The organism is Gracilibacillus phocaeensis (assembly GCF_900626275.1).
Lineage (GTDB): Bacteria > Bacillota > Bacilli > Bacillales > Amphibacillaceae > Gracilibacillus > Gracilibacillus timonensis.
The window spans coordinates 230,687-346,029 of the sequence record NZ_LR131141.1 but is presented as its reverse complement, the minus strand read 5'-3'; the positions used below and the strand labels follow the sequence as shown (position 1 = coordinate 346,029).

110 protein-coding genes, 2 pseudogenes and 2 riboswitches (1 of these 114 cut by a window edge) are annotated in these 115,343 nt (G+C 39.3%); of the genes and pseudogenes, 37 read left to right on the top strand and 75 right to left on the bottom strand.

Annotation, left to right across the window (positions count from 1 at the left end; all coding sequences use genetic code 11):
- From E0E32_RS02095 to E0E32_RS02070, 6 genes are all read right to left on the bottom strand, one after another.
- Positions 1-497: the 5' portion of a FliH/SctL family protein gene (locus tag E0E32_RS02095; RefSeq protein ID WP_130858805.1), read on the bottom strand. The gene continues 136 nt to the left of window position 1, outside the view; the window shows 497 of its 633 coding nt (coding positions 1-497); the start codon lies at positions 495-497; its stop codon lies beyond the left edge, outside the window.
- 5 nt (positions 498-502) lie between these two features.
- The gene (locus E0E32_RS02090; RefSeq protein ID WP_130858804.1) at positions 503-1,000 is read right to left on the bottom strand and encodes an Rpn family recombination-promoting nuclease/putative transposase; all 498 of its coding nucleotides are present in this window, start codon (positions 998-1,000) and stop codon (positions 503-505) included.
- Positions 1,001-1,439: 439 nt separating this feature from the next.
- Complete coding sequence (locus tag E0E32_RS02085) at positions 1,440-1,730, bottom strand: CD3324 family protein (RefSeq protein ID WP_130858803.1); 291 nt, start codon at positions 1,728-1,730, stop codon at positions 1,440-1,442.
- Between the two features lie 398 nt (positions 1,731-2,128).
- Positions 2,129-2,791 (bottom strand): Crp/Fnr family transcriptional regulator, encoded by a 663-nt coding sequence (locus tag E0E32_RS02080; RefSeq protein WP_130858848.1) that lies wholly within the window; start codon positions 2,789-2,791, stop codon positions 2,129-2,131.
- A 74-nt stretch (positions 2,792-2,865) separates the two neighbouring features.
- On the bottom strand, positions 2,866-3,084 hold the full coding sequence (locus E0E32_RS02075) for a heavy-metal-associated domain-containing protein (RefSeq protein WP_130858802.1): 219 nt from the start codon (positions 3,082-3,084) through the stop codon (positions 2,866-2,868).
- Positions 3,085-3,140: 56 nt separating this feature from the next.
- The gene (locus E0E32_RS02070) at positions 3,141-5,018 is read right to left on the bottom strand and encodes a heavy metal translocating P-type ATPase (RefSeq protein WP_130858801.1); all 1,878 of its coding nucleotides are present in this window, start codon (positions 5,016-5,018) and stop codon (positions 3,141-3,143) included.
- A gap of 250 nt (positions 5,019-5,268) precedes the next feature.
- Here E0E32_RS02070 and E0E32_RS02065 point away from each other — a divergent pair, with 250 nt between their 5' ends.
- Entirely contained in the window at positions 5,269-6,372 is a 1,104-nt protein-coding gene (locus tag E0E32_RS02065) for a 5-methyltetrahydropteroyltriglutamate--homocysteine S-methyltransferase (RefSeq protein WP_130858800.1), read from the top strand.
- Positions 6,373-6,474: 102 nt separating this feature from the next.
- Here E0E32_RS02065 and E0E32_RS02060 read toward each other — a convergent pair whose 3' ends face one another.
- On the bottom strand, positions 6,475-7,413 hold the full coding sequence (locus E0E32_RS02060; protein WP_130858799.1) for an AEC family transporter: 939 nt from the start codon (positions 7,411-7,413) through the stop codon (positions 6,475-6,477).
- Between the two features lie 229 nt (positions 7,414-7,642).
- Complete coding sequence (locus E0E32_RS02055) at positions 7,643-9,217, bottom strand: methyl-accepting chemotaxis protein (protein ID WP_130858798.1); 1,575 nt, start codon at positions 9,215-9,217, stop codon at positions 7,643-7,645.
- A gap of 972 nt (positions 9,218-10,189) precedes the next feature.
- On the opposite strand from E0E32_RS02055, the gene E0E32_RS02050 reads away from it, so the two are divergent.
- Positions 10,190-10,936, top strand: a complete 747-nt coding sequence (locus E0E32_RS02050; protein ID WP_130858797.1) for an SDR family oxidoreductase — start codon at positions 10,190-10,192, stop codon at positions 10,934-10,936.
- Positions 10,937-11,064: 128 nt separating this feature from the next.
- On the opposite strand, the gene E0E32_RS02045 is transcribed toward E0E32_RS02050, so the two are convergent.
- From E0E32_RS02045 to E0E32_RS02020, 6 genes are all read right to left on the bottom strand, one after another.
- Positions 11,065-11,478: a MerR family transcriptional regulator gene (locus tag E0E32_RS02045; RefSeq protein WP_130858796.1), complete on the bottom strand. Its 414-nt coding sequence runs from the start codon at positions 11,476-11,478 to the stop codon at positions 11,065-11,067.
- 565 nt (positions 11,479-12,043) lie between these two features.
- The gene (locus E0E32_RS02040) at positions 12,044-13,174 is read right to left on the bottom strand and encodes an MFS transporter (protein WP_286171652.1); all 1,131 of its coding nucleotides are present in this window, start codon (positions 13,172-13,174) and stop codon (positions 12,044-12,046) included.
- Positions 13,175-13,272: 98 nt separating this feature from the next.
- Complete coding sequence (locus E0E32_RS02035; RefSeq protein WP_130858794.1) at positions 13,273-13,701, bottom strand: MarR family winged helix-turn-helix transcriptional regulator; 429 nt, start codon at positions 13,699-13,701, stop codon at positions 13,273-13,275.
- A gap of 296 nt (positions 13,702-13,997) precedes the next feature.
- On the bottom strand, positions 13,998-14,132 hold the full coding sequence (locus E0E32_RS22555; RefSeq protein ID WP_286171640.1) for a hypothetical protein: 135 nt from the start codon (positions 14,130-14,132) through the stop codon (positions 13,998-14,000).
- A 163-nt stretch (positions 14,133-14,295) separates the two neighbouring features.
- The gene (locus E0E32_RS02025) at positions 14,296-15,504 is read right to left on the bottom strand and encodes an epoxide hydrolase family protein (protein WP_130858793.1); all 1,209 of its coding nucleotides are present in this window, start codon (positions 15,502-15,504) and stop codon (positions 14,296-14,298) included.
- A 139-nt stretch (positions 15,505-15,643) separates the two neighbouring features.
- Complete coding sequence (locus E0E32_RS02020; protein ID WP_130858792.1) at positions 15,644-16,219, bottom strand: NAD(P)H oxidoreductase; 576 nt, start codon at positions 16,217-16,219, stop codon at positions 15,644-15,646.
- 123 nt (positions 16,220-16,342) lie between these two features.
- Between E0E32_RS02020 and E0E32_RS02015 the strand changes: the two genes are divergently transcribed.
- On the top strand, positions 16,343-17,200 hold the full coding sequence (locus tag E0E32_RS02015; protein WP_130858791.1) for a LysR family transcriptional regulator: 858 nt from the start codon (positions 16,343-16,345) through the stop codon (positions 17,198-17,200).
- On the opposite strand, the pseudogene E0E32_RS02010 reads toward E0E32_RS02015, so the two are convergent.
- A pseudogene (locus tag E0E32_RS02010) lies at positions 17,190-17,674 on the bottom strand (alcohol dehydrogenase catalytic domain-containing protein); the annotation flags it as partial. The gene E0E32_RS02015 and the pseudogene E0E32_RS02010 sit on opposite strands and share 11 nt — an antisense overlap.
- A 130-nt stretch (positions 17,675-17,804) precedes the next feature.
- Here E0E32_RS02010 and E0E32_RS02005 point away from each other — a divergent pair.
- Positions 17,805-18,140, top strand: a pseudogene (locus E0E32_RS02005) (winged helix-turn-helix transcriptional regulator).
- A gap of 35 nt (positions 18,141-18,175) precedes the next feature.
- Positions 18,176-18,844: a DNA alkylation repair protein gene (locus E0E32_RS02000; protein ID WP_130858790.1), complete on the top strand. Its 669-nt coding sequence runs from the start codon at positions 18,176-18,178 to the stop codon at positions 18,842-18,844.
- A gap of 200 nt (positions 18,845-19,044) precedes the next feature.
- On the opposite strand, the gene E0E32_RS21980 is transcribed toward E0E32_RS02000, so the two are convergent.
- Positions 19,045-19,200 (bottom strand): hypothetical protein, encoded by a 156-nt coding sequence (locus E0E32_RS21980; RefSeq protein WP_165444923.1) that lies wholly within the window; start codon positions 19,198-19,200, stop codon positions 19,045-19,047.
- A 197-nt stretch (positions 19,201-19,397) separates the two neighbouring features.
- On the opposite strand from E0E32_RS21980, the gene E0E32_RS01995 reads away from it, so the two are divergent.
- On the top strand, positions 19,398-20,339 hold the full coding sequence (locus tag E0E32_RS01995; RefSeq protein WP_130858789.1) for a quinone oxidoreductase family protein: 942 nt from the start codon (positions 19,398-19,400) through the stop codon (positions 20,337-20,339).
- Between the two features lie 246 nt (positions 20,340-20,585).
- On the top strand, positions 20,586-21,428 hold the full coding sequence (locus E0E32_RS01990) for a sulfurtransferase (protein WP_130858788.1): 843 nt from the start codon (positions 20,586-20,588) through the stop codon (positions 21,426-21,428).
- Between the two features lie 259 nt (positions 21,429-21,687).
- On the opposite strand, the gene E0E32_RS01985 is transcribed toward E0E32_RS01990, so the two are convergent.
- On the bottom strand, positions 21,688-21,999 hold the full coding sequence (locus tag E0E32_RS01985) for a hypothetical protein (RefSeq protein WP_130858787.1): 312 nt from the start codon (positions 21,997-21,999) through the stop codon (positions 21,688-21,690).
- A 186-nt stretch (positions 22,000-22,185) separates the two neighbouring features.
- Positions 22,186-22,854: a thiaminase II gene (gene tenA, locus E0E32_RS01980; protein WP_130858786.1), complete on the bottom strand. Its 669-nt coding sequence runs from the start codon at positions 22,852-22,854 to the stop codon at positions 22,186-22,188.
- Between the two features lie 95 nt (positions 22,855-22,949).
- A riboswitch (TPP riboswitch) is annotated at positions 22,950-23,052 on the bottom strand.
- Between the two features lie 233 nt (positions 23,053-23,285).
- Between tenA and E0E32_RS01975 the strand changes: the two genes are divergently transcribed.
- A protein-coding gene (locus E0E32_RS01975) for an IS3 family transposase (RefSeq protein WP_392388580.1) occupies positions 23,286-24,853 on the top strand; the annotation gives its coding sequence in 2 pieces (ribosomal slippage) (positions 23,286-23,931 and positions 23,931-24,853; 1,569 coding nt in all).
- A gap of 62 nt (positions 24,854-24,915) precedes the next feature.
- Here E0E32_RS01975 and E0E32_RS01970 read toward each other — a convergent pair.
- The 10 genes from E0E32_RS01970 to E0E32_RS01925 form a co-directional block, all read right to left on the bottom strand.
- Positions 24,916-25,605, bottom strand: coding sequence for a DUF1961 family protein (locus E0E32_RS01970; protein WP_130858785.1), 690 nt, complete (start codon positions 25,603-25,605; stop codon positions 24,916-24,918).
- Positions 25,606-25,616: 11 nt separating this feature from the next.
- Positions 25,617-28,217: an exo-rhamnogalacturonan lyase family protein gene (locus E0E32_RS01965; RefSeq protein ID WP_130858784.1), complete on the bottom strand. Its 2,601-nt coding sequence runs from the start codon at positions 28,215-28,217 to the stop codon at positions 25,617-25,619.
- 6 nt (positions 28,218-28,223) lie between these two features.
- Positions 28,224-29,417 carry a hypothetical protein gene (locus E0E32_RS01960; RefSeq protein WP_434059197.1) on the bottom strand — a complete coding sequence of 398 codons (1,194 nt, stop codon included), beginning with the start codon at positions 29,415-29,417 and terminating at the stop codon, positions 28,224-28,226.
- Between the two features lie 122 nt (positions 29,418-29,539).
- Positions 29,540-30,202, bottom strand: coding sequence for a rhamnogalacturonan acetylesterase (locus E0E32_RS01955; protein ID WP_130858783.1), 663 nt, complete (start codon positions 30,200-30,202; stop codon positions 29,540-29,542).
- A gap of 24 nt (positions 30,203-30,226) precedes the next feature.
- Complete coding sequence (locus tag E0E32_RS01950) at positions 30,227-30,871, bottom strand: YesL family protein (RefSeq protein ID WP_130858782.1); 645 nt, start codon at positions 30,869-30,871, stop codon at positions 30,227-30,229.
- Between the two features lie 2 nt (positions 30,872-30,873).
- Entirely contained in the window at positions 30,874-33,345 is a 2,472-nt protein-coding gene (locus E0E32_RS01945) for a glycosylhydrolase-like jelly roll fold domain-containing protein (RefSeq protein ID WP_130858781.1), read from the bottom strand.
- 29 nt (positions 33,346-33,374) lie between these two features.
- On the bottom strand, positions 33,375-35,699 hold the full coding sequence (locus E0E32_RS01940; RefSeq protein ID WP_165444922.1) for an AraC family transcriptional regulator: 2,325 nt from the start codon (positions 35,697-35,699) through the stop codon (positions 33,375-33,377).
- An 89-nt stretch (positions 35,700-35,788) separates the two neighbouring features.
- Complete coding sequence (locus E0E32_RS01935; RefSeq protein ID WP_130858779.1) at positions 35,789-36,667, bottom strand: carbohydrate ABC transporter permease; 879 nt, start codon at positions 36,665-36,667, stop codon at positions 35,789-35,791.
- A 30-nt stretch (positions 36,668-36,697) separates the two neighbouring features.
- Positions 36,698-37,648 carry an ABC transporter permease gene (locus E0E32_RS01930; RefSeq protein WP_130858778.1) on the bottom strand — a complete coding sequence of 317 codons (951 nt, stop codon included), beginning with the start codon at positions 37,646-37,648 and terminating at the stop codon, positions 36,698-36,700.
- 69 nt (positions 37,649-37,717) lie between these two features.
- Complete coding sequence (locus E0E32_RS01925) at positions 37,718-39,220, bottom strand: extracellular solute-binding protein (protein ID WP_130858846.1); 1,503 nt, start codon at positions 39,218-39,220, stop codon at positions 37,718-37,720.
- Between the two features lie 652 nt (positions 39,221-39,872).
- On the opposite strand from E0E32_RS01925, the gene E0E32_RS01920 reads away from it, so the two are divergent.
- The gene (locus E0E32_RS01920; protein ID WP_130858777.1) at positions 39,873-40,559 is read left to right on the top strand and encodes a thermonuclease family protein; all 687 of its coding nucleotides are present in this window, start codon (positions 39,873-39,875) and stop codon (positions 40,557-40,559) included.
- A 254-nt stretch (positions 40,560-40,813) separates the two neighbouring features.
- On the opposite strand, the gene E0E32_RS01915 is transcribed toward E0E32_RS01920, so the two are convergent.
- From E0E32_RS01915 to wrbA, 8 genes are all read right to left on the bottom strand, one after another.
- The gene (locus tag E0E32_RS01915; RefSeq protein WP_165444921.1) at positions 40,814-41,062 is read right to left on the bottom strand and encodes a hypothetical protein; all 249 of its coding nucleotides are present in this window, start codon (positions 41,060-41,062) and stop codon (positions 40,814-40,816) included.
- A gap of 195 nt (positions 41,063-41,257) precedes the next feature.
- A complete protein-coding gene (locus tag E0E32_RS01910; RefSeq protein WP_066187245.1) occupies positions 41,258-41,620 on the bottom strand; it encodes a cupredoxin domain-containing protein in 363 nt (120 codons plus the stop codon).
- Between the two features lie 201 nt (positions 41,621-41,821).
- Positions 41,822-42,577 carry a TatD family hydrolase gene (locus E0E32_RS01905; RefSeq protein WP_130858775.1) on the bottom strand — a complete coding sequence of 252 codons (756 nt, stop codon included), beginning with the start codon at positions 42,575-42,577 and terminating at the stop codon, positions 41,822-41,824.
- Entirely contained in the window at positions 42,570-43,313 is a 744-nt protein-coding gene (locus E0E32_RS01900) for an ABC transporter ATP-binding protein (protein ID WP_130858774.1), read from the bottom strand. Before E0E32_RS01900 ends, E0E32_RS01905 begins: the two co-directional genes overlap by 8 nt.
- Complete coding sequence (locus E0E32_RS01895) at positions 43,310-44,068, bottom strand: ABC transporter permease (RefSeq protein WP_130858773.1); 759 nt, start codon at positions 44,066-44,068, stop codon at positions 43,310-43,312. The genes E0E32_RS01900 and E0E32_RS01895 overlap by 4 nt, the downstream gene beginning before the upstream one ends.
- A gap of 52 nt (positions 44,069-44,120) precedes the next feature.
- Positions 44,121-44,414, bottom strand: a complete 294-nt coding sequence (locus E0E32_RS01890; protein WP_066187236.1) for a thiamine-binding protein — start codon at positions 44,412-44,414, stop codon at positions 44,121-44,123.
- Positions 44,415-44,465: 51 nt separating this feature from the next.
- Positions 44,466-45,452 (bottom strand): ABC transporter substrate-binding protein, encoded by a 987-nt coding sequence (locus tag E0E32_RS01885; RefSeq protein ID WP_207302258.1) that lies wholly within the window; start codon positions 45,450-45,452, stop codon positions 44,466-44,468.
- Between the two features lie 138 nt (positions 45,453-45,590).
- A riboswitch (TPP riboswitch) is annotated at positions 45,591-45,700 on the bottom strand.
- Positions 45,701-45,754: 54 nt separating this feature from the next.
- A complete protein-coding gene (gene wrbA / locus E0E32_RS01880) occupies positions 45,755-46,354 on the bottom strand; it encodes an NAD(P)H:quinone oxidoreductase (protein ID WP_066187233.1) in 600 nt (199 codons plus the stop codon).
- Between the two features lie 224 nt (positions 46,355-46,578).
- Here wrbA and E0E32_RS01875 point away from each other — a divergent pair, with 224 nt between their 5' ends.
- Complete coding sequence (locus tag E0E32_RS01875; protein WP_165444920.1) at positions 46,579-47,337, top strand: FixH family protein; 759 nt, start codon at positions 46,579-46,581, stop codon at positions 47,335-47,337.
- An 87-nt stretch (positions 47,338-47,424) separates the two neighbouring features.
- On the opposite strand, the gene E0E32_RS01870 is transcribed toward E0E32_RS01875, so the two are convergent.
- The gene (locus E0E32_RS01870) at positions 47,425-47,991 is read right to left on the bottom strand and encodes a TetR/AcrR family transcriptional regulator (RefSeq protein ID WP_130858771.1); all 567 of its coding nucleotides are present in this window, start codon (positions 47,989-47,991) and stop codon (positions 47,425-47,427) included.
- A gap of 157 nt (positions 47,992-48,148) precedes the next feature.
- Between E0E32_RS01870 and E0E32_RS01865 the strand changes: the two genes are divergently transcribed.
- The 5 genes from E0E32_RS01865 to E0E32_RS01845 all read left to right on the top strand — a co-directional run bounded on the left by E0E32_RS01865 (position 48,149) and on the right by E0E32_RS01845 (position 52,457).
- Complete coding sequence (locus E0E32_RS01865; RefSeq protein WP_066187227.1) at positions 48,149-49,084, top strand: DsbA family protein; 936 nt, start codon at positions 48,149-48,151, stop codon at positions 49,082-49,084.
- Positions 49,085-49,086: 2 nt separating this feature from the next.
- Positions 49,087-49,395 carry a monooxygenase gene (locus tag E0E32_RS01860; RefSeq protein WP_130858770.1) on the top strand — a complete coding sequence of 103 codons (309 nt, stop codon included), beginning with the start codon at positions 49,087-49,089 and terminating at the stop codon, positions 49,393-49,395.
- Positions 49,396-49,680: 285 nt separating this feature from the next.
- Positions 49,681-50,655: a GMP reductase gene (gene guaC, locus E0E32_RS01855; protein ID WP_066187224.1), complete on the top strand. Its 975-nt coding sequence runs from the start codon at positions 49,681-49,683 to the stop codon at positions 50,653-50,655.
- A 296-nt stretch (positions 50,656-50,951) separates the two neighbouring features.
- Positions 50,952-51,464, top strand: coding sequence for a CueP family metal-binding protein (locus tag E0E32_RS01850; protein WP_066187223.1), 513 nt, complete (start codon positions 50,952-50,954; stop codon positions 51,462-51,464).
- A 117-nt stretch (positions 51,465-51,581) separates the two neighbouring features.
- Entirely contained in the window at positions 51,582-52,457 is an 876-nt protein-coding gene (locus E0E32_RS01845) for a Cof-type HAD-IIB family hydrolase (protein WP_066187220.1), read from the top strand.
- A 23-nt stretch (positions 52,458-52,480) separates the two neighbouring features.
- Here E0E32_RS01845 and E0E32_RS01840 read toward each other — a convergent pair whose 3' ends face one another.
- The 9 genes from E0E32_RS01840 to E0E32_RS01805 form a co-directional block, all read right to left on the bottom strand.
- Positions 52,481-54,316 (bottom strand): beta-glucoside-specific PTS transporter subunit IIABC, encoded by a 1,836-nt coding sequence (locus E0E32_RS01840; protein WP_130858768.1) that lies wholly within the window; start codon positions 54,314-54,316, stop codon positions 52,481-52,483.
- A gap of 48 nt (positions 54,317-54,364) precedes the next feature.
- Positions 54,365-55,207: a BglG family transcription antiterminator LicT gene (gene licT / locus E0E32_RS01835; protein ID WP_130858843.1), complete on the bottom strand. Its 843-nt coding sequence runs from the start codon at positions 55,205-55,207 to the stop codon at positions 54,365-54,367.
- A gap of 207 nt (positions 55,208-55,414) precedes the next feature.
- Positions 55,415-56,854, bottom strand: coding sequence for a 6-phospho-beta-glucosidase (locus E0E32_RS01830; protein WP_066187217.1), 1,440 nt, complete (start codon positions 56,852-56,854; stop codon positions 55,415-55,417).
- Between the two features lie 59 nt (positions 56,855-56,913).
- On the bottom strand, positions 56,914-58,851 hold the full coding sequence (locus tag E0E32_RS01825) for a beta-glucoside-specific PTS transporter subunit IIABC (protein ID WP_130858767.1): 1,938 nt from the start codon (positions 58,849-58,851) through the stop codon (positions 56,914-56,916).
- A 331-nt stretch (positions 58,852-59,182) separates the two neighbouring features.
- Positions 59,183-59,485: a metal-sensing transcriptional repressor gene (locus E0E32_RS01820; RefSeq protein WP_066187216.1), complete on the bottom strand. Its 303-nt coding sequence runs from the start codon at positions 59,483-59,485 to the stop codon at positions 59,183-59,185.
- Between the two features lie 138 nt (positions 59,486-59,623).
- Positions 59,624-60,838 (bottom strand): PqqD family protein, encoded by a 1,215-nt coding sequence (locus E0E32_RS01815; protein WP_066187212.1) that lies wholly within the window; start codon positions 60,836-60,838, stop codon positions 59,624-59,626.
- 112 nt (positions 60,839-60,950) lie between these two features.
- The gene (locus tag E0E32_RS01810; protein WP_066187210.1) at positions 60,951-62,120 is read right to left on the bottom strand and encodes an HD-GYP domain-containing protein; all 1,170 of its coding nucleotides are present in this window, start codon (positions 62,118-62,120) and stop codon (positions 60,951-60,953) included.
- A gap of 212 nt (positions 62,121-62,332) precedes the next feature.
- Positions 62,333-62,470: a hypothetical protein gene (locus E0E32_RS21975; RefSeq protein ID WP_165444919.1), complete on the bottom strand. Its 138-nt coding sequence runs from the start codon at positions 62,468-62,470 to the stop codon at positions 62,333-62,335.
- 132 nt (positions 62,471-62,602) lie between these two features.
- Positions 62,603-63,517, bottom strand: coding sequence for a phosphatidate cytidylyltransferase (locus E0E32_RS01805; protein ID WP_130858765.1), 915 nt, complete (start codon positions 63,515-63,517; stop codon positions 62,603-62,605).
- A 294-nt stretch (positions 63,518-63,811) separates the two neighbouring features.
- Here E0E32_RS01805 and E0E32_RS01800 point away from each other — a divergent pair, with 294 nt between their 5' ends.
- Positions 63,812-64,354 (top strand): hypothetical protein, encoded by a 543-nt coding sequence (locus tag E0E32_RS01800; protein WP_066187206.1) that lies wholly within the window; start codon positions 63,812-63,814, stop codon positions 64,352-64,354.
- A 104-nt stretch (positions 64,355-64,458) separates the two neighbouring features.
- Here E0E32_RS01800 and E0E32_RS01795 read toward each other — a convergent pair whose 3' ends face one another.
- The 3 genes from E0E32_RS01795 to E0E32_RS01785 form a co-directional block, all read right to left on the bottom strand.
- Positions 64,459-65,451, bottom strand: a complete 993-nt coding sequence (locus tag E0E32_RS01795) for an LLM class flavin-dependent oxidoreductase (protein WP_130858764.1) — start codon at positions 65,449-65,451, stop codon at positions 64,459-64,461.
- A 125-nt stretch (positions 65,452-65,576) separates the two neighbouring features.
- Complete coding sequence (locus tag E0E32_RS01790; RefSeq protein ID WP_130858763.1) at positions 65,577-67,346, bottom strand: methyl-accepting chemotaxis protein; 1,770 nt, start codon at positions 67,344-67,346, stop codon at positions 65,577-65,579.
- Between the two features lies 1 nt (position 67,347).
- Complete coding sequence (locus tag E0E32_RS01785) at positions 67,348-69,294, bottom strand: efflux RND transporter permease subunit (RefSeq protein WP_286171651.1); 1,947 nt, start codon at positions 69,292-69,294, stop codon at positions 67,348-67,350.
- Between the two features lie 280 nt (positions 69,295-69,574).
- Between E0E32_RS01785 and E0E32_RS01780 the strand changes: the two genes are divergently transcribed.
- The gene (locus tag E0E32_RS01780; RefSeq protein ID WP_350308612.1) at positions 69,575-70,138 is read left to right on the top strand and encodes a TetR/AcrR family transcriptional regulator; all 564 of its coding nucleotides are present in this window, start codon (positions 69,575-69,577) and stop codon (positions 70,136-70,138) included.
- Between the two features lie 303 nt (positions 70,139-70,441).
- Positions 70,442-71,254, top strand: a complete 813-nt coding sequence (locus tag E0E32_RS01775; protein ID WP_066187197.1) for an ATP-grasp domain-containing protein — start codon at positions 70,442-70,444, stop codon at positions 71,252-71,254.
- On the opposite strand, the gene E0E32_RS01770 is transcribed toward E0E32_RS01775, so the two are convergent.
- The 9 genes from E0E32_RS01770 to E0E32_RS01730 form a co-directional block, all read right to left on the bottom strand.
- On the bottom strand, positions 71,251-71,397 hold the full coding sequence (locus E0E32_RS01770; RefSeq protein WP_078059908.1) for a Spo0E family sporulation regulatory protein-aspartic acid phosphatase: 147 nt from the start codon (positions 71,395-71,397) through the stop codon (positions 71,251-71,253). The two genes, E0E32_RS01775 and E0E32_RS01770, sit on opposite strands and share 4 nt — an antisense overlap.
- 238 nt (positions 71,398-71,635) lie before the next feature.
- Entirely contained in the window at positions 71,636-73,135 is a 1,500-nt protein-coding gene (mqo, locus tag E0E32_RS01765; RefSeq protein WP_262361275.1) for a malate dehydrogenase (quinone), read from the bottom strand.
- 467 nt (positions 73,136-73,602) lie between these two features.
- Positions 73,603-74,061: a GNAT family N-acetyltransferase gene (locus tag E0E32_RS01760; protein WP_066187193.1), complete on the bottom strand. Its 459-nt coding sequence runs from the start codon at positions 74,059-74,061 to the stop codon at positions 73,603-73,605.
- Complete coding sequence (locus E0E32_RS01755) at positions 74,061-75,086, bottom strand: lactonase family protein (RefSeq protein WP_130858761.1); 1,026 nt, start codon at positions 75,084-75,086, stop codon at positions 74,061-74,063. The genes E0E32_RS01760 and E0E32_RS01755 overlap by 1 nt, the downstream gene beginning before the upstream one ends.
- A gap of 52 nt (positions 75,087-75,138) precedes the next feature.
- On the bottom strand, positions 75,139-75,555 hold the full coding sequence (locus E0E32_RS01750; protein ID WP_066187189.1) for an ATP synthase subunit c family protein: 417 nt from the start codon (positions 75,553-75,555) through the stop codon (positions 75,139-75,141).
- A gap of 104 nt (positions 75,556-75,659) precedes the next feature.
- Positions 75,660-77,567 (bottom strand): beta-N-acetylhexosaminidase, encoded by a 1,908-nt coding sequence (locus E0E32_RS01745; protein ID WP_130858760.1) that lies wholly within the window; start codon positions 77,565-77,567, stop codon positions 75,660-75,662.
- Positions 77,568-77,778: 211 nt separating this feature from the next.
- A complete protein-coding gene (locus E0E32_RS01740; protein ID WP_130858759.1) occupies positions 77,779-78,663 on the bottom strand; it encodes a carbohydrate ABC transporter permease in 885 nt (294 codons plus the stop codon).
- Positions 78,664-78,690: 27 nt separating this feature from the next.
- Positions 78,691-79,563: a carbohydrate ABC transporter permease gene (locus E0E32_RS01735; RefSeq protein WP_235817444.1), complete on the bottom strand. Its 873-nt coding sequence runs from the start codon at positions 79,561-79,563 to the stop codon at positions 78,691-78,693.
- Between the two features lie 140 nt (positions 79,564-79,703).
- Entirely contained in the window at positions 79,704-80,996 is a 1,293-nt protein-coding gene (locus E0E32_RS01730) for an ABC transporter substrate-binding protein (RefSeq protein WP_130858758.1), read from the bottom strand.
- A gap of 382 nt (positions 80,997-81,378) precedes the next feature.
- Between E0E32_RS01730 and nagA the strand changes: the two genes are divergently transcribed.
- The 3 genes from nagA to E0E32_RS01715 are packed head-to-tail and all read left to right on the top strand — an operon-like array spanning position 81,379 to position 84,033.
- Positions 81,379-82,563, top strand: a complete 1,185-nt coding sequence (nagA, locus tag E0E32_RS01725) for an N-acetylglucosamine-6-phosphate deacetylase (protein WP_130858757.1) — start codon at positions 81,379-81,381, stop codon at positions 82,561-82,563.
- Between the two features lies 1 nt (position 82,564).
- The gene (gene nagB, locus E0E32_RS01720; protein WP_066187409.1) at positions 82,565-83,281 is read left to right on the top strand and encodes a glucosamine-6-phosphate deaminase; all 717 of its coding nucleotides are present in this window, start codon (positions 82,565-82,567) and stop codon (positions 83,279-83,281) included.
- A 29-nt stretch (positions 83,282-83,310) separates the two neighbouring features.
- Positions 83,311-84,033, top strand: coding sequence for a GntR family transcriptional regulator (locus E0E32_RS01715; RefSeq protein WP_066187179.1), 723 nt, complete (start codon positions 83,311-83,313; stop codon positions 84,031-84,033).
- A gap of 216 nt (positions 84,034-84,249) precedes the next feature.
- On the opposite strand, the gene E0E32_RS01710 is transcribed toward E0E32_RS01715, so the two are convergent.
- Genes E0E32_RS01710 through E0E32_RS01700 form a run of 3 tightly spaced genes read right to left on the bottom strand, consistent with a single transcriptional unit; the run spans position 84,250 to position 86,188 of the window.
- Positions 84,250-84,558: a PTS sugar transporter subunit IIB gene (locus E0E32_RS01710; protein ID WP_066187177.1), complete on the bottom strand. Its 309-nt coding sequence runs from the start codon at positions 84,556-84,558 to the stop codon at positions 84,250-84,252.
- Positions 84,555-84,899, bottom strand: coding sequence for a PTS lactose/cellobiose transporter subunit IIA (locus tag E0E32_RS01705; protein WP_066187176.1), 345 nt, complete (start codon positions 84,897-84,899; stop codon positions 84,555-84,557). The genes E0E32_RS01710 and E0E32_RS01705 overlap by 4 nt, the downstream gene beginning before the upstream one ends.
- Entirely contained in the window at positions 84,899-86,188 is a 1,290-nt protein-coding gene (locus tag E0E32_RS01700; protein ID WP_066187173.1) for a PTS sugar transporter subunit IIC, read from the bottom strand. The genes E0E32_RS01705 and E0E32_RS01700 overlap by 1 nt, the downstream gene beginning before the upstream one ends.
- Positions 86,189-86,633: 445 nt before the next feature.
- Here E0E32_RS01700 and E0E32_RS01695 point away from each other — a divergent pair, with 445 nt between their 5' ends.
- The 6 genes from E0E32_RS01695 to E0E32_RS01670 all read left to right on the top strand — a co-directional run bounded on the left by E0E32_RS01695 (position 86,634) and on the right by E0E32_RS01670 (position 92,232).
- Complete coding sequence (locus tag E0E32_RS01695) at positions 86,634-87,368, top strand: GntR family transcriptional regulator (protein ID WP_130858756.1); 735 nt, start codon at positions 86,634-86,636, stop codon at positions 87,366-87,368.
- 19 nt (positions 87,369-87,387) lie between these two features.
- Entirely contained in the window at positions 87,388-88,086 is a 699-nt protein-coding gene (chbG, locus tag E0E32_RS01690; RefSeq protein WP_130858755.1) for a chitin disaccharide deacetylase, read from the top strand.
- A gap of 202 nt (positions 88,087-88,288) precedes the next feature.
- Complete coding sequence (locus E0E32_RS01685; RefSeq protein ID WP_130858754.1) at positions 88,289-89,389, top strand: amidohydrolase/deacetylase family metallohydrolase; 1,101 nt, start codon at positions 88,289-88,291, stop codon at positions 89,387-89,389.
- The gene (locus E0E32_RS01680) at positions 89,367-90,470 is read left to right on the top strand and encodes a DgaE family pyridoxal phosphate-dependent ammonia lyase (RefSeq protein WP_130858753.1); all 1,104 of its coding nucleotides are present in this window, start codon (positions 89,367-89,369) and stop codon (positions 90,468-90,470) included. Before E0E32_RS01685 ends, E0E32_RS01680 begins: the two co-directional genes overlap by 23 nt.
- Before the next feature lie 3 nt (positions 90,471-90,473).
- Entirely contained in the window at positions 90,474-91,223 is a 750-nt protein-coding gene (dagF, locus tag E0E32_RS01675; protein ID WP_130858752.1) for a 2-dehydro-3-deoxy-phosphogluconate aldolase, read from the top strand.
- Complete coding sequence (locus E0E32_RS01670) at positions 91,216-92,232, top strand: sugar kinase (RefSeq protein WP_130858751.1); 1,017 nt, start codon at positions 91,216-91,218, stop codon at positions 92,230-92,232. The genes dagF and E0E32_RS01670 overlap by 8 nt, the downstream gene beginning before the upstream one ends.
- Positions 92,233-92,471: 239 nt before the next feature.
- On the opposite strand, the gene E0E32_RS01665 is transcribed toward E0E32_RS01670, so the two are convergent.
- From E0E32_RS01665 to E0E32_RS01650, 4 genes are all read right to left on the bottom strand, one after another.
- Complete coding sequence (locus E0E32_RS01665; RefSeq protein ID WP_066187158.1) at positions 92,472-93,173, bottom strand: YesL family protein; 702 nt, start codon at positions 93,171-93,173, stop codon at positions 92,472-92,474.
- Between the two features lie 32 nt (positions 93,174-93,205).
- A complete protein-coding gene (locus tag E0E32_RS01660; protein ID WP_130858750.1) occupies positions 93,206-94,858 on the bottom strand; it encodes an extracellular solute-binding protein in 1,653 nt (550 codons plus the stop codon).
- 106 nt (positions 94,859-94,964) lie between these two features.
- Positions 94,965-95,861, bottom strand: a complete 897-nt coding sequence (locus tag E0E32_RS01655; protein WP_066187154.1) for a carbohydrate ABC transporter permease — start codon at positions 95,859-95,861, stop codon at positions 94,965-94,967.
- Between the two features lie 37 nt (positions 95,862-95,898).
- On the bottom strand, positions 95,899-96,840 hold the full coding sequence (locus E0E32_RS01650) for an ABC transporter permease (RefSeq protein ID WP_066187406.1): 942 nt from the start codon (positions 96,838-96,840) through the stop codon (positions 95,899-95,901).
- 335 nt (positions 96,841-97,175) lie between these two features.
- Between E0E32_RS01650 and E0E32_RS01645 the strand changes: the two genes are divergently transcribed.
- Both E0E32_RS01645 and E0E32_RS01640 read left to right on the top strand, forming a co-directional pair.
- Positions 97,176-97,967: a lytic polysaccharide monooxygenase gene (locus E0E32_RS01645; RefSeq protein ID WP_066187153.1), complete on the top strand. Its 792-nt coding sequence runs from the start codon at positions 97,176-97,178 to the stop codon at positions 97,965-97,967.
- Positions 97,968-98,246: 279 nt separating this feature from the next.
- Positions 98,247-98,702 (top strand): CotY/CotZ family spore coat protein, encoded by a 456-nt coding sequence (locus tag E0E32_RS01640; protein ID WP_066187151.1) that lies wholly within the window; start codon positions 98,247-98,249, stop codon positions 98,700-98,702.
- A 41-nt stretch (positions 98,703-98,743) separates the two neighbouring features.
- Here E0E32_RS01640 and E0E32_RS01635 read toward each other — a convergent pair whose 3' ends face one another.
- A complete protein-coding gene (locus E0E32_RS01635) occupies positions 98,744-99,400 on the bottom strand; it encodes a DUF3298 and DUF4163 domain-containing protein (RefSeq protein WP_066187150.1) in 657 nt (218 codons plus the stop codon).
- Between the two features lie 141 nt (positions 99,401-99,541).
- On the opposite strand from E0E32_RS01635, the gene E0E32_RS01630 reads away from it, so the two are divergent.
- The 3 genes from E0E32_RS01630 (at position 99,542) to E0E32_RS01620 (ending at position 101,637) form a co-directional block, all read left to right on the top strand.
- On the top strand, positions 99,542-100,258 hold the full coding sequence (locus tag E0E32_RS01630) for an alpha/beta hydrolase (protein WP_066187146.1): 717 nt from the start codon (positions 99,542-99,544) through the stop codon (positions 100,256-100,258).
- A 16-nt stretch (positions 100,259-100,274) separates the two neighbouring features.
- Positions 100,275-100,703 carry a GNAT family N-acetyltransferase gene (locus E0E32_RS01625; RefSeq protein WP_066187143.1) on the top strand — a complete coding sequence of 143 codons (429 nt, stop codon included), beginning with the start codon at positions 100,275-100,277 and terminating at the stop codon, positions 100,701-100,703.
- Between the two features lie 259 nt (positions 100,704-100,962).
- Positions 100,963-101,637, top strand: a complete 675-nt coding sequence (locus tag E0E32_RS01620; RefSeq protein WP_066187141.1) for a DUF421 domain-containing protein — start codon at positions 100,963-100,965, stop codon at positions 101,635-101,637.
- Between the two features lie 68 nt (positions 101,638-101,705).
- On the opposite strand, the gene E0E32_RS01615 is transcribed toward E0E32_RS01620, so the two are convergent.
- The 3 genes from E0E32_RS01615 to E0E32_RS01605 all read right to left on the bottom strand — a co-directional run bounded on the left by E0E32_RS01615 (position 101,706) and on the right by E0E32_RS01605 (position 102,785).
- The gene (locus E0E32_RS01615) at positions 101,706-101,981 is read right to left on the bottom strand and encodes a hypothetical protein (protein WP_066187140.1); all 276 of its coding nucleotides are present in this window, start codon (positions 101,979-101,981) and stop codon (positions 101,706-101,708) included.
- Between the two features lie 122 nt (positions 101,982-102,103).
- On the bottom strand, positions 102,104-102,325 hold the full coding sequence (locus E0E32_RS01610; protein ID WP_066187138.1) for a hypothetical protein: 222 nt from the start codon (positions 102,323-102,325) through the stop codon (positions 102,104-102,106).
- A 79-nt stretch (positions 102,326-102,404) separates the two neighbouring features.
- Positions 102,405-102,785 (bottom strand): CotO family spore coat protein, encoded by a 381-nt coding sequence (locus E0E32_RS01605; protein WP_066187136.1) that lies wholly within the window; start codon positions 102,783-102,785, stop codon positions 102,405-102,407.
- Positions 102,786-102,957: 172 nt separating this feature from the next.
- Between E0E32_RS01605 and E0E32_RS01600 the strand changes: the two genes are divergently transcribed.
- The gene (locus tag E0E32_RS01600) at positions 102,958-103,440 is read left to right on the top strand and encodes a CotY/CotZ family spore coat protein (RefSeq protein ID WP_066187133.1); all 483 of its coding nucleotides are present in this window, start codon (positions 102,958-102,960) and stop codon (positions 103,438-103,440) included.
- A gap of 613 nt (positions 103,441-104,053) precedes the next feature.
- A complete protein-coding gene (locus E0E32_RS01595) occupies positions 104,054-105,604 on the top strand; it encodes a glycine betaine uptake BCCT transporter (RefSeq protein ID WP_066187131.1) in 1,551 nt (516 codons plus the stop codon).
- Positions 105,605-105,656: 52 nt separating this feature from the next.
- Here the strand turns inward: E0E32_RS01595 and E0E32_RS01590 are convergent, their stop codons facing one another.
- The 3 genes from E0E32_RS01590 to mgtE form a co-directional block, all read right to left on the bottom strand.
- Positions 105,657-106,049 carry a thiol-disulfide oxidoreductase DCC family protein gene (locus E0E32_RS01590; protein WP_066187130.1) on the bottom strand — a complete coding sequence of 131 codons (393 nt, stop codon included), beginning with the start codon at positions 106,047-106,049 and terminating at the stop codon, positions 105,657-105,659.
- Between the two features lie 74 nt (positions 106,050-106,123).
- Positions 106,124-107,983, bottom strand: a complete 1,860-nt coding sequence (locus E0E32_RS01585; protein ID WP_066187129.1) for a monovalent cation:proton antiporter family protein — start codon at positions 107,981-107,983, stop codon at positions 106,124-106,126.
- A gap of 22 nt (positions 107,984-108,005) precedes the next feature.
- Positions 108,006-109,370, bottom strand: a complete 1,365-nt coding sequence (mgtE, locus tag E0E32_RS01580; protein WP_066187127.1) for a magnesium transporter — start codon at positions 109,368-109,370, stop codon at positions 108,006-108,008.
- Between the two features lie 569 nt (positions 109,371-109,939).
- Here mgtE and E0E32_RS22550 point away from each other — a divergent pair.
- Positions 109,940-111,130 (top strand): FtsW/RodA/SpoVE family cell cycle protein, encoded by a 1,191-nt coding sequence (locus E0E32_RS22550; RefSeq protein ID WP_286171626.1) that lies wholly within the window; start codon positions 109,940-109,942, stop codon positions 111,128-111,130.
- A 27-nt stretch (positions 111,131-111,157) separates the two neighbouring features.
- Positions 111,158-111,889 (top strand): bis(5'-nucleosyl)-tetraphosphatase PrpE, encoded by a 732-nt coding sequence (prpE, locus tag E0E32_RS22545; protein ID WP_286171625.1) that lies wholly within the window; start codon positions 111,158-111,160, stop codon positions 111,887-111,889.
- A gap of 75 nt (positions 111,890-111,964) precedes the next feature.
- Here prpE and E0E32_RS01570 read toward each other — a convergent pair whose 3' ends face one another.
- The 3 genes from E0E32_RS01570 to yjbM are packed head-to-tail and all read right to left on the bottom strand — an operon-like array spanning position 111,965 to position 114,344.
- Entirely contained in the window at positions 111,965-112,882 is a 918-nt protein-coding gene (locus tag E0E32_RS01570) for an RluA family pseudouridine synthase (RefSeq protein WP_066187121.1), read from the bottom strand.
- A 16-nt stretch (positions 112,883-112,898) separates the two neighbouring features.
- Positions 112,899-113,705, bottom strand: coding sequence for an NAD kinase (locus E0E32_RS01565; protein ID WP_066187119.1), 807 nt, complete (start codon positions 113,703-113,705; stop codon positions 112,899-112,901).
- A 15-nt stretch (positions 113,706-113,720) separates the two neighbouring features.
- Positions 113,721-114,344, bottom strand: a complete 624-nt coding sequence (gene yjbM, locus E0E32_RS01560; protein WP_130858748.1) for a GTP diphosphokinase — start codon at positions 114,342-114,344, stop codon at positions 113,721-113,723.
- A gap of 257 nt (positions 114,345-114,601) precedes the next feature.
- Between yjbM and E0E32_RS01555 the strand changes: the two genes are divergently transcribed.
- A complete protein-coding gene (locus E0E32_RS01555; protein WP_066187117.1) occupies positions 114,602-115,189 on the top strand; it encodes a CYTH domain-containing protein in 588 nt (195 codons plus the stop codon).
- Positions 115,190-115,343: the final 154 nt, after the last annotated feature.

The window sequence follows — 115,343 nt, the reverse complement described above, 5'->3', positions numbered from 1 at the left end:
TCCATGCCACGTTTCATGCCACGCTCTAAACCTTTTTCCATTCCTTGTTCTCTTCCCTGTTCTATTCCTTGCTCTATTCCTTGCTCTAACCCTTGTTCCAGCCCTTGCTCTAGTCCTTTTGCCATCCCTTTTTTTGTAGCTGCTTCTTCGATTTCGCGAAACAACCTGCCGAATGTCGGGGTGTCTCTTAACTGTTCCATTCCCATAATGTTTTTTTCCTCCTTCTCGTTTTGTATAATGGGTAACGATTCGTAAAATTGTTTTTGTAACACAGGTGGTAACTGCAGGAGATAATCAACGAAATATAATAATGCCGATAGATATGTCGGATAGTGTAAATATTTTTCAAAGGCCAGGTCGATCAATTCCTCTTTAAAATGATACCTGTTTTGCTCCTTTTCTTCCCTCTCATGCGAGTTATCACTCTTCTTATTTTTGTTTTCTTTTTCGCTTGCGTAGATGGCTGCAAGAACCACGATAGCGAAGGGGTTTGTCAATTCTTTCAGTGCTTGCTTATTTTTCCCATAAAATGATAAGTGTTGTAGTGATAAGTTAATTCCGTGCCAAAGAAAGAATAATGAAACTGATCCTTATAGTCTTTCTGACTGGCATCTGTCAAAAGGGCAATGGCATAAATCGGGTGTTCATTTTTATCGTAGATTCGATAAAAATACTTAAACATACGAGCGGCAAATTCGTCTTTACCGACGGCCTGCACTTCGATATGGATGAGAACGTATTGTGTTTTTCCACTTTTCAGTGTTACTTTAGCTAGTTTATCCGTGTATCTTTTCCCTTCACTTGTATCCAAATCAAAAGGAAGCAGTTCCGTTCCGGAAAAATCGATCTCTTTTTCAAAATCAATTTTCGGATACAAATCGGGTGCAAAAAAAGCCATAAATTCTTGAAATAATTCTTCAATGATCTTTTTCCAAAGCCCATCATAATCAGGATGTTTTGTACGATATTCATTGGTATTTTCTTTTACTGTCGTTAACATTAGTATACCATATCCCCTCGCTATGATAAATTTGTATTTATCCTATCGCTTCTTTGTGAGAAAGGCAAAATGGTAAATGATGATTTTCATATGGGGAAAGGGCTGGATAATGGAAATACTGCTGGACTATTTTGCCGTTTTTGAAAAGGTGAATATCTTCAAATTAAGATTTTAAGGAATTTAAATGAATATGAGATGCTAGGCTAAATGGCCATTTAATTGAAGTGTTTATATATACATTGTATTACAATGGAAGAAAACATTTTATCTTACTACTACTATACAGTCCTGCCAATATAGTACAGGAGGGATTGTGTATAACCATTTATCCGGAGCTATTTTGCAAATAAAAAACACCAAGCTACTCTTAACAGGAGTAACTTGGCATTTTCGGGTCACAACGTTTTCATGAAGCACTCACCTGAAAATGTCATGCTCTTCATCCATTTATTTCACAATAATGTTCACGCGCTTTATAAACGATTTTACGAATACTATCCGTCGATAAGTTATAGGTTTGTTCTAATTCCTCTAATGAACACCCTTCCCTATACAACCGATAGATCTCTTTATTTCTTTTAGCCAGGGCAAGTCGTGATCCATTTGCCTCTCCCCATCTGGCTCGCTGGTTCGTTTGTTTCGGAATATAGATAAGCTCTCCTTGAATATACTGCTGCAATTCCTTTAACAAATGAGGTGGAAGCACCTCTTTTCCATTTTTGTAGGCCAAGCAAGAACATCCTTTCTTTGAAGATGTATAGATCGAACATGTAGGATAGTTTCCATCAATAAAAACTCCTTTCATTTGATTTTATTTTGCGTAAACCTTTTCATTTTGTATACATTAAATCAAGAATGAAAAGGAGACCGCAATTAGAAATGCGGCCTCCTATTTTATGATTTCCGCTAGGCGGAAATCACCTCATATGTTGTGATCAATTTCAATCAGCCTCCTTTCCGAAATATTATCGGTCCGACACCTCTATTAACTCATATATTCTCTCTCTGTACAAGGGCAAAAACGATTATAATTATTTTTTATCACTCATCCATTGATTGCAAATCCTACTAAGGATATGTTGTTCTGTGTGATGAAATAGCGCATACTTGATGGCAATATCGTCCTCATCATAAATAACCTTCTAAAGCTTCTTTATCGAGCACATTTATTTTATTTCCCTTTCTTTGAATCAATTCTTCATGTTCTAGCCATTTCCATTTTCGAGAGAGTGTTTCTGGCGTCGTCCCTAAAAAAGAAGCCAATTCTTTCATCTTCATCGGAATGTCTACTTGTGTCGATTCAGTCGCTTTACATATATTGAGAAGATAAGTGACTAAGCGTTCTTCTACTTTTTCCATCGTTAAAAATTGCGTTTGTCGTTCTATTTGCATCATTTTTCCAGCATTCATTTTTAACAATTTCAGACTTAACGGTGGAGATGTTAGTAATAATTGTTGAAAATCCTCATATGCTAATAGACAAGCTTCTGTCTTTTCCAGTGCTTCCCCAAACAAATTTTCATTTCGAGCATCTAGTAACAAATTTTCTCCTTCATAACCACCGGGACCTACAACTCTTAATAATTGCTCACGACCACTTGCAGAAAGCTGATACATTTTCATACTGCCATGAGCGATAACCACTAACTGCGGATCCCCATCTGGTGTCATAATTTGTTTTCCTTTTTCAAAAACCTGATGCGTTACCAATTGATTAATGTTTCTTTGCTCTTCGATATCTAAATGGGCAAAAAGCGGTACGGAAGCTACACATAAATGTTCCTGACTCACCATAATCCCCCTTCTCCACTTCATCTACTTTGATAAACATGCTTGCGATACACTTATTTTCTCTATTATAGCGTTTATCTTATGATTTTTTCTACTGTATAGCCTAGATTTTCAATGATTTCTGCCACTCTGGCAGCACTTGTTTCTTGGTCATTAATCTCTGCTTTAACTTTGCTGGCATTGAATAACACGTTAACTTTGGTTACACCTTGCTGCTTGCGAACCGCATTTTCAATTTTTTGAATACAAGACGGGCAAGTTAAGGATTTTAATTGCAACGTTACTTTTTCCATGTGTAATCCCTTCTTTCTTTTGATTTATAGTTTTATCTTACCTGATTTCTCGTATGTTATCGTTGATAGCTATCAAGTTTTGCATTTTTTATCTGATAGCGTAATAAACGCATGCCATTGATAATAACCACTAAGATACTTAATTCATGTATCAGCATCCCGCTCGCCATGTGGATATATCCGAAGATTAATCCAACCAGCAAAAAAATCACGGTACTCATCGCAATGATAATATTTTCTTTCATATTGGCTACCGTTTTCTTCGTTAAGCCATAAGCATGCATTAATCTTTTGAAGTTTGACTGCATTAACACGACATCTGAGGTTTCTACCGCTACATCGGTCCCATTCCCCATCGCAATCCCTACATCAGCTAAAGCAATCGAGGGACTGTCATTAATGCCATCCCCAACAAATGCTACCGTTTTTTCTTTTGTTTGTAAGTTTTTAATGAAATTAGATTTGTCTTCCGGTAATAATTCACCGTGAACTTCCGTGATTCCTGCTTTCTTTCCAACACTTTCAGCAGTAATCTGATTATCTCCTGATAACATCACAAAATGCTTTATCCCCATTTGTTTTAATGCGCTCAATGTTTCTTTTACACCGGAGCACATTTGATCTTTGATACCAATTAATAATGCCAATTGATCATCGATTGCTACAAATACTGTAGAATTTCCGTCTTTTTGCAGATTAAGAAGGTCTTCCTTCATTTGACGATTCAAAAAAATATGATGTTGTTCCATTAATGATTGATTACCGACCAACACTTGTTGCGAACCTTTTCTAGAAATAATACCCTGTCCTTTCACAACCTCGGTTTGGTCCATTTCTTCATAATCATTATTTCCTACGTAATCTAAAATGGCTTGTCCCAATGGATGATCAGACTCTCTTTCTATATTAGCGGTTAATTGGAATGCTTCTTGTGTACGGTCCGTATAAGCTTTCACTTCAGAGACTGTCGGCTTACCATTTGTTAATGTCCCTGTTTTGTCAAATATCATGGTATCTACTTTACTAAACGCAGACATTAATTCGCCGCCCTTGATTAAAATACCATGCTTTGCTCCATTTCCAATCCCTGCCACATTGGAAACAGGTACACCAATGACCAATGCTCCTGGACAGCCTAAAACTAAAATTGTAATCGCTAAGTGAACATTCCCAAAAATGATTCCAGCAAGTATGGCAAGTAGCAGTACAATCGGAGTATAATACTTTGCAAAACGATCAATAAAACGCTCCATATTAGATTTATTATCCTGTGCTTCTTCCACCAGTTCTATAATTTTTCCGAAGGTTGTATCCTCACCAACCTTCTCAGCTTCCATTTTTAATGTACCATTTTCTAAGATAGTCCCCGCAAAAACTTTATCCCCCGTTGTTTTACTGACCGCCTTGGCTTCACCGGTAACACTTGCTTCATTGACATAACCTGATCCACTCCAAATAACACCATCCACAGGAATTTGAGCTCCTGTTTTTACGAGCAGTGAATCCCCTTCCCTTACCTCATCTATATCTACTTCTTCCAAGTGACCCTCATCTAGTCGCGAAGCGCTGGCAGGTGCCTTTTTGGTTAACTCTCGAATAACAGAACGTGTTCTGTCTAACGTTTTTTGTTCCAATAAACCACCAAACAAAAATAAGAAACTTACAATTGCAGATTCACTATATTCGCCAATGACAAATGCACCAAGTACAGCAATGGTTACTAACAGTTCAATACTAATTACTTTTATCTTCAATGCCTGATACGCCTGAATAAATATGGGCGGCCCCCCCACGACAGAAGCCGTCATCATTCCTAGAACATACCCTTGGTCCCAGCCCACTAGATATTTAGACAGAAATGCCAAAAAAATAACCACACCACTGATAAATGCGATAGGATGCCTATATTGTAAAAAATACCGTTGTCGTTTCACTTTACTCCTCCTTTCTGATTACACTTTCATTTTATTGTGAAGCAAATAGAAAAGAATTGATATCCATCAAGAAGCAGAACATTTTTAAGAAAATGACGGATGCAGATGATTTCTTCGCACAGAATGGAAATAAAACTTTTGCCGCTAGTCTCTTGGATAACATGCAACAAGCGGCTTGAACTACTTTACAAACTTTTACCAACTAGCATATAATAAAAGATACGACAGAAAACAACAGAGGAGAGACATCATGCTGAATTTCAAATATGATATTGTCGGTTCTTTTTTAAGACCAGAAGTAATCAAACAAGCACGTGCAAACTATTTTAACGGTGAGATCGATTTAAAAGCACTAAGAGAAGTGGAAGATCAGGCGATTGCGGACTTGGTAGAAAAACAGGTGGCACATGGGTTAAAGTTCGTTACTGATGGTGAATTCAGACGGAGATGGTGGCATCTTGACTGGCTGAAAGAATTTGATGGGTTTACTACCAAACATTTTGATAAGGTAAGGAATGGCGTCACTCACCAGATTGAGTTAGGATATATTGAAGGAAAAATCTCATATGATAAAAGCAAAAGTCATCCAGAAATAGAGGCATGGGATTATTTACATAACCAAGCGAAGAAGTATGATGGTGTGGAAGCAAAGAAAGCTATTTCCGGACCGAATATGATTCTGGTTGATCATTTCCTCCAGCTCGGCACCAAAAATACATCCTATTATGGCAATGACATTGATCAGGTGATTGAGGATATTGGAACCGCCTATCAAGCAGCAATCCAAGATTTATATGATCATGGCTGCCGTTACTTACAGATTGATGACACCTCTTGGACCTATATGATTGATGAGCAATTTAATGAAAAAGTGACCGCTCTTGATTATAAAAAAGAAGAGATTCTGGAGTGGTTTAGAAGAGCTTCCACAAAAGCGTTAGAGCACAAGCCAGAAGGAATGACGATTGCCAACCATTTCTGCAAGGGAAACTTTAAAGGGAATCCCCTATTTTCCGGATTCTATGATTCTGTTGCGGAAATCATCAGTACAATTCCTTACGATGGATTCTTTGTTGAATATGATGATGAGCGCTCCGGCTCCTTTGACCCGTGGGCCGTACTGAAAGAGACCGATGCAACATTTGTAGCTGGTCTTATCTCTACTAAAAATCCTGAACTAGAATCGCGTGAGGATATCAAACGAAGATACATGGAAGCAAAAGCAGTGGTAGGTGATAACATTGCCTTATCACCACAATGTGGTTTTGCCTCGGTAGAAGAAGGCAACTCCATTGATGAGGAGATACAGTGGAAAAAGATTGACCTGTTAGTTTCCTGTAAAGATTTTCTTTAACATGCTTTTTGCTTAGCATGCAATGAGTGTTAAAATCCCCCTGTTTTCAGGGGGATTTTATGTCTTCTGAGCAAAATATCTTGATATACAAATTAATTTTTATCATGTAAACCATAAGGTGGATAACCAAGCGATTAGTGGAATCGTTCCTAAAGCAAGTAAGGTAGAAGATATCGAGGTAATCACTGCTGTTCGCTCATTATTCGTATACCGTGAGAATAGTACGGCGGAAAGCATAAAAGTCGGCATACAGGAAAGAATCACTAGTATATGCTTCAGTTGTATCGCTATCGGAAGGAAAGAGAGAACCAACATAACGAGCATTGGTAAGACGAGCAGCTTCCACACTAAAGGCATCCATAATTCGCGATAAAAAAAGGATTGCTTCTTCCGAACAAGGTCTGGTAAACTAAATCCAACATAAAGCATAGCCATTGGAGCAGCTAATGCAGATAGCATACTAGCCAAATCTTTCAAAAAAACAGGTGCCTCCCAGCCGCTGAAAGCAAACACAAGTCCTAAGCTGATAGCCATAAGCGGCATATTTACTAATGCCTTTAGATGTCTCCATGTGAAATGACCGTCACTTTGCAACAGATAGATGCCCAACGAGAAGACCACTACATCCAGTCCCGCATCAAAAATAGCTGCCAGCAATCCCCCGATCGGACCAAAGATCGCCGCACATAACGGGATACCGATAAAGCCAGAATTTCCAAAAGCAGCAAGTATGGAAAGCTGCTTGGATGTTGTGATAGAAAACCCGATTATCCTGCCAAATACAAAACAAATACCAATAGCCAACGCATTAAAACTGACACTAAAAACAAACATCAGAATAATTTGCTGCAAGACATCTTCGGTTAAATCGGCATGAAATACACCATTTAAAATAATAAACGGTACCGCAACATTGATAATTACGCTCATAAATAACTTTTTTGCTTCATAAGTGATTGTATTTTTGAGAGCAACCAAAGCCCCTATAAATAAGATAAGTCCCATCATAGCTACGGTTAGTCCCACTACCATTACATCCATCAACATCTCCCTCGTTCATTTCATTTTCCATTATAGGCTATCCTATGTACATTGGTTACTATCATGAAAATCATTGAATAGCCTAGTCAAATGACCACCATATCTCTAGCATAAGGGAGGACAGACAAAATAAAAAGCGTTTTGTTTTTTAGCTCTGAACGTTGATTATAGGAATATAGAAGTTACCGTCTTTTCACTTAAATTTAAGGTTCATGTCTTTTATAAAATCTTATTTTAATTTAAACGATTGGATCACACCTTGTAACTCATTTGCCATGGTACGAAGCATTTCTGATAGGGAGGCTACTTCTTCCATACTGGCATTTTGTTCCTCAGCAGCTGCTGCTATATTTTGATTATTTGCTGCAGAGCTTTGAGCTATTTCGGATGTTTCATCTATAGATGCCACCATATACTCTAAACGAGATGCCATTTGTGTAATGGCATTAGAAGCTTCTTCAATCTGTGACATAAGCCTTTCAATAGCAGTTGAAATTTCTGCAAAGGTGTGTCCAGCTTGATCAGCTAAATCAATCCCTTGTTCTACAGATTCCTTACCTTCTAACATGGAAGATACGGACACTTCTATTCCTCTTTGAATTTCTTCCACTAATTGAGTGATTTGTCCTGATGACTCACCTGATTGTTCAGCAAGTTTTCTAACTTCTTCCGCTACAACAGCAAATCCTTTTCCATTTTCGCCTGCTCTCGCGGCTTCAATCGCAGCATTTAATGCTAACAGATTCGTCTGATTAGCCACATTTGTAATAAGCATAATAATCTTTTCAATCTCTTGGGATTTTTCACCTAACTCTTCCATATTAGTGGAAGACGAATTTGTTTTTTCTTGGATTAGATTCATTTGATTAATAACGGTATTTAACACTCCCTTTCCTGCTTCTGACTTATCACCAGAAGTGAGTGCTGCTTCCCTAACATTTTCCATATGTTCTTGAATTTTCTCCATGCTATTAGACATATCATTTGCCGCTTCATTCGCACCATCCGTACTTTGGGCTTGTCTTTCCGTTTCTCCAGCCATTTCCTGAATTGACTCTGTTATATTTTCTGTTGCCTTGCTCGTTTCTTCAGAACTTGCACTTAACTCTTCCGCTGAAGAAGAGACTTGCTCTGACGTTTGGGAAACGGTTTGTATTAAGTTATTTAAGCTTTCTTTCATTTGGTTATAACTACTAGATAGCTCACCAATTTCATCCATGGATGAATCACTTAAATTCATTGTAAAGTCCCCTTCTCCCGCTTTCTTTAAGGCCGCCTCTACTTTCACTAAACGATTACTAATTTGTTTCTTCGTATACAAAAACACACCAATAATTGCTATCAGAATCATGATAATCGTGACGATATAAACAATCATCATGGTTTGAGAAACAGTAGATTCAATGAATTCTTGCGAGGTACCAACGTACCACATACCAATAATGTCACCTTGACTATCTTTAATGGGCATATAAGCAGTTTGCAATATCTCTCCCGCTACATCTGCTTCTCCATTATAAACTTCATCGTTACGGAGAACTGTTTCCACAACCTCTTCTGATGCTGTCGTACCAACTGCACGTTCATTATCTTCGAGAAGTACAGTTGTAGTAATTCTAGTATCTCCTTGGAAAACGGTTGCCGTTCCACCGGTTAACTGTACAATATCATCGACAAATTCAACGTTCTCATTAATTAATACATCCCCTTTGTATAATTGATCATCCATGATTTCCCAAGCTCCAGGGTATTTGTTGTCTATCATTTCATAGGTAGTTTGTAAATCTGAATTTGCTTTTTCCACAGCAAATTCTTCAACACCTTTCGTTACTTGTATTCTTACCGTTTGTGAAACAATGATTGCAAAAAGTACGAGTATAGCTACTACGATCCAGTTAATTTTTGTGCCTATTTTTAGCTTTTTAAAAAAATTCAGTTTAATCCCTCCTCTTTATTTTGATAAAGCGTTACTTTATGGGCTTGCTTATTCATTTTTAATGAAAATATGTTGCTTTTGCACACAAATCATTATGAAATATGGTTAGACAGGAGATGTTTAGTAGATTATCACTATGTAAATAGTATTATACTATAAATAATACATAATTTAGATGAAAAATGTTAATTTTAATAGAAATCAATTCATTTATTATTGGAGAAGTATGTTTGGGCTATTCTATTCGGCTTTGCATACATGGTTTGAATCAGCCTGCTTATTGTTTGGAGAAACTGGTGTTTTTTACAATCATGCCTTCTGTTGGGACTTTGTTTTTTTAAATAACTGAGCTATCACTTTATACAATAACTGTTATTCATTTTTATAAAAAAACCAATTTCTTCCATGAATTTATGAGATAAATTGGCTTTTAATATGCTATACATTTGGCCTGTCTGCCCCTTTGCGACAATAATTCTACTTATTATTTCCAGAAAAATAGCATTTAAAGATTATCCAACATAATACGAGTCTCCTTACAAGCTGTAATCGCTTTTGACCCTTCTCTTACTGGTGCCTCTGTGAACCAAAGCGTAGTACTAGCAACATCAGAGAGATTAAAAAATGTACTGCCCACCAGCAGGCTTACAATAAAAAGATAAACTATCAATCCTGCTACCACTAAAGTAGATGTGCGAACGTTCCCCCATAGCAGAACTCAGTATTGTCATCATGTAAGATAAATGGCATGAATGACATACTAAAAATTCTATTATTTGACCTAAAGTTGACTTTAGGATTTATAGTATAGGTATCCAAAGATAAAGGAGAGATATAATCATGGCAATTAAAGATAAAGTAGTTGTTATAACTGGTGCTTCTTCCGGAATTGGAGAAGCTACTGCAAGACTATTAGCTTCAAAAGGTGCGAAAGTGGTTCTAGGTGCTCGTCGTGAAGACAAGCTACAAGAATTAGCAGAGGCTATCGCTACAAATGGTGGCGAAGCAGTTTACCAAATAACAGATGTGACCAAAGTAGAAGATAATCAAAGTTTAGTCGAATTAGCGAAAACAGAATTTGAGAAAGTGGATGTTATCTTTTTAAATGCTGGATTAATGCCGAATTCACCATTATCTGCGCTTAAGAGTGATGAATGGAATCAAATGGTTGATGTCAATCTAAAAGGTGTTTTAAATGGTATTGAAGCAGTACTTCCGGAATTTAAAAATCAAAAATCCGGTCATGTGATTACCACTTCTTCTGTAGCGGGACTAAAAGCTTATCCTGGCGGCGCTGTCTATGGTGCTACAAAATGGGCGGTTCGTGATTTAATGGAGGTTCTGCGTATGGAATCTGCACAAGAAGGAACCAATATTAGAACAGCTACCATCTATCCAGCTGCCATTCGATCAGAATTACTTGAAACGATTACGGATGAAGAAACTGCAAAAGGTGCGAATGCCATGTATGATCAATATGAAATTGGCCCAGACCGTGTTGCGAATGTGGTTGCCTTTGCTATTGATCAACCAGAAGATACCAACGTAAATGAATTTACGATTGGACCAACTATTCAGCCTTGGTAATAAATGAAAAAACCTTAAATACTGCCTTTTGTCAAATAGACATTGGGCAGTATTTCACTACAGAATTATTGATCCATTAAAAACAGATGCTGAAAAGTCAGTTTCTTCAACAAAAAAATAAAAAGTGTTTACTCAAAAATAGTATTCCCGATTTTATTATCTTTATGGACATCTTCCGTCCCTGCCTCAACCGCCGTTTTATAGTAGTCACATTTGTGGTTAATAAGATCTAAAGTTTCTTTAAGCTCTTTCATTTGAGCCTCTACCGCTGTTTTCCTTTCCATAAACAAATCATATCTTTGTTGAAGCGTAGAATCTCCTTCTGCACACCATTCAATAAAATCTTTTATTTCTTTTATAGACAAACCACTTAATTTGAAACATTGGATAATATTTAATAGCTCAATATCCGTATCTTTGAAAACTCTGCTCCCATTTTTGGTACGCTCAACAAAAGGTAATAGTCCTTCTCTGTCATAATAGCGTATTGTAGGAATCGTAATATTTAGTTTGTGGGCAACATCACCTATTGAATACGTCATTTTAGTTACTCCTTTTCAGATAAGTATAAACCTAAAACTAACTTCATGATTTATAAAATAGTATCATGGTTCTTTTTAGAAAGTCAAAATCAATTTCTTTGGATAAGAACGTTTAAGTAAAAAAGAGCCATAACATTGATAAAATCAATGAATTGGTGTAAAATAACTGAACGCTGCAAAAGTAGCGCCAATAATAAATACATTTGTCATGTAGACAGCCCCTAACCGATAGTTTTTGAAGGAAGCAAGTTCTTTTTTGACACGAAGGCTTCCCTTTCCCCCGATTCAAAGGTTGGTATCAAGGATTGAACCAATATTGCCGCGATAAGCACTAGGATAACGACTGCCCAAAAGCTGGCACGCCAACAGCAGTAGTCGTTGGAATTGGTTATTCTTGAATCATTCCACTTCTAGTATCCCATAAGCATCTTACGTTATTGCTGGAATAAATTTCGTGCACTTGAACACATTACATGCTTTGGTGTTCACGAATTCAAAGTCTATTTCTGTTCTGGTATTAGTAAGAAAGATTCCTTCGTAAGCACAGAAAAAATACTATATGTTCTTATCTAGCTTGTAGTTTGAACGTCAACAATGCAGACACCAGATAAACAACAGCACATAATATACCTACAGCCATAAAAGAGTATATATTTAAAAGCGTAAGACTAGTCAGACTTAAAACAGTTGCTCCAAAATACATGGCAGAACTATTTAAAGACATCACTGTTGTGCGAATTTGATCATTCTGATTGGACATATACGTATTGATAATATTTTGACCGAATGCGTAAGAGAAAGACCAAATAATATTTAACAGGATAGAAACATAAAGCAGCTGATCATTTATCGTTAAAAATAGAATGGAGAATAAGGAAACCATTGATACTGCCAACAATAGTCGTTTTTTATTATGTGGCTTTCCCATTACTTTTCCGCTAATGATACTGCCTAAAACACTTGCAAATCCAGCAAATAATAGAATTCCTCCAATAAAAGAAGCGGACAAATTGTAATATTGGTTATAATAAACACCTATTATAGAAAAAATAGCCTCCAATCCCCCATAATACATAAAGGAAATCAGTAATGTAAGTGCAACGGTCCGATTGGAAAGTGCTTTTTTTATCATTTTCACCACAGAACTAGAACTGGTTAATTCAAATCGAGGAATCAATGTCCCGGCAACAAAAAGCATCACTACTCCTATTATCCCAATCGTAAAAAATGGAGCTCTCCAATTAAATAGATCTGTGATAAATCCTGCAATAGGGATGCCAATAACTGTTGGCACTATCAAAGCGGCAGTAACGGACCCCATCACCTTCCCTCTTTGTTCGTACGCTACCACTTCTCCCACAATTGAATATACCGTGGGTTGAATAAATGCCGCTCCCAGACCAGCTAAAACTCTAAATACAATCAACACAAATAAGGAATTAGACAATCCTGTAACAAAAGTTGCGATAGAAAAGACGCCGATTCCAGCTAACAAAATTTTCTTTTTCCCCACTCTATCCGATATACTTCCTGTAACCAGCCCGAATAAAGCGTATGCTAGAGCATAGGATGTAAATAGTATTCCGCTGATTTCCATATTTATATTCAAACTCTCACTTATCGCTGGCAGCATCGGTACTGTAACAATCAAATCAAAACCAACCAAAAAAGACAAAACACATAAAACAGTAATCATTTTTTTCAATTATTGTTCCTCCTTGAAATTAATTAACTTATTAATAGTTAACTACCTAACTATATGTAAAAATGAAACCCTATTTTTTCAAATAGGGATTATATACGCGCCATTATGGCTAACAACTGCTTCTTCTCATCATTATTTAAATCACTGAATGACTCTTTCACGACTTCTTCATAGATTGTCCATGCTTTTGCAAGGATCTTTTTTCCCGCTTCCGTCATGGTCACTTTAATTCTTCTGCGGTCATTTTCATCAAATGTTCTTTCAATATAATGCAATTTTTCTAACGCCCGTAATAAGCCACTGATATTTGACCGGGTGACAGTTAATTCATCACTCAACTCTGAAGGCAATGCTTCATAGTTTCTTTCTTCCAGCATGTATAATAAACATAACCTCCCCAAATTCAAATCAAATATTTTAATTTTTGAATCTAATATCTTTGTTAATTTATTTGTTTTTTGATGTAATGTAAGAAAGAGTTCTATCTCGATATCCGGATTATCGAGCGGATTTGTCATATGTAGCTCATCTCCTTTCCAACAAATGAATGAGTTTATTATAACAGCAAATAATTCATTGTCAAATAGTTAAGTGCTGAACTAATTTCAAAGAAACTAAACTCAACTGAAATTTGGTACACAGTTGAGTTTAATCTCATTTACAAATTAGTTCATATAATTAGTACATCTTTTCTTTTGTTCATCATTTGAATCTATTGATACTATTCATTTGAACTGTTCAATAAACATATTTTCCTTCTTCCCTTGTATACTCTTCTTCTCTAAGCGTAGCAATAGGCTGAAGATAGCTGTGCTTAAAAGCATTTAGAGTCTCCCCCTTCTTTTACTTTGTTGACCCAATCGGGATTGACGATGGCACTTGTTCCAATCGCCACCAAATCTGTATCATTATTTTCTAATAGCTCCTCTGCTTTTTCCGGTTCAATCAAAATGAATCAGAAAGTTGACATGTAAATATGAAAATTTTTATCGCTTATAAATGATAAAAACCTGATGACTTTATTCAAATCGTTAGGTTTTTCTTATGCTTAACTTTTTACATCTAACTTTGATCATATAATTATACATTCTGCCATTCAGCAACAACAAAACTTAGGATTCACTACTTCTAGCAGCCAGTACAGCAGCAAGACCTTCTTGTAGATCCTTGACGAAATAATCAGGAACCTCTAGCGAAGGAAAATGTCCTCCAGTTTTAGGAGTCGCCCATCGAACAATCTGTCGATATCGCTTTTGTGCCCATGTACGTGGACATTTCTCGATGTCACGGGGATACATGGTAATTGCTGATGGAACATGGACACGAAGTTCTGGATCAAGTGAGTTATGGCTTTCATAGTAAATACGAGCTGAAGATGCACCGGTTCGCGTCAACCAATAAAGGGTGACATTATCAAGAATACGGTTTTTGGAAATTGTCTCGAATGGACTGTCAACGGTATCTGTCCACTCAGCGAACTTGTCAAAAATCCAGGCAAGAAGCCCTGCCGGTGAATCGACGAGCGAGTAGCCGATGGTCTGCGGTCTTGTTGCCTGCTGCTTCGCATATGCTGCACGGTAGCTCCAGAAATCATGGGTTTCCTCAGCCCAGCTACGTTCAGATTCCGTCAATCCTTCCATTGTTAATCCGGGTGGCCCCTGTGCGAACGTAGTGTGAATGCCGATAACCTGCTCTGAGAACCTACCGCCGAGGAGTGTGGTGATATTTCCGCCCCAGTCACCGCCATGGGCTACAAATCTGTGGTAGCCAAGTCTATCCATCAATTCTACCCATGCCGCAGCGATTTTTTCGGTTCCCCATCCTATTGTGATAGGCTTATCACTGTATCCAAAACCTGGAAGAGAAGGGGCTACGACGTGGAACGCTGGTGCATCTGCACTTGTTGGATCTGCCAATTCGTCTATTACATGGATGAACTCAGCAATGCTACCTGGCCAACCATGCGTCAAAATAAGTGGAGTGGCATCTTTCCGAGTGGATCGGCGGTGTAGGAAATGAATCCCCAAATTGTCAATGACCGTGCGGAACTGACCGATTTGGTTAAGACGTGTTTCGAACGATCTCCAGTTGTATTCCTCGCGCCAGTAATTTACAAGTTCGGTGAGATCAGCAAGTGGAACACCCTGTTTCCATCTTTGAAGACCAGGTTCCCCGCTATAAACCGTTTCTGCTTCTGGCAGTCGTACTGCATCTAGTCGTCTTTGTAAATCATCTAGCTCCGTGTCAGCTGCATAAGATTCGAATGCTTGTACTGTATTGGAGACATTTTTAGCATGAAAATCAGAAAAATAATGTGTCATTTTGATACTACCTCCATGGATTATAATTAAATCCTCTTCAATTCGTATTTATTTGAATATTATTACTTTTCAATTAGAATCTTTTCTTATAACTTTTTACTAACACTATATTTATCGCTTCAAAAGAACTGCAATAAATCTAATCTTTACCATAATTAAAGCCTAGTTTATAAGCTTTATTAAACCATTCATCCACATATCCAGGCTTAACATTGATGGTATTGTAAAAAAGTTCAAATTTGGAATTAGGTATTCCACAATAATCAGCTAAACCAATGTTAAAGTAATGCGTCATCATCTTATCATACTTTCTTTTTTCAAACCTTGTAATTGGAGCTCCGGCCAGACTAAGCCACAAAACATGCTGATGTTTAAGTTTGTTCGAACCATATGCAAAGCCATAGTTCCAGACCCGATCTATATAACCTTTCAACATTGCTGGCATGCTCCACCACCAAAGTGGAAAAATAAAAGCCAATGCATCATGATTCTTCATTTGTGCAATTTGTTTTTCTGTTTCCGCAGAATATTGTTGATGTTCAACTTTCCAATTCGGTTCATCTGCTTCATATAATACAGGATTAAAGCCACTACGATAAAGATCTAGTGTGGTTACCTCATGTCCTGCCTCTTTAAGACCTTTTATAAAATGATTTGAAACCTGAAATGTCAATGAATTAGTTCTTGGATGCGTAATTACCGCTAATACTTTCATTTCCTATCCTCCATCATAAAATTTGATAACTGGAATACTTTAAGTGTATAATAAAAATCATGTTCAGTAAAATTGATATTTTAGATATAAACATTCATTATAATTGATAATAGGAGGTAGAGAATGGAACTTCGACACCTTAATACGTTTAAAACGATCGTCGATTCCGGAGGATTTAAAAAAGCTGCAGACGAATTGGGATATGCTCAATCCTCCATTACTGCTCATATAAAGGAACTTGAAAAAGAATTAGGATATCCACTCTTTGATCGTTTAGGTAAACGTATTACATTGACACAAACCGGAAGAAAATTTCTCCCGTATGCCCTGGAAATAATCAGTCTTTACTCTAAATCAAAAGAGGTTGTTGCGGAATCAGATGAACCCTCAGGAGAATTGGTCATAGGTGCAAGCGAATCGATAATGATATACTGGCTACCTACTGTAATTATGAATTTTATGAAAATTTATCCAAAAATTAATCTCATACTTAAATCTCTTAATTATGACCATTTATCTGATCAGCTAAGAAAAGGTGAGATAGATATTGCTATGTTAGTTGAATCATCTAATTGGAAATCAGATGAACTAACTATTCAAAAGATAAAAGATGAAAAGCTCTCTCTCTTTATGCCTTTCAATAAGACAACAAGTCATACTCCCGAAACGATGCTTGTTACAGAACGCTCTTGCAGTTGGCGTCCAATCATTGAAGATTATTTAAAAATAAGAGATAAAACTTCTATGACAAAAATAGAATTACCTAGTATAGAAGCAATTAAGAAATGTGTATTATGTGGTTTAGGTATATCGTTCCTTCCATATTTTACAATAAAAAGCGAAATAGAAAACAATGAATTAAAAGAAATTAGAACGGATATTCAAGAAAACAATGTCTCCATTTATACTGCTTTTCATAAAGATAAATATATATCAACTAATTTAGATGTATTCTTAAGTGAAATAAAACTGCACCAATGATTAAAATGGATTTTCCTTTATTATCTTCTTTGTCCTGACTGATTGCTAAACGTTCAAATAGCGCTTCATAGGCTGTGATAGAAGTTAACGGTAAGGAAGCGGCTTCTGCAAAATCCAAAGCATTTGGCTTTTTACCTGCAATTCTTTCATCTACGATATGAAACTGGCTATTTCCTCCTGGTCTGGTCATATCCCCTGCATAATAAACTTTATCACCTGGTTGAAATAGTGTACAATCCTCTCCAGCTTCTTCTATTCTTCTACTACACCGGAAACATCCCATCCTAAGATTCTTGGTTGTTCTTCGACTTTGTCTTTTGGTAAGCGGACTTTATAATCAACCGGATTCACAGCGATAGCTTTTACCTGAACAAGTATATCTCTTCCTGTTGGTTTAGGTTTTTCCACTTCTAAATCTAAAAGACTTTCTTCATGATCAATGGGTAAATAACGGTAAAGACCAATTGCTTTCATTGTTTGATTCATTCTATTTCCTCCTACTGTATCTTTCTAGATCGATTCTAACATTATGAAATTGCTTTTCAATCGTGTAATATATGTGACATAGTAACCGTTTTGTAACCAGCAGAGAGGGGATGTTGAAATGGAACGAAAAATTCATGATTGTATGGATGGCTGCCCGGTAGAAAGTACATTACAGATTATATCTGGGAAATGGAAATGTGTGTTTTTATATCGTTTAATCAAGCATAAGGTCTGCCGTTTTAGTGAATTACAGCGCTATATGCCAGGCCGTTCACGAAGAATGCTGGCTCTTCAGCTGAATGAACTGGAAGCAGACAATGTTATTTCCTAGAAAGTCTATCCAGTGATTCCGCCAAAAACAGAGTACAGTTTAATGGAATTAGGAAAAACATTAATACCTTTGATAACAGAAATGAATAAGTGGGGAGAAACGTATAATCAGATTCATCAATAAATTCATGAAAATAAATAATCAAGGAGATGTATAAAATGGATGAAAAAATAACTGCAGAAATAAAACACTCTTTAAAAGCAGAAGACATTCTAGCTCAAATTAATAGTAAAACGAAACTGGGAGACTTACGAAAAATCGCGAAGGAGATAAAAAAAGATCACGAACTAGCTCTGGACCTATGGTCGACCCAAGAGTTTATACCCAGACTATTAGCAATCTTAGTTATGGATAAAAAGCTTCTTTCAAAAGATGTACTTAATAAGCTTGATGAGGATATGCAGATTCACACTTTTGATGAGCGAAATAACTTAATGGACTGGTTAATGGCTAATCAGCTTACCAAGGACAAACAGAGAATTGCATTGGTCCAGTCATGGGAAAATAGCCCCCGTGCTCTCCAAAGGCGAACTTTTTGGTATTATCAAGCGCGCTTGAGATGGACCGGACAAGCACCGCCTGATAATACTGCAGACTTGCTATCTGCATTAGAAGCTAATATTATGCAAGAAGAACCGGAAGTTCAATGGGCTATGAATTTCACAGCAGGCTGGATAGGCATTTATGATGAAAAGAATCGTTCACGCTGTATTAAACTTGGTAAGAAAACGGGCCTTTACAAGGATGAAATAGTAGCAAAAGGATGTACCCCTAGCTATTTGCCGGAGTTTATTACGATTGAAGTGAACAAACGGAATAATAAATAACTGCCTCCGAAAAATTTATTTGGGTTGGACTGGAAAATAAAGAAAACAACTCTTTATAGAAGCTGGTTAATGAAATATGCAAGAAAGGTGTGAGGGATTATTCCACTATCACTTATTGATCCGCAGGGTACTTACCTTTAATAAGTACTACCTTCCAGCTGCCGTAGTACGGAAATAGTATTTAAAAGAATAGATACACATTATTTGACGCGTATATTATTTTCAATTATTTCTACCTCAAGCTTAGGGCAATTTATAACAGATAATAACTCATCTAAATTTGTTATTTCAAAAGGACAAACGCTACCTTTCATTTCTTTTTGCAGGCCAAATTTTCCCATATCCGCTGTCATCATGGCTGTTGGGCTGTTGTTTGGTAATCAGAAAGTAGATAAAGACTGGATTTTTGATTATCAGTCTTCCCTTCCACTTCAACAGTAAGAAAAGCATGTTCATTCTTATTCGGGTTAAATGGGATTAAAAAGAATAGACCACCTATGCTTCATGAATAATCACATCATCATACATCACAAAAATACGAGGTGAATATTGAATGCGATATGTTTCTTCTAACAGCAGTGGATTGGTAATCAAAAATCATGATTTACATCCGCCTGAAAAGGACGAAGTGCAAATAGAAGTTAGCTATGCCAGCTTGAATTATGCAGATATTCTAGGTATTGAAGGAAGATATCATGCCAAAACAGCAAACTTCACCCCTGGTTTTGATTGTGTTGGCTATATTAAACGTGTTAGTGAAAATATAAAAGATTTTCACATAGGGGAAAAAGTAGCGGCGATAAAACAAGGCGGTACGTTCGCGGAGCAGGTAAATATCAATAAAAATCAAGTCTTTAAACTAAAAAATAATTTATGTTCAAGAGCTGTAGCTGCCAATATAAGTAATGGCGTTACCGCATATGATTTAGTTTTTCACGTTACTCATATTAAGCCGAATGATCAGGTTTTTATTTATGGTGCCAGTGGAGGTGTAGGCTCCCTACTTGTTCAATTTTGTAAATATCAAGGGGCTCATGTAACCGCCTTGACAAAATCAAATAAAAAACAATATGTAGAGTCACTAGGGGCAGATCATTTGATATTAAGAGACAGACCAGCAAATGATACAGATAAGTTATATGATAGGATTTTTAATCCGATCGGCGGTGAATCTATAGAACAGGATTTATTGCGACTATCCATGTATGGGCATCTGATCACATATGGTCATAGCAGTTTTCAGGCAGGTTACCTGAATACCGAAATCATTCATTCTAAAAATTTAAGTATACTCGGTTACAGCTCGGGCAGTATCATGAATGATTATCCAATAAAATTAAGAAAAACGGTTCACGATGTCATGAACCTGGTTTATAAAGATAAAATCAGCACACCTATCGATAGCATATACAGCATGGACGAAATGGAATACGCCTTTGAGAAAATGAAAAATAACAGACATATCGGTAAAATTCTTATAAAGATGGATACTTGAATGTGATTTATGGACCATTCTGTTTTCGTAAAAGCTTTATTCACTAAAAGTATCAACTGAAGTGTGCCAGACAATGGTTAAAGCACTGCTTTAAGAGAAACAATATACTTTGTAGAATCAGTTGCATAGGTTAGAATGGACAGTAATGGCAATAAATATTTAAAATAAAGAAAAGAAAATGCAGCATATGTTTCATTGAATAGAAAGTAAAGAAGTATTTTATGAGCCAAATTCTGGAGGGATCCTATGTCTTATTTGATTAGCGTCAACCAGTTAAAAAATCGTTTACAAAACCCAGAGTATCATACAGTGATTGTTGATGTCCGATTTCAGCTTGATGATCCGGAAGCGGGAAGGAATTTATACGCAAAAGATCATTTACCTGGTGCGGTCTACATGGATCTGGACAAGGAGCTGTCCGGTAAAAAAGAAAAACACGGGGGAAACCATCCTCTGCCTGATACGAAGAGGTTGGCAGCAAAACTTGGCCAGATTGGGATAGATAATCAGACAACGGTTATTATCTACGATCAATCCAATGATATGTTTGCCGCCAGAATGTGGTGGCTATTATATTATCTCGGTCACGAAAACGTTTATGTGCTAGACGGAGGATATGAACAATGGGTCATCGATGGAAATAAGGTGACAGATGAAGCTCCCCAGCCAGAAACAAAAACGTACCACCCTGCCATCCGTACAGGTGAGAAGGCAGACATAGATGAGGTGAAAGAAAAACTAGAAGATCAGTCTGCTCATTTAATCGATTCACGCTCTAAAAACCGTTATTTAGGCAAAGTGGAACCCATGTACCGAAAAGCGGGGCATATTCCCGGCGCGAAGAATTATTTTTGGAAAGAGGTATTGGCAGATAACGGAGCTTGGAAAAACCCGGAGGAGCTTAAAAGTCATTTCGGTCATTTGAAGCAGGATGAAGAGATTATTGTTTCCTGTGGCTCAGGCGTATCTGCCTGTCCGAACATACTAGCACTCAAACTTGCAGGCTTTGAAAATGTAAAACTGTATCCAGGAAGCTTTAGTGACTGGATTTCCTACGATGAAAATAAAGTAGAGACAAAAGAAGAGTAGTTTGGAAAAATGTTATGTCTGAGTAATTGATGGGCAGATTTATATGGAATGGTATGATCACGAATGGAGGATATCACTCCCAGCAGTCGCTTTCCTAGCAAGCGATCGATCTTCTTATATTACCGGCCATCATCTTGATGTAACAGGTGGAAGCCAATTATAAGTCCTTATTTTTGGTTATAGGATGATTGTTAAACGAAGGACCCATATACAGAAAATTAATTTTCATTCTGTTTTTGGATCCTTCTTTTTTTTAATTCTAGCACCAAAAACCTTTTATTATTTCCGCCAAGGGTTTCGGGCTATCTACATTTGCTTCATGTCCTGCTTTTTCAATTATTCCAAAGTTTGCTCCCTTTATTCGATGACTCAATCGTTCAGCTGCTTTTCGATTTGCCTGATCTTTTTCTCCGCAAAAAGCTTGATACAGATTGTGATAATCCATCTTGTCTGTTTCGACCAAGGTGTATAAATCAGGTAAAGCTACTCTCTCTGTCATTTCTATGTAGTCTAACGTTATTTTCCAGCTACTAGAATGTTGACCAAGTCCATGAGCAAACAAATAGGTCATGACAATAACACCTCACATTATCCCATATAGTTGGATCTAACTTCTTCCTATTCAGAGTATTTACCATGTTTTACCGAAGAAAGCAAGTTGGTGACCCTAGTAACCACTAGAGCGCAAGATTTTTGGATTCAACTATCAAACACGAATGAATGTTTACCATTCTAACAATGAAAGCATTTCGAAAACTTACTTTTCTGAAAGCCAGCTTTCCCTGTTATAAGACATTTCCCAAAACAGAAGTTCATACTCTTTTGCAATAATAAATTGTTCCTTTACTTTCTCTTTTTCGTGATCATTCATTGTTTCAACCAATCTGTTTAGTAAATCAATCATTTCATTCGTTGCATCTTGAAACCAATCACTTGCATACATATTAATCCAGTTACGATAAATTTCCGGTTCTGGTGTTGCCGATTCATTTGCTTTTCCGATATCTGCATATAACCAGTAGCATGGTAAAATCGCAGCAACAGAATGTGCAAGATTCCCAGACATGGTGGCCCGATATAAATGAGAGGTATACGCATAGGCAGTTGGAGCAGGTTTAAAGTTGTCGATATCTTCCTGTGTAATATGTAAAATCTCAGCATGTTGCTTATGCACAGTTAGCTCGGCTTCTGCTGTAAATCGGGCTTTATCAGCTAGAAGAGCGGTTAATTTAAAATCATCTGCTTGTGAGGCAGCAATAGCATGAATTTTACCGTAGTGTTTTAAATAATAAATGTCTTGCAAAATATAGAATTTGAATGTTTCTAGCGGTAAATCTCCCTTCACAATCCCTTGTACAAATGGATGTTTTAAACTTTTTTTCCAGCTCTCCTTCGTTGCAGCACGTAATTCATCTGTAAATGTCATAAAAAATCCTCCTCATCATCTTTTTTCTAAAGACTAGTAGAAGGAAGTATTGGCATAGGAAAAGATATACACGCACATAAATGCAGTGTATACTTTAACTGCTGAATCTACTTCCCTCCGCTGGCCTTAACCAGATCAGGTTCTAAGGGTGCTAAATATACATTTATCTCAGCCATTACGGCGCCCCTAGTAGAAAATTTGAATTTATTCTGTTGTCTTCATGCTAGCAGAACAAATCGAGAAGTCAAGCCTTGAGGATTTGGTGAATAGCAATTGTACACAGAATAGCCCTCATGGTTTTTGGTCTCATGATTGGAATCATGTTCCAATGAGAATTGGGAACAAAAGCAGCGACTAAAGGTGATAGGCTCCCTTTATAGTAGACAGAGAAATAATAAAAATTCTCTCCTACTAGGAAGGGAGTATTTTTAATGTCTAAAAGAATAACCAAACATACGCTAGAAGAACGTATGGAGATTGTACAAAAGGTGACGGAAGAAAAGAAACCGATTAGTGCTATCGCAAGAAAATACGAAATGTATGAAAATACGGTGAAAGAATGGGTTCGTAAATATAAAAGTAATGGGATAGATGGATTGAAGGAGTCAAGGAATTGGAAACAGTACCCAGAGGAATTAAAAAGACAGGCTGTAGCGTTCTATCTTGAACAAGAAAATAGCCTCAAGGTAACATGTGAACAATTTAATATTTCGTCCACTTCCGTTTTACGTCGTTGGATAAAGCTTTATACTAGTGGTAAAGCAATAAAATCCACTAGTAAAGGAAGCGTTAAAATGAGCGAAGGACGTAAAACCACATTCAAAGAACGGATAGAGATTGTCCAATATGCGATTGCCAATGATTCCAATTATCATCAAGCAGCGGAGAAGTATAAAGTTTCCTATCAACAGGTTTATAGCTGGGTTCGTAAATATGAGAAAGACGGAGAGCAGGCTCTTCAGGACCGCCGCGGGAAGACATTAGAAACTAAGCCAAATCTAACGGAAGAAGAAAAATTAAAGCTTCGGATTAAGGAATTAGAACACCGTAATCAATATTTGGAGGCAGAAGCTGGTCTCTTAAAAAAGTTAGAGGAAATCGAAAGGAGAGGATCGAACGATTAAGGAAACAAGTCCCGGCATTTGAAGCCATTCATGCCTATCATGAAGAAACAGGCATGCCGATTCAATTACTATGCGATATTTTAAAGGTGTCCCGTTCTGGATATTATAAGTGGCTGCATCACATACCAGGCGAGCAAGAAGACGAAAATGCATGGCTAATCAAGAAAATCCAAATGATTTTTAAACAGTACGGAGGAATCTATGGCTATCGGCGAATCAGAATGGTGATTGATCGCAAATACGGAAAACGATATAATCTGAAGCGCATTCGTCGTTTGATGATTTTATTAGGCTTAAAATCATTTATCCGTCGTTCGAATGGATATTCCACCAAAACAAGCTACGTCAACATGGAGGAGAATATTTTGAACCGGGAATTTACGGCAGACAAGCCAAATCAGAAATGGGTAACGGATATCACACATTTAAAATACAGCCTGAGTCATAAAGCTTATTTAAGCGTCATTAAAGACCTTTATGATGGTTCGATTGTTGCCTATAAGGTTGGTTATTATAACGATAATGAGCTGGTTATGGAAACCATTAAAGCAGCACTGGAAGCAAATCCAGGTGCCACGCCTTTACTGCATAGTGATCGGGGTTCGCAATATACATCGAGGGAATATCGTTTGGTGACAACAAAAGCCGAGATTACACGCAGCATGTCCCGTGTTGGGAAATGTATTGATAATGCGCCTGTAGAAAGCTTTTTTGGCCATTTTAAAAGTGAATCTTATGATTTAAAACGATATAAGAGCTTTGAAGAATTAGTAGAGGATATTGATCGATATATCCAATTTTATAATGAAGAACGTTACCAGGAGAAATTAAACAGCCTGACACCGTTGGAATATCGGGACCAGGCTGTTGCATAGAGTTTTTGTTTTTTTACTGTCTACTTGACGGGGCACAGTTCAAACAGAAAAGGTGCTTTCCCTTATTTTTTATTAATCTGGAATACGTTGAAGTTTGCGTATTCTGCTATTAAGGGGGCCATTTGCCTAAATCCGATTCTACCATCCCGTAGAATCGAACCATGTGTTTCACCATCATCATAAAACTGAAAGATCAACAACTGATTGATGTAAAATTGGATATTTTCTTGATATTTCACCAATTCTATATGATAAGGACCATTGGCGTCGACAACACTTGGCAATGGATCTGCCCCTTGTGACACCAAGTGGAAGCCATAGCTTTTCCTCAAATTACTGGTGTGAAATTGCCGTTCATCTTCCCATTTTCTTCTATAATAAGATACATGATAGGCATTGATATCGCCATGATGGTATTCATCATATATACCTGTTCGCTTCGCCAAAGAAGGATGAAACAAATCCTCTCCCGTTTTCCCAGTTGCAGCAAAGAAAAGAATGCATAATCCTGGTTCTCTAATCGGCCAAAAATCCCAAGTTATAGCTATATTCTCAGGAAAATGATCTTGACACCATAAGACAAAGTTTGATTTTTGTCCCTCTTTCGGATCTTTGATGTTTTCCATTCGCAAACGTTGCAAAGGAAAACTGAAGGCAGCCTCTCCCTCCAGGCGAAAATCCTTGATATCCGTATGACTCTTTAATGGGTTATGATAGATTAATTGATGGTTATACTGTTCTTGCCAATACATCGGTTCACCTCCTAGTTTGTTGCCTTTAACATCTTTTCATAAGAATGGTCCAAATAATTTTCTACTAATTCCAAACAGATGATAACGTTCAAAGACCATTGCGCAGCTGTATTCGTTGAAATGTCTTTTATTTCTAGTATGGGGTGTAAATAATCTGTAATCTCCTCCACATGTAATGGTGACTTAATATGCCAATGACTTTGATCAGCTAATAAGAGTTTCCAGGCAAGATCACCTAAGCCCTTATCCTGTTTCTTGGCAGCAGCATATGCAACCAAAGAAGCAGATAACATGGGGATATTCCAATCTACTCCATTGATTTCTCCATTGGTTAACCGACTTTTATCAATGGGAGGAAGGTTATAGAAAGCGCCAAATTCAACTAGCATGTCCTGCCACCCTTTATCTTCCAATAGTTCAGCCATTTCCATCCAAACTTGAGCTCCTCCCATACTAAAGATAAGGTGATGTCCTTTATTCTCTGCTCCCATATAAAATAATTCACCGGTTTTTGGCTCATAACCAAATACAGGACCAGTCAAAAGTCGAAAGGGCATTTTTCCCAAGGATTGAATGCCTGTAAATAGCTTGTCACGATAGCGATCGTCCTGATATCTTTCCCATCTGGTTAACCAATTCGAACAAAAAGCCGCCCAATCCGGTCCACTTCTGGTATGCGTACTGTACTGATCTGTTGGGAAGTATGCTCGCATCGGATCAATATACTCTGTTGTATAATCGGCATTTACCACTTCATCCATGATATCACCGATACGCTCATCTCCTGTTAGATAATAATAAAATCGGTGCAATCCCGCTGCCCCTATTCGTGCTTCTTTACAGCCGCACCCCCAATGACTAACATTATGCCTGGAACCGAGACCTTTATAAGGGCCTTTATGGTAAACATCTACTTCACTGGTATGACGAGTCATTGCCTCTGCCATGTGAAAAATATCGATTCTGCCAGTACGTAAAAACAGGTACCACAGCCAATAATTCGGTGCTAATTCGGTATTCTGCCAGGCACACCCACCTAAATCATATCTCCATACATGCCGAATAGGGTCATAGCTATGCATGATATCGCCATAATCCCAAAAGCCATACCATTTCCTTTGCTCAATCTCTTGCAAATAAAAGGCAAGCACCTCATCTAAAGTCTGCTCTAGTTTCCTTTTTAGTGCCGTATCTGTTTTTCTTAAACTCCATATCCCTAGTGCTCTTGTTTGATGGTAATAAGCAGGTTTACATATTAATAAAGGGGGAGACTCTTTCTTACGGACTAGCTTCTCCAACGTATCGGCATCAGGAGTAGCAGCAAAACAATGGATAGATATTTCACTGGTATTACCGACACCATATGGAGTACTTCGCAGTTCTTCAGCTCCTTCATAAGAAGAAGTCACATGAGTTTCTGTATCGTAATGACGCATGTCCATTGCCTCGGTTTCTGGTGACCAAAACCATGTCTTTACAACCGCGGCTTCTGCTTGCAAATCGTTTATTTCAAAAGAAGTAGGATACTTCTTCCAAAAATGACGCAATCCAACGGCAATACCACCGATTTCGGAACCGAGATAAACTAATCCTCCCGATCGTTTCCCATCAGCGGCACGTACCCATGCACATCCAGGTTGTGTTCGTTTCAAAATTGCGTAGGAATCAGCAGAGGTTTGTACTAGTTTATAATGATTCCAGGTAGCTGCATCATCTAGCAGGTCCTTAAAGGCTTGATCACTTTCTGTTAAGCAAATGGCTTTACCTTGTATTTGTTGTTTATACTTGTCTTCATAATCACCCCGAGTCCGCAACGTTAATAACCCTTTAGGTGATTCTTTAAAAAAGCCTTCTTCACCTGCCAAACGAACATATCGATTATACAAGGGACCCTTCATCGGAACGGCAAATTCTATGCCAATTCCTTTAATAAAATCTTGGTTCGGATTCCCATCATATAAAAAGGAATGAATCATTTTCACTTCTGTTTGGTGAAGATAAAAATATAGTCTCACTTGAAACGGAAGCCACTCCCGATTATTGTTGCTCAGTTTATGCCTTCCCGTTACTTTAATCACCGCTCTGATTGGACCCGCTTGTTCTACCGTCACTTCATGTAATTCACTATAGAAAGGTTCCTGACGATAGGTATCTATGCCCTCTGTTCGATGGTGAGATTCCCTAATGCCAATCAGTCGACCCTTTTTACAGATCGTCTTATTCTTTGTTTCCATTGCCTCAATAAAAAAGCTATCCCTCTTATGAATGGTACACTGTATTTCTTTGGTATCGATCTGTATACGCTCATCGGTTTCTTCTATAACAACTTTCTCCTGTTTATTCATGGATGAAGTACGCGCTAATAATAGCTGCGGATCTGCTTGCTGTGCCGAAATAGAGGCTGCATGTGCCGTCCATTTGATACTTCCATCCGGCCAATAGGCAGTTGGCCAAGTTTGGACTGGAAGATCAGAGGTTTTCGTATCTGTCGTTTTCAGATCAAAAGTTGGCAACGTATGTAGCTGACCTCTTGCCCAAGGCACTCCCCACGTTACCCCCGTTGATAAGTCACTTTCCGTATCCAGCCATGATAGTTCGATATCTTTTTGCATAACCGATCACTCCTTTTCATATTCTCCGCCAGGATATAATGTCACCGAGTATAATCGTTTGGACTGTTTGATTGGTCGATCTTCTATCGGATGCAATGAAAACGGCTGACTCGCATATACATAGGCATAATCTTGATCGTAGATGATCACACTATCGTAACCATTTCCAATTAAATCGCCATAGGCAACATAACCATCAACTGGAAAAGTGACCACTGGCTGCATATAACCGTCATATATCGTAGGGTTCACACCTCCACCCCGGCGGTAGGCTAGGATATAATCCAATGCCTGATCATCCCAATTTCTGATGGTTTCCATAATCGTTAACCAGCCATTCGAGTCACGATCTTCTTTCCATATTTCTTTGCCTTGTAAATCTAATAAAAACAATCCATCTTTACCGGTATCTTCTCTATCTCCTCGAATAATCCGATCAAGCCCCGCTACTTGTAAGCCCGGATAATCGTCGCGGAATTTCCCCAAGCTGATATGCTGCGATTCTACGGATCCTTCATATCTCCATAGCTCTTGGCCTCGATGATCATACATCACTGTGACACTTCCGCCAATAACAATTTGGTGTTTTTTACTATCTGGCTCTACTTTACCAACCCAGATACAATCGGCATGATCGTCTAAGGGTTGACATGACCATAATTTTTCTCCCTTGGCATTGACCAAATCGTAGCCCGCCATTACCTCATCGTAGCCATCACCATCAAAATCAAAGACCCAAGGATAATGACCGATGTTTCCTTTGTGTGTCCACAACCTTTCAAAGTCCTTATCAAGTGCCCACATTTGATGGTATCTGTCTTTTAATATAATATCTTGTGGAAACGAATTTCCTGATAGATTTGCAATGATAATACAATCATGTGCTTCTTCACTCGGTAACGGATAGCTACTTTTCTTTTCCCCTGTTTTACCATCCAAAATGAAGAATTGCTTTTCCATCACACATAACACTTCATTATATCCATCACCATCTATATCATAAATCTGCACGGGATAATCGGATCCTGGCCCTCCTGGATGGTCACTAGGTTCACCCACCTGCCAAAGTATTTTCCCTTCCAACGAATAGGCTGTCATCGCCTCCACTTGGTGCGGAACATAACGATCATCGATACCGCCATCTGGTTGAACGACGAGCATATCCATTCGACCACTTCCAGTTAAATCACCCAAATACATTTTACAGTTGATTCCAGCTTCACTTATATCAATCGTTCCCAGTAACACTGCCTCATTTTGGTTATCTCCAATTATTTGATTCAAGATATCCTCACCTTTCTTTTGCCAACAATAGATCTTCCCTACATTCCTCTTACATAGGAGGCAAGTGGTACAGATAAGTCCTTCACCTGCTCACTTACAAGACGCGCCATCTGGTTTGCACCTGCCTTAGTAAAATGGGTATAATCTGTTTTATTATGTGACGCCATATAAAAGGGATAGACCTGATCATATCCAATCGATGAAAAATAGGCGATACTTGTCTGCATTAGGTCAATAATAGGGACTGTCATCTCCTCTGCTGTTTCCTTCATAGTATTACAATAATCACCGAAATCAATCAGGAACTCACCTAACACATAATGAAGTCGGGCCACTGGTGTAATCAATATAGGGATAGCCTTTTTATTACGCGCTCCTTCAATATATTGCTTCAAATAAAACTTGTATTCTTGATATGGTTCTGTATACCTTGCAGGGCGCTCTTTGGTTGAATCATTATGCCCCATTTGGACAAACAGGTAGTCACCCTCCTTTATTTCTGATAAAATGTTCGCCAATCTGCCTTCTTCCACAAAGGTTTTCGAACTTCTGCCGCCGATCGCATAATTATAGAAAGTGACCTCCTTTGTAAAATAATCTGCAATAGACTGGCCCCACCCTGCTTGCTTGGATTCTGTCCGCGGATAGGTTTGTACTGTTGAATCACCAGCTAGATAAATGGTTACTTTATCATCTGTCATCTTCATCAATCCTTTATTCATTTTCTATCCAATCGTTTCACGTAATTTATGTTGTCGGTATTCCATCCGTAAAAAAGTACGGTAGGCAATCCACATCAGAATAAAACTCGTTAGGCTACCCCCAAAGAAAAACAAAAACACTGGCAATGTGAAAAAAAGATAATATAACGATACACAGGCAGCCAATGCATAGATTGTACGTACTGGATGATAGATTGCAATCAAGAGGCTATTTTTTAAGTAATTGATCAAACGATTATCATAATGGACATACATGGGAAAAATATAAAGCAACATCATACCATAGACACTTGCGGCTAAGATTAGTAAAATATGCACAGCCTCTGCTAACACTTGATTATTTAATTCAAGGAAATTCATGTTGATATATAGCATATAAGGAATCAGCATTAATAAAATACCTAAACCATTCGCCCGCCAAAATTCTTGTTTAAATGTATCTTTAAATGTCTTAAACACCAGCATGTCTCGCTCTTCACCCATCCAATATTCTCTAAAGACTTTAAACATCGCTACCGTACTTGGGCCAATACCAAATAAAATCAAACCAATCAGCGTAAAACATAACCAAAGCAGGTTGACGTATAATAGAAGAAATACGACATCTCCAAACCGATAGAATTTACCAAACAGGCCATTCTCCCACATTATTAATCTCCTTTCTCATCTTCTATCCTCGAAACCAAGGTAAGTGACACTGGACCGATTAAACCAGAAGGTAGTGCCATACGATCCATTTGATTGGCGATACTATTGATCACCTCCACTCTAAGCAGATTCTTCCCGACTTTCAAATCGCTTTTCTTGATCTCCCACTTGTAAGGTCCCCACATTTTCACACCTATCGGCTGCTGGTTGATTTTTACACTAGCGATTTGCTGTACATCTCCCAAATCAATCACAAGCGATTCCACTTTATCTAATGCTGATAATGAAAAGGTATTTTGATAGGAAATCTTCCCTGAAAAGTGAGCCATGCCTTTCCACTCCGTCCAAGAAGTCAGCTTATCTATCGCAAATGATGAGTGAGGTGTAGTTGCTTGCCATGCGGATGAAAGAATGATAGAACTCTCTTTTTTCTGCATCGGTTTCCTTGTCTCTCTCAAGCCTCTCTTTTCCTTTGGATCAAGATAATAAATGACCGAAGACCTTCGCGGTAACGTTAATGACATATAGCGATTCTCATCCGTTGCTTCTTCAACAATTGTTCCTTCCCATGCGTCCCATTTTTCCATACGCCCTTCTTCATTCAGGCGCACTTTTCCTTGATAAGTTCCTTCTCCTTCATTGGTCAGTAGATAAAAGAAACATCCTGTCTTTTTTAATTTACTGACACGAATATGGCCGCTTGCTGGTGATAAATGAACTGGCTTATCGTCGAGAACTTGAAGAATATCTGTTGGCTGGCTGATCGATGTGGCAATGGTTTCCATTATGGTGTTCGTTTGAGATTGTTCGACAATAATGGATCCGCCAGTCTCCGCAAATTGTTTTAATTTCTCCATGACTTCGGCTTGTAAATGACTGCTATCCTCGATAATAAGCACTTTATATCTTTGGTCTCGAATGTGAATTTTTCCGTTATTTATCTTACACTTATCCATAAACAAGGACTCTTCCAGATAATTAAACTCGATTTGGTTCTGATATAATGGCTGTACGATTCTCCACGGCAGCAGGGCTTCTTCACCTAAAACGGCAATGGATGTGTCATTGACAGCATCGGTCATTAACCAGCTCATCCGCTTGATATACTGGGAAAAAGAAGCATAATATGGCCACCATAGATTATTCGGCCCCACATCTGGCGGTCTTTCCTGGCTTCGTTGCTCCCCTCGAATCGAATAATAAAAAGCATGGGGGCACAGGAGATTCACCCCTCTGACAAATAGCCAATCCAGATACCATTTCATATCATCTGCACTTAGTGACCAACCGCTTTCTTTCCCACAAGCTCCAAGCACTTCATTTAGGTTCCTTCGTCTGCCTCGATGTCTTGCCGCATCGGAAGAACACTTGGCCGCTGTTGAATGCTCCCCTTGAATGCCTTTTTCTCCTTCTGGTCCAACCCAGCGCCATACGACATCCTGCCCTGGAATTTGAAACGCTTCCAGTAATCCTATATCATCACTCGCCGCTGGATGTCCCGTCAACGCAATATCATGTTGTTCGCACCATTTACTAACTGGTGTGTAATAACTTCTTTGCAATTTATTCTGAATAGTCTTTCGAAAGCGTTTTCTGATAAGTTCTGTGTTGGCACCAGCTTCCCACCATAAAACAGGGAGATCGCTTTCCTTGTTGCCCTGCTCTTTGTAAAAATCAAGAAACCCAGTCGTCCAAGGCCTTAAATTTGGTGAAGCCCCTCGCCCTAATATATCTGGTTCATCGGTAAACATTGCAATAATAGTATCACCGAAATACGGTTTTAACGCCTGATAATAGGAATCGTGCGTTACCTTGATAAATTTCTCTACCGCAGCGGGATTCAATAAGTCCGCAGAACGTGGTGCATTTTCTTCCCCATCATCTTCTCCAAAATGAATGCCTCGGATATGCCCTTGAGAAAATGTTTCCACAAATATGAGAAGCAACCAATTACCTTCCTCTGGTGGCTGGAAAAAAACCTGATCGTTCTGCACTTCGAGAATAACTGTTTTTGCTCGCTCTATCTGCTGATCCGATTGTTGTTTTACGGCTTGAACCGATATGATCTTTTCCCCGCTCGTTACTTCTATTGTGAGATACCCCTCAGATGGGGACGAAAGCACATCCATTCGCAAACCGCGGCTTGCATATTCCGGCTTATCTTCTACTACCAAACCATTTGCAGCTCCAGATGGATACATTCCCTCATCGTATAACATAACTGACATTCCTAAATGATGGGCTTTTTTTACAGCTGCTTCTACAAAATACATAAAGGTATCCGACAAATACGGTATGTCTTTAGGGAGACCCATTCTAGGGTGGAGCACGAACCCCTTCACCTCTTTGGCATAAAAATCGTCTATTTGTCGATGAATCTCTGCTACACTTAAATGGTCATTCCAAAACCAAAACGGTATGAGGGAAAATTCATCAGGTGGATCGACAAATGATGGATACAGATGATTGTTCATGATTGATACCCTTCTTTCTTTAATGGATTTCAAGAAGATTGGATTTTTCGGTATTGACTGGGAGGCAGACCTACATGTTTTTTGAAAATTCGATTGAAATAACTTTGCCGATACCCAACACTTTCTGCCACTTCATTGATCTTCATCTCCGTATTAAGTAATAATTCCTTGGCATGTTGAATTCGTAAATTAGTTAAATAATCAATAAAATTAATATGCAATATTTTCTTAAACGACTTACTTAATGTATAAGCATTGACACCAATGATTTCAGCACAGGTCTCCAATGAGACATCTTCCATATAGTGTTCTTCCAAGTATTGAACGACTTTCTCTATCGTTTGTTTCATTTCGATGTCCATCCGATTTTTGAGCACTTCTACATAGGGTTTAATTACCTCTTTAACGATCCAATTAACCATCCATTCTAATTCTCTTATCTTCGTTAGCTCATCAAACATATTTCTCCCATTAAATAATTCATTGGGATGAATACCAGAATGAATGATTTCATGATGAATGGCACTAAACAGTTGGATGACGCCAGGCTGAATATTAATTTCCTGGATACCATTTTGTTTTAATTCATCAATAAATTGATAGATCAGCTGCTCTGTCTCTTTGACCTGTCCTCTGCGAATCGATTGGATAATCTCTTTTTCGACATCGAAGGGATAGAAAATAATAAATCCCTCTTTTTGATTCTTCCATTCTTCCAAGTTGATCACTTGATTTTTATTCTCAAACTGACGATATTTCTTGCCCACCTTTACTTCTTCAAACAAATTAGCGATTTTTTTAACCTCTTGTACGGAGGTACTAATGGTTGTCGTTATTTTCATCTTGATAATTTTGTTGATCGTTTCGGTAACTTCCTCGATAAAAAGGCCCATATTCTCTTTCCAGGTGTCTGTTTCTGAATAGACGAGCAGTAAACCAATCGATAAGTTATGATAATTGATTACCGTAAATTGATAATAATAATCCGCTACCACTTCCTCCACGATATTCACCAAAGTGAACGTCAACAAACTGTAATCACCTGCATCAAACGTTGGATCCGCTGAATGTAGACCTGTTAGCTGTATATCGATTAATTTGATTTGCTTCTCTTCTAATTCCCAGCCATAGGTTTGCATGCGGTGACGCAGTTTATCTTCAGGGAATCTGTCATAATACCCCTTACTAATCTGTACAATAAGACTTTCCTTCATTTGCGGCATTTGTTCTGCTAATCTTTTTTCCAGGCGTTTGCTTTCACTCATCATGTTGGAGAAATTATTACTGATTAACTCGAATTCGTCTTGGTTCTGCCATTGTGACTGCCCTTCCCTTTTCAAACCATGCATGAGTGTTTTAATGGGGTGATAGATCCGAACAGAAGCGTACCAAGACATAATAATGGCTAGTAAAATGCCTAAAAAACTGATGATTAAAATTAATTTTGAGATAAACACGATCGGTGATATGATGGAAGATATCGGAGACGCAGTGATGTACATCCAATTCTCACTTACTCTATCCATTAAGCCATAAGATATAGTATACGTATTCTGACCCCGATCAATCGAAAAATTCCCTTGCGACTCCTCTTGTTGTTGTACTTTCTCGATGATTTTTTTCTTGAATTCGGAATCTTCTTCCCCATTGGTATCCACCAACGTGTTCATTTCTTTATCTAGTAAAAGGGTAACCCCCTCGTCATAGGGGTTTAATGTTTCAAACATCTGCGTAAACTTTACTTGATTAATTTTAATAATAATTTCTCCGAATACTGGCTTACTAATTCCTGGGATATGATGCGTCAATGTTAAAAATGCTTGAGCTTCTCTCTCACTGTTAGGAATAAGTTCGCGTTCCCAATTAATTGAACCTTCCTTCGTTAAAAGCTTCTGATAAAACTGCAATTCTGCTTCACTGTTCATTTCATTATAGTGCGGGTTAAATAATATGGGATTCTCTACATCAAGATAAAATTCGACCTTGTCTATAATTGGATTACTTCCTTCCAAGATAAGCAGACTTTGACTGATATTGCGTGTTGTTTGAAATTCCCTTTTGAAATCTACCTCTAGTAAGGAATAGTTATACATTGGATCAAAAGCCCAATGAGCTAATGATAACTCTAAGTATTCCAACTGCTCATGAACATTGTTAGCCCTTTCTGTAATTTGATTTTCGTGGATCGACTTTAATTCATTTTGAATACTATGAATGCCAAACCAATACAAACCAGCACCTGTGATCAACCCTGGAATGGAAGCGATGATAAGAATCAAGACGAAGTTACGACGAAAATAGGAACTTTTCCATCTCCATTCTTTATTTTTCATTAAATTCCATTGTTTTCCCACAACCATTCACCCACCTTACGTTAATATTTATCACAACATTCATTGTAGACTAAATACTAATTTTAAAAAATAATGGTGGATAAGAAATACTAGCCTTTGACTGAGCCTAACATAACCCCTTTCGCAAAATGCTTCTGCAAAAATGGATAGAAAATCAAGATAGGCACCGTTGCGACTACAATAACCGCTAATTTAATCGATTCCTCCGGTGGTTCATATAACATCGCTTCCTGCATATCCCCCAGACCAACATTGGCAACCATAACCAATTGCTGAAGCAATAGTTGAATCGGCCATTTGGTTGTGTCTGTTAAATAGAGTAATGCCTGGAAGAAATCATTCCAATAAAAGACGGCATAAAATAGGGTGAAGGTCGCAATCACCGGTTTAGATAATGGGAGCATTACCTTCCAAAAGGTTTGGAATTCAGAACAGCCATCGATTTTCGAAGCATCCTCCAATTCCTTTGGAAGCTCTTGAAAAAAAGTTTTGACAATAATGAGATTAAAGGGATTGATCGCTAACGGTAAAATTAACGACCACAACGAATCTAATAACCCTAAATTTTTTACTAATAAATAGGTTGGGATCATCCCACCATTAAACAACATCGAAAATAGAATCAAGTTTAAGACAAAGTTTCGCCCGACCATTGTTCTACGTGATAAGGGATACGCCATCGTCAAGGTTAGTATCATGCTTACCACCGTTCCTACTACCGTAACAAAGACAGATACCACTAAGCTGCGCAATACCGAATCTGTCGAGAATATATACTGATAGGCAGCCGTGGTGATCGTTTCAGGTATGATAAAGAAAGGTCTTGTTGCTAACTCCGTCTCCGTCGCAAAGGAACCTGCTACAATATATAAAAATGGTACAACTGTAACCAATCCCACTACGCCAAGGAAGATAAAATTAATCACATCAAAGACTCGGCCCGCCGCTGTATTGTGCATTTTATGCATGTATGTAACCTCCTCTATATCTATTTTTACTTAGAACAAGCCACCTTGACCTAATTTCTTGGCCAACCTGTCAGCGCCAACAATTAGCACGATCCCCACCACTGATTTAAACAGACCGACTGCTGTACTGTAACTGAATGCACCTTCTGTAATGCCTACAAAATAGACATAAGTATCAAATACATCCGCTACACTCCTGTTCATAGCATTAGACATTAAATATATCTGCTGGAAACCTGTATCAAGAAAATTTCCTAATCGTAAAATAAGCAAAATAACAATGGTACTTCTAATGGCAGGTAAGGTTACATGCCATAATCTGCGAAAACGTCCGGCACCATCAACAATAGCTGCCTCATATTGTTCTTGATCTACACTGGCAAGAGCAGCAAGGAAAATAACGGTTCCCCATCCGGTTTCTTTCCAAATAATCTGCCCCATGATCATAGGACGAAACCACTCTGTGCTCGATAGAAAATTAATTTCACGGCCGATTACAGCTTGTAATAGTTCATTTACCGCACCACCGCTGGTTGTTAAGAACACGTAACTAATACTGGCAATGATTACCCATGACATAAAGTGCGGCACATATACTAGCGTCTGTACAGTCCGCTTATATAGATTAATCCTGATCTCGTTTAATAATAAAGCTAATATAATCGGAGCTGGGAAGAAGAAAATCAAATCATACAAAGCTAATATAAAGGTGTTCCGTAATAATCGAAGAAAATCCGGATTGGAAAAAAAGTACTGAAAGTGCTCGAAACCAACCCAATTACTCCCCATAAACCCTAAAAAAGGAGAATAGTCTTGAAAAGCAATAAGAACACCCCACATTGGAAAATATTTAAAAACAATAAAATAGATTAAACCAGGTAATAACATGAGGTATAACCATTTTTCTTTAGCTAACCTGGAAAATTTGCTTTTCTTTTTTGGTAGAACATCTTGATGATCATTTAATTGTGCCTCTTCCATGCAACCACCTCTCTCTTATCGTGTGTTACAGGAAGCAGCTGTTAGGTTAGCCACTTCCTTCTTGTACCATTATTCTAAATCTGCTTCTTGATACAGTTGATTAATTTCATCGATATACTCTTGTCCGCCCGACTGCATCCATAATTCTACAGCTTCATCTAGACCAGCTTCATCAATCTGTCCGGTAATATATTGAATCCTTGCATCCAGGACAATATTATCTAATTGCTGCCCTTTCTTAGAATACACATCGGAAATGAGCGCCTCTGCAGGGTTAGCTACAACAATGTCTTCATTCTCGAGCATTAGATCCTGTTCTAATTGTCGTAGCTCTGTTGTTTCCGGCGTTAATGATTTCGCTTCTGGAAGATACATTAGCATCTGATTTAGGCCATCATATTCTGACTGTAAATTCGGATCATCCTCTACTAAAGATTGATATTCTCCATCTACCATTTCATAGTGTTGACCTTCTATACCATTTTCCGCCATGATTTGCATTTCTTCATCATTTAATTTATCGAGAAAATCTAATACCTCAGCCAATTCTTCCTCTGTCTTTACTGCGGTTTTGGATATCGCCAGTAACCCCGAGTATCCTGAAGTTGGTAAATTGAATAAGCCATCTGGTCCCTCGGCTGCTGTAATAACTGTAATAGGATCTGGATTATCTGGATCGGCTTCGATCATCTTTTCTTGAATGCGATGTCCCTCATCCAATACGTTCACTTGTACCCCGGCCTTTCCCGCAACTACTTCATCCGACCACTGTGCAGGATCCATTACGGCAAAATCATCATTCACTAAACCTTCATCATATAATTGTTTGAAGAAATTTAGTGCATCCAGATAATGATCATCTAAGAAAAATGGATATAGATTACCTTCGTCATCTTCACCCCATTGATTCGGTACGCCAAACCAAGTCTGCATCGCATCCCATGGTCCTTCAAACTTGGAAACGACCATACCATACGTATCATCTTCTCCATTTCCATCCGGATCTTCTTCCGTAAAGGCCTTTAACATATCATAAAACTGATTGATCGTTTCTGGCTCTTCTAATCCCAAGTTGTCTAACCAATCTTTTCGAATGATAACGCCATTTCTTCCCAAATCACGTGATCGATAAACACCATAAATTTCTCCGTTAACGGAACTATTATTTAGTATAATGTCATTGGCTTGGCTAAGATTTGGATAGTCATCTAAGTACGGTCCTAACTCCCAAAAGGCCCCATCTTCTACCGCACTAATAAAGCTAGGCGACTTACTGGGGATATACATCACATGAGGTAAATCTCCGGATGATAACGTAATATTAAATTTATCTTCTAAATTACTGTTGGGTACCCATTCCATGGAAATATCTTTATCGGTATATTCTTCTATCTCTTCCAGAACTGGACTGCTATCTTTTGGGGGCTCTGTACTGAAAGTAGGCACAAACACCCTAATATTCATCCGATCACTCGAGTTGTCGCTTTCGTTATTGGCACTCTCATTGTCACTACAACCTACCAATGCGATAATTACTGTAATTAAACATATCATGATATACTTACGAATCATTTTTTGCTTCAATATGAACTCCTCCTTTTTTGGCCGTAAAAAAAATCATCCTAAAGACTTTTGCACCGTTTCTCTTCGGAATAAAAATGTCATAAATGCTCTATTCCCCCTCCCTCTTTTTTTGTCTGCCTTCTAGTGTTAACCTGCTGTACATCAAAATATATAGCGCTTACATTTTTCCTGCAATGTTCATTTTTTGTAATCTGTTTGTAAAAAAAGAAAAAGGTTGCTTCATTCTGTTTGTGACAAGGTTTGGACTAACACTTTTTTGTAGTATAATACTTTTTTGCTCGCTCATCATTTCTATAGAATCAATGGCTAAATCGCACTTCCAAGACAAACATATTATAAAATGCTATTTGCTGGCTGCACTTTTTCTTCAGAAAATGGTTCCACCTACCATCAATATGTCAAAACCTGAAGTTGTCCATCAATCCTTGATTAAATAATTTCTCATTGATCGGGCGAGGTATTAGCAGGAAATAATGAGAGCAAAGACTTGCATGTCACACGTTTTTGATACATTTATAAGCTCAACTTATATAGTTTACGATCCTCTATGAGACAACAAAGTAGAAAAGCAAGTGCTCGTTGCTTTCCAAATCTCGCTGGCTGAGGTACACTATTTTTTTAGGGATAGGAGGAATTCCACATGCGTATTCTACATATTTTATTACTTTGCTTATTGATGATGCTTACCGGCTGTGGCACCGCTTTACTTGACAGTAATAGTAGTGATGGCCTGGAAACGGCAACTGTTAATCGAGTGGTAGATGGGGATACCGTACATATTCAATACAATGGAAAAGACGAAACCGTTCGTCTGTTATTAGTCGATACACCAGAGACGAAGCACCCTCAGCTGCCTGTTCAACCATTTGGAACGGAAGCTAGTGATTTTGCAAAACAAACATTAACAGGAAAGGAAGTCAAAGTTGAATTTGATGGGCCAAAAAGGGATAAATACGACCGTATGCTGGCCTATTTATGGGTAGATGGGAAGAATTTCAATCAGCTGCTGCTGGAAAATGGGCTGGCACGCTATGCTTATGTGTATGATCCACCTTATAACCATCAAGAAGAAATGGAAGAGGCCGAAGCAAAAGCAAAAGAAGCGGAAATCGGTATCTGGAGTATCGATGGTTATGTCACAGATAAGGGATTTGATCATGAACGGACAGAAGTGGATCCCGGTAAATCAAGGGAAACTAACAAGAATGAGCTCTACTATAATAACTGTACAGAGGCACATAAAGCAGGGGTTACTCCGTTACATAAAGGCGACCCCGGTTATGGTGTGCATATGGATGGTGATCGGGATGGGATTGCTTGTGAATAACCAACAATGATGAATCCAGTCATTGCTAAGGAAAACCGCCCAGTCCTTCATTACTAATCAAAAGAAGCTACGAACTGCCGACAAAACAGATCAAAATCTCCACTCAAAAAAATGGACTACTTAACATCATTCGCCTTATCGGCACCAGGGTTCGTCCCAAGTTAATATCTTTCCAAACCCTATTATCCAGACTGATGCTTTCCCATCATACAAAAAAGCCTATCATAGAAATAGGCTTTTTTAGCTTCATGTTATCAAATGGTACGTTGGTAAGTACCCTTATTAGCTACAAGATAAGCAAGCGTAGCAGCCATTAAGACAGTGATCCACTGCAGCGTATGATTACTGCCTGTCAGCACTATTTCTTGAGATAAGAGTCCACTTGTCTCCCATGCATTCGACATATCCGGGGTATAGAAATAGGTAAGCGTCAGCCCAGATAGCATCTGAAATAGCACACCTATTAGGATAAAGCTGCTGATAAAAAGGAAATAGCGTTTCATCATATCCCTCCTTCATTTGATTTTTTCCAAGTGTTTACTTCTAGTTTCCTTTCAGCAATCTTCTTGAAATCCTACCTCTTTGTAACAAATAAGTACGATTATATCAAAGTCTAACACAAATAAACGAAGACTGTCATCCGTAGTATCGGTAAATAAAAACCCCTTACCAGCATACTGGTAAGGGGCTATCTGTAGTTATTCTACAATTAAAGTGGCCGTCATGTCACTATGACCTTCTCCACATGGGATCGAACATCTAATATGATATTCACCAGGCTCTAATTCATCGGTCGCTTCACCATCGCCTTCAATCAAGATATTGGTGTCTTCTATTTCCACACCGTGCATACCTTCATCATTCGTTAAGCTTACCGTCACTTCTCCAGCAGGTACGGTATACTCTTCTTGATCAAACTCCCAATTGGACGCTGTAATAGCTACATCTGCATCTCCTGTTGATGATGACGCTTCTTCATTATCACCACTGTCGTCACTGCCACAAGCCACTAATACGAGCGCAAGGAATAATGCAGCAAGTATAAGGTAAAATTTCTTCATATTCAAACGCCTTCTTTCTGTTGTTTTGGAACTTTTCTAAGGTTCTATCCCAATTTTACTACTTGTTATTATTATTTCCAACAAAATGCTTCGTATAACATCTTGATATAATGTTATTTCCTATTAATTAGCCCTTAAGAAATATTCCCTGGGTACCTCAACCCAGCTTTCCAGCGATTATGTTTAGCTTTCAGATGTTTGCTACAATTGATAAAATTCCACCGTATTTCTGGTTAGTTGTTCACTGACTTCTTCCCATGGCAGTTGTTTTAACGCTGCAATCTGTTTGATGACTGCTTCCACCATATTCGGATGGGTCATTTGATCTTGAAAGGGTCCTTCAAAAGGCCATGGTCCATCAGTTTCAGCCATCATTAATTCTATTGGATATCGTTGGACCAACGCCTGTATTTCTTTCTCATAGCAACAATCCGGTGTGATAGAAATTCGATACTTTTGTGCGATCATACGCTCTATTGTCGCTTCGGATCCCTTAAACCAATGGAAATGAGCCTTTTTAATCTGATGCTTGGCGAGTAGATCACATACAACATCCGCATCTTCATAAACAGCATGTAAGACAATGGGAAGTTGATAAGTACTTGCTTTTTCCATAAATGCTTCTAAAATCGCTTGATATGGCTGCAAATCCAGCTGAGGATTTTCCTGTCTTGTATAATAAGGAAGCCCAACCTCACCAACTGCCACCATACCTCGATAGTGCTGATCGATCCAATGCATGATATTTTGTAGCTCGTCCTTATTTGGCAGTGGCTGCTCTGGATGCCAGCCAAAAGCAGGATGCACAACATCATATTGCTGGGCTAACTGCCATACGTCTTTACAGCTTTGAAAATTATGGGAGACGGCAATCATGCCATCAACGGTTAAGCTGTCCAATAAGTGGCGACGTTCTTCTTCCTTGTACCAGTCTAAATGAATATGCGCATCAATCATCCAGTATCCCCCTTAACGTTTGATAAATAGATTTTTTTACTCGAAGAAACTCTTCACTTATGGTTAAAGCCTGATCTCGCGGACGGGCGAAGTCGATCGTAAATTCATCCACTACCTGAGCTGGCTTCGATCCTAATACTAGAATTCGATCAGAAAGAAATATAGCTTCCTCAATATTATGTGTCACAAATAGAACGGATGGACGTTCTTCTTCCCAAATCGATAACAGCCATTTCTGCATCTCTAATCGGGTAAACTCATCCAATGCAGAGAATGGCTCGTCCAGACAGATAAATGACTGAGGACTCAACAAACTACGCACAAATGCTGCTCGCTGCTTCATTCCCCCTGACAGTTCATGGGGATACCGTTGGGCATACTCCTTCAAACCGGCACGTTCTAACATGGCCATCGCCTTGGTTCGGTCCGGTTTTCCCCATAACTCTGCTCCTAACCCTACGTTGTCCAAAATGGTCCGCCATGGAAAAAGAGAGGGTGTTTGCGGCATATAACTAATCGAACCTTTTTTACCTACAATATTGATTTGATCTAGCAAAATACGGCCCTTCTCCGGGCGGTATAAGCCACCAATCAAATGAAAAATCGTGCTTTTCCCACTGCCAGATGGGCCGAGCAGAGATACAAACTCCCCTTCATGGACAGTAAAGGATAAATCATCTAAAACCGTTTGTGATCCAAATTGTTTGTGAATATGTTCTAAGGTTAAGGTACTCATGAGGCATCCTCCTGACTAGGGCGCCATTTCAAGGTCCATTTCTCTACTAATAAAATTAGACCGAAAAAGACCATACAAAACAGCATAATAAAGAAAATAGCCACAAAGACTCGATCGGTGCGAAACGATGACGAAGCCAAGGTCATATACACACCAATTCCATTCTTGGCACCGAGCCATTCAGAAATAACCGCTCCCATGACACTATAGGTAGCCGAAATCTTCAGCCCAGAAAACAGCTGAGGTAAGGCATTCGGCATTTCTAATTTGCTGAAGATTTGTCTTTTATTGGCGCCAGCCATCTTCATATAATGCATCAGTTCAGGACTCGTTTGCCGTAATCCATCGATTAATGCCACGGTGATCGGAAAAAAACAAACAAGAATAATGATTAACAGCTTTGGTGTGATACCAAAGCCAAACCAAATAACCAATAAGGGTGCCAATACGATGATTGGTATATTCTGCGACATGATCAATAATGGGTAGATGGCTTCCTGCAGCCGTGGCAAGGTATGCAGTACAATCGCAATAAGAATTCCAATTGTTACACCAATGATAAAACCGCTCCCTGTTAACGTGACGGTAGATAACAAATGGTGGCGATAATTGGACCAGCTATCAATCGCCTCTTGAAAAATAGCGGTCGGTGACGGTAATACCCAAGCTGGAAGCTGAAACCATCTACAGGCTGATTCCCAAACGAGTAATACGAACAAGATGACTATAAATGGTACAAATGCTTTTCTCCACATTACTTTTGCTCCTAACTAAACAGACCTGTTGATGAAGGATAGGACGATCCCTTCAGTCATATTTTTTTGTGAGTTCTTTCATTGAGGCCTGTTGATCTTTCCGTGAGTATACCTTGATTTGAGAGATCACGCTAGGACAATTCCGCTCATGCATCCGCTGGTTCATTTTTTCAATAACGGTAAACAGTTCTATCATATTCCCTTCCATCGTTGTTTCTAATGGACCCACTTGATACGGAATCCCAGCTTCCTCGATAACGGCAATTGCCTCGTCCACCAATGGGATAGAGTCTTCTCCATTCGGTGTCTTAGGGATAATTTGAATACTGACTAACGCTTCTGCCATTGCATATTCCTCCTTATTATTTTCCTGTTGATTTGATTTTTGCACATGCTCTTATTTTGGTAAAAATTGATTAGTAAAGGCCTGATCAGCCTCCAGTTCTTGCTCTAATAATTCATTCTCATACATAAAATCGGCATAGTTCTGCCATACGGCCTCGGACTGTTCTCCCCACCTTGCTGCGTCATCTTGATACTTAGGGGAAAGCCATTCTTGACTGGCTCTCACTAGTTCTTCATCAAGATCCGGGACGGCCTCAATCAAGATATCTGCTGCTTCATCCGGATTATCTATAGCAAATTGATAGCCTTTGCTAACGGCTGCGATAAATCGCTCGACTGTTTCTGGATTTTCTTCTATCATTTGTTCATTGGTAGAAATCACCGGCGTGTAATAGTCAAGGCGATCCGAATAATCGGTGAGATAGATCATATCGATCTCTTCTCCACGCAGCTCTGCCTCGATACCTGTCCAACCATAGAAAATCCAGGCAAAATCAACATCTCGTTCCACCGCTGTAAAAAAGTCGGTATTTCCTATATTCATAATATCTAATGACGCAACGGATTCTCCTTCTTGCTTCATTAAGGCATCCAATACGGCTTCCTCAACTGGCGCTCCCCAGCCACCATATGTTTTGCCGGCAAAATCCTTAGGAGAAGTAATTTCTTTATCAACGGGTGCAGCCAGACCAGAAGTATTATGTTGGATCACTGCGGCAATCGATACTAAAGGAATATCCTGTACCCTTGCTTCCGTGACAGCTTCCTGGTAGCTTACACCGAATTCGGCCTGTCCGCTTGCAACGGTCTGGTCCGCTCCAGCCTCACCTGGCATCACAATATCTACCGCCAAGCCTTCTTCTTCAAAATAACCTTCTGCTTCTGCCACATAGAGACCAGTATGATTGGTATTAGGTGTCCAATCTAACACAAAGGTTACCTCTTCCAATTCGGATTGACTATTGTCTTGGTTATCATCTGAGCCACAACCAACTAATACGAACAATAAACTTACAAAAACCATGATGCATTTCTTCACTGTATGTCCCCCCTATTTTTTGAAAAGCATGCCCTGATTCGTTAACGGTGGGCACAGGGAAACACCGATGATCTGCACATTTTCGCTAATTAAAAACACCCTAGACTTATTAGCCTAGGGTGCATACATGGTCAGATTCGGATTATCTTGTATGTTCCCTACGCTGGTCTCAGCCAGATCAGGTTCTAAGAGTCGGCATCTTGCGGATACCATCTCAACCAGCAACACTGGTCCCCCTACATGTCTTTTCATTTGTCTTCCTCTACTTTGACATAATCACCTGCTTGATGCAAGTGAAAAAACTACTGATTTAATTTGGTTGCCACTTCTAATACCCGACGTGCTTGGTGTTTGACGGCTTCTTGCACATCTTCTACCATGGAACCATCTTCCTGACTTTGCGTGACACTTGCTCCATACGGATTCCCGCCGGAAGTATAAGCAGAGGCGTCTGTATATCCAGGTGTGACAATAATGGCGCCCCAATGCATCATAGAAGTATAGAAGTTTAATAGTGTTCCTTCATGACCTCCGTGAGGGTTGGAAGCGGAAGACATCGCCGTTACTACTTTATTGGCTGTCTTTCCTTGAGCCCATAGCCCACCTTGTATGTCAATAAATTGTTTGATTTGAGAAGGCATGTTACCAAAACGAGTCGGCATGCTGAAAATAATAGCGTCAGCCCACAAGATATCCTCTGAGGTTGCTAGCGGCACGTCTTGCGTTTCTTTATAGTGTTTTTCCCAGGCCGGGTTTTGTGCAATGGCAGCTTCTGGTGCTGTCTCAGCAACACGTACTACCTTTGCTTCTGCCCCTGCTTCTTGGACCGCTTCTTCCGCCCATTTGGCCATCTGATGATTGATTCCTGTTGAACTATAGTATACAATTGCTACGTTTGTCATGGTGTCTATACTCCTTTATATGATTTCTAATTTGTCTATTTAAACGAGACGCTACATATCTTATCAAGCAATTATCTTTAAATCAAGATAATTGCTTACCATGAACATTCAAAGGTTGATATGGAGCACACTGAAATAAATTGTCACACATTATTCATTGCATATGAAGCAGCAAAACAGTATATTAACCTTATGATGCACTTATCAACATGGGAGGAAAATCAATGAAAAGGTTTCTATTTGTAATCGTTTTAGGGGTACTTTTGACGGCTTGCGGTAATACAGATGAGGAAGAGACAACGCAAGCTGAAGAAGAGTTAAAAAGTATAAGCGTAGATTTTGAACTGCCGGAAGAAGCAGAAGTTGGAGAAACGGTAACACTCGTTTCTACTGTAACCTATGGTGAGGATGAATTAGTTACAGATGCCCAGGAAATGAACTATGAGTATTGGCATGTAGAAGATGAGGAGAATACAGTAACCGTCGAATCAACAAATAATGAAGATGGCACCTATTCGGCTGAAGTTGTCTTCGAACAGCCTGGCACCTATGAAATATATGCACACACAACGGCAAAAGATATACACAGTATGCCTTTAGAATCCATTACGATCAACGGAGAAGCTTCTGATACGCATGAAGAAGCTGCAACCCATGAACATGAAGACGGTGAGCACGAACATGCCGATGATTTTGAGATTGCGGTCGAGGAACCGACAGATGTCTCTGTGAATGAAGAGGTAGCTTTGACTTCCGAGCTAAGTCTGGATGGCAGTGCCTATGAAGGAGCACGTGTCCGTTATGAAATTATCCCTGAAGGAAGTGAGAATCATGAGTGGGTGGAGGCTGAAGAGACGGAACAAGGCATCTATCAAGCCACTCATACTTTTACAGAAGCGGTCCACCATGATATCGTCGTACATGTGAATGGTGACAATGATTTACATGAGCATACCGAATTTATGGTGCATGTGAACGAATAAATCATTCCTTGTAATAGAAAAGCAGGCTAACCTTGTATATGGACAAGCCTGCTTTTCTCATTGAAAAATCACCTATCCTATCTTTCCTCATTCCTTTTTACTGCCCAATGCTCTGGTAATACATGCGAGGACCGGTTGAATAAATGCTTCCGGCGCTATATGTTGACCTGACTTACCCCATTCGACAGAGGCGCCATAGATCCCCCAGCTAAACATCGCCGCCGTAGTCCTTAGATCTTTCTCTTCTACTGTCTGCTGTTGCTTTACTAACAAACAATAAAAAATAATCTCCAATTGTTCTCTAATAATTTTCGCAATGATATCTTCATAGCCTCGATGGCAGCGATTCGATAACGAACGTTGAAAATTAGTAATCGCCTTAAAGATTTGCACACAACTTTCTTCATTTAATTCGTTATGTTGATAATCTTCCTTGTTCAATTCAATAAATAGCACTTCAGATAGTGCCTTGTCCAATAAATCATAAATATCTTCAAAATGATAATAAAAAGTGGTGCGATTAATCTTCGCTTCATTGGTAATATCCTTCACCGTTATATCCTTAAACTCTTTCTGAGCGGATAATTCAATAAAGGCATCCAGAATCCACCGCCGGGTTCGTTCTATGCGAGGATCTGTCTTTGATTGGGTCATCGCTGATCCCTCCATCTATTTTTTCGACAATTGTCTGGTTCTGTTGTATAAACGACATTTTACACAAACTATTGATGTGAATCATTATTAGTATGTAATAAAATAGGCTTATGAGCAACTCATCCAACCTTTTTTATAGATAAGGAGGAGGAACAAAATGAAAGATCGTAACCAAATGATTTGCGATATCGAAACAGGGATTTGTGGAATAGCGGACGAGGCGGAAACGGAGATAATCAACCTTAACCAACCTAAAAAATCCGTACAGCTATACTATGTCACAGATCCAATATGTTCTCACTGCTGGGCACTTGAACCAGTCCTGCGCCGTTTCACAGAACAATATGGCGAATATTTTCATTTTCAAACGGTCATGGGCGGACTATTGGAAAAATGGCATGACGGTCCCATCGATCCTAAAAATGGTATTTATAAACCAGCGGATGTCGTCCCACATTGGAAAGAAGTAGGTGAAAATGCCAGAATGCCCATCGATGGCAGCTTAATGGCAGACAACCCTGTACAGTCATCCTACCCGCCATCTCGTGTATTTAAAGTGATTCAACAAGAATATAATGAATCACTCGCCGAACAATTTTTACGCCGGGCTCGGGAAGCTCTGTTTGTCTTTAATCAAAACATTGCAGAACCAGCTGTGATGACAGAGATCGTCCATCAGCTCGGATTAGATGGCACAACCATTTTTCAAAAGGTAGATCAGCCACTTGGCCAACAATTATTGCAAGACGACTTTACCCTTGCTGCCAAATTAGGGGTTAGAGGTTTTCCTTCTATCATTATGGTTAATGAAGAAAATCAAGGTGTAAAAATTGCTGGAACCCGTCCTTTACAAGCCTACATCGATGGATTAAAACAAGTGTTGGATACAGAAGACCTGTCCGCCAAGCAATCGCCATCCCTTGCCTCTTTGCTGCAAAAGGAACAACTACTGTTTGCCAAGGAAATAGAGGTCATGTACGATCTGGAACCAGCTGAACTGGACCTTTTTATTGAAAAGGAACTGGCTTCCCAAGCATATAAAATCGATAAAATATTTGGAGAATTTTATCTTACCTGGAATGGAGGAGTATAATCATGGCATATATTTTACAAGTCGACTTTCCCATGAATGGACCTTTTGGAGAAGAAATGGCTGAAACTTTTGCCGGTTTGGCAGAGAGTATCAACCAGGAAGAAGGCTTTATATGGAAGGTGTGGACAGAGAATCCGGAAACAAAGGAAGCGGGTGGAATATACCTTTTTGAAACACGAGAAACAGCTAAGAAATATATCGATATGCACATGAACAGATTGGCGGGCTTTGGCATCATTGATGTCCGCAGCAGAATCTTTGCAGTCAATGACCAGCTTACCAGTATCACCGGCGGACCGTTGCAGCGCTAAGTAGATCTAGCATGGACTCTATCTTTATCGAGGGAGTCCATTTTTCGATGGAAGAGCTTGTCAAAAAGCCTAATAAAAAAGGACGCATCGAATTTCTGCGTTACAACAGGACGTTGCAGTTTTAGTCGACGTGTCTCTTTATCGAACTTTTTGAACGCGAATCGGAAGGATCACTATTTATCATAATCCGCTTTCTTGACTTTTTTTCTTATCTATATTATATTACATAAGGCGAATATTTTTTGCCTTTTTCATAAATTTTGTTCGTTTTTAGAGGTGAAAACAGTGGAAAATGTATTTGATTATGAAGATGTACAGCTAGTTCCCGCAAAATGCATGGTAGAAAGTCGAAGTGAATGTGATACATCGATTCGATTTGGTAAACATACTTTTCGCTTGCCCGTAGTACCAGCTAACATGCAAACGATTATGGATGAAAAAATTGCTACCTATTTAGCGGAAAATAATTATTTCTATATTATGCACCGATTTGAACCAGAGACAAGGAAGCAATTTATTCAACAAATGCAGGAGAGAAAATTAATCGCTTCCATTAGTGTTGGTATCAAACCAGAAGAATACACATTTGTAGAAGAGCTTGCTGCAGAAGGACTTGTGCCAGAATATATAACTATTGATATTGCCCACGGGCATTCCAACGGTGTAATCCAGATGATTCAACACCTAAAAACCCATCTGCCGGACAGTTTTGTCATTGCAGGCAATGTTGGCACCCCTGAAGCAGTGCGTGAGTTAGAGAATGCAGGAGCCGACGCAACCAAAATCGGTATCGGTCCAGGTAAGGTTTGTATCACAAAAATAAAAACAGGTTTCGGTACGGGAGGCTGGCAATTAGCTGCCTTAAGATGGTGTGCCAAAGCAGCCACTAAGCCTATTATCGCTGATGGTGGCATTCGTACCCATGGTGATATCGCCAAATCGATTCGTTTTGGCGCCTCCATGGTCATGATCGGTTCTTTATTTGCTGGTCATGAGGAATCTCCAGGTGAAACCATTGAAGTAAACGGTCAGCTGTATAAAGAATATTTCGGCTCTGCCTCCGAGTTCCAAAAAGGAGAACGCAAAAACGTCGAAGGTAAAAAAATGCATGTTGAGCACAAAGGCTACTTGCAAGATACCTTAACAGAAATGGAACAAGATTTGCAATCTGCTGTTTCCTATGCCGGTGGAAAGACACTTGCCGCTATTGGCACGGTGGATTATGTTATTGTGAAGAATTCCATCTTTAATGGTGACTGATAAACAGGAGCGCATCTAACTTTAGGTGCGCTTTTTCTATGGGATATTTGAAGTGACTGTCTGAGACGGTTGAACACTTTTCTTGACGGTTTTGCTCGCTTTCCGGACGGTTCCAGTCATTTTCCTGACGGTTTTACTTAAATCCCTGACCGTTTATCACTTTTTCCGGACGATTTTATATGATGTCAACTACACGCGCCATTCTTCCACCCACTTTCTACAATTTTGTGAAGTCCTCCTTTTTTCATAACAGCATGCTATAATGGAGGCAGTATTCTATATAAGGTGGTGTCTTTTTGAAAAAGCGAATAACCATGCTGTCTTTTTTCCTCCTCTTGATCTTAGCTTCGTGCAGCAATAACGACGATACAACTGCGGAAACAGATATTAAATCATTGATTCATGATTACAGTACAGACCAACGTACTGCTGTTAACGCGTCGGTTGATGCGACGCATTTAACCGTGGAAGAAGATAGCGAACAAGCCCAATATGAATTACCCGAAGATGAATTCTTTGTTTCTATTGCTCCCTATGTTCACACGACGCATCCTTGTACATTTCATAGCTTGACAGGGTGTCAAAGCGAGTTGACGAATGCCACGTTTGATGTCTATATTGAAGATACCGATGGCAATGTCATTCTTGATGATACGATAGAATCCTTTGACAATGGCTTTATTGATCTATGGCTGCCAAGAAACCAAACTTTCGACGTAACGATTACTTTCGAAGATAAACAAACAGAGGCAACGATATCCACATTTGAAGATGATGCTACCTGTATTACAACGATGCAGCTTGTATAACACTTCTGTCGTTTGATAACTACTGAAAAAAAGGGATCATTCAGTATCTGTCACAACATTTTTTTGTCATTTTGTTGTATGATAATAAAGACAGAATCAAACGTAATGGAGGACCCTATGAGATTAATTGCAACAGATTTAGACGGCACATTATTAAATGAATTTCACGAAATCAGTGAGGCAAATAAAGAGGCAATTATGGAAGCAAAAAAACGAGGAATCGAGGTTATGGTGGCTACTGGTCGTTCCTATAGCGCAGCCAAAAAACCATTGGAAAACGCTGGGCTTACTTGTCCCATTCTTTGCCTTAATGGAGCAAAAGTATATCTAGAGAATGGTGATGTATTCTCCTCTGCACCGATGACCAAAAAAACATGTACGCAAATTCAAGCGATCTGCGAAACACATGGCATTTACTTCGAGGCATTCACGAATCAAGGTGGATTCGCAAAGGATAGAGAAGCATTCATTGAAGTAATGGTGGACATAGGAGCTACCGCCTTTCCTCATTTGAATAAAAAAGAGATAAGAGCGATGGCGACGAATCGTTTTCAAGAAGAAGAGATTACGATTATCGATGACTTTACCGCACTATTTAACCAAAAAGAGATGGAGGTCTATAAAATTTTAGCCTTTTCATTAGATAATGACATACTGCGGGAGGTCCAACATCACTTCGCCGATGGTCAGCAAGTAGCCGTCACCTCTTCAGGAGAATCCAATTTAGAATTCAACCATCCCCTAGCACAGAAAGGGATCGCTCTTGCTTCCTATACGGAAAAACAAGGGATCGACATGTCAGAAGTGATGACGATTGGTGATAACTATAATGATCTCTCCATGTTAAAAATGGCTGGGCGTGGTGTTGCCATGGGAAATGCCGCTCCTGATATTAAGGCGGCCTGTGATTATGTGACCGTCTCTAACAAGGAAAACGGCGTCGCTTCCGCAATAAAAACGATGCTAGCTGAAACGAAAATAAACCATCCATAATGATATGGGTGGTTTATTCATGCTCATTTGATAACCGTCATTAGCCGCTCTTCGCATATAATGTTCTCTTCTTCCGTGATGAGCAGTTCCATAAACTGATCACTATTCGTAATAATAACTGGTGTTACCATGTCATAGCCTGCCTCCGTAATACCTGAGATATCGAAGGAGCCGATTGTTTCTCCTTGACGAACGCTATCTCCGGTTTGTACCTCCATGGAAAAGAATGTTCCATCTAATTGGACGGTACCTATACCTAGATGAATGAATAACTGTACTCCCTCATCTGATGTCATTCCAATGGCGTGATGAGTGGGAAACAACGAGGTCACGGTCCCTGAAATGGGTGATTGTAACACCCCATTGATCGGGATAATCGCTACTCCTTCCCCGATCGCTCCGGATGAAAAGATTGCGTCATCCACCTCAGATAACGGAACCACCGCTCCATTTAAAGGACTGGCTATCTCTATTTTCGCTAACTTCGTCGTCGTTTGCTCGGTTGCTTGATTGTTGTCATCAAGGGTTATGGTCTGTTCTTTGGTTACGCCAAATAAAAAAGTTAATATAGTTGCCAGACCAAAACTGCTGATAATGGCTAACAAAAATAAGCCGAACCCTTCACCTAAAAAAACCGGTAATGCAGGCAACCCTGGTAAGGAAGCTCCTTTGGCTGCTGTGCCAGCAAATCCTACCACTCCACCACCAACGGCACCTGCCGCACAGCCAATAAAAAAGGGTCGTTTTAAACGAAGGTTGATCCCGTAAATAGCAGGCTCTGTTACACCGAGTAAACCAGAAAAACTGGCGGGACCTGCTAAACGCTTTTGCTTTTTATCTTTTGTCCTTAACCACACACCAAATGTCGCGCCTGCTTGACTAAACACGGCAGGGGCTAACATTGCTGTAAATGTATCTGATCCAAAATAGCTAAGGTTATTAAAGGCAATCGGAACAAGCCCCCAGTGCAATCCAACAATCACCAATATTTGCCAAAAGAAGCCAATCAGTATCCCAGCTAGTATGGCACTATTCTCATAGATGACCATATAGCCCGTTGCAATATGGTCACCCAACAACAAACCAATAGGACCAAATATAAGAATGGAAGCAGGAACCATAAGCGCAATCAGTAATAAGGGAGTTACAAAGGTTTGGAGTGTAGGTGACAGCCAACCATTCAACACATGTTCCAATTTGGCCAACATATAAACAGCAATAATAATTGGAATAACACTTGTAGCATAGTTGGTAACAATAATCGGGATTCCCAAGAATGAAAGATCCCCTTGTTCTTGAAAAATTTCACTTAGCTCAGGATATAACAAGGCTCCAGCGACTACAACCGCAACAATCGGGTCTGCATCAAATTTTCTGGCGGCAGTAAAAGCCAGCAGCATGGGAAGGAAATAAAATAAGCTATCCGAGGCAGCGTGAAACACTTGATAGGTCCCTGACTGTTCATGGAGCAGATCAAGGTTTAAACACAACAGAAGCAGACCTTTAAGAATCCCTGCCCCTATTAATGCGCTTAATAAAGGCATAAATATCCCTGAAATGGTATCTACCGCCTTATCAAACCAGTTGCGTTTTTGTTGTGATGTGGTATTATCAATTGGAAATTGTTTGATAATCTCTCGATAAATAGCATTCACTTCATTGCCGATCACCAATTGAAATTGGCCGGCAATAAAGATTGTTTGAATCACACCTGGTAATTGATGGATAGCTGATTTATTGATTTTATGTTTATCCTTTACGGTAAAACGAAGTCTCGTCGTACAATGTACTAACGAAAGTACATTGGCTTCGCCTCCTATATGGTGGATAATCTCTTTGGCTAATTGTTGTTTATCCATTCTCCCATCACCTTACCTATTCTTTTCCATCCTTGTTTTTCAAGGCTTTTATATACGGCTTGTCACCCGTTGGATATGTAGAGTTAAGTAGATTTTTTCATCATCACCAATCGTCCATTGGTATTCCTTTTCAATATATTTGGAAATTTTTTCACTACAACGATAAGCCTCTGGATACTTCTTTTTTACTTGATCCATCAGAAAAGCATCGGTTGGTTGACCTTTTATGGTTTCCTGACGGGCAAAACGTAAGGCAAAAAAACGAAGATGGGTCAAAAAGCGATCATAGTTTACAGAAAACTCATCTAGTGTTACTTGGTAATGATATTTCACGATCGTTAATATATTGTTCACCATTTTCGTTACCTGAATAGCCTCGTCTATATTATTGCCGCTTAGTTGACTGTTTACCAAATGAAGGGCGATAGCAGCTGCCTCATCGTCTGCAAACCTGACACTGGTAGCGTTCTCAATAATATCTAACGCATGTAAAGCAACTTGAAATTCCTTTTTATAATATTTGCGAATTTCCCACTGCATAGGGTTTTTCAACTCTATCCCTTTATTATAACGACTAATGGCAAAGTGTAAGTGATCTGTCAAGGCAATGTAAAGATAATCATCTAATGGGTAAGACAGTTGCGATCTGGCATATTGTAGAATTTTATCTGCCAATTCCAAGTATTGTTCTGGTGTTTCTTTTAATAATTCCACCAGTTTATCGGAGACAGATTGATCTTCCAGCTTAAATATCTTTTCGATTTTACCCTCATCAATCGATTGACCGACCTTTTTTTGAAAAGCCAGCCCTCTTCCCATTACAACCACTTCTTGACCTTGATTGTTTTGTGATTGCACGACATTGTTATTTAGTATTTTCGATATTTTCATCATAAGAATCCAACCCTTATTCCTTATTTAACAATGGCAATATGCGTCACTTTAACAAAAAAATAATGTACTATTATTCTAACATAATACAGGACACTTCCTTAGTATAAGTTTAAAATCTCTTCCTTTCTGTTACATAAGATGCTGAGTGTACCTGTTGGTGTACACACAGCATCTTATTCTCTGGTATTTCTACAATGAAGGTGTTTAGGTTAAACTTTCTCCATTACTTTGGATCACCTGCTTATACCAGTTAAAGCTTTTCTTAGGGGTTCTTGCTAAACTGCCAATACCTTGATTATCGCGATCAACATAAATATAACCATACCGCTTTTTCATTTCACCGGTGCTGGCACTAACAATATCAATGGGCCCCCAGCTGGTATAGCCGATCATCTCTACACCATCTTGGATAGCTTCATGCATCGCTCTGAAATGAGAGGCTAAATAATCGATGCGATAATCATCTTCCACATATCCATCATCATCGAGCTGGTCTATCGCACCGAGTCCATTTTCGACAATAAACAATGGCTTTTGATAACGGTCATACAATTGATTGGCGGTAATCCGCAGTCCTTTCGGATCAATCGTCCATCCCCATTCCGAGGCTGTCAAATAAGGATTACTTACCGAACCAAACACGTTTCCTTCTGTTATGTTCTGTAGCACTTCTTCATCTGTACTTGTGCATCGGCTGGAGTAATAACTAAAACCAATATAATCAACGGTATGTGCAGCAAGAAGCTCCTCATCACCTGTCTCCATTTCAATCGTCAGCTGGTTATCTTGAAAAAAGCGTTTCGCATAGCCAGGATATTTCCCACGTGATTGCACATCAATAAAGAAAAAGGATTCCCGGTCCATCTCCATCGCTGCCCAAACATCATCAGGATTAGGCGTATAAGAATAAGCCATTCCTGCTGCTAACATACAGCCGATCTGAGCATCGGGAATAATCTCATGGCAAGCCTTCACTGCCAAGGCACTGGCGACCAATTGGTGATGGGCCGCTTGATACAAAACCTGTTCACGATGATCTTCTTCACTAAGTACGATCCCCGCCCCCATAAAAGGAAGGTGCAGCAGCATATTAATTTCGTTAAACGTCATCCAGTACTTCACCTTATCCTGATAACGAGTAAAAATCGTGCGCACGTATTTTTCATAAAGCTCGATCATTTTTCGATTTTTCCAACTGCCGTATTGCTCGACTAAGGCAACTGGAACATCAAAATGACAAGTGGTAACCACAGGTTCGATATTATATTTGTGCATTTCATCAAACAGATCGTCGTAAAATTGCAACCCTGCTTCATTTGGTTCTTTTTCTTCACCGGTAGGAAAAATGCGTGCCCAAGCAATCGATACGCGCAAGCATTTAAAACCCATTTCAGCAAACAAGGCAATATCTTCTTTGTAATGATGATAGAAATCAATCGCTTGATGAGACGGATAAAAAAGGTCATCCTTAGGCTTAAAGGAATCTATATGCCCTTTCATATAGTTCCAGCGCTCTGGACCTGTTGGCAATAAATCAACCGTTGTTAATCCTTTACCATCAGCCTGGTAGGCACCCTCTACTTGATTGGCTGCAAGGGCACCTCCCCATAAGAAACCTTCCGGAAATGTTCTCTTTTGCTTCATGTTTAACCTCCTGCCAGCCATTATCATTATCATAAGTATGATAATGGCGGTATTATTATTTATGCCTCTTCGTTGGTTAAAGTAAGCAATTCATCCTTGGTCGTTACTTCATCATCAACCAACACAATCATGGAATGATATTTATCTGGATTCGTTACAATCACGGGTGTAGTGACTGGATAGCCTGCCTGTTTAATTTGTTCCACATCAAATTCAATCAGGGTTTCTCCGGTTTTCACCGTATCCCCTTGTGCAACAAAACCTTTGAAAAACTCACCATTTAGATTGACCGTATCCATCCCCACATGAATTAATAACTCCGTGCCATATTCGGAAGTTATGCCAATCGCATGCTTGGTCGGAAAAAAGGCTGTTACAGTCCCGTTGACTGGTGATACTACTTTTCCTTCTATCGGTTCGATAGCAACCCCTTTGCCCATTAAACCAGAAGCAAATGTCTCATCTTCTATGGTAGATAGTTTTTTAATATGTCCTGTTAATGGACTAGCTATCATTTCCGTATCTACTGCTTTTGCTCCATTATCTGTTGTTCCTGTTTGTGCATCATTTGTAGTTTTTTCTGTTGTTGAATCATCTTTCCATCCAAAGAAATAAGTGAGCAGGAAGCCTAATATAAAGGCCACTATAATCGCTATAATAGCACCCCAAAAAGACATATCCATGCCATCTGGACCAATCATGGAAGGAATCATAAAGATACCTAAGCCACCCATGACGAAAATCTTGGAACCGAAAAATCCGAGCAAACCACCGCCAACAGCTGCGGCTACACAACTTAAAATAAACGGTCGTTTTTGTGGTAAGGTAATCCCATAAATTGCTGGTTCCGTGACCCCGAACACTCCAGAAATAAAGGCTGGAATACTAAGTGTTTTGATACTTTGTTGACTCGTCTTCAGCCAAACGCCTAAAACTGCACCAATTTGTGCAAACGAAGCAGCAAACATCATCGCAAGAATCGGATCATAACCGAGGGATCCTATATTTGTAAACGCAAGTGGAATCAATCCCCAATGCAGACCAAAAATAACCAGTACTTGCCAAAAACCTCCGACAACAAATCCTGCCACGATCGGACTTAGTTCAAAGGCATAATTAGCCCCAGATCCAATCATATTAGCTGCCCATGTAGCGATAGGACCAATGATAAGAAAGGTTAATGGAATAATAACTAAAAAAGTACAAAATGGTACCAAGAATGTTTTGACTACATCCGGTATCGTTTTTCGGAAAAATTTCTCAATTTTTGACCCAAAAAACGTGGCAATAATAATCGGAATAACCGACGTAGAATAAGTCATTAATATAACTGGAATACCTAGGAATTCAATAAATACCGGTGATTCAAAAACGGTACCAGCAAACAACGTATACAGCGGCTCACCGGCATCAGGTGCGGAGTAAGCCTCCATAGTCGGATAAACTAGTGCGGCCCCAATGACCATCCCCATAAATGGGGTTCCACCAAACTTCTTCATGGCCGTATAACCTAAGAAAATCGGGAAGAAATAAAAGAAGGCATCGCCAATCGCATTGAGAATTTGGTACGTTCCTCCTTCTTCCGTTACCCAGCCTAATGATAAGAACAAAGCATTAAAACCTTTAATCATACCAGTAGCTGCTAACACACCTAATACAGGTGTAAAAATACCAGCAACCACATCTACAAATCGGTCAAGCAGACTGCCTTTTTCTTCATCTTCATCATTTTCGTTTTGACTGTCTGCTTGAAAACCTCCAATTGCTACTACATCGGCATACACATCTGCCACATGGTTACCGATAACTACTTGATATTGCCCACCACTTTTCATCACGGTAACGACACCATTCATGTTTTTCAGCACTTCTGTGTTTGCTTTACTTTCATCCTTTAGCTTAAAGCGAAGTCTGGTAATACAATGGACCACACTGTTTACATTTTCTTTACCGCCGACGTTTTCAATAATATCTTTGGCAAGCTGTTCATACTTCATGTTTTTCCCTTCCTTCTGCTTCTTTTATTGTACTTCAAGTACTCTATTTTCATTGCAACTTCGTTTTGTTTATGTTAACCAGTATGGCAATAAAAAAACCTGAACTGGTATCTATGCACACACATACGTGTAGCGCAGATATCAGTTCAGGTTATGCCCGCCAAAGGTAACATTCCTAAAAACTCATATAAGTTACAATTTATTCATTTGATACTAAAATTATAGCACCTCGCACATACAAATGCAAGCGGTTAATGAAAGATTTATTAAACACAAAGGAGAAGCACTTTTCCTTTTTTTGATGTAAATAAAGGAAACGACAGACAGTAAATTACTTCGAGAATTGCTTCATTACTTCCATCAATTCTTCGATCGTTTCTTCGCCTTCTCCAGACTTAATCGCGTCACTCACACAATGCTTCATATGACGCTCCGTCACGGAAAAACCTACTTTTTTCAAAGCTGCTTGCACCGCATTGATTTGAATTAAAATATCTACACAATAACGATCCTCTTCCACCATTTTCTGTATACCGCGCACCTGGCCCTCGATACGCTTTAGCCGATTGATCAGCAAATCTTGTTCACTCTTTGAACGAGGCTGACTAGGGTGGTGATGCAATGTTTTTTCCATATAATATCCGCTCCTTCTACTTTTAATATACCCCTATAGTGTATTTTTGTCAAACGATGAAAACGAGCTAGCATTTTCTTGATGGCATGGAAAACCTAAGAGTTTATCCAAATAGACCGTGCATTATTTCCCAGGAAATTATGACTTATTATAGCAACTCTTTTTGATCCAAACATAGCACCATATACTTAGAAAAAGCAATATCTGGCCTATAATTACTATCCCATCCCAAAATAACGGATCCTGCAATGGATAAGTCAACCGCGGAATAACCTGTTGCCAAATGTATACGAATTGCGGGATGAAATAAAACGCAAATAACCCGATGGTCAGCAGTGCTCCTACCATGGAAAACAGGCCATACAATTTCACGATTCGTTCTTCACCATCAAACACTTCGGTGGATAAGTCTTTTTTTATCCATGGAATCCACTTCCCTAGTTGGTTTCTGCCATTTTCAAATAGATTATAACACCTTGTGCTATGCTCCAAGACATAGTATACATCTGTTTTCATATAAATACAGCATTGATAAATCGTCTTTATACAAATATCTAATAGGATAACCGATAAAATCGCTTGAATCATCGTTTGGTCGATGAGCACTATTTTTAATACAAGGGTGGCGCATAATAAGGCCTGATCCACATATATACCAGCCAAAAACACCGTATTCTTTTTGCGCAATGACAAATCCCATGCTGCCGTCAAATCCGATTCCAAGACAAGGAAAAATAAGCGATTCCCTATCCCAACATGAACAGGCAAATCATACGAGCGCATAGCCAATATATGACCTAGTTCATGTATACTAAGCAAGACAGAGGTAACGAACATATACAGCAAAAGATTTAACGCCATGGAATCGAATACGAACAAATCAGTGTAAGCAGGGAGTAAAGAAGGGCTAAAGATAAATATACTCCCATTTCCTAATAAGAAAAAAATAAGAATAGGTATGGTAAAACGATGAAATAAAAGTCTGGCTAGTTTCGGCGAGATGTGTTGCAAACGAGCATCAGGCGATTCTGCATGTCTTTGATCCAACTTTTCCCCATCTATTTCTGTTATCAACCCTAACTCCATCAACTGTGAGATAAAAGCCAGTATATCAACGGTTTCACTTGGATACATCTGTCTTACATTCATTTCTATCGTTTGCAAATCCTCATGATGGTTCAGGCGTTGAACAGCCTCTGCTGCCATAGGTGATATTTCATAAAACTCACCGGTATCAGTAACGCACAATATAAAATTATGTTTTTCTGGTTTTAATGTGTAATGATGTAATAAGACATTACTTTGATAGGTTATCTTCACAAATTCACCTTCTGCCATCTCTTGATCAAACAAAGAAAAAAAGAGAATGCCTTCCTCGTCAGCATCCTCTTTACTCTATGATTAGAACCAGAAAATACACCACCAACATGTTGCTTTTACACGTTTTAATTTACGGATTTTCATGTTAAACCTCCCTCTTCTTATTTTTACTTTCATTATGATAGTCAATCCATAATGGATAAACTTCCTTAAAATGTTCGACTACTTGCGGATCGAACTGACTACCGCTAGCCTTCATTATCCTCTCATAAGCCTCTTCAGGGGAAACGGCAGCTCGATAAGACCGGGAGGATGTCATCGCATCAAACGCATCGGCGATCGCTACTACACGGGCGAACAAGGTAATCTCGCGACGTCTTAAACCATCGGGATAACCATGCCCATCCCATCTTTCATGATGATGACGAATGACATCGATATATTCCTTAATCCCTTCTACATTTGCCAAGGCTTCTGCACCGACGACAGGATGTGTTTTGATTACTTGATATTCTGCTTCGGTCAATTGTGAATCCTTCGTTAAGATGGCATCTGGAATACTGATTTTACCGATATCATGCAACAAACAAGCATAATAAAATAATCTTAAATTTCCTTGTTGAGATAACGGAAAAGACTTTAGCAGAATTAATGAATAGTTCGCCACTCTGTCACTATGACCCTTTGTATATCTATCTTTTAATTCTAGAGTAGCAATAATTCCTTTGGCAATATTCTCAATCTGCTGATCATATGATTCACGAAAAGCCGCTACATAACTAATAAACCTGGATAATACGATAAAAGCCACACACGAAAATACGAATACAACAAACAATGGCAGGATAAATACAAGGTCCTGTAAGGCTATCCCCACAATGATATATTTCCCCATCACGCCTAAAAACACCACATAGAAAAAGCGTTTACTTACAAAGATTGGGGAAAACAAAATAAAAATAATCTCAATAATACTGCCATGCGTATAGGGTGTTTCATAGGTTGCATAAAAATATAATTCATATAACATACTGAGCACAATAAAGACAATAAAATATAAATACTTAATGGAAGCCGGCTTATTCTGACGGATTTTATAAATAGCCACTGGTAATAATGCCAAAAGGAAAACATACATCAAAACGTCAACTAGGTTTTTCTGCACATCTGAAGCAAAATTCCACGCTACAATAGGCAGTAAATAATAATACAAAAGCTCATAACAAAAATAAGTCGTATAAAATAACCACAAAAACCAAGTTGTTGCCCTCTTTTCTTCATTTAATAAATTGGCAAACGAATGAGAATTTTGCATATTTATACCTTCCTATTCACATTATACTATATATAGAACCGTATCGCTACGTATTTTTTATACAAAATAATCATACTATAATTTTTGTATCAATGTCGAATTTTGCGTTAAATAGTGTAATACCTCCTAGGTCACTAATTTAATAGGTTCAAAGTCCTCCCACTCAAGATGATAGTCTCTCTTTTATTTTTTTGATTCTTCTTACGGCTTTTTTAGCCTACTTTTCGATATTTGGGCCTTGGTTTTTTTCTTCTTACTAACGTGCCAATTTCGTTCTCCAGTAATTCATCATCGTCGACGTTTTGTTCGAGTAATTCCAAAAACATTTGATATTGTTCCTCTAACGACAAGGCTGAACCATTGCTATTTTTGTTCTTCGAAAGAAATCAATACCATCAACCTTCTTTCCCATCTTTTATTTTATCCTTTCCCTTATTATGCCTGTGGCTAAACATTCCAAACAGATCGCTCTTCCTTACCTCCTACATAAAATCAAAAAAGTATCGAATGACATGGAAGAATACTGGGGCCGTGTAGGTCAAACTATCAATACGACTGAGATAACGTCCTTTTATTTCTTCCCATTTGGTTTGATTCCCTATTAACAAATCTCGTTTTAGTACAGACATGGTCAAACTGCCGATATATCCGGCTACACTGATTAACACACCAGAAACGACACCAAACACTGGCGTAAGCGGCGTCAAGAACGGGAAAAGGAAATAAGCAATAAGGGTTGTTATCATGATCCCTGCAAAGAATCCCTCCCAAGACAGATAAGGATTTGCCGTAGGAACGAGTCTTCTTTTTCCTATATATAATGAGGTGCCATATTGTACCACGTCATTTAATTGAGTTAACACAACCAGATATAACACTAAGTTAGGACCGTATACGGGAGTTGCTACTGGGAAATACGCCAAGTGACTAAGACCGAATACCATCAACATTAATCCCCACTGAGCAAAACTGACAGATCGAAGAAAACCGATCGTTCCTTTACCGATGATACGGGGAAGGGGTAAGAAAAGAAAAACATAAACGGGTATAAAAACAATAAACATTCCATACCAACCAATATAAATCCAATAAAATTGCAAGGGTACCATGATATAAGCCCATAAAAAGAGACGTCGATCTGATTTTCTTGTTTTCATCATGGAAAAGTATTCACGTAATGAAACGAATGATAAAATCATCACTGCAATTAAGGAGACCGTTGTATTAAATAATGTGGCAAAACAAAAAATCACGAACATGCCCCACCAGGTCTTCACGCGCATTTGGATAGCAGAAAAATCTTTTTGTGGCTGCAGTCTCTTAATGCTGTACAAGGCAATGGTTGCGATGATGATAGCACCTAAAATAAGACCTAATGTCCAAAGGGTTTCTTGCAAACTACTCACCTCTTTTACTATGATTTTGATATGTGCCCGAGAGTAATCATTATCTCACTTACAAGTAACATCGACCAGATCAAGATTTTCCTATCAAGACAAGCACAAAACACACTAGAATAAACGAATAGAAAAAAATCTCCATAGCAACACCTTTGACCATTCCATATCTAACTTAGTTTTGCGATAAAGGTTCAGATGGGGTTCATCCCGATTTTTTTTATAAGAAACATTCTTCATTGTACTGTAGTTGCGTTATAATGAAAAGATAAAATAGTAAATTAGGTGATAGAGATGGAGAATCAACCATATGTCTATATCATGCTGTCCGATACAGGAACATGGTTTACCAATATGATCAAAACGTATACCAAAGCCCCATATAACCATGCCTCTCTTTCTTTTGATGAGCAGCTTCATGAGATGTACAGTTTTGGCAGAAAAAATCCTAACAACCCTTTCTATGGCGGGTTTGTGAAAGAGAATATTTTTACTGGCACCTATAGTAAGTATCCCGAAACAACGTGTGTTATCTATCGTCTGGCAGTAACGGAACGGGAAAGAGAAAAAATGAGGCGGATTCTGGACGTGTTTATTCGAAATAATCATCGATTTTTATATAATATTCTTGGAGTAATTGGTGTTTCTCTAAAAGAACCAATTGAGTTCAGCAATGCCTATTTCTGTTCCCAATTCGTTGCAGATATTCTTTATCGCTCTGGTATTCATCTATGGGATAAACTACCTGCGATGATTACGCCAGACGACTTTCGAAAAAATCAAAGGTTGGAATTATTATATGAGGGAAGATTAGCTGGATATGTTAAAGAAGCATAAACCAGGTTGGTGAGCCTCCACTAGGGAGAGCGCTCACCAACCCAGTTTGTTGATAGTACATGGTGAAAAAACTCAACATGAAATACGTCGGATAGTAAAGTTTTTTAAAGCAACTGCTTGGCCAATAGTTGATAGGATTTTTTCTTTGCTTCAAAATCGTGAATATTCGTTATCACCATAAACTCATCGGTTTGGTATACTTCCTGCAGTCTTCGCAATTGCTGTTCAATGGCGTCTGGTGTACCAATCAAACACCTTCTTCGATTATGTTTGATCTGATTCAGTTCCTCCGCAGAAAATGTTTTATTCCGTACCTCTGCCGCGCTCGGCACTTTGGTATCCGCACCCTTTCCAACATTTAATAGCCATTTATCCTGGGTCAAGGCAAGCTCTTCGGCCTCTTGTTCTGTCTCGGCACAAACGACAAAAATACAAACAATCGACTGTGGTCTTGCTCCGGTAGTCGCTGGCTGATAAGCATCATAATAAGCTTGTAAGGCTTCTTGTCCATGATCTGGATTAATAAAGTGTCCAAACACAAAATTCAGTCCCAATTCCGCCGCATTCTTTGCTCCTCGTTCTGAAAGTCCTAACACCCAAAGCGGTGGAATATTCTCTATTCTCGGTCCCGCTTTCACCAAACGAAAGGGATGTTCTCGAGGCAAACTATTATTCAAAAAACCATGTAAGTCAGCCAATTGACGCGGAAATTCTTGCAGGCTTTTATTTTGATTATCGGTTAATGCTGACCTCGTTAATGCCGATCCACCTGGTGAACGTCCTACACCAAGATCGATTCGGTCAGGGAAAAAAGCAGCCATTGTCTTCGCATTTTCGGCAATTTTATAAGGGCTGTACTGAGGGAGCAATATACCTCCTGAGCCGATGCGAATGCGATTGGTAACAGAAGCAAGTCGTGTCATCAGTATTTCTGGTGATGAACTAGCCAGACCATTCGTATTATGATGTTCGGCAACCCAATACCGTGTGTACCCCCATTTTTCTGTCCATTGTGCCAATTCCAAACTATTCGCCAATGTTTGTTCCGGTGTGTCTCCTCTGGAAATAGGTGCCTGATCTAATACACTTAATTTCATTTATTGTACCTCCTTCTAATAAAGAGCAGCTGTATAGAAAAACACGTTCACATGGCAGCGAGCTTTTCCATGTAAACGTGTGACGTTATCCTCTTACCGGCCTTCAATTCCAAATAAAGCTCACTTTATCGAAACAAATCCATAAGCTTTTCCCACCAGCTCTTTCCTTCATCTGGGCTCTCTTCTTCTGTTTCTTCTTCTTCATGTTTCACAGCATCCGTCTTAATCACAAATTGAACTGTCTCTACCTTTTCATTCTTATCTGAAACAAAGGAAACAGGATCAAAGTCTGATTTGTCATATTCATTCATCATCTCATCTACTTCACTTTGTAATTGATCGGGAAGGTCTGAGGTTGATTCACTTATTTCATTGGCACCATCGGCTAACTCTCCAGCACCACCTGCTAATTCTGAGGTACCCTCTGGTAATTCACTAATACCATTATGAATCGAAGCATAGTTCGTCGTCAATTCATTCACACCATCGGTATACTCCACAAGACCAGAATGAAAGGACTGGTATTGTTCAGATAGCTCCGCTACGCCGTCCTGTAATGGCTGCAGGGAACTCTCGATATCCAATTGCTCGCTCGCCGAACGCATTTGGTCGGCCATTTCTCCTAAAGAAGAAGCTGCCTCTTCCTGGACTGCATTTGCCTCTTCAATTGTAGGGATAATATCTTCCAAAGACTCTCGTTCTTGCTGATACACCTGTTGTGCCTCTTGTGCCTTTTGATAAGTCGTGATGAGGGCTTCCACCAATTCTGGATCTACCTCACTTTCACGTAAAGCCTGGATATCTTCTTCTGTCACTTCAGAGGTCGGTATCTCCTGAATCGCTTGATCCAATGCCTCAAGAGACTCTAAATAGTTGGTATCCAGCCCTCCAATACCTTCACTTGCTTCCTCTAATCCATTCGCCAGATCTTGTAAAGTTCCTCTTAGCTCCTCTAAGTCTCCAAGTTGCATCCCTTGATTCAATGACTCATTCATCGTATTTAAGGCCGATTGAATGGAACTCGACCCATTCACCAACTCTGAGGAGCCATTGTTCAATTCGGTTAAGCCATTCTGATAACTGGATGAACCATGTTCCAATTCTGTTATTCCGTTATTTAATTCCGACATGCCTTGTTGTAGATCATTGGCACCACCTGCTAGATCTGATAAGGCATCCGATAAGGTACGAAACTCATCTTTTGCTTCCTCCATATCTGGTGAGTCAATAGCCATTGAGGCAGGTATTGCACTAATTTCCATTGACTCTAGCTCAAAATCCGTTACATTCGCTTCCAACACAAAATCTCCATTTTTCTCTGGCATAGCCTGAAAGTTCACTTGTTTATTCTTACCCGAATTCGCTATAGTGCCATCTTCTGCTTGGATATCCTCGAATTTTTCACTGTCTAGTGTGATTGATATTTGTTGTAAATAATTCTCAAAGAAAACAGGATCCACTTGATCATTCTCTGACGTGTGCACTTCTATTTGTACCGTACCATCCTGACCTAAGAGCTCTTCCGCAGATATTTCTTTGCCGTTCAGTCGATAGGTTATTTCATACTGCCATGGTAAGGGCTTTTCTTCTAAATTACCTTGATAATAAAATTGTTCTTGATCTGTCGAGAATTGCATTTGATCCCCGTTTTGTTCTATTTCTGATAAATCGGTTAGATTCTTAATATTTGTATAATCCCCATAGTCGGTTACTTCACCTTGATTATCCAACTCGAAGCTATTGACAACATACATATCCTCTTGTGTTCCATTTGGTTGAAGTGTGGCATATATCACTTCATCTTTAGCTGGATGAATCTCTTCTGCCGCAACCGGAACGGCCGTTAGTATTAACATACCAGTAAGCATCCCTAGGAATAGTTTTTTTATGGTCATCTTATCCCTTCTCCTTAAAAAAATTTGCTTTCCACGTTGTCTTATCCATTACTTTGTCAAACACAACCAGTATGGCTGGCAGGAAGAACAGCACCATAATAAAAGCTAACAGAGCACCACGTCCCAATAAAAGACCAATAGACGATACGATTGGGTTGGTGGAAGTAAACCAGAGGATAAAACCGACACTCGATAAAATCGAGGCAGAAATAACGATGGAAAACACCTTCTCATCAATCGTCTTTTTAATTGCCTTTAGAGCTGGTAGTTCTTTACGGTTTTCTTTATAGGCTTCCGTTAATAAAATCGCATAATCTACCGTTGCCGCCAGTTGAACCGTACTGATGATTAAATAACCTACATATACCAGTGCTGTATCCATAAAATATGGAACAGCCAAATTAATCCAAACAGCTGCTTGAATCGTCAACAACAGTACAATTGGAAAAGAGATCGAGCGAAATGTCACTAGCAGCACGATGGCAATCGCAATAACCGTAAGCAGATTAACTACCACATTATCCCTTTCGACAGTTGTCTTCATATCATAAAGGGTAACACTTTCCCCCAATGTATATGCCTCTTCACCGTAGTAGTTTTCCGTAATTGTCTCGATTTGACCGATTAAAGAAAAAGCCTCTTCTCCTTCCGATTCCGTCTCTGTATTAATAATCATCCGCGCATAATTATCCGAGTAGAAAGATTCTACCTCACTTTCCTCCAAATATTCTGGCGGAATAACCGGACTAACAGTATTGACGTAAGAAAGTACGCTGGTAACATGATTCAAATCTTCTAACTCTTGTGTTAATTCCTCTTCCTTGGCTAAATCGCCAGTCGGCACCAGCACCACAACCGCCGTTGACTTACCAAATGTATCTTCAATGGCTGTTGCATCCTGACCGATCCTGGTATTGTCTGGCTGCTCCCCAGTACCATAAATAAAATTGGTATTACTTTGTGCTAAGAATGCTGGCACAATCAATAATAACACGAGCACCATCACTGGTATCCGCAGCTTCAATACTCGTCTCCCTACTCCTTTAAAAGCAGGTATAATTGGTTTGTGACTGGTTTTGTCGATCCATTTATAAAAGGTTAACGTTAAAGCAGGTAAAAAGATCATCACACTGACAAAGCTTAGTACAATACCCTTGACCAAATTAATACCTAAATCCGAACCAATTTCAAAATTCATAAACGTTAACGCTATAAAACCAAAAAAAGTCGTTGAGGCACTAGCTGCAATCGCTGGAAAGGATTGTTTGATTGCCAGTTTCATCGCAGGAACCGAATCCTCCCCACGGTTACGAAAGTCAGAGAAGCTATGCAACAAAAAAATCGCATAATCAAGCGATACTGCTAACTGCAGTATCGGCGCCACCGACTGGGTAACAAAAGATACCTCGCCAAGAAAAATATTGGTCCCTAAGTTGATTAATACCGATACCCCTATCGCCGTTAGGAAAAAGACGGGCTCCATCCATGAATTGGTAGATAAGATCAATATAATAATAATAATCGGTACTAATAATAAGGCAGCGTATGCCGATTCTGAACCAGCCATCTGTTGTGAATTGGCAGTATCTACTGCTTCTCCTGCTAAGGCATTCTCCTCACCGATTAACTCATAAATCGTCTCTGTAATTGCCACCTCATCCCCTTCACGAATATGTAAAGAAATGAGTGCATGGTTATCTTTATAATAGGTTTCTACTGTATCATGGTCAGCTAGTTCCAACGGTGTCTTGATATCAACTGCGTCATCTAGCCATGTCACTTCACTTATGCCGTCTATTTCTTCCAATTGCTCCTTGTAAATAAGTGCTTCTTGGACCGAAACATCCTCCAGCATAACTCGAGCATTCTCAATTCCCGCATCAAATTCTTGTTCCATTGTATCCATCGCAATGCTTGATGGAGAATCTTCCGGCAAATAATCTGACATATTATAATTGACAGACACCGCAAACTGCGTGATGCCGCTAACAATAGCAATCAGAAAAAACAGGATTACGATTGTCTTTTTATATTTAATAATAATTGATGAAAAGTCTATAGTTGATCATCCCTTCTTGATTTTATCCTCCATCCATTTTATTATTATATAGACATCGTGTTGGATAATCAACAAACAGTTCACGAAATTGTGTCGTAAGCCCAACATTTGCTGAAAAAGTGTTGGGATGTCACAGAATATTCATATTTTTTAGGCAGGAGGAAAAGAAATGATGGAGAAGAAAATCGACCGACGTAAGAAATATACCTTGATGACTTTAAAAGAAAGCTTTATTTCTTTGCTAAATGAAAAGCCTTTTACTGCCATTACAGTCAAAGAAATATGTGAGAAGGCTGACATCAACCGTTCCACCTTTTACACTCATTTCGCCGATCAAGAAGATTTACTTTACCAAATAGAAGCTGAGATTATTGAAGAAATGAATAAATATTTACAGGAAAATGAGTTAGTAGAACACAGATCGGTTCAAATGACGGAGAAGCTTTTAGAGTATATTGAAGAGAATAAGGACATCTGTTACACCCTATTACATCAGCAAATCGGTACCAATTTTGAAAAACGAATCATGCATATCGCAAAAGACTTCTTAATGAATCAAACCAAAATTCCGGATCAGGAAAAGGCCTCTTACCTCAGTACCTTTATTATCAGCGGAGCGATTCATGTGATTAAAGACTGGCTGGCAAACGATACCAAACAGTCGCCTGAACAAATGGCACACATCATTATTCAATTTACAACAAATGGATTGTCATGTATTTCGAATGAGTGAATTATCGCGATACCTTAGCACGGCTTCCGCTGCCATGGAGCGCGATACATATTCCCAGAGCGCTCGCCAAGCGTAAAAACGGCCGAACTCACTGTTCGCGAAAAGGTTCTACTTTAAATAATCCAAATTTGCAGTACTGGATTAAAAAGCAGTACGAACATGTTTGAAGACTACTTAGATATAGATTATATCTTACTATATATCAATCTAGTAATGCCCCCACAAACAAATGATAACTTACTGTTTTCTAGATTTTGTGCTATGATAAAAACGTTAATCCAAACAGAGATGAGGAAATCAAGCATGAAATTGATATCATTTAATGCCTTTCGCACTATTGGCATACCCGGAATAACCTACATCAAACCGGAGCTTATGTTCCGCGAAATGGATGTAATTAAACAAGCAGATGTGATTCTTTTCCCAGAGACTTGGCAGGTATCTACGCTGGTTTACGGATTAAATAAGTCGATTTTTCCAAGTATAGAAACCTTGCAAATCGGGGCAGACAAAATAGAAATGACTCGGGTTCTTCAAGGAGTGGTTCCACAGCACGTTCCTTACACCGAGATTCTTTCCAATACAGCAGCCAATATAACAAAAATACTCGATACATTCCCTTTTCCCTTTGTTGCAAAGGAAGTGAAAAGCTCTATGGGACAAGGTGTCTTTCTGATAACGGATAAACAGGAATTATTAACCTATGCCCAATCTAATGAAGTTTTATACATTCAAGAATACCTGCCCAACGATGGACAGGATCTGCGTGTTTGTGTGGTTGGAGATGAGGTGTATGCCGCTTACTGGCGAAGTGGGCAAAAGGGAGACTTTCTTCATAATATTGCACAGGGTGGTGAGGTTCATTATACGGATATACCCAATGAAGCTGTTCAAATGGTAAGACAGCTTGCCAAAAGACTTCATATTAATCATGCAGGATTTGATGTATTATACAGTCATCATCGCTATTATATTCTAGAATTCAATGTATTATTCGGAAACCAAGGGCTGAGTCAACAGCCATATACAGTAGCTCAAACCATTTATCAATACTTATCCAGACATAATGAACCTCCTTTTCCGACATCACCACTGCCAAGGAAGGTTATCTCTTAATCGTTTGCATACTGTCCTCTAAGTTGATTTAATAGTTGATCTAGGTCGGTTGAGGTCTTTAAAATTTCTTCATAATTTGCGTCTTGCTCGTATAATAAATATAATGTTTCTCTCATGGATTCTATTTTCTGTTCCAATGTCATCAGAATGAAAACTCCTTCTATTTTATTATTGCTACAATCATTCCCTGTTTTGTTCCGTTCAAAACAAAACAGGGATTATTTGTTTTAGAAAAAGTGCGTGTGTTCTTAGCAGATAACTGCATTTCAAATAAAATAACGTTCTACTTATGTTTACACAAAATAAAATTGGCTTCTATTCCATTACAGAAGAAGCCAATTGTACTATTGGATCATTCATTAGCGCTCTGTAGTTCTCTACCTACACGTCTAGCGCTAATGCCTTATCGGTAGTTTCGTGGATTTCTTCTATTAATTGAGGATGATCTAACAACCTTTTTCCATAGGATGGTATCATCTCTTTGATCTTTGGTTCCCACGCTTTAAATTCTTCTGGGAAACAATCCTGCAATAAACCAAGCATAGCTGATACTGCTGTAGACGCACCTGGTGAGGCACCAAGTAAAGCAGCGATGGAGCCATCTTCGGCGGTAACTACCTCTGTACCAAATTGCAAGGTTCCTTTTCCACCGTCTTCGGTATCTTTAATCACCTGTACACGCTGTCCCGCAACTAATAAATCCCAATCTTCAAGCTTTGCATTTGGAATAAAATCTCTAAGTTCTTCCATACGTTGTTCTTTGGATAACAGCACCTGTTGGATTAGATATTTCGTTAATGGGATATTTTTGAATCCCGCGGACAACATGGTGAATAGATTATTCGGTTTCACCGACTTTATTAAATCCCAGTTAGAGCCGGTCTTTAGAAATTTGGGCGAAAACCCTGCAAAAGGCCCGAATAACAATGACTTTTCCTGATTGATAAAACGAGTGTCTAAATGCGGAACAGACATAGGCGGTGCACCAACCTTAGCCTTGCCATATACCTTAGCGTGGTGTTGTTTGACAACTTCTGGATTATTGCATACCATAAAGAGTCCGCTTACAGGAAAACCACCCATCTGCTTCCCTTCTTTAATACCTGTCTTTTGCAATAAATGAATACTGCCTCCGCCAGCACCGATAAAAATAAACTTTGCTGTATGATTTTTGACATGGTTGTTGACGTGATCGCGAACACGAACATTCCATCTGCCGTCTCGATCCCGTTTGATAGATTCTACGGTATGTTGATAAAATACTTCTGTTTCTTTTTCTTCTAAATGCTCAAATAATTTCCGGGTTAATGCCCCGAAGTTCACATCGGTCCCAGAGACAATTCGTGTGGCGGCTATCGGTTCTTCCGCCGTTCGATCCCGCATCATCAAAGGCATCCATTCTGCTAGTTTTTCGAGCTCTGCGCTATATTCAATTCCTTTAAATAAAGGATTTTCCGCCAAGGCTTGATAACGCTTTTTTAAAAAGCGGACATTGTCATCCCCTTGGACAAAACTAATATGAGGAATGGATTCAATAAAATCCTGCGGGTTATCGATTAAATTCGTTTTTACCAAATGAGTCCAAAACTGTTTGGATACTTGAAATTGTTCATTGACATTATTGGCTTTTGTTAAATCCATCGTGCCATCCGATTTTTCAGATGTGTAATTCAATTCGCAAAGTGCGGCATGACCCGTACCAGCATTGTTCCATTCATTGGAGCTTTCTTCGCCGGGCTTATCTAGTTTTTCAAATACTTGTATCTTCCAGTTCGGTGCCAATTCCTTGATCAACGTCCCTAAGGTTGCACTCATGACTCCAGCACCAATTAATATCACGTCTGTACTCGTTTGATTGTCGTTCATGTCTACCTTCCTTATTTTCAAAAATTTACAGTGTACTATTCTTCCTTTCTATAGTGTATCATTGTTTCGATTATGTGTCACTCCAATCCATCATCTAAAACGAAGGACTATTATAAAAGAGACTTACGTTGGTTTAGCCTCTTGCAGCATGAAGAGACTAACAAAAACGTGTGACAGCAAGTCTTTGCTTGCATAATTTCATTCAACTTATATCATCAAAAGAAAATGCTGACTATCGATAAGGCGGGACGCTGTTAAGCAGAGCCCTTTACGGAGTGGTGCGTTTCATCGTTTTATCTGCTAGCATTGGCAAACTATCAATCTTACGACATGGAATAGATGAACTGGCTACTTAACATCATCCGTCTTATCGCTTCTCCGATTAACTCATGTTCAAAATCGTTCTGCCTCCTATTATGTATTGTGCCAAACATGGGATACTTTCTGATCTTACAAGATCGTGCAACACAAATGATCCTTTATTATTTTAAGTAGGGTATTGCTTTCAATGCTGGTGGATTATCAATCGGCACAGCACCTACTTTTTTTTGGTAAAATTCAACTGGCCCAGCGTCTCCAATAATCGCGTAGGCATAGCCTTTATTCTTCATCTCGTTCAAACTATGTACGAGTAGCCTGTAACCAATTCCCTTTCCCCTTGCTTCTTCTTTAACCCCTGTTGGTCCAAAGAAGTTACGGAAGGTGGTATCGATACAGGCAAACCCTAATAATTCATTTCCATTAATGGCAATAAAACAATTGGTTGGTACAGTAGAGCAAGCAACCTCGCATTCGCTCACCCAATTTTCTGCAAAATGCTCCCTCACCCATCCTAACACAATATGTCTCTCTGGTGGCAAAACAGGCCTAATAATGAAATCATCCGTTTCTTGCAGATTATCTAACAATGGCGATTGAAGATTGACCAACATGTCCGTCATTACATCACATTCCTTTCATAGGTTAATAAGCAAGTGGGAGCGTTCATCTTAAATTGAGTTTTTATTTTCATCAATTCTCCTTTTTCACCCACTTGTAATACAGATATTTGATCACTATGCTCATTTGCAATAAACATAAATTCTCCATCATTTGTTATCGTAAAATTCCTTGGCCATTTTCCACCTGTCGACTTCTGATCCAAATAACTTAAGCTGCCGTTTCGCAATACTTGAAAGCGTGATATCGTGTCTCTTCCACGGTTAGAAGTATACAAGTAAGCACCATCAGGTGATAAGTGAATATCCGATCCATAGTTACCCTCTGTTTCGTGTGCTTCTACTGTTGCTATTTGTTGTTTCCACTCCAAATGCTTGGTATATTCATCGTATTGATATACCGAGACGGTAGAAGAAAATTCATTGACAATGTAAACAACCCCTAACGACGGATGAATGGCTATATGTCTTGGCCCCGACCCTTCCGATAATGAAAATGCATTCTTCTTTATTAATCGATGACGCTTATCATCTACACGAAATAGAAATAGTTGGTCCTGCCCTAGATCAGTCACTAAGTAATGATGATCCTTTCCGATGGGATAACACATATGAGGGTGAGAAACATTCTGGACGTCTCCTAATTTATAAGTATCGGTACATGGTTGAACAGTGCCGTCTTTTTTTATTGGATGTAGTGAAATTGTTCCTCCTCCGTAATTGGCCGTTAGTAGATAACCAGACTCTTCCTTTATATGTAGATGACAAGGACCTGCCCCTGTCGATTGACGGCTATTTTCCTGCCAATGCTTTCCTTGATTGAAGAAGATCACTTCCCCTCTCTCTTGCTCACTTATTGTATAAAGAGAGGAAGCTTGTGTACCAACTGCTAGAAAGGAAGGGGAAGCAACACCGGATAAACTATCTTCCCATTGAAATTGCTGCTTATCCGAATGGTAGGAAACAAATTGAATGGTCTTATCTTCCTCTTTTCCATAAGAACCAATCACTAAGGAATAGGTTGTCATATACTCCCTCCTAACTTAATTTGTTGACGATCAAGCACAAATCGCCACACACTTACTGATTGACTAACACCCACATGATGATAAAAGAAACGAGTGGAATCGAGATAGATAGCGATAAAGTAACCATCGCTAATACCCTTATGTTTTCTGCGACCTTTTCCGCGTTACGACCAGCTTGTGTTCGTTGTGACAAGGTATAAAAAACATTAAAACAGACGATAGCAATCATGATAACAGCAGGGATTAATATCTCGCCTTGCTGAAAGGATTGCCCATTTCCCAAGACAAATCCTACAATAACTAACAAAATAGGAAGCACTTCCACAAAAGCAATTCTTAAAAAAAAGCGTTGTTGCGCTTCCGCCATCTTTTCTGGATTCTCAATGATGGCATCCAAGGTTTGACGATAAATCATCATAATACCAATTCCAGCAATAACAGCTGCTAGAGCAAACAAATACAATATCATGGTCTTCTTTCTCCCCTTTCTATTTTGAAATCCCAACAGATGAAAAACTTATCATCATCATACCAGAAAGGGGAGTTGATTCCTATTCTTTTTATTAACATAGATTAATAGATAGGTAATACGTGAAAAAACACATTTGGCGAAGCAATGCGATAATAGTAACTGGACCAGCCAAGCCCGGTGGAGTTAGCTACTTGATGGTTGTATGGCAACCGCTCTTGTTCCAGTTCATCTATAGTCGATACCTCCCCTCTCACATACGTATTCACTCGTTCTGCTGCGGTTTGCAATCGAGCAATTAAGCCGCCATAGCGAATATCAATTACTTCCCAACCAAATGGTTTATTAATAGTTAGCCATTGCTCTTTATGGGCTGCGTGCAATACTCGTACTAATTCGATAATTTCCGGGATTTTGTTATCAGCGATATCACGTAATACATCGAAATGCTTAGAATCATAAGCTTGCTTTAGTTCAATACCAATGGACGCTTTTTTTGCTAGGACATCACAAAGCTTTTCAGGAACTTCCATGATAAAATCGAGGGAGGTCTGCTCCTTTCTTTGCGATCTGATTTTTTGTGCTAATGCCTGGTAATGGGATCCGATATCTAATCCCTCGATGTGCTTATCAAATAAGCCAAGCAGGACATCCTGCCAAAGTAAAAACTTGGATGGGTTCGTTTGATCCAGATTTCCCTCTTCCACACCAGGGATATTATCTAATTGACTCAACAAAAGGAATTGCTCCGCTTCTAACCCGGTACAGAATTTAGTCCGACGATAGAGATGGTCTGTGCTTACATTCGTTTGGTATTGATGCTCCGCGTATAATTGCAACCCCAGTAAGGCGCTGAAACAGTTATTCTCATATCCGTCATCTCCCCACAAGGTAACAAATACATCTTGAATACCTTCTTCCTTGCTGGCTTGCAGGGCTGCTTTACTTGTTTTTAGTGACAAATCATATTTGGTAGCAAATGTGTTCCACACCCAAATACCGCCTGCAAAAGCCGGGGTTTGACCTAATTTTTTATGCTTAGCAATTAGTGTTTTATAATCTTCTTTCTTTGTGTGGAAATAGTCCCAATACATGAGCGTAACGCTGCTTGGAATCTTACCCTGCATTTCTTCCGATATCTCTGTCTCCATGTTGTATTGATCTTCACCAGATTCCGAAGCAAGCTTGATAAACATATCACTCCAAAGCATCACGCTTAGCCCTAGTCCTTCCGTGATTTCGATCACACGATCTAAATGCTCTAACATGATATCCAAACGATCACGATAGCCAAAGCGATTCAAATAAACGCCCCTGCCTAACTCTTCTGCTTCATCCATCCCTATATGAATACGATTACTTCGAAATGGTTCCTGTGCTGCTGTAATCATTTGCCGCAAGAAATCATACGTTTGTTCCTGCTCTGTAAGCAGCACACCACGTGTATCCTTTAAATATGCCGCTGCATCCCACTTCAAAAATTCTTCCAGGTGAGCTAGCGTTTGAATACACGGAATCAGCTCAATCCCCAATTGGTAGGCATAATCATCCAATTCCTTTAATTCCGCCTGACTATATCGACCTCGCATATAACCAAAATAAGGTTGTTCCTTTACTTCATACGTATCTTCCATGTATAGCATGGCGGCATTGAATCCCATCAGCGCAAGTCTTCTAAACATTCCTTTTAATTGGTCTACCCGCATGACTGCATTTCTTGAAAAGTCGAACATCGGCCCCATCGATTGAAATTGTGGCGTTTCTCTTAGTTCAAACGCCTGACCTTCTGCTAGTCTTTCAATAAATAAGCCAAATGCTCGATATACGTGGTACGGTTTCCCGTAATAAATAATTCCTTCTCCGTTACGATAAGAGATGACGGTTTCTTCATCCGTGTTCTTTTCGATGGTTAAGCCGATTCCCTCAGCCTCAATGGAGACATTTTGCTCTTCAGCTAGTTGCTCTAATCCCGTTAGAAATGGTTGGTAGTTTCCTTTTAATCTAATCTGCACGCTGCCCTTCCTCCTTCAGTAAATTGACTTTCACAGACATACTCTCTCTATTTTCCCTTATTTAAGAGAAAAAAGCTATTTATGTTAGCATTCCCCTTATTCATCTTATACTTCGTGATAACCACAGTCTACCCCGAAGCTTCTATGGACTATGTCGAGTATTCAACAAGCAAGATTGAACATCTACGACAAGGCTAGCTTCAGTTGTCGCTTATCCTTTTACTGCTCCTGAAGTAGCGCCTTTCTCAAACGTTTTTTGTGCTAAAAGGTAGAATATTAACACGGGAATAACCGTCATGGCGATTGCCGCCGTCATTAAGCCATAATCCGTACCATATTGTGAACTTACATTAGATAATAATACGACAATAGGCGCAACCCTCTCATGAGAAACAAGTACCAGAGACGAGAAGAGATCGTTGTAAGACCATAAAAACACAAAAATACCTACGGTCGAAAAGGCTGGCAAGGAAATCGGCAGGAATACCTTGGTGAACATTTTAAAACGGCCGCATCCATCCATTACAGATGCCTCTTCCAATTCTTTAGGTATAGTCGCCATATATCCGCTAATCACTAGTATCGCAAATGGCAGATTTCCGGCAGTCTGAGGAATAATCAATGCCCGATAGGTATTAACCAGATCCATACTAATCATCATTCTATATACTGGTACAATCGTGGCAAAAGCCGGTATTAATAAACTGGCAACCAATAAAGCTTGTAATAGTCCTCGTAACTTGAACTGCATCCGTGCCATCGCAAATGCGGCTAGTCCGCCGATAAATAAAACGAGTAACACAACGGAACCTGAGATGATAAAACTATTGAGATAACTCTTTCCAATATTAACTGTCTCGAATGCATTGACATAGTTTTGTATCGTTGGATCAGAAGGTAATGCGAAGGTATCGGTAATAATCTCTCGAGATTCCTTAAAGGAATTTAAAAACACCCAAGCTAGCGGAAAAATCGTTGTCATTGACCATAATGTCAGCACCACGTAAATAAATATTTTTCCAGCTTTTGATTCGGCAAAATACCGCTCTTGAAACCTCTCCCAAAATGTCATTTTCTTTTCTACAGCATGTGCCATAATGGTAAACACCTCTTTTCTAAATCTCTAGTAAGTTACCTCATCATTTTTTAATAATTTATTGGTGATAAAAGCAAGCGTTAAACCTAAAGCAACGATTAAGACAGCTATTGTTGCGCCGTAACCCATTGCTGTATCTTCAAAGGCCTTCTGATACATATACGTCCCTAACACTTCAGACGAATTACCAGGTCCCCCTCGTGTAATAATATAGACCAGTTCAAATATTTTCAGTGTTCCTGTGATGGCGAGAACAATACAGGTCTTTAAATCGGTTACAATCAAAGGAATCGTTAGGCGAAACATTTTTTGCACACCGGTTATTCCTTCTAGTTTTGCCGCTTCATAGAAATCATTAGGTATTTTTTGAATAGCCGTCAGTAATATAACGAAATAAAAACCTACATAATTCCAAATGGTCGGGATGGCCACCATATAAAGAGAAGATTGTTCGGTCAACCATAACACTCTTTCCCAGCCTAAATTAACCAATATTTCATTTAGCAATCCATTGCGATAGTTATAAATTAACGTAAACAATAGACCAATTGCCGCTCCTGAAATAACAATCGGAAAGAAAAAAGTCGTGCGATAAAACCCCGCCCCTTTTGTAATTGAATTCACCATGATAGCCAATACCAGGGCAATCCCAACTTGAAAAACGGTAACGTATATCATCAACTCAATCGAATTGAAAAAGGCCGTTCGTGCGATCTCATCATTCCATAATCGAATGTAATTATCCAAACCAATGAAAGTGGAATTAAAAAAACCGTCTGTCTTATAAAAACTTTGTAATAGATTATTAACAAAGGGGTAGTACAAAAAAATCCCAGTAACCACTATTGCTGGTGCTAAAAAGAGGAATATATATATTCTGTCACCCTGCATACCCTTCATGAAATCCCCTCCTATGTTTCGTGACATCATTTTGTCTCTTCATCCCTTGAAACATACGCTTTGATAAGAGACTGACAGTCTTGAGACAACAAGAAGGTTGACCTGTTTGCAGACCAACCCCTCCTGTATCTGGCCTTCTGTTATTCTGCCATTTCCGCTGCTTTCTCCAGCACTTCCTCGCCCGTCTTTTCACCATTTACAATGGCTGGCACACTAGTGCGCAAATGGGTGAACGACTCTGGATTAATACGGTCATTAATTGGTAAAGCTACTGCTGGAGCATTGGCTACTAAGTCATGACCTGCTTTCAAATAGTCAGGTAAGTCCGCTAATTCTCCTTTGGCAGGAGGCTGACCAGTAGCTCCAGCAATTTCTACAATCGTTTCCTCTGAGGTTAGATAATTGAATAAATCAACCACAGCATCTTTTTTGCTGTCATCTTCGTAAGCCTTCGTACTAATAAACCAACCTTGCGAAGCACCGCCAACTAGTTCTCCTGTTTCTCCACCTTCCTTGATTGGCATAGGCAGTACCGCTACGTCTTCACCCATACCAGCTTCTTCTAATTGCCCCCACAACCATGATCCTTCAAATATCATTGCTGCTTGCTCCTGCTTAAACAATTCTTGAGCTAATGCCAAATCAATCGTGGCAGCATCTGGTGTGAATGCACCCATATCGGCATGTTTTTTTATTAAATCCAATCCTTCTGCCCAAGCTGGATTACGATCAGCTAATTCTGCATTATAATTTTCAATACCGCCAGCTGCCAATGCATAATGTTCCACTACATAGTAAGAATCCTCGGTTGACGCTGCGAGCGGTACAATTTCATCTGTTTTTGCAAATTCTTCAATGGCTTTCTCGTAAAGTTCCCAAGTGGTTGGCAATTCTATACCATACTCTTCGAACAAATTCTCATTGACGAACAATGACTCATAAAAACCGGATTGTGGTGCAGCATATATGTTTCCATCGCTAAATCTTTGCTGCTCCAGCATGGAATTATATCCACTCAAATCAATACCATCTGCCTCTTCCAGGTTTACGACTTTGCCTTCCTCGATAATTCCTTCTGCATCTACTGTATTAAAGTAGAACATTAAATCTGGTTCATTATCAGAAGAAAAATCGGTGTTCACCTTGGTACGAATCGTGCCTGCATCCGCTGACTGTGAATCATTTTCAATGGTTACATGGGGATGTTCTTCTTCAAACGCATCTAAGGCAGCTTGGAATACTTCTCCGGCCGGATCTGTCCCTGCCATCGTTGTTACTACCCGCAAATTCACGTCTTCTTGGGTATCACTTTCTGAATTGTCATTACCATTATCAGCATTCCCTGATGCACCTTCATCACCACTGCCACATGCCGCTAACCCTAACACTAATAATAAAAGCGCTAACATCAATCCCCACTTCAGTTTTTTCATCGCTAATTCCCCTCTCTATTTTTAAAAATGCGACTAACTTTGTCAAGTTGTCTATACCTAATATAATCCGATGCTTTATATTTGTCAATACATTCTATTAATTTGTTACTACATTTATAAAAACACTATTAAATCAATGTTTTATAGATATATATCTAAAATCGTTTGTCATTATGTCGAATTTTATCTAATTAAAACGAATAATAACTATTATTTTTTCTATTTGTTACTACATTAGAGGTATATACCACTTTTAACACTCTGGTGACACTCTTTTTTTAGCTATTTATGAATATTAAGTAAACAAATCATATAAGGTATAGACAACCATACTTTAAACTGTTATCCTATAGATAACTACGATAAAAAGGTGTGAAATGACGTGGACCAAGCAAAATTGTTGATAAGAAATATACAAGTGTATGGTGCTAATCAAACAATCCAACAGGGCTTTATTAAAATCAACCATGGAAAAGTGGAAGAAATAGGCTCTGCCGATTCATTAACGCAAACAGAAGGATATCAACTCATCGATTTTCCTAATCAAAACATAAAAGCGATACCTGGTTTAATCGATGTGCATATCCATGGGGCAAACGGAGCAGATGTAATGGATGGCACTGCAGCTGCCCTTGAAACAATGTGTCGAGCCTTACCACAAGAAGGAACCACTACCTTTCTTGCTACTACTATGACCCAGAGTGAAGAGAGCATTGAACAAGCTTTACAAACAACGGCAGCCTATATGAAAGCACAACCTCAGCGTCAAGCTGAAATAGCAGGCATTCATTTGGAAGGACCTTTTGTCAATCCAAAAAGAAAAGGAGCCCAATCAGAAAAATATATACAGAAACCAAATATAGAATTATTTCAAAAATGGAACCAACTTGCTGAACATCAGATTAAATTGGTGACCTTAGCACCCGAACTAGATGATGATCATGCCTTCACCAAATACTTGGTCGAACATGGTGTCATCGCCTCTGCGGGCCATACGGATGCTACAGCAACTGAGATTAGTGAAGCGATCGAGCATGGCTTGTCGCATATCACTCATCTATACAATCAAATGAGAGGATTTCACCACCGAGAACCTGGTGTGGTAGGCGCAGCATGGCTTCAAGATTCATTAATGGTCGAGCTAATTGCTGATGGCATTCATTCGACCCCTGAGGCAGCAAAAATTGCCTTCGATTTAAAAGGAAAGCATCGATTACTTTTGATCACAGATGCCATGCGGGCAAAATGTTTGCAAGATGGAGAATATGAACTTGGCGGGCAAAAGGTATCTGTAAAGGATCAAAAGGCAACACTTGAAGATGGCACGATTGCTGGCAGTACCCTGCAGCTCCATAACGGTCTGAAAAATATGATAGAGTTTGCTGGCTGTACGATGGAAGAAGTTATTCAGATTGGTTCAACCAATGCCGCTGCCGAGCTAGGAATAGACGATCGCAAAGGGTCGATCGCAGCAGGAAAAGACGCAGATATTGTGTTATTAAATGAAGAGAATAATGTACTCCTCACCCTTTGTCGAGGAGAAGTAGCATATGAAAGGAAGGCATGAAATGGAATTAATTAAAGCAAAAGATTATCAGGATATGAGTAAAAAAGCAGCAGAATTTATTATTGAGAGAGTGAAATTAAACCCTAATGCAACGATTGGCTTGGCTACTGGTGGAACACCGGTTCAAACCTATGCTAATATAGTAGAAGACCACCAAATAAACAAGACATCCTATAAGAAGGTGACGACGTTTAATTTGGATGAATATGTGGGGTTACCGATTGAAGATCCCAATAGTTACCATTACTATATGAAGGAACACCTTTTCCAGAAAATTGATATTCCGACAGATCGGACATTTCTCCCAAATGGCTTAGCCACAGATTTGGCAGCCGAGTGTCAGGCATACGAAGAGCTAATCAGCGCCAACAATGGTATTGACCTGCAATTATTAGGTTTAGGACAAAACAGTCATATCGGTTTTAACGAGCCTGGAACACCATTTGATCAACGCACACATGTTGTCGATCTAGCAGAATCAACAATCGAAGCCAACGCCCGTTTCTTTGAAACATTAGACGAGGTACCGAGACAAGCGATTACGGCAGGAATTAACACGATCATGGACAGTAAAGAAATCTTATTGATTGTGTCTGGCCAAGAAAAACGCGAAGCCTTATCCCAATTACTTACTGGAGAGGTTTCTACTGAATTCCCTGCTTCTATATTAAAGACACATCCTCAAGTTACCATTATAGCAACCGAGGACGCATTGTGAAAATCCTCTATTAGGAAGGAGTTTTAGATATGATCGATAAACAATCACCGATCCCTATCTATCACCAGCTAGAAGAACAAATCAAAGGCAAAATCGAGAAAGGCGAATACATGCCAGGCGACTCCTTACCGTCTGAACGGGAGTATGCAGAGGAATTGAATATCAGCCGTATGACCGTGCGTCAAGCCATTACTAATTTAGTAAATGAACGTTACCTTCATCGCATCAAAGGAAAAGGGACCTTTATCACCGAAAAGAAATTTGAACAAAATTTAAGCGGTCTTACCAGTTTTACAGAAGATATGAAGGCACGAGGGATGAAACCTAGTAATAAATTAGTTAATTTCGAAATTGTTCCTGCCAAAAAAAGCCTTGCTAGTCAATTAAATATCCCTGAGCACTCACCGATCTATGAAATAAAAAGGATTCGGTTGGCAGAAGATATTCCAATGGCCTTGGAACGCACCTATGTTTCTGCCAACTTGATTAAAGGCTTGACCGACGATATTGTGCAATCTTCCTTATACCAATATATTGAGGATGATTTACAGCTAAAAATCGGCAAAGCGAGTCAGCTGTTTGAGGCGACGATTGCTAATGATGAAGAAATGGAGTATCTAAACATTCCTGAGCATTCACCAATCTTGCTGATGAGGCGTATCACCCAGTTGGAAGATGGCACTCCTTTTGAAGTAGTGAAGTCCGCTTATCGAGCAGATCGATACCAATTCATGCTTGACTTAGAACGTTAATATATAAGTTAAATCTGATAGGTGCTCTTGATCCATTTACGCGCCTTTCAGCTCTGCTGAAAGGCTTGTTAATGGGAATTCACACGAATGGATCAAATTAGATATTAGCAGGAAATAATGCATGCAAAGACTTACATAATGTGAATGCAATAATAGAAATAATAAACTACCACAGGAATTCATTCCCTGTGGTAGTTTTCGATTTTAAATGCCATTTTATTGGTTATTCATTAATTTTAAGGCTTGTTGAAGCACTTGATCTCCTTGCATTAAACCAAAAGCCTGTTGATTAATAAGATCACACTTTACGCCCTCCGGTTCCAACTTCTTCCTGATGCTCTTTTCTAAATAACGCACTTGAGGACCAATAAGAACAACATCCAACTCATTGACCTGATCATGAAGATCTGCTTCAGATACTGCCTTGATCTCTGCCTGTATCTGTTTTTCCTCGGCTGCCTTTTTCATACGTTCCACTAGCAAAGAAGTCGACATACCCGCAGAACAAACTAATACAATCTTCATTTTGTTGCTCCCTCCAGCTTATTCAACCTTTGATACACTTCTATCATTTCTAATGCCAAATCCTTAACCGTTAATGCCATCATCAGATGATCTTGGGCATGGGCAAGAATGATGGACATATACTGCTCATTTGGATTGTTTATTTCCTTATGTAATAAACCTGTTTGTTCGTGATGAGCCTTGATAAACTCTGCATCTGCCTCCTCCATTTTTCCTTGTGCTGCTTCCATGCGATTAACTTTCGCTAGCTTTATCGCCTCCATAGCACATGTTCGTGCATTTCCTGAATGAAGGATAATCGCAAAAGAAATACGTTGTAACTCTTCTTGTTCTTCTAACATCATGCATCCTCCGCTCGTTGTTTGGGTATATACAATGCTGCCAATAAAAAAGGAATATAAATAATGATGGCTACTAGTAAATTTACTAGCTGCAATGCGATACCTCGCCAACTGCCACCAGTCACCAGATAACCGCTAATAATCGGGGGTGTTGTCCAAGGTAAAAAAGCCACGGTTCGCGGAACGAGACCAATATACAAAGCTGTATAAGAAATAATCGTCAACACAACAGGTACCAAGACAAATGGAATTAACATAATGGGATTTAATACAATTGGTAAACCGAAAATCACAGGTTCATTGATATTAAACAAACTTCCTGGTGCTGCTAATTTAGCGACTTCGCGATACGGATGTTTTTTCCGAGATTGGATTACCAAGAAAACCGCAGCCAATAAGGCAATCGTAGTACCTGCACCCCCCATAAAAACAAAGGTATCAAGAAAGGGTTTAGTGACAATGTTAGGTACCTCGTAAGCCGACATCCCCATACGGAATAACCGCAAATTCTCCTCAACCAATGAGATATAAACAGGTTCGGTAATAGCACCAATAATATTGGTTCCGTGTAAACCAAAAAACCAAAGGATATGTGTAAGCATGGACACAATGATGGCCGCCGGCAGAGAGTCACCTAAACCTTGAATAGGTTGTTGAATAACGAAAAATATAATTTCAAATACATTAGTATCTGCCAGAATATCTAATAAAGCTTGACATAGACCAACCAAGGATAGAATTACCATCATTGGAATCAGCGCTCTAAAGGAATCTGTTACACCGGCAGGCACACCAGCTGGCATTTTAATCACCATTTTAGGCTTTGTCATCAATAACCGAAATAATTCCGTTGTCAACAAGGCGATAATAATTCCTACAAATAATCCTTGCGTCCCGAGCCATTCCATGTTTAAACCAAAATCTTCTGTTACTGGGACCAGTATCATATAAGAGGCACCAGACAAAAGGGCAGCAGGTAATCTATCTATATTATAGCTTTTAGCCAAATGATAGGCAATGGTAAAGGAAACAAGCAAACCGAGCACAGCAAAGGTACCTTCCCAAACACTGCCTCCCACCTTCTGCCAATTACCATTCCCAAAAATACTATTCAGCCATGACACCAATTGAAAGCTTCCCAGTGGCGGGAAATTATTGATTAGAATGGCCAATGAACCAATGATGACAAGTGGCATAACCGCTACAAAACCATCCCTAATCGCTACCAAGTGTCTTGCTGCCCCTATTCTGCCAGCTACTTCGATAAATCGTTGCACGAATTTATTCATTACGTTATCGACCTCCCCTTCATACCAATTGAGGTGTATTAGGTTTACCGCATTACAACTTTTTTCTTCGTAGAAGTATTCAAAGTCGTTATCCGCACTTTATTTTTAACCGCTTTCACAACGATCCCTACGCTTATCCTGTCCTTGTTATCTATCGCTTCGTACCTAGTTTACCCTATTTGTACCTGCTAAAATGAAATGAAATACTAATCCGCCCTGCTACCATACCCGTTACCTTTTTATTTTTTACTACTATGTATAATTCTTCTAACATATTTTTCTAATATTTGCTTTATTTTTAATACAAAAGTATCATATAATGAAGTGAATGTAAACACTATTCCTTGATTATCATGATTGGTTACTACGTTTATTTACTTGTCATCATAGCCTTTCTTTAGTACACTAACGTTAATATCTTACAGAGCAGTTAAAGGAGAAAATAATGGAGAAAAAACAATCCTTACACGCACATATCAAAAGTGAATTACTGGCAAGGATTAAGAACGGCACTTACCAGAAAGGTGAAAAAATTCCAACCGAACTTGAACTATGCAAAAATTTTGATGTAAGCCGAACCACCGTCAGGGCCGCGTTAAACCAATTAACCCTAGAGGGATATTTGGAACGCACCCAAGGGCGGGGAACTTTCGTAGCTGACAAAAAAGTACATCAAACCCTGTCTCAAACCGTCAAACGCTATGTCGATCAAGTGGAGGTGCAAGGAAAGACCGCTGAGATTATCTTAATTGATTTATCGGTTATACCTGCCAGTGAAACGATTCAACTGGCATTAGGTGTCCCTCCTAATGACCCGATCCAAAAGATTGAACGTGTCCGCAAAGCCAATCATTCACCCACGCAATATGAAATTTCTTATATTCCATGGAGCACTGCACCTGGAATCACAAAAGAACAAGCAGAAACTTCACTCTACAATGCCTTGAAGCAGGATTTCCATGTGGCCATTGCCAAAACAACAGAACATATCGAGCTTACCTTGTCAGACGAAAGCACTTCTTATTATCTAGATTCAGAAATTGGTCTTCCCTGTTTTTATATCGAAACCGTTGCCGAAGACCAAGAAGGGAACAAGGTTGAATACTCACAATCCTATTTCCGTGGTGATAAAACCAATTTTGTCATCGAGAGATTGTATCCGGAAGATGCAGAAGTATAAGGCAGAGAGGAAGAGAATATTGGATATTTTATTCAATGCCGATGATTTCGGAATAACAAAAGGGGTTTCCAACGGTATTATTCAAGCACATCAGCACGGTGTTATTTCTTCGACTACCATAATGATGAACGGTTTAGCAGTAGATTATGCCGTTGATCTAGCCAAACAATGCCCCTCTCTAGACATTGGGTTGCACCTTATACTTACTTCTGGAAAACCTTTATTTTCTCCTACGTCCAGCCTTACAAATGAACGGGGTATGTTTCGTTTCACCAATCGTTTTTACGAAATGGATATACCTTGTTTAGATGATGTAAGAGATGAATGGCGTGCCCAAATTGAAGCCTTTCTGGCAACTGGTCTTCCTCTTCACCATCTTGATAGTCACCATCATATCCATGGCTGGCAGCCGTTAAAAGAGATAGTAATCGAATTAGCGGATAAATATCAGATTCCCGTTCGTTGTCAAGATACTTTTCGAGACAGGACAGACCTGTTGCTAACCGAGGCACTTTGGGTAGATTTTTATGGTGATGGTGCTGGCCTAAATATTTTCGAACGGCTACATACATACTCTTTTTCTTCAGTGGAAGTCATGACCCATCCTGGACGATGTGATGGTGATTTGTATACAATGAGTTCTTATACCGTTCAAAGGGAAAAAGAGCTGGATATACTATGTAACCTCTCCATTCCAAGCTGGGCGAATGTATTATGAAATAATAGTTTAACGCGCTACATGGACAGTTTGATTATTTATCGTACCAAATTAAAGAAGGAATGCATGCGAATTCTGGTAAAATAGGTATTTAAACGATGTTTATCCTAAATAAAAACACATATATTTTCTAAAACTCCCAAACAGGTATAGACTTCTATATTTTAAATTGCTATTCTAGTAGTGTTAGGAGGAAATCAGAATGACACATACATATGTTTTACAAAATCTCCAAGTAACTACTGGGGAGAAAGTCGACATCATTATCCGAGGTAATCAGATACAACACATTACCAATGCTGGTCAAGGTGCAGCACCAACAGCTTACGACTATTCCGGTTGTTACGTCTCAAAAGGCTGGATCGATTTACATGTCCACGCCAATAAAAAGTTAGAGCCCTACGGGGATGAACTCGATTTGATCGGTGTGCAGCAAGGTGTTACCACCGTAGTCGATGCAGGAAGTTGTGGCGCAGATAGTGTAAGCGATCTCTTCCCCACCACTGATTCTGCCAAAACTAATCTACTTGCCTTTCTCAACGTCTCAACAATTGGTTTGCAGCGAATCGATGAATTATCCAATCTAGATTGGTTAAAGGAAGCTGCTTTATTAGAAACCATTGCAGTACACCCTACTAAGATTGTTGGTTTAAAGGTAAGAATGAGTAAAAGCGTGGTAAAAGACAGCGGCATTCGGCCATTGCAGATTGCTCGTTCTTGGGCAAAACGCACTTCTTTACCCTTAATGGTCCATATTGGATCTGGTCCGCCTGATATAACTGATATTCTCCCTCAACTAGAAAAAGGAGATATTATCACGCATTTTTTAAATGGCAAAGCTAATAACCTTTTCTCCGAGGATGGTCAACCACTGCCCGAGCTCTTATCAGCGATCAACCGGGGTGTACGACTGGATGTAGGACACGGCACGGCCAGTTTTTCCTTTCAAGTGGCAGAATATGCAAAGAAACATGCGATTCAGCCCTTTTCGATTAGTTCAGATATTTACCGGGGAAACCGGCAAAATGGTCCTGTATACAGCCTAGCTGATGTAGCAAGCAAATTTCTGCTGTTAGGATACAGTCTGCCGCAAGTAATCGATGCTGTTACCCTTCTGCCTGCGCAAGCAATCGGCAGACCTGAGCTAGGACAGTTGAAGACGGGGACAACAGCTGACCTTACCCTTTTTGAGGTTAGACCCTCTCAGCAAATGTTGACGGATTCAGAAGGGAAAACAAGAACAGCAAAACAAATGATTCATACAGTAGGAGTGATAAAGAATGGAGAAATCATTACATCATAAATATGGTCTAAAACGAGTCGTCAATGCAAGCGGCAGAATGAGTATTCTTGGGGTTTCAGCTCCTAGCGATTCCGTTCTGGAAGCAATGAAAACCGGTGCGCAAAACTATGTCGAAATAGAAGATTTAGTGGATAAAGCGGGGGGACATATTGCGAACCAACTACATAGTGAGGATGCAGTAATTGTTAATTCTGCTTCAAGTGGCATTGCCTTATCGGTGGCTGGCATGATCACAGAAGGGAACCAACGAAAAAGCCTGCAGTTACATCAGCAGCCCATTCCCAAAAACGAAATTATTTGCTTCAAAGGACATAACGTACAATACGGTGCACCAATCGAAACAATGGTCTATTTAGGTGGCGGAAAACTTGTAGAAGTTGGCTATGCGAACGAAGGAAAACAGCACCATATCGCAGAAGCCATTAACGAACATACTGCAGCAATTCTTTATGTTCAATCCCATCACGCCGTACAGAAAAATACCATTTCGATAGAGGAGGCTTGGCAAGTAGCTCAAGCCTATAACATTCCTCTCATTGTCGATGCAGCGGCCGAAGAAGATTTACGTAAGTACCCTGCTTGCTCTGATTTAGTGATTTACAGTGGCTCAAAGGCAATCGAAGGTCCGACATCCGGTATTGTCGCAGGAAAAAAAGCCTATATCGATTGGGTCAAGGTGCAGCTACACGGGATCGGCAGAAGTATGAAAGTAGGAAAAGAAGCGAGCTTTGGACTGCTGCAAGCGTTAGACCTTTTTTTCACCAAAACCGACCACAGCCAGACAGAAAAAGAAAGCTTGCGATCCTTAGAGAAATTATCTGACTTACCTGGTGTTTCGGTAGATATAGTACAAGATGAAGCTGGACGAGCCATCTATCGCAGCCGTATTCAAATAGATGCTTCTCTTGCTGGTAAAACAGCGGAACAAACCGTGACAGAGCTTAAAAATGGGGCTATTGCCATCTATACGCGTGACTATGGTAGCAAACAAGGCTTCTTTGATATTGATCCTCGACCACTAAAAGGGAATGATATCGATGTTATCACAGAGCGCATACAAGAAATTTTAGGAGGAAAATAACTTATGTCCATCACGGATCACTTTTATAAAAATCGCGTTGCCATTAATGTACTGGCTAATAGCATAGCGAATGCTCAAGAAATCTATCAGACAGCGGAAGGCTTTGCCTTGATCGGTGTCTTATCCAAAGACTATGACAATGTTCCAAGCGCCGTCCATGCGATGAAAGAGTACGGCTCAGCTATAAATGACGCCGTATCGATAGGTCTTGGAGCAGGTGACAGTAAACAAGGAAAAGTTGTCGCAGACATTGTGCATACCTATCCTGGTAAACACGTGAATCAAGTATTCCCATTTGTCGGTTACACCCGAGCCAAAGCTGGCACAGATAAGAGCTGGATTAACTGTTTGGTGACACCAACCGGTCAACCAGGATATGTCAATATTTCTACAGGTCCACACAGTGAACAAGGCGAAAAAGCAATCGTATCCATTCATTCCGCCATCAACCTCATCAAGGATATGGGAGGAAATGCAATCAAGTACTTCCCGATGAAGGGCCTATCGACAAAGGATGAATACCAAGCCGTGGCAACTGCTTGTGGGAAAGCTGATTTCGCCTTGGAGCCTACCGGTGGGATCGATCTTGACAATTTCAGCGACATTTTAGAAATCGCCTTAGCCGCAAAGGTGCCCAAAGTCATTCCACATGTTTATTCATCGATTATTGATAAAGAAACAGGAGCGACTAAAACGGAAGACATCCAACAGTTATTAACAGAAGTGAAAAAGCTGGTGAATCAATATGGTTAAGACGATTGCCGCCTTTGGTGAAGTAATGATGCGTTTAGAAGTGCCAGGTCATCAGTTACTACCGCAAGCTAATCAACTACAATACAGTTTCTCAGGGACCGGGGTAAATATTACAGGTAGCTTGCATTGTCTAGGGTATCCTACCCGTTTAATTACCACATTGCCAAAAAATTCATTAGGGGATGCAGCGATCGCTTACCTGCGTAAATTAGGGATCGTCACAGATTCCATCGCACGAGCGGGTAAATATCTCGGTATGTATTTCTTAGAAAATGGTTTCGGGGCACGATCCAGTCGTGTTACCTATTCCAATCGATTAGAAAGCAGCTTCAATACAGCGGAGACCGCTATCTATCCTTTTGATGAACTGGCCAAGAATATTCAGCTTTTGCATGTATGCGGGATTAGTCTAGCCATGAACGAACGTGTGCGGGCCCAATTAAAACAATTGGCTGGCTTGGTTAAGCAACAGGGCGGCCAAGTGGTATTTGATTGCAATTACCGTCCCTCACTTTGGGGCGAAAATGGCTATCAAACAGCTAGACCGCATTACCAGGAATTGCTTGAATTAGCCGATATCGTGATGATGAATGAAAAGGATGCTTTATTTACTTTAGGCTACACCTCTTCGCACACATCGAGAGAAAATCAACTGGAAGAACTGATACCCCAGATCGCAGAAAAGTATCAAATCCCTATTATTGCTGGGACACACCGTGATGTTCATGAGGATGAGACCAATTCCATTCGCGGGTTTCTTTATCAAGAAGACAGTTTCTATTATGCTGATCAGCAGCGCTTTGCCGTACTGGACAGGATCGGGGCTGGTGATGCCTTTACAACTGGCATTATCCATGGTGTATTACAAAAACAAGCACCTGCTCACATTATTTCGTTTGCAGTTGCCTCTTGCATGTTAGCGCACACGATTACCGGTGACACATCGCTCGCCTCTGAGCAAGATATTTTACAGGCGATAACAAACAAACGGCAAGATGTAATTCGTTAAGCCAAGGTAGTTATCCACCCTTGTGACACAGCATGTTTCCATTAGACATGATCAAACCAAAATAAAACCGGAACTACGATTCGTTCAAGGTCAAATCATTAGTCCTATTATACTCAAGGTTTATAAACTTCTCTAGCTTAAAAAAAGCCAAGGGGCACTTGCTGCCTTGGCTTTTTTCAATTAACCTTATCTATCGTAAACGTTGGGGCATATTGATCCTATTTCGACAGTTCATGAACCTACTCCATTTGCGGTTTGAGTAATTTTCCAGCTCGGATAAAGATAAGATAGTAACTTAAAAAACAGAGCAACACTGGAATAATCCCACCATATAACATCAAGAATAATGGATGAATCTGATACAGCATATACAAGGCGACCAGAGAAATGCCTATACTAGAAATCGTATAATGCGGGAAAGACAAGCTCATCAACAACGCCTTTCTAAAGCTGGCCCAAACTCGCAACTGCACATGGACGGTGTCTGCCATAAAATAACTACTAAAAGCGAGCAAAAATACTGTAAATACCAGATACGTATAAAACAATGGGGACCCTATTTCTGTCTGTAATAATTGATAGTTGATCAGCCAAATCCCCCAAACCAACGTTATCACCAATCCACCTAGTAGCGCCTTTCCATAATTTTGACGATAAAACAACCAAAAATGGCGCAATAATTGATGGTGCATTCGGTGCATGACTGCCCGCCTCACCAAGGCAAACATGGCGACAGTAGCCGGAAAAAAGGTAAAAGGAAGTAAAGCAATAATGGTGAACAAGATCCAATATAGTTCTCCCATGTCTTTGGCATACAGCATAGCTAATGACAAATAGACAATCGGGAAATTGAAAGTCAGCCAGATCAGATTAACCCTTAATAACCTCATGAGCCAATCACACACTCGATACAGTCTACCAGAAATTCCTGTCCATTCCATTTCTGCTTCCCTCCTTTTTCTTATTTCCTCTCTTATTCAGCAGATAATATCGTTAAATTCTCTTGCCATTTCTCGGTTTGGAAATCAAGCAATTGCTGATAACCTACCCCTTGCGCTGCTTCTTCAGCTGTTGCCATGATCTCTTCCACTTCTTCATCACTCTGCGCATAGATCGCCTCGGCACGTGCTTCCTCAAATATCTCACCAATGCGCTGTTGAATAATACCTTCTTCACTTTCTGGAAGTGGATTAATATTCAAATATTGCGTAGCGTCATATTGGGTGTCCCAAGTAATTGTACTCTGCCAATGCGTTGTCCAATTCCGCTGGTCCTCAGGCAGTGTAGCCTCGAAATTTGCCTTAGCCGTATCTAGGAAATTGGAGTTCCCATTCCACTGGAAGTTCGCCGTATCTTCTTCAATCTTGGCTAAACCTTCTGGATCTTCATGGTAGGCATCGGTGAATTGCGGAAACCCTTCTCCATCGAATCCATCCCAATACTTGCCCTCAGGTCCAAAAATAAGGGAAGATTGACCTTCAGGACCTGTTAGCCAATCCAAAAAGGCAAACACTTTCTCTGGGTCTTCTGCACCTTTCGTAATGACACTCACATTCCACCCCATCATATTGTAGGAACCTGGATAGATTTCATTTTCGTCTAAGCCTGGTTCATGGATTGGCCAAATCATAAAGTAGCCGCCATCAGGATTTTCTTCTTGCAAGGTATAGTGACCTGTACGCGCATGGTCGGTCGGACTTGCCGAAGCAAAAACAGCAATTTCACCAGTCGTTACCTTTTCAATCACCATATCCTGATCTTGTGTTAACGCATCTTGAGTAATTAATCGTTCTCTAAATAGTTGACTTGCATATTTTAAAGAGTCTACATAATTCTCATCGGTAAAAATCGATGTTAATTGATCTCCTTGCGGTACGGCAACATTATTAATATTCGCCGGTGACTCCCCTTCTGCAAAGGCAGAATATAATACATTAATTCCCTGCCCATCCAAACCTGTTTCAAATGGGATAACATCAGGGTAATTCTCTTTAACTAATTGCAAATAAGCGTATAAATCCTCGGTTGTTTCTAATGCAGGTGAGCCTAGCTCTTCATAGATTCCTTTATTCACAACATATCCTGCATTTCCAAATGGACTGGAATTGTACCAGTTCGGGAATTGATACAGTTTACCATCGTCAGAACGCAGCATATTGATTCCCTCTTCCCCAAACCAATCCCTTAAATTCGTATATTTATCAAGGTATGGATCTAGAGGAACTAATGCCCCACCTTCACGTAATCTCTCCACGTCAGGTCCCCTATCTGTCCAAATAAAGTCTGGCAAATCGCCACCTGCAATCATTGTCGTTAGCCTTTGTTCGGCATTACCACCACCATCAATTGCCGTGATATCTACACCCTTGTTTTCCTTAATCCATTCAGTTGCTTGATCATCGCCCCAGCCAGGCATGGTGTACCAGTCATAATTACCAAACATAGTAATCTCTAATGGCTCATCACCAAGCACGAATGGATCTTCCTCTGTTGTTTCCTCCGCCTCTGCCTGTTCATTATCATCTTCGGTCGATTCGTTGGTACTTGAGTCTGAACACCCCGCAATGATACCGACAGCCAACAAGAAAATCAGTAACATATACCAATATCGCTGCTTTTTCATCATCACTTTCTCTCCCCTTTTTTCTTATTTTTTTGACTTTTCCAGTACATGCATCTGGTAAAAGTCTATATTTAAAGCATATAGCTTTAAAACAATAGTCAACGTCGGTTTATTCTTTTAACGATCCGATTAGTACCCCTTTAACAAAGTGTTTCTGTACGAAAGGATAAACCAGCATAATCGGAATCGTCGCCACCATCATGGTTGCCATGGATAATGACTTCCCTGTTACCTTGGCAACATTCGACATATGGGCAAGTGCTCCAGCGTCTAATTGGCTCATCTGTGACGTAACCGTGTTTGAATTTAACACTTGCCGCAACAGCGTTTGAATCGGAATCAAGTGCTCAGATGTGATATATATACTAGGAAAAAACCAATCATTCCAATGAAAGACAGCCGTAAACAATGATAACGTCGCAATAACCGGTCCTGATAATGGTAAAACAATACGAAAAAATATCTGCCAATTACCACAGCCATCAATCTTGGCCGACTCTTCCAGACCTTTAGGTAATTGCTGAAAAAAGGTCCGAAAAATAATCATGTTCCAGACCAATACCAAAGTCGGGATGATCATCGCCCAAAAGGAATCCATTAATCCTATCCCTCTTACTAATAGGAAGGTAGGAATTAATCCCCCACTAAAAAACATCGTTAGTAAACAAAAAATCATGAAAAAATGTCTGCCAATCAATTCTTTTTTAGACAATCCATACGCTAATAAAGCGGTTACAAGAACTGACAAAAAGGTTCCTATCCCTGTGCGCAATATAGTGATCAGAAAAGCATTAAGCAGACGCTTATCTTGAAACACTACTTGATAATTCTCCCAGGTGAATTCCCTAGGCCAGAAAGTAATGCCTCCTAACATCGTATCTTTTCCCGCGTTAAAGGAAATAACGAGAGAGTTCCAAAATGGATAAAACGTAATAAATGCTAAACCGATCAAAAACACATAGATGAATATGATCATTATGCGATCACTTAACGTCGGTTTAATCATAACTTCACCTCATTTCTTGTAAGTCCATTTGTTCGATTTACCATAAGCTATTCCCTGACCTTCTGGCCAGATAGTTAGCTAAGCTCAATAACCCTACACTGATAACTGCCTTAAACAACCCAATCGCCGTAGCATAGGAATATCTACCGCTCCCTATCCCTACACGATAGACGTAAGTATCTAAAACATCTGATACAGACCTCAAGATCGCGTCATCACCTAAAATCAATAGATCCTCAAAACCAGCGTTCAATAAATTACCCACTTCTAGAATAAAGAAAATAACGATAATCGGCATAATTGATGGAATCGTTATCAAAAATATTTGCTTGAACCTGCTTGCTCCATCCAATGCGGCAGCTTCATATAATTGTGGGTCAACCCCTGCAATGGCGGCAATGTATACAATAGAAGCAAATCCAATCGATTTCCATAAATTTGTTGATACAATAATCGTCCAAAAATATTCTGGTATCGCCAAAAAACTGAGCGGTTCATCGATTAATCCTGCCTTTTCCATGGCCATATTTAAGCTGCCATTATCTGTGGAAAGAATCGACATCGCAAACCCTGCGACGATAACCCATGATAAGAAATGTGGCAAGTACGTAATAGTTTGCACGGTTCGTTTAAATGCCATGTTCTTCACTTCATTCAACATAAGCGCTAACATAATCGGTGCTGGAAAACAGATTAGTATCTTTAAACCACTAATTACCATCGTATTTCGCATGATTTCCATAAAACGTGGATCATTAAAAAACATTTCAAAATGCTTAAAACCTACCCAAGGACTATTACCCATTCCATCAAAAAGATTATAATCTTGAAAAGACATCAAAACACCATACATCGGTATGTAATTAAATATAAAAATAAATAATAGTCCCGGAATAACCATAAGTTGCAAATCCATTTGTTTCATATACCGAAACAAAAAGGGCTTCTTTTTATTTGATCTTCCTTGTGATAACACCATTTCCGATTTATCTTTCATTTTACCCCTCCATTCTTTAATTATAGTTGACTAGTCCAAAAATCATAAACAAAAAGTTAAGATAACTATACCAGTTTGTTTTTAACAAATCAATCCCAAACTTTAAAAAAATATATTTCAACGTTGTTTAAGAAATAAATTCACATTTTATTCAAAAAAAGATTGACATATATCGGGTTTTTTTTTAGAATTAGGTAATGTAAGGGATTTCATATATTGGCCAGAAAGGAGGTTCGCAGTAAATTTACTATAATTCTGTTTTTTGTCTATTTTATTGGTATAGACATCTAGTTATTAAAAAGTGAGAGGAGTATTATATGACAGAACAAGCAGCTATTTTACCAGTAAAGATGATGAAAGTAAGCTTGATGACGATTGGTTTATTTCTTATTTCTTTAGCCTTTGCCTCGATGGTTTCCGCTCACGGCTATGTGAATAACCCAGAAAGCCGGGCTGTTCTTTGTGCAGATGGTGTAAATAATGATTGTGGTGCCGTTATTTATGAACCTCATAGTCTTGAAGGACCGGGCAATTATCCAGAGCAAGGGGTGGCGGATGGACAAATTGCTAGTGCCGGTGGTGTGTTTCCTAAATTGGACGAGCAGTCTGAAAATCGTTGGGCTAAAGTTCCTATGTCAAGCGGTGATTTTACCTTTGAATGGACATTAACTGCTGCCCATGCCACAGAAGATTGGGATTACTACATTACCAAGGAAGGTTGGGATCCTAATTCACCATTAGAGCGTTCTGATTTTGAACTATTTTGTACGTACAACGATAATGGACAGCGTCCTGGTTTTACAGTAACACATGATTGTGACATTCCTGAACGTGATGGCTACCATGTTATTCTCGCTTATTGGGAGGTTGCTGATACCGCAAATGCTTTCTATCAAGTAATTGATGCCAATTTTGACGGAGATTTCGTCGAACCTGGCGATCCCGATGAGCCAGGTGAACCTGGCGATTTGCCTGATCCGTGGGATGCCTCTCTCGTTTATGTCAATGGGGACCGAGTAAGCTATCAAGGTGCTGTTTATCAAGCGAGATGGTGGACGTTAGGCGAGACGCCAGGAAATGCCTATGTTTGGGAATTAATCAGTAATTAACTTGTTTTCAAATGTAAATACCTCTTTTTATATTAAATGGATGGAGTATATGCATGAGGCATATGCTCCTTTTTTATTGATAGACCAATCCTTTTATAATCAAAATGTGGTCGGTAAAGGGAGCGGTCTGGTTTTTACCCGGTTTCTTAATGTTTCTTTTCACTTATCACTCCCCTATAAATTCAACTGTCGCCCTATGTCGATTGACTATACAAAAACTTTTCCTGCTCATAGAGTATAGTGTTCACGATATTTATTTCCAAGAGGAGTGTGGATAGAATGGGTAGTGTTACACATGATTGTGTTTGTGATGTCGTAAGGGCGATCGCAGAAGCACAGGAAGACGTTGCTGATCAGCACTGCGACGTCAGCTGTCACCGTTCGATTAGAAATTTGGTTTCTCCAGATTCCGGTAATGGTTACGATACCGTTCCTTTTATTCTTTATAATAAGAAGGGCGAGCCATTTCGCGGTGTTGGAGCAGGGATTGAAAGCAATGGTACAGCTACGTTCTCCTGTGTAGAGAGCTTTGTCTTCCGGGTAAGTGAAGTGAATGACTGCTGTGCTATGTTGGAATTGTTAGTGTTTGATGGCGACAGTGCAACGGGTGATATGCCTTGTGATCAAATTAGCGGCGAGGCAGTAAGCAGCCTTGAGCGTACGGGCATTTGTATTACCGTCGACTTAAGCTGTTTCTGTGCCATCTCCTGTTTACCTGCTGTATCGTTGTTGTAATGCCCCTATGCAGCACCAAGACTTCTTGGTGCTGCTTGGCATTATTTTCCCTCGTAAACCTCTTTTGAAATGAAAATCTCCTGATTCCCTGACACATATGGTGCAATGGCATACTGCTGAAATACGAGTGTGATGCCATCATCACCAAAATAAAATGCCGTATCCTGTGTTAATGGAATATCTTCGCGTTTTAAATCAGGATAAAATACATCTGGTCTAGCAATCGCATACTCCCAGACATAATCCCGTACTGCCTCTATTTTTTCTTCATTGTTTAATATATCTGTTACATATACTCGTTTTTTTGCTTTTTCATCGAAATTAAATGATTGAACAACCGTATTGCCATGCGCTCCGCCGCTAAACATATAATTGCTCGTTAAAATACTTAACAAAGAGGCTTGATTATACTTTACTTGATAATCAGTTTGATACTCTGCATGAAAATCGTATTGCTCTGCTTCCTTTTCATTGTTACGCATCTCTTTATAGGATTGCTTGATATATTGTTCAAATATCCCATTAATTTTACCCTCAAAAGACTGGTTATCCATTTCAGATACTTGAGGATATTTTAATTCTACTTTATCCTTAAATAGTTGATCGGTTACTAAGGCTGTTTGATCTTGTGCCATTACCACGGAAGCATGACAGACAAAAAACAACAGGGCTGCCATCACAAGTATTCTTTTTTTCATTCTTATCTCCACCTTCTTATTTGTTTGGCATTTTCGTTTGCTTGTCTCATCTATACACATTTTTCTCTCTATGTAGATATTATGTCTCAAATCAAGTGAAAAAATGTGTTAAAATACCTTATATTCAGAAAGGAGTTTATTATGAAACGTAAAGGTAAAATGCAGCATTCCACGATCTATAGCACATATCTGGATGAAGAAATAGAAATCAAATGGTATATTCCGGAAGCATTCACTCCGTTTAACGACTATCAATTATGTGTGATGCAAGATGGGAACGACTATTTTCAAATAGGAAAAGTTGCAACGCTCAGTGATCGGTTACATGAGTCCATGGAAATTGAGCCTACCATTTTCATGGGAATTCATTACCAAAATAAAGAAGATCGTGCTCAAAAATATCATCCAAAAGGGACCAAACAAACAAAATATATCGAATTTTTGGTTAAGGAAGCCATCCCGTTTGTTGAAGAACAGATACATATTACTCCTGTTCGTCGTGCCTTGTTAGGCGATTCCCTAGCAGGAACATTGGCATTAATGGTAGCAAGTCAATTTCCGAGTACATTTGATACAGTGATGATGCAATCACCGTATGTGAATGATCAAGTATTAACAAGGGCGAAACGGGCACATACCTATGCCCACTTGGCCATTTTTCATTCCGTCGGCACCGAGGAACAGGATGTAGATACGACCATGGGAGAGCGACTGGATTTTCTCCATGGGAACCGCTTATTACATGATGTGTTGGCAGAACAGCTTTCTCAATATCATTACCATGAATTTCAAGGCAATCATACCTGGACATACTGGCAGCAGGATTTAGAAAACATGTTAAAGACAATGTTGGCATAAGGAGAGGGGACAAACGATGGAAATCATCGAGGCAAAAAATGAAAAAGTGTTAGCTGACGGCTACAAGGTGCGTTTTGAGGTCTTTGTCGATGAACAACAAGTACCAAAGGATCTGGAAATAGATGAATGGGAAGAAGCAGCCACCCATTTTGTTGGTTATAGAAATAATCAGCCGATCGCCGCCAGCAGAATGCGTTTTGTCGATCAATATGCAAAAATGGAGCGAATTTGTGTGGTAAAAGCACATCGCAATCAAGGACTTGGCAAAGAGTTACTGCTCTTCATGGAAGATGTGGCTAAAAAACAACAATATACGAAAGCAAAATTAAATGGCCAAATACAAGCAGTAGACTTTTATCAACATTTGGGCTATCACATCGTGTCTGATGAATTTTTGGATGCTGGTATCCCTCATGTTACCATGGTAAAACAACTCCTCGATTAACTCCGAGAAGCCTCAGCGTTACACTCCGCTGCGGCTTTTTTCTTTTCTTTTTTTCAAACAGATTTCGTTGGTATGTAAATCCCTTTTTGGAACACCCTAAGGAAATATACGATAACCCTAATGATAAAAAACACCATTTAACTGGAGAAGGTCTATTGGATGCATATTGCACCATTAACCTTCTTCCCTCTTTAGCCAGATAAATTTTTCACCAATTCATGCTGCGACATTCTTGATTGGAATAGAAAGGAGCATAGCCATGCATTATGGTTCAATTTTTATAGAAACACTGTTTGGTTTTGTCATGCTGTTTCTCTTGACGAAGGTACTTGGAAAAACACAAATCAGACAACTTACTGCCTTTGATTTTATTTCTGCCCTTATATTAGGTGAACTAGTCGGGAATGCGCTATATGATAATGAAGTGGGCCTGATGGATATCGGCTTTGCCATTCTGCTATGGGGAACATTGCTCTATCTCACTGAGTGGCTCACCCAAAAATTCAAAAGAACAAGATCCTTATTGGAGGGGCGCCCTTCACTTGTTATTCATAAAGGCAAATTGCAGTACGAGGAAATGAAGCATGGAAACCTGGATACAAATCAACTGCTCCACCTATTACGCTCAAAGGATGTTTTTTCGATTCAAGAGGTGGATTATGCCGTACTGGAAACCGACGGAACGGTTTCAGTATTGAAGAAGTCGACCTTTCAACAACTGACTCGCCAAGACATAAACCTAACACCGGAAGAGGTAGTCCTGCCTCGTATGCTAATTAATGATGGAGAAGTGATCTGGGACAGCCTTGAAGAAATCGGTAAGGATAAGGACTGGTTGATACAGGAGTTGGCAAAGCAAGAAGTGTCTGATATACAAACGATCTTCTATGCGGAATATGTAAAAGGACAAGAACTATACCTTCAAAGCTATTAATACATGTACAAACAGCCCAACTAGACTGCTGGGCTGTTTATGTGTGCATGAAGCCCTTTTATAAACATTTAAACTGTCGCCTCAAACCTTCTTCCTTTCCCTGTTATTTCAGCGGAGACCGTTTCTTGCTGCATAGGGTCATATTTTTGCGAGGTACTGGCTTGTTTTTTTCTTTTCGATCGTTCTTCTCTTGCCTTTTGGTGTTCAGACATTATTTCATAATATTGCCGATCAAATTGACTTGGGTATAACTTTTCTACTGTATAAGGAATTCGCTTGGTTTGGGTAATACGGTTTTGATACTGTTGATACTGATAATGATCTACTGGTATGATATAACCCATCTTATTCCCTCCCCAGCCCCTTGTTTTATTGTCTTTTGTATTCTATACCCGCTTTCTTCTATAAATAATCCTATACGTTTTTCGAACATGACAAAGAAGATAGGCTACCGCCTACCTTCTAGCTAAATCCATGAAAATGGTGGTCGATTTGGACGATCATCTGATTCCTCGTTTTCGTGCTTTTCGTGATCATCCTCTGCTTTGACTTCTTCTACTTCTTCCGCTTCCACCTCGCGCTCTCTTCCCCTGAAAAAAGGATCACGATGGCGTTCTGGCTCGATGCGAACATTCTCTGCCTTAATCACTAGATCCTTAACATGAATGACTTTCTTGTTCTCAGACAATGGGTTCCCTCCTTACTATCATACATAGTTGAAAAATGAATATGATCGATACATCTTATGCAATCGACAATGATAGGTGCTAAAAACCAATAATGTCTATTCTTTTTATCTGTTCTATCGGAACGGTTACTGGTTGTGCCTTACTGCTTATCCTTAATGTCACCATATCTTGTTGATAGTCTTGGATAATCCCTAGATACTTTCGTTTTTCTGTCATAATTTCACACTTTGCCCTTGGTACATGAGATGGCTTAGCAGCAAAATAAGTAACCTTTTCTTCTATTGTCATGTCTTTTACTTTTTTCTTTTTTGCTAACGGCTGCTCTATTTGATTTGCTGCCACGCGGGATGGTTTACCCTCCGATTGGTAGCTGCTTTGCATGCGGCGGACGGGCTTGGTGAAATCAGGCTGTGCAATATACAATTTGGGACTTTCTTGATCTTCTTTAACAAAAGCCATTATCATGACCCCTTTCACTCTTCATCTGTTCCATTATATGTTATCTGCCTAGACTTGGTGAGACATTTTCTCCATTTTTTCTTTAGATGGGTGACAATCGTCTATACGCTTGCTGTGTTATCGCCATACATTAATATTGTGACAAAAGCTTAGTAAAAGGAGTGTTTTTTAAATGGGAAAAGTAGATAGTTGTCAACAACAACCAGAGAGCAATAATGATTGTGTCTGTGAAGTAGTTCGCGCCATAGCCGATGCTCAGGATAATGTCATCGATCAACATTGTGATGTGAGCTGTTCACAATCAATTCAAAACTTGGTATCTCCAGGGAGTGGCAATGGGTTAGATACGGTACCTTTTATCCTATATAATAAAAAGGGGCAGCCATTTAAAGGATTCGGTGCCGAAATTGATGGTTCTTCCCGACGTTTCGAGTGCTTCAGTTCTTTCGTTTTCCGTGTGAGTGAAGTAAATGATGACTGCTGTGCTGTATTGGAGTTATTGGTGTTTGATAATCAGGATAATGCCTGTCACAGTCCTTGTGAACAATTAGATAATGAAGAAGTGCAGGATTTGGAGCGTACAGGTATTTGTATCACAGTAGATTTATCTTGTTTCTGTGCGATTACTTGTTTGCCGGCTGTTTCAGTATTATAAGATTCAGCCAGGTGTCTGTCACCTTCCTTTAGGCTGTTGTATTTCTGTTTTTTTGCTTAACACAACATGTGTATCGTCCTTTCTATCTGGAAAGGACTTTTTTATTTTAAGAAAATAGGCGATCCATGGCATAATAGGATTTAGAACGATATTGACCATGAGCTCATCGGAAGTGCAGTTGCTTCTTTGAGTTATCTATAAAAGAACGGGCGGGTTTAAGCACAATTTTCTCCTCGACTAAGAAAATATCTATTCTCTATTATCCTGTTTCAATGAGGATTTTTTATCTATTAACAAACCGTTTATTTTCAGTTATCATTTTATACGTTAAATCCATATAATCCTAAATATGTTATAGTTGATTTATATTTCTGTTGACGATAATTACGAATAAATGCAATATTTTTTAAAGTAGCTGCAAGGTGCATGGTGATGATAGTTAAGGTCATTCCTCTAATTATCATTGAATAATTAATACTTGAATTCATATATGAAAGTTTGCTAGAATACAAAACGTTATGTTCAAAAACGAATAAAATGTGATATTAAGGGTAAGGTATACTGTGGACTTATACAACATGGAAAATTCATGGCAACCAGAAAGGATGATTCGATGAAAAAAGTATCGCCAGTGTTTTATATCTCGTTAGCTATCTGTCTAGCATTTATCATCTGGGGAATAGTCCCCAGAAGTGTATGGCCAACATGGAATCTTGATCATATTACTGGTCTTATTCAAGGTTTCTTAGTTACTCGTTTTGGTTGGTTTTACTTGTTAATTGCAACGGTATTTGTAGGTTTTGCTATCTTTCTTATCGTTTCTAAGTACGGTAATATTGTCTTAGGAAAGGATTCCGATAAACCTGAATATAATTATTTAACATGGTTTGGTATGTTATTTAGTGCAGGAATGGGAATTGGTCTGGTTTTCTGGGGGGCTGCGGAACCTATTTCACACCTACATACACCTCCCTATCCGACCGCAAATGAGGCGGAAGCAGCACGTGTTGCTATGCAGCATAGTTTCTTCCATTGGGGCTTTCACCCATGGGCTGTTTATGCGACACTAGCTTTGGCATTGGCCTATTTCCAGTTTCGAAAGGACGAGCCTGGATTAATTAGTAGTACCTTAAAACCGTTATTTGGTAATAAAATGAATGGCGGCTTCGGTACTACGATTAACGTGATTGCCGTTTTTGCTACCGTATTTGGTGTGGCAACTTCTTTAGGGCTTGGTGCACAACAAATCGGTAGTGGTATTGAATTTATTACCGGCTCTGTTACGAATACCATTGGTCTACAGTTAATTATTATTGCAGTTGTTACCGTATTATACATGACTTCAGCCTTGACAGGACTGAATAAAGGGATTAAATATTTAAGTACCACTAATATTGTGGTAGCTATCCTATTAATGTTATTCCTATTATTTGCAGGTCCTACTAATTTTATTATGAATTTCTTTACAACTACCTTAGGTTCCTATGTATCGAATCTCCCAGAAATGAGCTTTCGTATGGCACCATTTAGTGAAGACAATTCAAGCTGGTTACAGGACTGGACTATCTTTTACTGGGCATGGTGGATCGCTTGGTCACCGTTTGTCGGGACTTTTATTGCCCGTGTATCACGAGGACGTACGGTACGTGAATTTGTCGTAGGTGTATTATTAGTCCCAACCATCTTTGGTGGATTGTGGTTTAGTGTCTTCGGCGGTTCAGCAATTTCCCTTGAGATGGAGCAAGGGGTCGATATTATGGGTGTCATAAACGACCTAGGTGAAGAAGCAGCATTGTTCACCTTACTAGAAAATGTACCTTTTTCTATCTTGCTTTCTATCCTTACTGTTATATTAATTAGTACCTTCTTTATTACGTCAGCCGATTCGGCAACTTTTGTATTAGGTACACAGACGATGAACGGTACACTAAACCCTAGCTTTCAAATCAAAGTCGTTTGGGGTATCATTCAATCCGGTACTGCTGCCGTGCTATTATGGCAAGGTGGGCTTGGTGCCTTACAAACCGCTTCGATCATTGCGGCCTTTCCGTTTGCGATCATCATGATTATGGTTATTCTATCAATTGTGAAGGCATTTAGAGAAGAGGCTAGACAATATACACTCCGAAGCGGACCGAAAAAAAGACAAAGAGCGGAAAGATAATATAAAAAACCAAGGCTTTGATCAGCCTTGGTTTTTTATTGACGTAAAATCCTCACTCAATAAATCGATCTTTATCCTCTGGTTTGGGTATCATACAGTGTTCGCTTTTGCCAAACCAACGATAACGGTTATTGGCAATCATTCGATAGATCGGATCACGAAGGAAGCGAGGAATCAATCGAAAAACGGTCAAAAGAGGATAGAGACGATACAAAGAAGAAACTATTTTCAAAGCCGCCGTCGACTGTTGGTAATAGTCATCTCCTTCGATCAAGATCAAACTATCCAGATCAGCAGATATTTGATATTGTTCAACCAGCTGTTTGCCAACCTGACTTTGCAGTGAGGCAAACTGGAATTTCACCTTCGGATCACGCTTAATAACAAATTGTACACTGCCATTACAGAAATTACAGACCCCATCAAACAAAATAATCTTCTTCATTATCGCTTCACCCCTTTCTTACCTCTAGTGTAAAACAACCCTGCACCATTCGTAAATGATACAGGGTTGTTTTGCTAAACGTGTTCTAATAGTTGACGCAGTTCCTCTGCGTATTGAGCTGAACCTGTTACTACTAATCGATCTTGCAAGCGTAATTCCGTCTCACCATGAGGGACGATCGAATCATGGCCGCGGAATATCCGTACCATAATGACATCTCCTGTAAATGGAAATTCCCTCAAGCGCGTTCCTTCATAGCGGCTATTATTCATATTAATTTCATAGAGCGCACTTTCCTGTTGTGTAAAGATATTCGCTACATTTGGTGATTCAATCAAGGCCTTTAATAATGTCTTCGTAGACAGTATAACAGAGAATACATCTACCCCAATCTCCTTTAATTCCTTCTCTACCACACTTGTTTCAATACGAGCGATCACTCGTTCCACTTCTTTTTCCTTAGCAAAGCTGGCAATTTCTTTATTCTTCACTTCATCTCCAGTAGTGACCACAACGATATCATGTTCAAACACACCGCTATCTTCTAGTGTAGTCAAATCATAGTTATCTAATTCATTAATATGAAAGGCGGAGCGTGTGACCTTATCATCATCCAGCTTTTCTAACTTGGTATGGAATAAATGCGCCTCGAAATCATCGGCATCTAGCTCCCGAATAACGGGCATTGTTGCTTGATTAATACCAATAAAAGCAACCGATAACTGATGGTCCGCTTCTTCTTGATTGACATAAAATTTCTTAAAGAGTGCAGGTGTGATAATGCAAGATAATACCGCCACCAACACAAGTGCCCCATGCATTTCACTCGTAATAATCTCCATTCTCTCTCCAATGGTCGCCGCTGCAATCACTAAGGATAAGGTGGAAGTAAGCAACATACTTGCTGCAATAACAGTATTTGTGTCATACCACTTCTTTAGTATAGCAACTGGAATCACTTTCGACACGAGCAAAGCTATGAATAGAAGTGGAATAAGAATTAAGACTCTCGGCTCTTCAAAAAGTGCCCATAAATCTAATTCTACCCCTACCATCACAAAGAAAATTGGAATGAAGAAACCATAACCAAAACTATCCAATTTTTGAATTAATTCTTGGTTTGGTGATAATAAGGACACCAAGGCACCTGCTAAGAATGCACCAAGAATATTTTCTGCCCCTACCGATTCAGATAAAGCAACCAAGAACATAATCAGGGTAAACACTGCTCGTGTCCCGATTTGAATCGTACCCTTGGACATTGCCTCGACAAAGGATTGCTTGCGGAAATAGTTCCCTAGGAAATACAGCAAAATGCCAACAGCAAAAAGAATCAGCAACAACCACATATTTCCGGTCCCTTCACTGTAAAAGGAAACAAATACAGCTAAAAGAATCATAGTAGCTAAATCAGCAATGACCGCAATTAATAATATCGTTTGTCCAACGGTTGTTTGCATCGCTTGCGCTTCTTTAAGCGTCGGTACTACTACCCCTAAGGATATGGTCGAAATGATTAATGTCATTAAAAATACATTATCAATAAAACCCAACACAACAAATAAATAGGATAATAAAAAGGAAACGATAAAAATCCCCACAAAAACTAAAGACGCTAAGGCAACGGGATTGGGCATATTTTTCTCATCACCATTTTTCACTTTGCGTTTTTGTCTTTTACTCGAAAAGATGGTGAAATCTATCTCCAGTCCACTTAAAAACATGAGAAAAATAAAGCCCAATGTGGATAATATCTCTAGCCAATTGCTTTCATCTACCAAATCAAAACCGCTATAGCCTATAATGAGACCGATAATAATCTCAGCTACTACAACGGGAAGGAATTTTATCTTTAAACGATGTAAAATGAGCGGTGTTAATAAAGCCGCTACTACTACAATCAATAAAGAGCTAACTGATTCTCCGTGTTCCATATCTCCCGTAACTCCTTCCAAACTAAATTAAAAAACTCATAAATGCCGTTGCCAGACCAAAATAAATAAAAATGGATATTAAATCATTAAGTGTGGTAATAAATGGCCCAGAGGCAACTGCAGGGTCAATATTTAGGCGGTGCATGATCAAAGGAATCACAGCACCAGAAATGGTTGCTACTAAAAGGGTAGCCATAATGGAAATGCCCACTAATAAACCTAAGAAGAAGTCGCTATACCAGAAGGCAATTAGCAAGGTAATAATCACACCACATGAAAGACCTGTGATAACACCTGTTTTCGCTTCTTGCCAAATAACCGAGGCCTTCCCTCTCTTATCCATCTCCCCTGTTGAAATACTTCTTACAGCAACCGCTAAGGCTTGTGTACCTGTATTACCAGCCATACCAGCAATTAAAGGAATAAATACAGCCAATATCGCCACTTGTTCTAATGTCGCCTCAAAACGCCCGATTACACTCGCCGTCACCATTCCTAAAAATAATAAGATAATCAACCATGGCAACCGTTTCTTTGCTGATGAAATAGCCGTGTCACCACTGCTTTCCACATCAGAAATACCGGCCAGCTTGGAATAGTCATCGCTTGCCTCTTCTTCCATAACATCCATAATATCATCAACGGTAATGATCCCTAATAAATGGTTTTGAAAATCAACTACTGGCAGGGCTAGAAAGTCATAGTCACGCATCATTTGAGCAATATCCTCTTGATCTTCTCCCGCTGGTACCGAAACCACTCTTTCACTCATCACTTCATGAATCTTCAGCGACCCTTCAGCAATGATAAGGTCTCTTAAGGAAATAACCCCGACCAAACGCTTATAGGAATCCACTACATAAATATAATAAATCGTCTCTGCGTCTGGAGCTTCTTTACGCAAATGCCGCATTGCTTCCTTGACCGTCATCTCTGTATGAATCACGACAAATTCTGTCGTCATAATACTTCCAGCTGTTTTCTCTTCAAAGTGCAATAACTTCTTAATCTCAGCAGAAGACTTTGGCTCCATAATCGTTAGAAAGCTGACCAATTTATTGTTATCTAACTCATTTAGAATATCTACTGCATCATCAATCGACATAAATTCCAGCACTTTGGCAGCAAAAGCAGGCACCATTTCCGTAATAAAGGTGGTAACTAAGTCATGATCTACATTCTCAATTACTTCTGCCATTTCTTCCGGGGATAAATATGAATAAATTAAGAAACGAATCTCCTCAGATTGTTCTTCGAATATTTTGGCTTGATCATAGGGATGTAATGCCAAAAACTCGGCACGAAACTGACTGATTTGTTCGTTAATCAGTGCCTGTTCTATTTTATCCCACATTGCCATTCGCTCCTGCTTTTCTAAATGTTCCATGATCTCAACCCCCTGTTCTAAGCAAGTCTCTTGTTGTTCTCTTCCTTCATTTGTTTCATCAGGTGAAACTTCATGCAGGGCAGGGATTCTCCCCACTGCATGTTAGTTGAAGCAATGAAATCATTACTGACTGTTAGACACCCTCATTAGAAACGTTATTTCTTGAAGGGAGGTTCTGACAGCCAGTTACACTGCAATAAAACAAATAAGATGTAAACAGAATAACACAACTTGAAAAAAAATACGTAAATTTTACACCTTTTTTGGCAAAACTAAATACTACCAAGCCCAAGACGAAAACTTGAAACAAAGCAAGCAAAAATAGCTAGATAAGTTGAACTTATAAATGTAACAAAAACCGTGTTATAAATAAGTCTTTGCTCCCATTATTTCTTGATAATCTAGTTTGATCCATTCGTGTGAATGACCATTCACACGAATGGATCAAGAGCAAATATCAGATCAATGAGAGATTATTTCATTCAACTTACCTATATTATTTCTCAAAAAACTATTTTTACACTATACTAGACATAGTCTACTATTTTCAAGAAAGAAAGGTCAAAAAAATGTTTGAACAAAATAATAAATCAAAGATTGACTACGCCTTAATATTAATTGTTATTCTACTTGCCATTATTAGCGTATTTACCTTATATACCCTCAATCCCTATTTAAACCAAAACCCTTTATACCAGAATATGTATTTAAAACAAATCGTATGGTATATTGTTGGTTCTATGATCGCCGCCGTTATGATCGTGTTTGATTACGATAGGCTTCGGCAAGTGTCGATTATACTTTATGGTTTAGGGGTACTGTCACTTGTTATGTTATATTTTCATTTTCCTCCTGGCATTGCCACCACCGTAAATGGTGCCTGGGGTTGGTTTAAATTCCCTATAATAGGGACCTTACAACCAGCTGAATTTATAAAAGTTTTCTTACTTATTTTTCTCGCTCATCTGATGGCCATCCATAATGAAAAATATCCAGAGCACACCATCAAAATGGACTTATGGTTACTAGCAAAAATGGTCATTACTGCTCTTATACCAATGGCCTTTCTAGCACAACAGCCAGATTATGGTGCAGTACTTGTATTAGGCGCCATCACCATTTGTATGATCTTAGTATCAGGTATCAAATGGCGTATCATCTTGGTAATAGGAGGAAGCATCTTTATTGGTTTCGTTGCCATGATTTATCTTTATTTACACTATACGGACGCCGTCAATCAGTTCTTTTATGATAACGGAATGTCTCATATTGTTTCTCGTTTTCAAGGTTGGCTAACTCCTGATGAATTTGCCCAAGATGGTGCCTATCAGGTTGTCAGAGCGATGCTCACTATCGGTTCTGGTCAATTGATTGGCAAAGGTATTGGAGGCTTTGAAATGACAACCCGAATACCAGAATACCATACGGATATCATCTTCTCTGCAATTGCCGAGCAATTTGGTTTCTTTGGCTCCAGCATTTTGATACTGGTTTACTTTTTACTTATTTATCGATTGATTTTTATCGCCTTAAAGTGTAAAGACCCGTTCGCTACTTACATGATTACTGGCATTATCGGTTTATTTACCTATCAAGTATTTCAAAACATTGGCATGCTTGTACAACTTCTTCCTGTAACGGGTCTGCCGCTTCCCTTTATTAGTTATGGAGGGAATTCCATTTTAACGTACATGTTAGCGATCGGCATCGCCTTAAGCGTCTATTATCATACCAAAGATTATATGTTTGATGAATCATAAATTCAGACAAAGAAGGGAATGGAGCTAATGAAGCTAGATATTATCGGAGATATTCATGGGTGTTACCAAGAGTTAACTAGCTTATTGACAAAATTAGGTTATCGATGGCAGAATCGCAAACTTGTTCACCCTGACCATCGAAATCTCGCCTTTATTGGTGATTTAACAGATCGTGGTCCACAATCACTAGAAGTCATTCGACTTGTTTATGATATCGTTGTGGATCAGAAACAGGGATACTATGTGCCTGGTAACCACTGTGACAAGCTTTACCGTTTTTTCCTCGGTAATAACGTCCAGCAAAGACATGGCTTGGAAACTACCGTCGCAGAATGGGAACAGCTTGATGAACATGATAAACAAGAAGTAAAAGAGATGATGTTGACACTCTACCGACAAGCGCCACTTTATCAGTCATTCGATTCGCTTCATACCATTATTGCCCATGCCGGTATCCCTGAAAAATATATTGGTCAGCATGGCGGGAAGGTAAAAACCTTTGTATTATATGGTGATATCACTGGGGAGACATTACCAGACGGACGACCAGTAAGAAGGGATTGGGCCGCTCATTATCATGGAGATAAATGGATTGTATATGGACATACACCTGTCCTGGAGGCTCGTTTCGTGAATAAGACGGTCAATATTGATACAGGCTGTGTTTTTGGTAACAAGCTAACCGCTTTTCGCCTTCCAGAAGAAACGATAGAAGAGGTATCCTCTCATTTACCTTTTATAGCGGAACGTTTTCAGTGAATGGAGGCTGGTCCAAGAAGGAAGGGAGGCTTAGCGGATTGAATGCAAATAAACCCGTTAATATAGTAACCATACTTAGTAACCGTTGAAATATTGTGTTGTATTTCTTTGATAATATTGCCAGGCTGCTTTCATATCCTCTGCTATCGGCAGTTCAAAGGTCATTTTTTTCTGAGTAACCGGGTGGTCAAAACGAAGATACGTGCAATGCAGTGCCTGTCTTTTTAAAAAGGAAGTATCACCGCCATATAGGCTATCGCCAATCAACGGATGACCTACGGATGAAAAATGGACACGAATTTGATGGGTCCTTCCCGTCTCCATCTTCATCTCTACTATGGAAATCGACGTTCCTTTTTCTATCACACTATAATGAGTAATGGCACGCTGTCCTTCTTCTGCTACCTCGCGTTCAATAATTGAACCTGGCTTTCTAGCGATAGCTGCCGATATGGTTCCCTCATCATTTAATAAATGTCCAGAGATGATTGCCTGATATCGCCTGTTCACCTTATTGTGCTGTTGCTGTTGAAACAGAATGGAATGACTATAGCGATGTTTGGCCACTAATAGTAACCCTGAGGTGTCCCGATCTAACCTGGTGACTACATGGACCGTATATGGAATCTGTTGTTGATCGTAGTGATGAATAATACCATTCGCAAGCGTACCCTCAGGGTGATACACAGAAGGTACGGTTGGCAAAAATGGTGGTTTATTTATCACTAATACATCTTCATCTTCAAATACAATGGTAAAAGGAATAGCTCGTGCAAATAATAACCTACTGCGCTGTTCAGGCGGGAAGGTAACTTCTACTTGATCTCCCTCTTTTAGTAGGTAGCGAACCGTCACTTCCTGATCGTTTACCACCAGTTTACCACCATTATATTTTATATCGGTTAACATCCGCCTTGAAATATTCCTTGTACTTCTAAGATAATCTCTTAACAAAAGTCCTTTGTTTTCTTGATTGATTTTCCATTTCACCATTCTTCACCTTCATCGTTTAAGATCGTTCATCAGAAATAAAGGAATCATGCACCCTCTTCCAAAAAGGAAATGGTCTAAATCTAGCAAATCGAATCTTCTCATTGGCCACACGACATTCGATACGGGCAACATTATTATATACTTCCGTCATATGATCAATCGTAATCAAAAAATTTCTCTCATGATAGATCGGCAGAAATTCACAGACATGGTGTTTCGGCAAAATTAATGGAGAACCAATCGTCCGGTAAACACGATTATTAATCGATGCCATTTCTGTAATTTGTAAAGCATTTAAAGAAGGATGCAGGATAGCGCCACCTAATGCCTTGTTATAAGCTGTACTTCCAGAAGGGGTGGAAACACATAGGCCATCCCCGCGAAATCGTTCAAAATGCGCCCCTTTAATATGCACATCCATTGCCAAAGTACCATCTGCAGACTTGACCGAAACCTCATTTAAGGCTAAAAAATGTCTATATTCCTCGCTGCCTACTGGATGAATTTTAATATCGAGCAAGGGGTATTCCACTACCTCAAAGGGGCGTTTCGCAATATCAATAATCAGCTTTTCTACTTCTTCCGGTACCCAATCCGCATAAAAACCGAGATGCCCGGTATGCACCCCGATAAACGCTGTATCTTTTAAGCGATGTTGATAATCATGAAAAGCCTGCAAAAAAGTACCGTCCCCACCAACGGAAATAACAATATCTGGTTCCGTTTCATCATAATCAAGTGTAAACCCTTCTAAATATTGCTTCATTCTGGCTGTAATTGCTTCTGATTTACCGTCGTCCCTTGATAGAATACAAAACCGCATCGTCCGCTTCCCTCCTTATTTATGGTTTATTTTATCCGTTCGAAATATACGCTGCGCTTCTTGGATTTCATCTTTAATTTTGGACATCTCTTCATCCAGTTTAAAGGCAGCTTCAGCCGCTCGTTTTAAACGCGCACTGATTCGTTCCGGTATCTTCCCTTCGTATTTATAGTTGAGGGAATGTTCATTCGTTGCCCAAAAGTTCATCGCCAAAGTGCGAATTTGTATTTCAGCAATAATTTTGCGCTCACCATTAATCATGTCTACTGGATAAGAAATAATCAAATGATAAGATCGATAACCACTTTCTTTTTTATGATTAATATAATCGCGTTCTTCAATTACTTCAAAATCATTACGTGATTTCAAATGGGACACAATATCATCAATGTCATCAACAAATTGACAAACAATCCTTACCCCTGCAATATCTTGCAGTTCTAATTCAATGTCCTTTATATGTATATTTTTTCTTTTCATTTTTTCTTTAATGCTGGAAATAGGTTTCACTCGAGCTGTAACAAATTCAATCGGTGAATGGCTTGATTCATGCTCAAACTGTACTCTCATTCCTTTCAGCTTAACCTTCAATTCCTCGACCACTTGGGCATAAGGTGCCAAGAAGTTTTTCCAATCCATGGTCAGCACCACCTATTTTACATGTTTTTTGTGATAGTCCGTTCCTTGTTTATGACAAGTGTAATGTTTGTCATCTGTCTTCATTTTACCATATAATATGATAAAGAAGGAATAATAGACGTTTACTTCTTCTTGAAAAGGTTGCGAAAAATCTATTTACTCCTTTGCTGCTAAACTAAGCGTTTCATAGACAGGAGAGGTTTTCCCGTATTTCTCAACAACCTCTTATAATAAACTCCAAAGGGTAGGTGAATAAAATGACAAAGGAAATCGAGATCGAATTCAAAAATATAATTACGAAAAACGAATATCAGTCATTAATGGAACATTTCCCATCTTGCCATTGGCAAAGAACACTTCAAAAAAATTATTATTTTGAGACAAATGATTTTGCCTTAAAGGCTTATGGGTCCGCCCTGCGCATCCGAGAAAAAGAACATACATTTCAACTAACATTAAAAACACCTAATCCAGATGGGGATGGTTTATTAGAAGTACACGCCTCATTAACACGGACAGAAGCACAGCAATGGATAAACGGATCCATCCAACCAAAAGAAGGAGTATCGGAGGCCTTGCTGAGAATGGGTATCCATCCCAATGATTTATATTATGGAGGCATGCTTCAAACAGAACGATTCGAATGTAGCTATAAAGAAACAAACCTTGTTTTGGATAAGAGTCAATATAATGGTGTATTAGATTATGAATTAGAAGTAGAAGCAGACAGCAAGGCTTATGGCGAATCCATCTTCCAAGACATCTTACAACAATTAGACATTCCCAAAAGAAAAACGGACAATAAAATTGCACGTTTTTATCAAACGTTATCGTCTAACCAATAGGTCAATGGAATCCATTATTTTGTAACAGTTTCCTTTTACCAAACGGCTGTTTAACCGTTCCAACCTCTGTTCGATAACAGCGCTTTTCCTTTTTTGTCAAGGATTTAGCCTTACAATCACATCATTTGATTGTTTGATATAAAGGCTGTTACAA

Bases quoted from the DNA above. Each gene is read 5' to 3' on its own strand.
- E0E32_RS02090 (WP_130858804.1), bottom strand. From the start codon at position 1,000: ATGTTAACGACAGTAAAAGAAAATACCAATGAATATCGTACAAAACAT.
- E0E32_RS02075 (WP_130858802.1), bottom strand. From the start codon at position 3,084: ATGGAAAAAGTAACGTTGCAATTAAAATCCTTAACTTGCCCGTCTTGT.
- E0E32_RS02065 (WP_130858800.1), top strand. From the start codon at position 5,269: ATGCTGAATTTCAAATATGATATTGTCGGTTCTTTTTTAAGACCAGAA.
- E0E32_RS02060 (WP_130858799.1), bottom strand. From the start codon at position 7,413: ATGGATGTAATGGTAGTGGGACTAACCGTAGCTATGATGGGACTTATC.
- E0E32_RS02050 (WP_130858797.1), top strand. From the start codon at position 10,190: ATGGCAATTAAAGATAAAGTAGTTGTTATAACTGGTGCTTCTTCCGGA.
- E0E32_RS02045 (WP_130858796.1), bottom strand. From the start codon at position 11,478: ATGACGTATTCAATAGGTGATGTTGCCCACAAACTAAATATTACGATT.
- E0E32_RS02040 (WP_286171652.1), bottom strand. From the start codon at position 13,174: ATGATTACTGTTTTATGTGTTTTGTCTTTTTTGGTTGGTTTTGATTTG.
- E0E32_RS02035 (WP_130858794.1), bottom strand. From the start codon at position 13,701: ATGACAAATCCGCTCGATAATCCGGATATCGAGATAGAACTCTTTCTT.
- E0E32_RS02025 (WP_130858793.1), bottom strand. From the start codon at position 15,504: ATGACACATTATTTTTCTGATTTTCATGCTAAAAATGTCTCCAATACA.
- E0E32_RS02020 (WP_130858792.1), bottom strand. From the start codon at position 16,219: ATGAAAGTATTAGCGGTAATTACGCATCCAAGAACTAATTCATTGACA.
- E0E32_RS02015 (WP_130858791.1), top strand. From the start codon at position 16,343: ATGGAACTTCGACACCTTAATACGTTTAAAACGATCGTCGATTCCGGA.
- E0E32_RS02000 (WP_130858790.1), top strand. From the start codon at position 18,176: ATGGATGAAAAAATAACTGCAGAAATAAAACACTCTTTAAAAGCAGAA.
- E0E32_RS21980 (WP_165444923.1), bottom strand. From the start codon at position 19,200: ATGATGACAGCGGATATGGGAAAATTTGGCCTGCAAAAAGAAATGAAA.
- E0E32_RS01995 (WP_130858789.1), top strand. From the start codon at position 19,398: ATGCGATATGTTTCTTCTAACAGCAGTGGATTGGTAATCAAAAATCAT.
- E0E32_RS01990 (WP_130858788.1), top strand. From the start codon at position 20,586: ATGTCTTATTTGATTAGCGTCAACCAGTTAAAAAATCGTTTACAAAAC.
- E0E32_RS01985 (WP_130858787.1), bottom strand. From the start codon at position 21,999: ATGACCTATTTGTTTGCTCATGGACTTGGTCAACATTCTAGTAGCTGG.
- tenA (WP_130858786.1), bottom strand. From the start codon at position 22,854: ATGACATTTACAGATGAATTACGTGCTGCAACGAAGGAGAGCTGGAAA.
- E0E32_RS01970 (WP_130858785.1), bottom strand. From the start codon at position 25,605: ATGTATTGGCAAGAACAGTATAACCATCAATTAATCTATCATAACCCA.
- E0E32_RS01965 (WP_130858784.1), bottom strand. From the start codon at position 28,217: ATGCAAAAAGATATCGAACTATCATGGCTGGATACGGAAAGTGACTTA.
- E0E32_RS01960 (WP_434059197.1), bottom strand. From the start codon at position 29,417: ATGTATTTGGGTGATTTAACTGGAAGTGGTCGAATGGATATGCTCGTC.
- E0E32_RS01955 (WP_130858783.1), bottom strand. From the start codon at position 30,202: ATGACAGATGATAAAGTAACCATTTATCTAGCTGGTGATTCAACAGTA.
- E0E32_RS01950 (WP_130858782.1), bottom strand. From the start codon at position 30,871: ATGTGGGAGAATGGCCTGTTTGGTAAATTCTATCGGTTTGGAGATGTC.
- E0E32_RS01945 (WP_130858781.1), bottom strand. From the start codon at position 33,345: ATGAACAATCATCTGTATCCATCATTTGTCGATCCACCTGATGAATTT.
- E0E32_RS01935 (WP_130858779.1), bottom strand. From the start codon at position 36,667: ATGCATAAAATGCACAATACAGCGGCGGGCCGAGTCTTTGATGTGATT.
- E0E32_RS01930 (WP_130858778.1), bottom strand. From the start codon at position 37,648: ATGGAAGAGGCACAATTAAATGATCATCAAGATGTTCTACCAAAAAAG.
- E0E32_RS01925 (WP_130858846.1), bottom strand. From the start codon at position 39,220: ATGATTCGTAAGTATATCATGATATGTTTAATTACAGTAATTATCGCA.
- E0E32_RS01920 (WP_130858777.1), top strand. From the start codon at position 39,873: ATGCGTATTCTACATATTTTATTACTTTGCTTATTGATGATGCTTACC.
- E0E32_RS01915 (WP_165444921.1), bottom strand. From the start codon at position 41,062: ATGAAACGCTATTTCCTTTTTATCAGCAGCTTTATCCTAATAGGTGTG.
- E0E32_RS01910 (WP_066187245.1), bottom strand. From the start codon at position 41,620: ATGAAGAAATTTTACCTTATACTTGCTGCATTATTCCTTGCGCTCGTA.
- E0E32_RS01905 (WP_130858775.1), bottom strand. From the start codon at position 42,577: ATGATTGATGCGCATATTCATTTAGACTGGTACAAGGAAGAAGAACGT.
- E0E32_RS01900 (WP_130858774.1), bottom strand. From the start codon at position 43,313: ATGAGTACCTTAACCTTAGAACATATTCACAAACAATTTGGATCACAA.
- E0E32_RS01895 (WP_130858773.1), bottom strand. From the start codon at position 44,068: ATGTGGAGAAAAGCATTTGTACCATTTATAGTCATCTTGTTCGTATTA.
- E0E32_RS01890 (WP_066187236.1), bottom strand. From the start codon at position 44,414: ATGGCAGAAGCGTTAGTCAGTATTCAAATTATCCCTAAGACACCGAAT.
- wrbA (WP_066187233.1), bottom strand. From the start codon at position 46,354: ATGACAAACGTAGCAATTGTATACTATAGTTCAACAGGAATCAATCAT.
- E0E32_RS01875 (WP_165444920.1), top strand. From the start codon at position 46,579: ATGAAAAGGTTTCTATTTGTAATCGTTTTAGGGGTACTTTTGACGGCT.
- E0E32_RS01870 (WP_130858771.1), bottom strand. From the start codon at position 47,991: ATGACCCAATCAAAGACAGATCCTCGCATAGAACGAACCCGGCGGTGG.
- E0E32_RS01865 (WP_066187227.1), top strand. From the start codon at position 48,149: ATGAAAGATCGTAACCAAATGATTTGCGATATCGAAACAGGGATTTGT.
- E0E32_RS01860 (WP_130858770.1), top strand. From the start codon at position 49,087: ATGGCATATATTTTACAAGTCGACTTTCCCATGAATGGACCTTTTGGA.
- E0E32_RS01845 (WP_066187220.1), top strand. From the start codon at position 51,582: ATGAGATTAATTGCAACAGATTTAGACGGCACATTATTAAATGAATTT.
- E0E32_RS01840 (WP_130858768.1), bottom strand. From the start codon at position 54,316: ATGGATAAACAACAATTAGCCAAAGAGATTATCCACCATATAGGAGGC.
- licT (WP_130858843.1), bottom strand. From the start codon at position 55,207: ATGAAAATATCGAAAATACTAAATAACAATGTCGTGCAATCACAAAAC.
- E0E32_RS01830 (WP_066187217.1), bottom strand. From the start codon at position 56,854: ATGAAGCAAAAGAGAACATTTCCGGAAGGTTTCTTATGGGGAGGTGCC.
- E0E32_RS01825 (WP_130858767.1), bottom strand. From the start codon at position 58,851: ATGAAGTATGAACAGCTTGCCAAAGATATTATTGAAAACGTCGGCGGT.
- E0E32_RS01820 (WP_066187216.1), bottom strand. From the start codon at position 59,485: ATGGAAAAAACATTGCATCACCACCCTAGTCAGCCTCGTTCAAAGAGT.
- E0E32_RS01810 (WP_066187210.1), bottom strand. From the start codon at position 62,120: ATGCAAAATTCTCATTCGTTTGCCAATTTATTAAATGAAGAAAAGAGG.
- E0E32_RS01800 (WP_066187206.1), top strand. From the start codon at position 63,812: ATGGAGAATCAACCATATGTCTATATCATGCTGTCCGATACAGGAACA.
- E0E32_RS01795 (WP_130858764.1), bottom strand. From the start codon at position 65,451: ATGAAATTAAGTGTATTAGATCAGGCACCTATTTCCAGAGGAGACACA.
- E0E32_RS01790 (WP_130858763.1), bottom strand. From the start codon at position 67,346: ATGACCATAAAAAAACTATTCCTAGGGATGCTTACTGGTATGTTAATA.
- E0E32_RS01785 (WP_286171651.1), bottom strand. From the start codon at position 69,294: ATGTCAGATTATTTGCCGGAAGATTCTCCATCAAGCATTGCGATGGAT.
- E0E32_RS01780 (WP_350308612.1), top strand. From the start codon at position 69,575: ATGATGGAGAAGAAAATCGACCGACGTAAGAAATATACCTTGATGACT.
- E0E32_RS01775 (WP_066187197.1), top strand. From the start codon at position 70,442: ATGAAATTGATATCATTTAATGCCTTTCGCACTATTGGCATACCCGGA.
- E0E32_RS01770 (WP_078059908.1), bottom strand. From the start codon at position 71,397: ATGACATTGGAACAGAAAATAGAATCCATGAGAGAAACATTATATTTA.
- E0E32_RS01760 (WP_066187193.1), bottom strand. From the start codon at position 74,061: ATGACGGACATGTTGGTCAATCTTCAATCGCCATTGTTAGATAATCTG.
- E0E32_RS01755 (WP_130858761.1), bottom strand. From the start codon at position 75,086: ATGACAACCTATTCCTTAGTGATTGGTTCTTATGGAAAAGAGGAAGAT.
- E0E32_RS01750 (WP_066187189.1), bottom strand. From the start codon at position 75,555: ATGATATTGTATTTGTTTGCTCTAGCAGCTGTTATTGCTGGAATTGGT.
- E0E32_RS01740 (WP_130858759.1), bottom strand. From the start codon at position 78,663: ATGGCACATGCTGTAGAAAAGAAAATGACATTTTGGGAGAGGTTTCAA.
- E0E32_RS01735 (WP_235817444.1), bottom strand. From the start codon at position 79,563: ATGAAGGGTATGCAGGGTGACAGAATATATATATTCCTCTTTTTAGCA.
- E0E32_RS01730 (WP_130858758.1), bottom strand. From the start codon at position 80,996: ATGAAAAAACTGAAGTGGGGATTGATGTTAGCGCTTTTATTATTAGTG.
- nagB (WP_066187409.1), top strand. From the start codon at position 82,565: ATGGAATTAATTAAAGCAAAAGATTATCAGGATATGAGTAAAAAAGCA.
- E0E32_RS01715 (WP_066187179.1), top strand. From the start codon at position 83,311: ATGATCGATAAACAATCACCGATCCCTATCTATCACCAGCTAGAAGAA.
- E0E32_RS01710 (WP_066187177.1), bottom strand. From the start codon at position 84,558: ATGAAGATTGTATTAGTTTGTTCTGCGGGTATGTCGACTTCTTTGCTA.
- E0E32_RS01705 (WP_066187176.1), bottom strand. From the start codon at position 84,899: ATGTTAGAAGAACAAGAAGAGTTACAACGTATTTCTTTTGCGATTATC.
- E0E32_RS01700 (WP_066187173.1), bottom strand. From the start codon at position 86,188: ATGAATAAATTCGTGCAACGATTTATCGAAGTAGCTGGCAGAATAGGG.
- E0E32_RS01695 (WP_130858756.1), top strand. From the start codon at position 86,634: ATGGAGAAAAAACAATCCTTACACGCACATATCAAAAGTGAATTACTG.
- E0E32_RS01685 (WP_130858754.1), top strand. From the start codon at position 88,289: ATGACACATACATATGTTTTACAAAATCTCCAAGTAACTACTGGGGAG.
- E0E32_RS01680 (WP_130858753.1), top strand. From the start codon at position 89,367: ATGGAGAAATCATTACATCATAAATATGGTCTAAAACGAGTCGTCAAT.
- dagF (WP_130858752.1), top strand. From the start codon at position 90,474: ATGTCCATCACGGATCACTTTTATAAAAATCGCGTTGCCATTAATGTA.
- E0E32_RS01670 (WP_130858751.1), top strand. From the start codon at position 91,216: ATGGTTAAGACGATTGCCGCCTTTGGTGAAGTAATGATGCGTTTAGAA.
- E0E32_RS01665 (WP_066187158.1), bottom strand. From the start codon at position 93,173: ATGGAATGGACAGGAATTTCTGGTAGACTGTATCGAGTGTGTGATTGG.
- E0E32_RS01660 (WP_130858750.1), bottom strand. From the start codon at position 94,858: ATGATGAAAAAGCAGCGATATTGGTATATGTTACTGATTTTCTTGTTG.
- E0E32_RS01655 (WP_066187154.1), bottom strand. From the start codon at position 95,861: ATGATTAAACCGACGTTAAGTGATCGCATAATGATCATATTCATCTAT.
- E0E32_RS01650 (WP_066187406.1), bottom strand. From the start codon at position 96,840: ATGGTGTTATCACAAGGAAGATCAAATAAAAAGAAGCCCTTTTTGTTT.
- E0E32_RS01645 (WP_066187153.1), top strand. From the start codon at position 97,176: ATGACAGAACAAGCAGCTATTTTACCAGTAAAGATGATGAAAGTAAGC.
- E0E32_RS01640 (WP_066187151.1), top strand. From the start codon at position 98,247: ATGGGTAGTGTTACACATGATTGTGTTTGTGATGTCGTAAGGGCGATC.
- E0E32_RS01635 (WP_066187150.1), bottom strand. From the start codon at position 99,400: ATGAAAAAAAGAATACTTGTGATGGCAGCCCTGTTGTTTTTTGTCTGT.
- E0E32_RS01630 (WP_066187146.1), top strand. From the start codon at position 99,542: ATGAAACGTAAAGGTAAAATGCAGCATTCCACGATCTATAGCACATAT.
- E0E32_RS01625 (WP_066187143.1), top strand. From the start codon at position 100,275: ATGGAAATCATCGAGGCAAAAAATGAAAAAGTGTTAGCTGACGGCTAC.
- E0E32_RS01620 (WP_066187141.1), top strand. From the start codon at position 100,963: ATGCATTATGGTTCAATTTTTATAGAAACACTGTTTGGTTTTGTCATG.
- E0E32_RS01615 (WP_066187140.1), bottom strand. From the start codon at position 101,981: ATGGGTTATATCATACCAGTAGATCATTATCAGTATCAACAGTATCAA.
- E0E32_RS01605 (WP_066187136.1), bottom strand. From the start codon at position 102,785: ATGGCTTTTGTTAAAGAAGATCAAGAAAGTCCCAAATTGTATATTGCA.
- E0E32_RS01600 (WP_066187133.1), top strand. From the start codon at position 102,958: ATGGGAAAAGTAGATAGTTGTCAACAACAACCAGAGAGCAATAATGAT.
- E0E32_RS01595 (WP_066187131.1), top strand. From the start codon at position 104,054: ATGAAAAAAGTATCGCCAGTGTTTTATATCTCGTTAGCTATCTGTCTA.
- E0E32_RS01590 (WP_066187130.1), bottom strand. From the start codon at position 106,049: ATGAAGAAGATTATTTTGTTTGATGGGGTCTGTAATTTCTGTAATGGC.
- E0E32_RS01585 (WP_066187129.1), bottom strand. From the start codon at position 107,983: ATGGAACACGGAGAATCAGTTAGCTCTTTATTGATTGTAGTAGTAGCG.
- mgtE (WP_066187127.1), bottom strand. From the start codon at position 109,370: ATGGAACATTTAGAAAAGCAGGAGCGAATGGCAATGTGGGATAAAATA.
- E0E32_RS22550 (WP_286171626.1), top strand. From the start codon at position 109,940: ATGTTTGAACAAAATAATAAATCAAAGATTGACTACGCCTTAATATTA.
- prpE (WP_286171625.1), top strand. From the start codon at position 111,158: ATGAAGCTAGATATTATCGGAGATATTCATGGGTGTTACCAAGAGTTA.
- E0E32_RS01570 (WP_066187121.1), bottom strand. From the start codon at position 112,882: ATGGTGAAATGGAAAATCAATCAAGAAAACAAAGGACTTTTGTTAAGA.
- E0E32_RS01565 (WP_066187119.1), bottom strand. From the start codon at position 113,705: ATGCGGTTTTGTATTCTATCAAGGGACGACGGTAAATCAGAAGCAATT.
- yjbM (WP_130858748.1), bottom strand. From the start codon at position 114,344: ATGGATTGGAAAAACTTCTTGGCACCTTATGCCCAAGTGGTCGAGGAA.
- E0E32_RS01555 (WP_066187117.1), top strand. From the start codon at position 114,602: ATGACAAAGGAAATCGAGATCGAATTCAAAAATATAATTACGAAAAAC.